The sequence below is a fragment of the Herbiconiux sp. FW305-C-125 genome (genome assembly GCF_058783455.1).
In genome coordinates this window covers 110,281-222,908 of record NZ_JBYSYO010000001.1, presented here as the reverse complement: position 1 = coordinate 222,908, position 112,628 = coordinate 110,281, and the positions used below count along the sequence as shown (strand labels likewise).

At 70.8% G+C, this 112,628-nt stretch carries 106 protein-coding genes, 1 tRNA gene and 1 pseudogene (2 of these 108 only partly in view); 68 read left to right on the top strand and 40 right to left on the bottom strand.

Annotated features, from left to right (window positions below):
• The 6 genes from AC3WLB_RS01155 to AC3WLB_RS01130 all read right to left on the bottom strand — a co-directional run.
• On the bottom strand, positions 1–1,482 hold the 5' portion of the coding sequence (locus AC3WLB_RS01155) for a glycoside hydrolase family 31 protein (RefSeq protein WP_492502532.1). The gene continues 792 nt to the left of window position 1, outside the view; only the first 1,482 of its 2,274 coding nucleotides appear in the window; its start codon is at positions 1,480–1,482; its stop codon lies beyond the left edge, outside the window.
• Positions 1,479–2,657 carry a glycoside hydrolase family 15 protein gene (locus tag AC3WLB_RS01150; RefSeq protein ID WP_492502531.1) on the bottom strand — a complete coding sequence of 393 codons (1,179 nt, stop codon included), beginning with the start codon at positions 2,655–2,657 and terminating at the stop codon, positions 1,479–1,481. Before AC3WLB_RS01150 ends, AC3WLB_RS01155 begins: the two co-directional genes overlap by 4 nt.
• 67 nt (positions 2,658–2,724) lie before the next feature.
• The gene (locus AC3WLB_RS01145) at positions 2,725–3,972 is read right to left on the bottom strand and encodes an ABC transporter substrate-binding protein (RefSeq protein ID WP_022898599.1); all 1,248 of its coding nucleotides are present in this window, start codon (positions 3,970–3,972) and stop codon (positions 2,725–2,727) included.
• Positions 3,973–4,026: 54 nt separating this feature from the next.
• Positions 4,027–4,896 (bottom strand): carbohydrate ABC transporter permease, encoded by an 870-nt coding sequence (locus AC3WLB_RS01140; protein WP_492502530.1) that lies wholly within the window; start codon positions 4,894–4,896, stop codon positions 4,027–4,029.
• Complete coding sequence (locus AC3WLB_RS01135; protein WP_492502529.1) at positions 4,889–5,860, bottom strand: carbohydrate ABC transporter permease; 972 nt, start codon at positions 5,858–5,860, stop codon at positions 4,889–4,891. The genes AC3WLB_RS01140 and AC3WLB_RS01135 overlap by 8 nt, the downstream gene beginning before the upstream one ends.
• Positions 5,857–7,074: an ROK family protein gene (locus AC3WLB_RS01130; RefSeq protein ID WP_492502528.1), complete on the bottom strand. Its 1,218-nt coding sequence runs from the start codon at positions 7,072–7,074 to the stop codon at positions 5,857–5,859. Before AC3WLB_RS01130 ends, AC3WLB_RS01135 begins: the two co-directional genes overlap by 4 nt.
• Before the next feature lie 217 nt (positions 7,075–7,291).
• On the opposite strand from AC3WLB_RS01130, the gene AC3WLB_RS01125 reads away from it, so the two are divergent.
• The 11 genes from AC3WLB_RS01125 to AC3WLB_RS01075 are packed head-to-tail and all read left to right on the top strand — an operon-like array spanning position 7,292 to position 19,603.
• A complete protein-coding gene (locus AC3WLB_RS01125) occupies positions 7,292–9,064 on the top strand; it encodes a glycoside hydrolase family 13 protein (protein WP_492502527.1) in 1,773 nt (590 codons plus the stop codon).
• Positions 9,065–9,091: 27 nt separating this feature from the next.
• Complete coding sequence (locus AC3WLB_RS01120; protein ID WP_492502526.1) at positions 9,092–10,360, top strand: ABC transporter substrate-binding protein; 1,269 nt, start codon at positions 9,092–9,094, stop codon at positions 10,358–10,360.
• A 5-nt stretch (positions 10,361–10,365) separates the two neighbouring features.
• Positions 10,366–11,292, top strand: coding sequence for a carbohydrate ABC transporter permease (locus AC3WLB_RS01115; RefSeq protein WP_492502525.1), 927 nt, complete (start codon positions 10,366–10,368; stop codon positions 11,290–11,292).
• Positions 11,289–12,110, top strand: a complete 822-nt coding sequence (locus AC3WLB_RS01110; RefSeq protein WP_492502524.1) for a carbohydrate ABC transporter permease — start codon at positions 11,289–11,291, stop codon at positions 12,108–12,110. The genes AC3WLB_RS01115 and AC3WLB_RS01110 overlap by 4 nt, the downstream gene beginning before the upstream one ends.
• Positions 12,110–13,492: a glycoside hydrolase family 13 protein gene (locus tag AC3WLB_RS01105; protein WP_492502523.1), complete on the top strand. Its 1,383-nt coding sequence runs from the start codon at positions 12,110–12,112 to the stop codon at positions 13,490–13,492. Before AC3WLB_RS01110 ends, AC3WLB_RS01105 begins: the two co-directional genes overlap by 1 nt.
• Positions 13,489–14,547, top strand: a complete 1,059-nt coding sequence (locus tag AC3WLB_RS01100; protein WP_492502522.1) for a LacI family DNA-binding transcriptional regulator — start codon at positions 13,489–13,491, stop codon at positions 14,545–14,547. The genes AC3WLB_RS01105 and AC3WLB_RS01100 overlap by 4 nt, the downstream gene beginning before the upstream one ends.
• 22 nt (positions 14,548–14,569) lie before the next feature.
• The gene (locus AC3WLB_RS01095; protein WP_492502521.1) at positions 14,570–15,397 is read left to right on the top strand and encodes a Cof-type HAD-IIB family hydrolase; all 828 of its coding nucleotides are present in this window, start codon (positions 14,570–14,572) and stop codon (positions 15,395–15,397) included.
• Positions 15,398–15,427: 30 nt separating this feature from the next.
• Positions 15,428–16,282 carry a tryptophan 2,3-dioxygenase gene (locus AC3WLB_RS01090; protein WP_492502520.1) on the top strand — a complete coding sequence of 285 codons (855 nt, stop codon included), beginning with the start codon at positions 15,428–15,430 and terminating at the stop codon, positions 16,280–16,282.
• Positions 16,279–17,409, top strand: a complete 1,131-nt coding sequence (locus AC3WLB_RS01085; protein WP_492502519.1) for an amidohydrolase family protein — start codon at positions 16,279–16,281, stop codon at positions 17,407–17,409. The genes AC3WLB_RS01090 and AC3WLB_RS01085 overlap by 4 nt, the downstream gene beginning before the upstream one ends.
• Positions 17,406–18,713, top strand: coding sequence for a kynureninase (locus AC3WLB_RS01080; RefSeq protein ID WP_492502518.1), 1,308 nt, complete (start codon positions 17,406–17,408; stop codon positions 18,711–18,713). The genes AC3WLB_RS01085 and AC3WLB_RS01080 overlap by 4 nt, the downstream gene beginning before the upstream one ends.
• The gene (locus AC3WLB_RS01075) at positions 18,710–19,603 is read left to right on the top strand and encodes a PaaX family transcriptional regulator (protein ID WP_492502517.1); all 894 of its coding nucleotides are present in this window, start codon (positions 18,710–18,712) and stop codon (positions 19,601–19,603) included. Before AC3WLB_RS01080 ends, AC3WLB_RS01075 begins: the two co-directional genes overlap by 4 nt.
• Here the strand turns inward: AC3WLB_RS01075 and AC3WLB_RS01070 are convergent.
• Positions 19,539–19,928 carry a winged helix-turn-helix transcriptional regulator gene (locus AC3WLB_RS01070; protein WP_022897958.1) on the bottom strand — a complete coding sequence of 130 codons (390 nt, stop codon included), beginning with the start codon at positions 19,926–19,928 and terminating at the stop codon, positions 19,539–19,541. The two genes, AC3WLB_RS01075 and AC3WLB_RS01070, sit on opposite strands and share 65 nt — an antisense overlap.
• A gap of 134 nt (positions 19,929–20,062) precedes the next feature.
• Here AC3WLB_RS01070 and AC3WLB_RS01065 point away from each other — a divergent pair, with 134 nt between their 5' ends.
• The 3 genes from AC3WLB_RS01065 (at position 20,063) to AC3WLB_RS01055 (ending at position 23,078) form a co-directional block, all read left to right on the top strand.
• The gene (locus AC3WLB_RS01065; protein ID WP_022897959.1) at positions 20,063–20,668 is read left to right on the top strand and encodes an NAD(P)H-dependent oxidoreductase; all 606 of its coding nucleotides are present in this window, start codon (positions 20,063–20,065) and stop codon (positions 20,666–20,668) included.
• 77 nt (positions 20,669–20,745) lie between these two features.
• Positions 20,746–21,516 carry an ABC transporter ATP-binding protein gene (locus tag AC3WLB_RS01060; RefSeq protein ID WP_492502516.1) on the top strand — a complete coding sequence of 257 codons (771 nt, stop codon included), beginning with the start codon at positions 20,746–20,748 and terminating at the stop codon, positions 21,514–21,516.
• Entirely contained in the window at positions 21,498–23,078 is a 1,581-nt protein-coding gene (locus tag AC3WLB_RS01055) for a transporter (protein WP_492502515.1), read from the top strand. The genes AC3WLB_RS01060 and AC3WLB_RS01055 overlap by 19 nt, the downstream gene beginning before the upstream one ends.
• 28 nt (positions 23,079–23,106) lie before the next feature.
• Here the strand turns inward: AC3WLB_RS01055 and AC3WLB_RS01050 are convergent, their stop codons facing one another.
• The gene (locus AC3WLB_RS01050) at positions 23,107–23,916 is read right to left on the bottom strand and encodes a DUF1206 domain-containing protein (RefSeq protein ID WP_492502514.1); all 810 of its coding nucleotides are present in this window, start codon (positions 23,914–23,916) and stop codon (positions 23,107–23,109) included.
• 69 nt (positions 23,917–23,985) lie between these two features.
• Here AC3WLB_RS01050 and gltX point away from each other — a divergent pair, with 69 nt between their 5' ends.
• On the top strand, positions 23,986–25,500 hold the full coding sequence (gltX, locus tag AC3WLB_RS01045) for a glutamate--tRNA ligase (protein ID WP_492502513.1): 1,515 nt from the start codon (positions 23,986–23,988) through the stop codon (positions 25,498–25,500).
• Between the two features lie 5 nt (positions 25,501–25,505).
• Here the strand turns inward: gltX and AC3WLB_RS01040 are convergent, their stop codons facing one another.
• The 7 genes from AC3WLB_RS01040 to AC3WLB_RS01010 all read right to left on the bottom strand — a co-directional run bounded on the left by AC3WLB_RS01040 (position 25,506) and on the right by AC3WLB_RS01010 (position 32,647).
• Entirely contained in the window at positions 25,506–26,123 is a 618-nt protein-coding gene (locus AC3WLB_RS01040) for a D-alanyl-D-alanine carboxypeptidase family protein (protein ID WP_492502512.1), read from the bottom strand.
• Between the two features lie 131 nt (positions 26,124–26,254).
• Positions 26,255–26,923 (bottom strand): response regulator, encoded by a 669-nt coding sequence (locus tag AC3WLB_RS01035; protein ID WP_492502511.1) that lies wholly within the window; start codon positions 26,921–26,923, stop codon positions 26,255–26,257.
• Complete coding sequence (locus AC3WLB_RS01030; RefSeq protein WP_492502510.1) at positions 26,920–28,209, bottom strand: sensor histidine kinase; 1,290 nt, start codon at positions 28,207–28,209, stop codon at positions 26,920–26,922. Before AC3WLB_RS01030 ends, AC3WLB_RS01035 begins: the two co-directional genes overlap by 4 nt.
• An 8-nt stretch (positions 28,210–28,217) precedes the next feature.
• On the bottom strand, positions 28,218–29,222 hold the full coding sequence (locus AC3WLB_RS01025; protein ID WP_492502509.1) for a D-alanine--D-alanine ligase family protein: 1,005 nt from the start codon (positions 29,220–29,222) through the stop codon (positions 28,218–28,220).
• Positions 29,219–30,397 (bottom strand): alanine racemase, encoded by a 1,179-nt coding sequence (gene alr / locus AC3WLB_RS01020; RefSeq protein WP_492502508.1) that lies wholly within the window; start codon positions 30,395–30,397, stop codon positions 29,219–29,221. Before alr ends, AC3WLB_RS01025 begins: the two co-directional genes overlap by 4 nt.
• A 101-nt stretch (positions 30,398–30,498) precedes the next feature.
• Positions 30,499–31,878 (bottom strand): NAD-dependent succinate-semialdehyde dehydrogenase, encoded by a 1,380-nt coding sequence (locus AC3WLB_RS01015; protein ID WP_492502507.1) that lies wholly within the window; start codon positions 31,876–31,878, stop codon positions 30,499–30,501.
• A 58-nt stretch (positions 31,879–31,936) separates the two neighbouring features.
• The gene (locus AC3WLB_RS01010) at positions 31,937–32,647 is read right to left on the bottom strand and encodes a hypothetical protein (RefSeq protein ID WP_022897118.1); all 711 of its coding nucleotides are present in this window, start codon (positions 32,645–32,647) and stop codon (positions 31,937–31,939) included.
• A 39-nt stretch (positions 32,648–32,686) separates the two neighbouring features.
• Here AC3WLB_RS01010 and AC3WLB_RS01005 point away from each other — a divergent pair, with 39 nt between their 5' ends.
• Positions 32,687–33,385, top strand: a complete 699-nt coding sequence (locus tag AC3WLB_RS01005) for a DedA family protein (protein ID WP_492502506.1) — start codon at positions 32,687–32,689, stop codon at positions 33,383–33,385.
• Here the strand turns inward: AC3WLB_RS01005 and AC3WLB_RS01000 are convergent.
• Positions 33,377–33,853 (bottom strand): DUF2000 family protein, encoded by a 477-nt coding sequence (locus AC3WLB_RS01000; RefSeq protein WP_022897116.1) that lies wholly within the window; start codon positions 33,851–33,853, stop codon positions 33,377–33,379. The two genes, AC3WLB_RS01005 and AC3WLB_RS01000, sit on opposite strands and share 9 nt — an antisense overlap.
• A gap of 98 nt (positions 33,854–33,951) precedes the next feature.
• Here AC3WLB_RS01000 and AC3WLB_RS00995 point away from each other — a divergent pair, with 98 nt between their 5' ends.
• A complete protein-coding gene (locus AC3WLB_RS00995) occupies positions 33,952–34,416 on the top strand; it encodes an Lrp/AsnC family transcriptional regulator (RefSeq protein WP_022897115.1) in 465 nt (154 codons plus the stop codon).
• Here AC3WLB_RS00995 and AC3WLB_RS00990 read toward each other — a convergent pair.
• Genes AC3WLB_RS00990 through AC3WLB_RS00975 form a run of 4 tightly spaced genes read right to left on the bottom strand, consistent with a single transcriptional unit; the run spans position 34,403 to position 37,729 of the window.
• Positions 34,403–35,113, bottom strand: coding sequence for an SDR family oxidoreductase (locus tag AC3WLB_RS00990; protein WP_492502505.1), 711 nt, complete (start codon positions 35,111–35,113; stop codon positions 34,403–34,405). The genes AC3WLB_RS00995 and AC3WLB_RS00990 overlap by 14 nt on opposite strands.
• Positions 35,110–36,150 (bottom strand): zinc-dependent alcohol dehydrogenase, encoded by a 1,041-nt coding sequence (locus tag AC3WLB_RS00985; RefSeq protein ID WP_492502504.1) that lies wholly within the window; start codon positions 36,148–36,150, stop codon positions 35,110–35,112. The genes AC3WLB_RS00990 and AC3WLB_RS00985 overlap by 4 nt, the downstream gene beginning before the upstream one ends.
• A gap of 26 nt (positions 36,151–36,176) precedes the next feature.
• A complete protein-coding gene (locus AC3WLB_RS00980; RefSeq protein WP_492502503.1) occupies positions 36,177–36,977 on the bottom strand; it encodes an MBL fold metallo-hydrolase in 801 nt (266 codons plus the stop codon).
• The gene (locus AC3WLB_RS00975) at positions 36,974–37,729 is read right to left on the bottom strand and encodes a FadR/GntR family transcriptional regulator (protein WP_492502502.1); all 756 of its coding nucleotides are present in this window, start codon (positions 37,727–37,729) and stop codon (positions 36,974–36,976) included. The genes AC3WLB_RS00980 and AC3WLB_RS00975 overlap by 4 nt, the downstream gene beginning before the upstream one ends.
• 118 nt (positions 37,730–37,847) lie before the next feature.
• On the opposite strand from AC3WLB_RS00975, the gene AC3WLB_RS00970 reads away from it, so the two are divergent.
• The 11 genes from AC3WLB_RS00970 to AC3WLB_RS00920 all read left to right on the top strand — a co-directional run bounded on the left by AC3WLB_RS00970 (position 37,848) and on the right by AC3WLB_RS00920 (position 51,542).
• On the top strand, positions 37,848–38,792 hold the full coding sequence (locus AC3WLB_RS00970) for a C-terminal binding protein (protein WP_492502501.1): 945 nt from the start codon (positions 37,848–37,850) through the stop codon (positions 38,790–38,792).
• Positions 38,789–39,601, top strand: a complete 813-nt coding sequence (locus AC3WLB_RS00965; RefSeq protein WP_492502500.1) for an SDR family oxidoreductase — start codon at positions 38,789–38,791, stop codon at positions 39,599–39,601. The genes AC3WLB_RS00970 and AC3WLB_RS00965 overlap by 4 nt, the downstream gene beginning before the upstream one ends.
• 136 nt (positions 39,602–39,737) lie before the next feature.
• Positions 39,738–40,661 carry a carbohydrate ABC transporter permease gene (locus tag AC3WLB_RS00960; RefSeq protein WP_492502499.1) on the top strand — a complete coding sequence of 308 codons (924 nt, stop codon included), beginning with the start codon at positions 39,738–39,740 and terminating at the stop codon, positions 40,659–40,661.
• On the top strand, positions 40,658–41,479 hold the full coding sequence (locus tag AC3WLB_RS00955; RefSeq protein WP_492502498.1) for a carbohydrate ABC transporter permease: 822 nt from the start codon (positions 40,658–40,660) through the stop codon (positions 41,477–41,479). The genes AC3WLB_RS00960 and AC3WLB_RS00955 overlap by 4 nt, the downstream gene beginning before the upstream one ends.
• Before the next feature lie 69 nt (positions 41,480–41,548).
• Positions 41,549–42,826: an ABC transporter substrate-binding protein gene (locus tag AC3WLB_RS00950; protein ID WP_492502497.1), complete on the top strand. Its 1,278-nt coding sequence runs from the start codon at positions 41,549–41,551 to the stop codon at positions 42,824–42,826.
• 5 nt (positions 42,827–42,831) lie between these two features.
• Complete coding sequence (locus tag AC3WLB_RS00945) at positions 42,832–45,558, top strand: family 78 glycoside hydrolase catalytic domain (RefSeq protein ID WP_492502496.1); 2,727 nt, start codon at positions 42,832–42,834, stop codon at positions 45,556–45,558.
• Between the two features lie 4 nt (positions 45,559–45,562).
• Positions 45,563–47,134 carry a pyruvate carboxylase subunit B gene (locus AC3WLB_RS00940; RefSeq protein WP_492502495.1) on the top strand — a complete coding sequence of 524 codons (1,572 nt, stop codon included), beginning with the start codon at positions 45,563–45,565 and terminating at the stop codon, positions 47,132–47,134.
• Entirely contained in the window at positions 47,124–47,684 is a 561-nt protein-coding gene (locus AC3WLB_RS00935) for an acetyl-CoA carboxylase biotin carboxyl carrier protein (RefSeq protein ID WP_492502494.1), read from the top strand. The genes AC3WLB_RS00940 and AC3WLB_RS00935 overlap by 11 nt, the downstream gene beginning before the upstream one ends.
• Positions 47,677–49,056, top strand: a complete 1,380-nt coding sequence (accC, locus tag AC3WLB_RS00930) for an acetyl-CoA carboxylase biotin carboxylase subunit (RefSeq protein ID WP_492502493.1) — start codon at positions 47,677–47,679, stop codon at positions 49,054–49,056. Before AC3WLB_RS00935 ends, accC begins: the two co-directional genes overlap by 8 nt.
• Positions 49,057–49,096: 40 nt before the next feature.
• A tRNA-Gln gene (locus AC3WLB_RS00925) sits at positions 49,097–49,171 on the top strand.
• Positions 49,172–49,319: 148 nt separating this feature from the next.
• Complete coding sequence (locus tag AC3WLB_RS00920; RefSeq protein WP_492502492.1) at positions 49,320–51,542, top strand: lamin tail domain-containing protein; 2,223 nt, start codon at positions 49,320–49,322, stop codon at positions 51,540–51,542.
• A 55-nt stretch (positions 51,543–51,597) separates the two neighbouring features.
• Here AC3WLB_RS00920 and AC3WLB_RS00915 read toward each other — a convergent pair whose 3' ends face one another.
• Positions 51,598–52,209 (bottom strand): TetR/AcrR family transcriptional regulator, encoded by a 612-nt coding sequence (locus AC3WLB_RS00915; RefSeq protein WP_492502491.1) that lies wholly within the window; start codon positions 52,207–52,209, stop codon positions 51,598–51,600.
• Between the two features lie 117 nt (positions 52,210–52,326).
• Here AC3WLB_RS00915 and AC3WLB_RS00910 point away from each other — a divergent pair, with 117 nt between their 5' ends.
• Both AC3WLB_RS00910 and AC3WLB_RS00905 read left to right on the top strand, forming a co-directional pair.
• Positions 52,327–53,817 carry an MFS transporter gene (locus AC3WLB_RS00910; protein ID WP_492502490.1) on the top strand — a complete coding sequence of 497 codons (1,491 nt, stop codon included), beginning with the start codon at positions 52,327–52,329 and terminating at the stop codon, positions 53,815–53,817.
• A 102-nt stretch (positions 53,818–53,919) separates the two neighbouring features.
• Positions 53,920–54,294: a hypothetical protein gene (locus tag AC3WLB_RS00905; protein WP_492502489.1), complete on the top strand. Its 375-nt coding sequence runs from the start codon at positions 53,920–53,922 to the stop codon at positions 54,292–54,294.
• 30 nt (positions 54,295–54,324) lie between these two features.
• On the opposite strand, the gene AC3WLB_RS00900 is transcribed toward AC3WLB_RS00905, so the two are convergent.
• Positions 54,325–55,404, bottom strand: coding sequence for an NYN domain-containing protein (locus AC3WLB_RS00900; protein WP_492504624.1), 1,080 nt, complete (start codon positions 55,402–55,404; stop codon positions 54,325–54,327).
• A gap of 79 nt (positions 55,405–55,483) precedes the next feature.
• On the opposite strand from AC3WLB_RS00900, the gene AC3WLB_RS00895 reads away from it, so the two are divergent.
• Positions 55,484–56,227, top strand: coding sequence for a creatininase family protein (locus tag AC3WLB_RS00895; protein WP_492502488.1), 744 nt, complete (start codon positions 55,484–55,486; stop codon positions 56,225–56,227).
• Here AC3WLB_RS00895 and AC3WLB_RS00890 read toward each other — a convergent pair.
• Positions 56,224–56,694 (bottom strand): PPC domain-containing DNA-binding protein, encoded by a 471-nt coding sequence (locus AC3WLB_RS00890; RefSeq protein WP_492502487.1) that lies wholly within the window; start codon positions 56,692–56,694, stop codon positions 56,224–56,226. The genes AC3WLB_RS00895 and AC3WLB_RS00890 overlap by 4 nt on opposite strands.
• 95 nt (positions 56,695–56,789) lie before the next feature.
• On the opposite strand from AC3WLB_RS00890, the gene AC3WLB_RS00885 reads away from it, so the two are divergent.
• The gene (locus AC3WLB_RS00885) at positions 56,790–57,983 is read left to right on the top strand and encodes a metal-dependent hydrolase family protein (RefSeq protein WP_492502486.1); all 1,194 of its coding nucleotides are present in this window, start codon (positions 56,790–56,792) and stop codon (positions 57,981–57,983) included.
• A gap of 10 nt (positions 57,984–57,993) precedes the next feature.
• Here AC3WLB_RS00885 and AC3WLB_RS00880 read toward each other — a convergent pair whose 3' ends face one another.
• On the bottom strand, positions 57,994–58,482 hold the full coding sequence (locus tag AC3WLB_RS00880) for a nucleoside deaminase (RefSeq protein ID WP_022896018.1): 489 nt from the start codon (positions 58,480–58,482) through the stop codon (positions 57,994–57,996).
• A 185-nt stretch (positions 58,483–58,667) separates the two neighbouring features.
• Here AC3WLB_RS00880 and add point away from each other — a divergent pair, with 185 nt between their 5' ends.
• The 9 genes from add (at position 58,668) to AC3WLB_RS00835 (ending at position 68,888) form a co-directional block, all read left to right on the top strand.
• On the top strand, positions 58,668–59,783 hold the full coding sequence (gene add / locus AC3WLB_RS00875) for an adenosine deaminase (protein WP_492502485.1): 1,116 nt from the start codon (positions 58,668–58,670) through the stop codon (positions 59,781–59,783).
• The gene (locus tag AC3WLB_RS00870) at positions 59,780–60,469 is read left to right on the top strand and encodes a hypothetical protein (protein ID WP_492502484.1); all 690 of its coding nucleotides are present in this window, start codon (positions 59,780–59,782) and stop codon (positions 60,467–60,469) included. The genes add and AC3WLB_RS00870 overlap by 4 nt, the downstream gene beginning before the upstream one ends.
• A 61-nt stretch (positions 60,470–60,530) precedes the next feature.
• Positions 60,531–61,556, top strand: a complete 1,026-nt coding sequence (locus tag AC3WLB_RS00865) for a BMP family lipoprotein (protein ID WP_492502483.1) — start codon at positions 60,531–60,533, stop codon at positions 61,554–61,556.
• Positions 61,556–63,085: an ABC transporter ATP-binding protein gene (locus tag AC3WLB_RS00860; protein WP_492502482.1), complete on the top strand. Its 1,530-nt coding sequence runs from the start codon at positions 61,556–61,558 to the stop codon at positions 63,083–63,085. Before AC3WLB_RS00865 ends, AC3WLB_RS00860 begins: the two co-directional genes overlap by 1 nt.
• Positions 63,082–64,890: an adenine deaminase C-terminal domain-containing protein gene (locus AC3WLB_RS00855; RefSeq protein ID WP_492502481.1), complete on the top strand. Its 1,809-nt coding sequence runs from the start codon at positions 63,082–63,084 to the stop codon at positions 64,888–64,890. The genes AC3WLB_RS00860 and AC3WLB_RS00855 overlap by 4 nt, the downstream gene beginning before the upstream one ends.
• Entirely contained in the window at positions 64,887–66,062 is a 1,176-nt protein-coding gene (locus AC3WLB_RS00850; protein ID WP_492502480.1) for an ABC transporter permease, read from the top strand. Before AC3WLB_RS00855 ends, AC3WLB_RS00850 begins: the two co-directional genes overlap by 4 nt.
• Positions 66,059–66,979 (top strand): ABC transporter permease, encoded by a 921-nt coding sequence (locus AC3WLB_RS00845; protein ID WP_492502479.1) that lies wholly within the window; start codon positions 66,059–66,061, stop codon positions 66,977–66,979. Before AC3WLB_RS00850 ends, AC3WLB_RS00845 begins: the two co-directional genes overlap by 4 nt.
• A complete protein-coding gene (locus AC3WLB_RS00840; protein ID WP_022897632.1) occupies positions 66,976–67,716 on the top strand; it encodes a GntR family transcriptional regulator in 741 nt (246 codons plus the stop codon). Before AC3WLB_RS00845 ends, AC3WLB_RS00840 begins: the two co-directional genes overlap by 4 nt.
• A 23-nt stretch (positions 67,717–67,739) precedes the next feature.
• Positions 67,740–68,888, top strand: coding sequence for an acyl-CoA dehydrogenase family protein (locus tag AC3WLB_RS00835; protein WP_492502478.1), 1,149 nt, complete (start codon positions 67,740–67,742; stop codon positions 68,886–68,888).
• Here AC3WLB_RS00835 and AC3WLB_RS00830 read toward each other — a convergent pair.
• Entirely contained in the window at positions 68,856–70,049 is a 1,194-nt protein-coding gene (locus AC3WLB_RS00830) for an ROK family transcriptional regulator (RefSeq protein WP_148287668.1), read from the bottom strand. The genes AC3WLB_RS00835 and AC3WLB_RS00830 overlap by 33 nt on opposite strands.
• Before the next feature lie 159 nt (positions 70,050–70,208).
• On the opposite strand from AC3WLB_RS00830, the gene AC3WLB_RS00825 reads away from it, so the two are divergent.
• The 6 genes from AC3WLB_RS00825 to AC3WLB_RS00800 are packed head-to-tail and all read left to right on the top strand — an operon-like array spanning position 70,209 to position 75,564.
• The gene (locus tag AC3WLB_RS00825; RefSeq protein WP_492502477.1) at positions 70,209–71,258 is read left to right on the top strand and encodes a substrate-binding domain-containing protein; all 1,050 of its coding nucleotides are present in this window, start codon (positions 70,209–70,211) and stop codon (positions 71,256–71,258) included.
• Entirely contained in the window at positions 71,258–72,238 is a 981-nt protein-coding gene (locus tag AC3WLB_RS00820; RefSeq protein ID WP_022897628.1) for an ABC transporter permease, read from the top strand. The genes AC3WLB_RS00825 and AC3WLB_RS00820 overlap by 1 nt, the downstream gene beginning before the upstream one ends.
• Positions 72,235–73,038 carry an ATP-binding cassette domain-containing protein gene (locus AC3WLB_RS00815; protein WP_492502476.1) on the top strand — a complete coding sequence of 268 codons (804 nt, stop codon included), beginning with the start codon at positions 72,235–72,237 and terminating at the stop codon, positions 73,036–73,038. Before AC3WLB_RS00820 ends, AC3WLB_RS00815 begins: the two co-directional genes overlap by 4 nt.
• A 1-nt stretch (position 73,039) precedes the next feature.
• On the top strand, positions 73,040–73,996 hold the full coding sequence (locus AC3WLB_RS00810; RefSeq protein ID WP_492502475.1) for a sugar phosphate isomerase/epimerase family protein: 957 nt from the start codon (positions 73,040–73,042) through the stop codon (positions 73,994–73,996).
• A gap of 1 nt (position 73,997) precedes the next feature.
• Complete coding sequence (locus tag AC3WLB_RS00805; RefSeq protein ID WP_492502474.1) at positions 73,998–74,864, top strand: sugar phosphate isomerase/epimerase family protein; 867 nt, start codon at positions 73,998–74,000, stop codon at positions 74,862–74,864.
• The gene (locus AC3WLB_RS00800) at positions 74,854–75,564 is read left to right on the top strand and encodes a nucleoside/nucleotide kinase family protein (RefSeq protein ID WP_492502473.1); all 711 of its coding nucleotides are present in this window, start codon (positions 74,854–74,856) and stop codon (positions 75,562–75,564) included. Before AC3WLB_RS00805 ends, AC3WLB_RS00800 begins: the two co-directional genes overlap by 11 nt.
• A gap of 90 nt (positions 75,565–75,654) precedes the next feature.
• Here AC3WLB_RS00800 and AC3WLB_RS00795 read toward each other — a convergent pair whose 3' ends face one another.
• On the bottom strand, positions 75,655–77,433 hold the full coding sequence (locus AC3WLB_RS00795) for a DEAD/DEAH box helicase (protein ID WP_492502472.1): 1,779 nt from the start codon (positions 77,431–77,433) through the stop codon (positions 75,655–75,657).
• Between the two features lie 111 nt (positions 77,434–77,544).
• Here AC3WLB_RS00795 and AC3WLB_RS00790 point away from each other — a divergent pair, with 111 nt between their 5' ends.
• The 6 genes from AC3WLB_RS00790 (at position 77,545) to AC3WLB_RS00765 (ending at position 84,379) form a co-directional block, all read left to right on the top strand.
• Positions 77,545–78,159: a helix-turn-helix domain-containing protein gene (locus AC3WLB_RS00790; RefSeq protein WP_492502471.1), complete on the top strand. Its 615-nt coding sequence runs from the start codon at positions 77,545–77,547 to the stop codon at positions 78,157–78,159.
• Positions 78,156–79,457, top strand: coding sequence for an MFS transporter (locus AC3WLB_RS00785; protein WP_492502470.1), 1,302 nt, complete (start codon positions 78,156–78,158; stop codon positions 79,455–79,457). The genes AC3WLB_RS00790 and AC3WLB_RS00785 overlap by 4 nt, the downstream gene beginning before the upstream one ends.
• 57 nt (positions 79,458–79,514) lie before the next feature.
• Positions 79,515–80,222, top strand: coding sequence for a Pr6Pr family membrane protein (locus tag AC3WLB_RS00780; protein WP_492502469.1), 708 nt, complete (start codon positions 79,515–79,517; stop codon positions 80,220–80,222).
• Between the two features lie 124 nt (positions 80,223–80,346).
• Positions 80,347–82,632 (top strand): glycoside hydrolase domain-containing protein, encoded by a 2,286-nt coding sequence (locus AC3WLB_RS00775; protein ID WP_492502468.1) that lies wholly within the window; start codon positions 80,347–80,349, stop codon positions 82,630–82,632.
• Positions 82,629–83,918: a glycosyltransferase gene (locus AC3WLB_RS00770; RefSeq protein WP_492502467.1), complete on the top strand. Its 1,290-nt coding sequence runs from the start codon at positions 82,629–82,631 to the stop codon at positions 83,916–83,918. Before AC3WLB_RS00775 ends, AC3WLB_RS00770 begins: the two co-directional genes overlap by 4 nt.
• Positions 83,919–83,974: 56 nt before the next feature.
• On the top strand, positions 83,975–84,379 hold the full coding sequence (locus AC3WLB_RS00765) for a helix-turn-helix domain-containing protein (protein WP_492502466.1): 405 nt from the start codon (positions 83,975–83,977) through the stop codon (positions 84,377–84,379).
• Here the strand turns inward: AC3WLB_RS00765 and AC3WLB_RS00760 are convergent.
• The 3 genes from AC3WLB_RS00760 to AC3WLB_RS00750 all read right to left on the bottom strand — a co-directional run bounded on the left by AC3WLB_RS00760 (position 84,341) and on the right by AC3WLB_RS00750 (position 87,212).
• Positions 84,341–84,865, bottom strand: a complete 525-nt coding sequence (locus AC3WLB_RS00760) for a hypothetical protein (protein WP_492502465.1) — start codon at positions 84,863–84,865, stop codon at positions 84,341–84,343. The two genes, AC3WLB_RS00765 and AC3WLB_RS00760, sit on opposite strands and share 39 nt — an antisense overlap.
• 88 nt (positions 84,866–84,953) lie before the next feature.
• Positions 84,954–86,516, bottom strand: coding sequence for an MDR family MFS transporter (locus AC3WLB_RS00755; protein WP_492502464.1), 1,563 nt, complete (start codon positions 86,514–86,516; stop codon positions 84,954–84,956).
• 51 nt (positions 86,517–86,567) lie between these two features.
• Positions 86,568–87,212 carry a TetR/AcrR family transcriptional regulator gene (locus AC3WLB_RS00750; RefSeq protein ID WP_492502463.1) on the bottom strand — a complete coding sequence of 215 codons (645 nt, stop codon included), beginning with the start codon at positions 87,210–87,212 and terminating at the stop codon, positions 86,568–86,570.
• Positions 87,213–87,342: 130 nt separating this feature from the next.
• Between AC3WLB_RS00750 and AC3WLB_RS00745 the strand changes: the two genes are divergently transcribed.
• From AC3WLB_RS00745 to AC3WLB_RS00715, 7 genes are all read left to right on the top strand, one after another.
• On the top strand, positions 87,343–89,802 hold the full coding sequence (locus AC3WLB_RS00745; protein WP_492502462.1) for a golvesin C-terminal-like domain-containing protein: 2,460 nt from the start codon (positions 87,343–87,345) through the stop codon (positions 89,800–89,802).
• 134 nt (positions 89,803–89,936) lie between these two features.
• On the top strand, positions 89,937–91,214 hold the full coding sequence (locus AC3WLB_RS00740; RefSeq protein WP_492502461.1) for an ABC transporter substrate-binding protein: 1,278 nt from the start codon (positions 89,937–89,939) through the stop codon (positions 91,212–91,214).
• Positions 91,211–92,122 (top strand): carbohydrate ABC transporter permease, encoded by a 912-nt coding sequence (locus AC3WLB_RS00735; RefSeq protein WP_492502460.1) that lies wholly within the window; start codon positions 91,211–91,213, stop codon positions 92,120–92,122. The genes AC3WLB_RS00740 and AC3WLB_RS00735 overlap by 4 nt, the downstream gene beginning before the upstream one ends.
• On the top strand, positions 92,115–92,948 hold the full coding sequence (locus AC3WLB_RS00730) for a carbohydrate ABC transporter permease (RefSeq protein ID WP_492502459.1): 834 nt from the start codon (positions 92,115–92,117) through the stop codon (positions 92,946–92,948). The genes AC3WLB_RS00735 and AC3WLB_RS00730 overlap by 8 nt, the downstream gene beginning before the upstream one ends.
• Positions 92,945–93,889, top strand: a complete 945-nt coding sequence (locus AC3WLB_RS00725; protein WP_492502458.1) for a dihydrodipicolinate synthase family protein — start codon at positions 92,945–92,947, stop codon at positions 93,887–93,889. Before AC3WLB_RS00730 ends, AC3WLB_RS00725 begins: the two co-directional genes overlap by 4 nt.
• Positions 93,886–95,511: an FAD-dependent oxidoreductase gene (locus AC3WLB_RS00720; protein WP_492502457.1), complete on the top strand. Its 1,626-nt coding sequence runs from the start codon at positions 93,886–93,888 to the stop codon at positions 95,509–95,511. The genes AC3WLB_RS00725 and AC3WLB_RS00720 overlap by 4 nt, the downstream gene beginning before the upstream one ends.
• Positions 95,512–95,537: 26 nt before the next feature.
• On the top strand, positions 95,538–97,034 hold the full coding sequence (locus tag AC3WLB_RS00715; protein ID WP_492502456.1) for an FAD-dependent oxidoreductase: 1,497 nt from the start codon (positions 95,538–95,540) through the stop codon (positions 97,032–97,034).
• Positions 97,035–97,057: 23 nt separating this feature from the next.
• Here AC3WLB_RS00715 and AC3WLB_RS00710 read toward each other — a convergent pair whose 3' ends face one another.
• A complete protein-coding gene (locus AC3WLB_RS00710; RefSeq protein ID WP_492502455.1) occupies positions 97,058–97,747 on the bottom strand; it encodes a FadR/GntR family transcriptional regulator in 690 nt (229 codons plus the stop codon).
• 56 nt (positions 97,748–97,803) lie between these two features.
• Here AC3WLB_RS00710 and AC3WLB_RS00705 point away from each other — a divergent pair, with 56 nt between their 5' ends.
• Complete coding sequence (locus AC3WLB_RS00705; protein ID WP_492502454.1) at positions 97,804–98,526, top strand: FadR/GntR family transcriptional regulator; 723 nt, start codon at positions 97,804–97,806, stop codon at positions 98,524–98,526.
• Complete coding sequence (locus AC3WLB_RS00700) at positions 98,523–99,545, top strand: SGNH/GDSL hydrolase family protein (protein WP_492502453.1); 1,023 nt, start codon at positions 98,523–98,525, stop codon at positions 99,543–99,545. Before AC3WLB_RS00705 ends, AC3WLB_RS00700 begins: the two co-directional genes overlap by 4 nt.
• 37 nt (positions 99,546–99,582) lie before the next feature.
• Here the strand turns inward: AC3WLB_RS00700 and AC3WLB_RS00695 are convergent, their stop codons facing one another.
• The 3 genes from AC3WLB_RS00695 to AC3WLB_RS00685 form a co-directional block, all read right to left on the bottom strand.
• Complete coding sequence (locus AC3WLB_RS00695) at positions 99,583–101,145, bottom strand: Na+/H+ antiporter (protein ID WP_492502452.1); 1,563 nt, start codon at positions 101,143–101,145, stop codon at positions 99,583–99,585.
• Between the two features lie 80 nt (positions 101,146–101,225).
• Positions 101,226–102,836, bottom strand: a complete 1,611-nt coding sequence (locus AC3WLB_RS00690; protein WP_492502451.1) for an HNH endonuclease signature motif containing protein — start codon at positions 102,834–102,836, stop codon at positions 101,226–101,228.
• A 57-nt stretch (positions 102,837–102,893) separates the two neighbouring features.
• On the bottom strand, positions 102,894–103,328 hold the full coding sequence (locus AC3WLB_RS00685; RefSeq protein WP_492502450.1) for a VOC family protein: 435 nt from the start codon (positions 103,326–103,328) through the stop codon (positions 102,894–102,896).
• 41 nt (positions 103,329–103,369) lie between these two features.
• Here AC3WLB_RS00685 and AC3WLB_RS00680 point away from each other — a divergent pair, with 41 nt between their 5' ends.
• Positions 103,370–104,041 carry a hypothetical protein gene (locus AC3WLB_RS00680; RefSeq protein ID WP_492502449.1) on the top strand — a complete coding sequence of 224 codons (672 nt, stop codon included), beginning with the start codon at positions 103,370–103,372 and terminating at the stop codon, positions 104,039–104,041.
• Between the two features lie 15 nt (positions 104,042–104,056).
• Here AC3WLB_RS00680 and AC3WLB_RS00675 read toward each other — a convergent pair whose 3' ends face one another.
• Both AC3WLB_RS00675 and AC3WLB_RS00670 read right to left on the bottom strand, forming a co-directional pair.
• Positions 104,057–104,440, bottom strand: a complete 384-nt coding sequence (locus AC3WLB_RS00675; RefSeq protein WP_492502448.1) for a cupin domain-containing protein — start codon at positions 104,438–104,440, stop codon at positions 104,057–104,059.
• A 58-nt stretch (positions 104,441–104,498) separates the two neighbouring features.
• Positions 104,499–106,109 carry a fibronectin type III domain-containing protein gene (locus AC3WLB_RS00670; protein WP_492502447.1) on the bottom strand — a complete coding sequence of 537 codons (1,611 nt, stop codon included), beginning with the start codon at positions 106,107–106,109 and terminating at the stop codon, positions 104,499–104,501.
• An 84-nt stretch (positions 106,110–106,193) separates the two neighbouring features.
• Here AC3WLB_RS00670 and AC3WLB_RS00665 point away from each other — a divergent pair, with 84 nt between their 5' ends.
• A complete protein-coding gene (locus tag AC3WLB_RS00665) occupies positions 106,194–106,691 on the top strand; it encodes a GNAT family N-acetyltransferase (RefSeq protein WP_492502446.1) in 498 nt (165 codons plus the stop codon).
• Between the two features lie 29 nt (positions 106,692–106,720).
• Here AC3WLB_RS00665 and AC3WLB_RS00660 read toward each other — a convergent pair whose 3' ends face one another.
• On the bottom strand, positions 106,721–107,026 hold the full coding sequence (locus tag AC3WLB_RS00660; RefSeq protein ID WP_492504687.1) for a hypothetical protein: 306 nt from the start codon (positions 107,024–107,026) through the stop codon (positions 106,721–106,723).
• Between the two features lie 75 nt (positions 107,027–107,101).
• Between AC3WLB_RS00660 and AC3WLB_RS00655 the strand changes: the two are divergent.
• From AC3WLB_RS00655 to AC3WLB_RS00645, 3 genes and pseudogenes are all read left to right on the top strand, one after another.
• A pseudogene (locus AC3WLB_RS00655) lies at positions 107,102–107,734 on the top strand (MFS transporter); the annotation flags it as partial.
• Positions 107,735–107,771: 37 nt separating this feature from the next.
• Positions 107,772–108,590 (top strand): glycoside hydrolase family 16 protein, encoded by an 819-nt coding sequence (locus AC3WLB_RS00650; RefSeq protein WP_492502445.1) that lies wholly within the window; start codon positions 107,772–107,774, stop codon positions 108,588–108,590.
• Positions 108,580–109,086, top strand: coding sequence for a GNAT family N-acetyltransferase (locus AC3WLB_RS00645; protein ID WP_492502444.1), 507 nt, complete (start codon positions 108,580–108,582; stop codon positions 109,084–109,086). The genes AC3WLB_RS00650 and AC3WLB_RS00645 overlap by 11 nt, the downstream gene beginning before the upstream one ends.
• A gap of 131 nt (positions 109,087–109,217) precedes the next feature.
• Here the strand turns inward: AC3WLB_RS00645 and AC3WLB_RS00640 are convergent, their stop codons facing one another.
• The 4 genes from AC3WLB_RS00640 to AC3WLB_RS00625 form a co-directional block, all read right to left on the bottom strand.
• Positions 109,218–110,006, bottom strand: coding sequence for an anti-sigma factor (locus AC3WLB_RS00640; RefSeq protein WP_492502443.1), 789 nt, complete (start codon positions 110,004–110,006; stop codon positions 109,218–109,220).
• Positions 110,007–110,010: 4 nt separating this feature from the next.
• Positions 110,011–110,589, bottom strand: coding sequence for an RNA polymerase sigma factor (locus tag AC3WLB_RS00635; RefSeq protein WP_492502442.1), 579 nt, complete (start codon positions 110,587–110,589; stop codon positions 110,011–110,013).
• A 111-nt stretch (positions 110,590–110,700) separates the two neighbouring features.
• Entirely contained in the window at positions 110,701–111,432 is a 732-nt protein-coding gene (locus AC3WLB_RS00630; RefSeq protein ID WP_492502441.1) for a class F sortase, read from the bottom strand.
• Positions 111,433–111,437: 5 nt separating this feature from the next.
• Positions 111,438–112,268, bottom strand: coding sequence for a DUF4397 domain-containing protein (locus AC3WLB_RS00625; protein WP_022897803.1), 831 nt, complete (start codon positions 112,266–112,268; stop codon positions 111,438–111,440).
• Between the two features lie 128 nt (positions 112,269–112,396).
• Here AC3WLB_RS00625 and AC3WLB_RS00620 point away from each other — a divergent pair, with 128 nt between their 5' ends.
• Positions 112,397–112,628, top strand: the 5' portion of a protein-coding gene (locus AC3WLB_RS00620; protein ID WP_492502440.1) for a GNAT family N-acetyltransferase. The gene runs 80 nt beyond the window's last position; 232 of the gene's 312 nt are visible here — the first part of the coding sequence; the start codon lies at positions 112,397–112,399; the stop codon falls past the right edge of the window.

Sequence of the window (112,628 nt, the reverse complement as noted above, 5' to 3'; positions counted from 1 at the left end):
GGTGCCGTCGAGGTAGACCAGCTCGCGACCCCAGGCGTGTTCGCCACCGTCGGTCTTGAAGCCGTCGATGCCGACCTCGTCGACCAGGTAGCGGCGCTTCTCCGTCCACCAGCGGGCGGCGCGGTCGTCGGTGAGGTCGGGCATGAGCCCGAGCGGGAACCACCAGCCGCGGTTGCGGTACGGGCGCAGCGACCCGTCCGGCGCCTCCTCGCGGATCAGCACGTTCTCGCGGATCGCGGCCTCCGCATCCGCCCGCACCTGCCCCGACGGATGCGGACGCATCTTGAGCAGCGGGATCTGCCAGAGGTGCAGGCGCACGTCACGGGCGTGCAGCTCGTCGACCATGCCCTTGGGGTCGGGCCACGCGCCCTCGGCCGGGAACTCGAACGCGTCGAGGCGCAAGGGCGCGCCGTCGGCGGCGACCTCATAGCGCGCGTCGCGGAACGCGGTGAAGGTGCTCTCGTCGCTCCAGGCCTCGATCACGATCGACCCCACCGGGATGTCGTGCTCGCGGTGCAGGTCGGCCTGCCGCATCACCTCGCTCTGCGTGTTCCACTCGTTGCCGCTGGCCCAGAGCCGGAACACCCAGTCCGGCAGCTCGCGCGGCCGCCCGACCTCGTCGAGGAACGCGTCGAGCACCTCGGCGGGCGCACCGGCGTAGAGTGCCACCGTCACGGCCGCGCCGGCTGCGGCGGGGGCATCCGTCTCCACCGCCACGATCAGGCGCCGTGAGTCGGCCGCGCCGACGTCGAACAGCACGCGGCGCGAGGTGCGGACGTGGAAGCCCCAGCCGGCACCGCCCACCACGTGCGCGAACGGCATCGGGAGGTAGGTCTTGCGCTCCGCGCCCTGGCTCTTGTACTGCTCGAACAGCACCGAGTCGACCGTGCTGCCACGGTGATCGATCTGGTCGAAGCGCTCGCCGAACCCGGTGACGTGCTCGTGCGGGTCGAGCGCGAGGGCGAACTCGACGCGGCGGATGCGCTCGCCGTCGGTCAGCTCGCGCACGCTCCCGCTGACGAGGCGGCCGAAGCCCGTCGGTGCGTCGAACGCCACCGCCCCGTCATCGGCAGCACGCCACTGGTGCGTGGTGGCGCTGAACCACGCGGTGCGCTCGGTCGATCCGTCGCCGCGGGTGCCGATGAACCGGTAACGGATGCCCTCACCCGCCGTCAGATCGTCGAGCACCGCCTGCCAGCCCCCCGACCGGCGGGCCAGCCGCGCCTGCGCGGAGGCGAGGTGACCGCCGTCGACCGTCTGCCCACGGGAGTGCCGAGTGACCGGCCGGCAATCGATGTTCTGCCGCACGACTTCCGTCGCACCCCGAGGCCGCCGTTCGAGCACGAGCTCCACCGCCGTCACGTCGGGTGAACTGCGCACCCCGAGGGTGAGCGGCTCGCCGGCGATCGGGAAGAACGGTTCGCGCTGCTCGGTGTCGACCGAGAACGGATGCCCGGAGCCGCCCGGGCGGTGCCGGATCATCGCTCGTCCGCCGTTCGGTCGGCCGCCGCCATCGGGGCGACGACACCGAGGTCGACGGCGAGACGCAGGAACATCCCGTGACTCCAGAGCAACGGATCGGCGACCTCCCCCCAGCGCTCCACCCACTCCGCGACGCGGTCGGGCGCGAGCAGGTGCTCGGCCACCTGCTCGGGCAACGACCCGTCGTCGCCGGCGGTCGACGCGGCCCAGAGCAGCGTCGCCTGCGCCGCAGCCCGGTCGCCCTGCGCGAGGCGGGCGAGCCCGAGGAAGCAGCTGAGCAACGGCCACTGGCCGCCGCCGTAGTAGCTGTCGGCGAGGTAGCGGTGCACGCCACCGCCGACGTTCAGGTCGCGGTCGATGACGTCCACCGTGCGCCGGCCGAGTTCGCTCTCGGCCGGCACGACGCCGAGCGGACTGATCAGCGCCAGCAGGCTGGCGTCGACCTCGGTCGAGCCCAGCCACTTCGCCAGGTGCCCGTCGACCGTGCCGGCCTCCTCGATCAGGCTCTGAATCGCGGCGACGGCGGCCTCCGCATCCGCCCGTCGCACCGCGTCGAGCACGCCGAGCTCGGCCACCGCCCGGAGGCCGGCCGAGATGCAGCCGAGGGTCGACACGTGCACCTGCTCGGCGTTCTCCTCCCACCAGTCGAAGCACGGGCGCTGCCACGACGACAGCAGGTAGTCGACCGTGAGTTCGATCGCCTCCCGCCACCGCCCGGCGTCGAGACCGTGCCGCGCGCTGTGCTCGGCGACGGCCCAGAGCCAGGTGCCGTAGCCGTCGAGCTGGAAGTCCCACCAGTCGTCCGCCCCCTCCTCCCCGGTCAGGGTGAACCGGGTGGCGAGCATCTCGGCATCCGGCACCGGGTCGCCTGCCTCCGCCCGGGCGACGATCCGTTCGATCGCCGCTCGTCGCGCCAGCAGCACGCCGGCGCACCAGTCGAAGAACCGGTCGGCCGACGCCACCCCGCCGTAGCTCGACATCCCGTCGGCGATGAACGCGCCGTCGCGGAACCAGCTGTACCCGGCGTAGGCCGAGAAGGTCGGGCTCGCGGGATAGGCACCCGATTCGTGCTGTTCGGCCGAGATCAGCCGGGAGCCGAATCGGGCGAGGGCGGACAGCGGCTCGTCGCCGGCGGGGGAGCCGGGGGCGGCGGAGCGGAGGGCGGCGTCGGTCATGACGGCCTTTCTATGACGTCGTCGAAGCGAGGACAGGAGAGGGGAGGGGCGGACGAGCGGATGCGGGTCAGCCGCCGATGACGGCGTTGATGCGCTCCTCGGCCGAGGACAGGGCGTCTTCGACGCTCTTGCGGCCGGACTGCGCCTCGACCAGCTCCTCGGTCATGATGTCCTGCATCTCCTGCTGGCCGGTGGCCACCACGGGCGGCAGGGCGATGCCGTCGAGCGAGTCGAACACGGCCTGGCGGTTGGCCGGGTCGTTCTTGGTGAGGTAGGTGTCGAGCTGCGCCTCGTCGGAGATGGGCGGCAGCTCCCACCCGGCGTCGAGCCGGGTCTGCACCATGACGTCGGACGAGGTGAGGAACTCGGCCCACTTGGCGGCCGCATCCTGGTGCTTCGACGACGCCGAGACCGCGACCGCGTTCGAGAACACGGCGCTCGCCTTCTCGGTGTTGCCCGGCTCGACCGCGATGTCCCAGCCGAAGGGCACGTCGGCCATGGCCGAGAACACCCAGATGCCGGTGTGCAGCATGGCGAGCTTGCCATCGGTGAACAGCTTCGTGTCGAAGTCGGGGGTGCCCTGGCCCTGCTCGATCGTCGGCATCACCGTGCCGCTCTTCTCCACCAGCCACTTCGCCGCCTCGATGCCCTCCGGGGTGTTGAAGGCGACCTTCGTGCCGGAGTCGTCGAGGAACTTCCCGCCGTTCTGGGCGAGGGTCTTGTAGTACTCGTAGAAGCTCACCGGCTGGTGGTCGCCCCAGACGCCGGCGGCCTGATCGGTCAGCTTCTCGGCGGCCGCCTTCTCGTCGGACCAGGTCCAGTCGGAGGTGGGGTACGAGAGCCCGGCGGCGTCGAAGAGGTCCTTGTTGTAGTAGAGCACGACGTCCGAGAACGAGCTCGGCAGCGCGTACTGTGTGCCGTCGGTCTGGTAGGCCTCGAGCAGCGTCTGCCGGTAAGCATCCGGGTTGCTGACGGTGAGCGGGGCGAGCACGCCGTTGGCCTGGTACTGCGCGTAGTTGGCGTACTCGATGTCGAACACGTCGGCCGCGGTGCCGGCGGCCAGGTCGGTCTGCAGCGCCGTGCCGTAATCGGCGTAGGGGAGGGTCTTCACGTCGACCGTGATGCCCGGGTTCTCCTTCTCGAACGCGTCGACGATGGTCTGCAGGTTCTCTTCGTTCCCGTCGTTGGAGATGAAGTTCGAGTAGGTGATGGTGACGTTCTCGTCGGACGAGCCGCCGCCGGTCGAGCACCCGCTGAGGGTGAGTGCGGTCGCGGCGAGGGTGACGCCGGCGACCACGAGGGCGTGACGCTTCATGCTGGTATCTCCTTTGATGTGATGGTGCATCGGGCTGGGTGATGGTGCTTCGGGCTACTTGATCCCGGAGTTGGCGACGCCCTGGATGACGTATTTCTGGGCGAAGAGGTAGAGCGCGAGCATCGGGATGATGCTCACCACGGAGCCGGCCATCACGATGTCCCACTGGGTGGTGTACTGCCCCTGGAGCCCCGCGAGGGCGATCGGCAGGGTCTGGAGCTCGGGCGAGCGCAGCACCACGAGCGGCCAGAGGAAGCTGTTCCAGCTGCCCATGAAGGCGAACACCACGATGGTCGCGATGGCGGGGCGGATGTTGGGCAGCATGATCGTCCAGAAGATGCGGAAGTGCCCCGCGCCATCGAGCGTGGCCGCCTCGTCGAGCTCGAACGGCACCTGGTTCATCGCCTGCCGGAGCAGGAAGATGCCGAACGCCGAGGCGAAGGTCGGCAGCAGCGCCCCGAGATAGGTGTCGATGAGACCGAACGCCTTGAGTTCGGCGAACAGCGGCACGATCAGCACCTGCAGCGGGATCATCATCGTCGCCAGGTAGACGCCGAAGACCACGGTGCGCCCCCGGAAGGCCAGGCGGCTGAACGCGTAGGCGGCAGTCGCGCTGGTGAACAGCTGCACGATCGTGGTGATCGCGGCCAGCAGGATGCTGTTCAGCACCACCTGGGCGAACGGCCGCTCGGTGAACAGCTGCTGGTACGCGGCGAGCGACGGATCGGTCGGCACCACCTGCGGCGTCACGCCCAGCCCGGCCCCCGGGCTCAGCGAGGTGACGAGCGTCCAGTAGAACGGGAAGAACATGATCAGCGCGCCGACGATCATCACGACGTGCAGCACGATGAATCGGCTGCTCACGCGGCGACGCCGGGCCGCAGGCGCGGTGACGGGCATCCGGGTCGACAGTGTCTCAGCCATAGTTGACCCACTTCCGCTGGCCGCGGATCTGCACCACGGTGACCGCCAGGATGACGATGAAGAGCATCCACGACAGCGCCGATGCCTCGCCGGCGCGGCTGTACCGGAAGGTCAGGTCGTAGATCTGCTGCACGACCACCTGCGAGGCCCCGGCCGGCCCGCCACCGGTCATGGCGTAGACCTGGTCGAACACCTGGAAGCCGTTGATCAGCGAGATGATGAGCACGAAGAAGGTGGAGGGGGAGAGCAGGGGCAGCGTCACCGAGAACAGCCGCCGCCACCAGCCCGCTCCGTCGACCTTCGCGGCGTCGTACATGTCGGGGTTGATGGTCTGCAGCCCCGCGAGCAGGATGACCATCACGAAGCCGAGGTCCTTCCACGCGGAGGCCAGGATGATCGAGGGCATCGCCCAGTTCGGGTCGGTCCACCAGCCGGGCCCGGCGATGCCGAAGAACCCGAGCACCGTGTTCACGACGCCGTTGGCGGGGTTGAGGAGCCAGCGCCAGACCAGGGCGACCACGATCCAGCTCGTGACCACGGGCAGGAAGTAGACGCCGCGCAGGAGCGTGCGCCCCTTCAGCGCCGAGTTGAGGGCGAGCGCGAGCGCCAGGCCGCCGACGTACACCAGCGGCAGGTACCCCACGATGTAGTACAGCGTGTGCAGGAAGACGTCGCCGGTGCGCGGGTCGCTGAGGAGCTTCGCGTAATTGTCGAGGCCCACCCATTTCGCGGGCGCGAGCAGGTTCCACTCGGTGAAGCTGATGCCGGCGGCCGCGACCATCGGGCCCAGCACGAACAGCAGCATCGGGATGGCGCTCGGCAGCAGGAAGGCGAGCACCACGAGGGCGTAGCGGATGCGGCTGCGCCGGCCGCGCGCGCCGCCTGCGACGGGGCGCGGGGGAGCGGGGCGACGCGGTTCCTCCGCCTCCTCGGCGGCGAGGGTGGTGGCAGGGACGGCGGTCATGAGCGCTCCGGCTCTCGCGAGCTGGACTGCTCGACCAGGCGCTCGCGCACCAGCCGCCCCTGGTCGCCGGCGACGCCGTCGGAGTCGAACGGGGTGGCGAGCACCAGGGCGGCGGCACCCTGCGCCCAGCTGTCGTCCTGCCAGCTCTCCACCTCGACCGGCAGGCCTCGGCGGCGCGGCATGAGGTGGGAGCGCAGGGCCGGCTCGAAGCCGAAGGCCCAGTGCTTCCAGGCCGCCGTGCCCTCACCGAGCAGCACGACGAGTTCGGGGTCGACCGTGTGCACGACGCCCGCCACCGTGCGGCCGAGCAGGGCGCCGGCCTCGCCGAACACCGCTGCGGCCGCCTCGTCGCCGCTGTCGGCGCGGGCGCGGAGCTCGGCGATGCCGCTCTGCTCGCCCAGCAGGCCGGATGCCCGGGCCCTCGTGACCAGCGCGGCTTCGCCGATGAAGCTCTCGAGACAGCCGCGGTTGCCGCAGACGCACTCGGGGCCGTCGTCGCTCACCGGGATGTGCCCGAGTTCGGCGGCACCGCCGCTGCCGCCGCGGAGGATGACGCCGTCGGCGACGACGGCGCCCCCGATGCCGGTGCCGATGGTGACCACGAGCATGTTGGCGGCGTTACGGCCGAGGCCGTAGAGCCGCTCGGCGACGGCCAGCGCATTCACGTTGTTCTCGACGATCACCGGCAGGGCGAGGCCACGGCGGAGGAACTCGCCGAGCGGCACCTGGTTCCAGTCGAGCTGCACGGAGTCGACCACGCCGTTGCCCTGCCGGTCGACGCTGCCGGGAACGCCGACCCCCACCCCGAGGAGCGGGAGCGCGTTGCCGCCGGCCACGAACAGCTGGATGAGCCCCATCAGCCGGCTGAGGAACAGCGGGTCGGTCGCGTCGAAGGGTTCGCTGGCCGATCGCAGCACCCGGCCGTCGAGGCCGGATTCGACGAACGAGAGGTGATCGGCGGAGACCTTGACGCCCACCACCCGGCCCGCGTTCGAGACCAGGCCGAGCAGCCGCGCCGGGCGCCCACCCTGGGAGGGCTGCTGCTCGCGCTCCTCGACCAGCCCGTCGGCGATGAGGTCTTTGGTGAGCTGCGTGATGAGCGCCGGTGAGACTTCGAGCGTGCGGGCGAGTTCGGCGCGCGACGCCGGGCCCACCGCTCCCAGCCGGGCCAGGATGGCCGACCTGCTCACGTCGGCGTTGTTGAATCGAGCCACGATGCTCCTACCGGTCTGGTCGTTACTTCAGTCGTAAATTAAGTCGTGTAGAAAGTAACACACCTTCGAGCGGTGGCTCAACAGATCCGGTCGGAATTCGTTCTTGACAGCCTCGGAGACATCCGGTTTTATCGATTTAGTAAAACGTACACACGCTCCGTTCGGGTGCCATGGCCGCAAGCGTGGCGCCCGAACGGTCACGACGGCAGGAGAGCCGGTGCAGTCGACGCAGGACGCCTGGTGGACCGACGCGGTGGTCTACCAGATCTACGTGCGCTCCTACCGCGACGCCTCGGGTGACGGGATCGGCGACCTCGCGGGCATCCGTGCCGGGCTCGACGACATCGCCCGGCTCGGCGTCGACGCGATCTGGCTGAACCCCTGCTACGCCTCGCCGCAGCGCGACCACGGTTACGACATCGCCGATTACTTCGCGGTCGAACCCGACTACGGCACGGTGGCCGAGCTCGGCGCCCTCGTCGAGGAGGCGCACGCGCGGGGCATCCGGGTGCTGATGGACCTGGTGGCCAACCACTGCTCCAGCGAGCACGCCTGGTTCCGCTCCGCGCTCGCCGCAGCGCCCGGCAGCCCGGAGCGCGGGCGGTTCCTCTTCCGCGACGGGCGCGGGGAACAGGGCGAGCTGCCGCCCAACAACTGGCAGAGCGTGTTCGGCGGGCCGGCGTGGACGAGGGTGACCGAGCCCGACGGCAGGCCGGGTCAGTGGTACTTCCATGCCTTCGACCCGGGGCAGCCCGACTTCGACTGGCGGAACCCGGAGGTGGTGGCCTACTTCGAGGAGGTGCTGGCGTTCTGGTTCGCGCGGGGCGTCGACGGATTCCGCATCGACGTGGCCCACGGGCACGTGAAGGCGGCCGATCTGCCCGACTGGCCCGGCGCCGACGACGGTACGGGCGGACACAACTACGCCATGTGGGACCAGCCGGAGGTGCACGAGATCTACCGCGGCTGGCGGGCGATCGGTGAGCGTCAGCCCGAGCCGAAGTACTTCGTGGGCGAGATCTGGGTGCCGTCGGCCGAGAGCCTGGCCGCCTATCTCCGATCCGACGAACTGCACCAGGCGTTCAACTTCGACCTGCTCGTGCAGCCGTGGGAGGCGGGGCGAATGCGCGATGCCATCCGCACCGGGCTCACCCAGGGCACCTCGCACGGCGGTGCCCCGGCCTGGGCGCTCGCCAACCACGACGTGCACCGCGCCGCGACTCGGTACGGCCAGGATCAGCTGCTCGAAGCGCCCGTGCCCACCGACATGATCGCGGCGGCCCGGCGCACCGGTGCGGTCGACGTCGCGCTCGGCGTGCGGCGCGCCCGTGCGGCCGCGGCGCTGCTGCTCGCCCTCCCCGGTGCCGCCTACCTCTACCAGGGGGAGGAGCTCGGGCTGCCCGAAGTGCTCGATCTGCCGGACCATTCCCGCCAAGACCCGATCTGGCACCGCTCGAACGGCACCGAGTTGGGCCGGGACGGGTGCCGGGTGCCGTTGCCGTGGGTGGCGGATGCGCCGGCGTTCGGCTTCACCCCGGCGGGCAGTGCTGCCGACCCCTGGCTGCCGCAGCCCGCGTGGTTCGCCGAATTCGCCGTCGACCGCCAGCGCGCCGACCCCGGCTCGACGCTGCGGCTGACCGAAGAGCTCGTGCGGCGGCGCCGGGAGTTCTTCGCCGCCGGCAGCACGCTCGAATGGCTCGAGCATCCGCGCCCCGACGTGCTCGCGTTCCGGCGCGGCCAGGGCGTCTGCGTCGTCAACTTCGGGCCGACGGCTGCACCCCTCCCCGCCGACTGGACGATCGACGGGCGGGTCACGCCCCTCGCGACCGGTGGCGGCCCTCTCGACTCCGCGGACGACCAACCGGTCGTTCACGCGGACAGCGCGGCCTGGTTCGCGCTGGCCCCCACCCGTGCAGATGCGGCTGCGCCGGACGGGATCGAACGAGCCGGCGACGGCTCACCCTCACCCCTGCACACGATGGTCTCCTGAGACCTCGTTCATCACCAAGGAGCAATGATGCACCGAAAGTCACTCCCGCTCGCTGCGATCGGCGCCGTAGGGCTGCTCGCCCTCGCGGGCTGCAGTCCGGCATCGGGCGGCGATTCCGGCCAGCCCACCGAGGTCACGGTCTGGCACTACTGGGACGGCACGAACGCCGACACCTTCGACGCGATGGTCGACGAGTACAACTCCGCGCATCCGGATGTGAAGGTGTCGGCCTCGAACGTGCCGAACGCCGACTTCCTCACCAAGCTGCGCGCCTCCGCCACCTCGAAGACGCTGCCCGACATCGCCATCGGCGACCTCGTCTGGGTGCCCGAGATCGAGCAGCTCGGCTCGCTCGTCGACCTCACGCCGCTGCTGCCCGCCGAGACCCTCGACGACATCACCCCGGCGCTGACCTCGTTCGGCACGATCGACGGCAAGCAGGTCTCCGTGCCGGTCTCGGCCAACAACCTGGCGTACATGTACAACAAGACGCTCTACCAGGAGGCCGGACTCGACCCCGACTCGCCGCCCACCACCTGGGAGGAGCTGATGGCCGACGGCAAGACCATCCTCGAGAAGACGGGCAAGCCCGGCTACGACCTCTTCACCGAGGCCGGCGACACCGGCGAGGGCCTGACCTGGAACTTCCAGGTCAACCTCTGGCAGGCCGGCGGTCAGTTCCTCACCGAGGACAACTCCGCTGCGGCGTTCAACACCCCGGGGGGCAAGCAGGCGCTGCAGTTCTGGGTCGACCTGATCGACTCGGGCGTCAGCCCCTACGCGAAGTGGGGCGAATTCGAGAAGGGCCAGGGCGGTTCGGCCCAGGAGGGCTCGTGGATGGTGGGCATCTGGGCGGCCGACCCGCCGTTCGAGTTCGGCACCGCCAAGGCGCCTTACCCGGCAGACGGCACGCCCGCCACGAACCTCGGCGGTGAGCAGGCGATGGTGTTCGGCAACTCGGATGCGAGCTCGCAGGCCGCGGCCGACTTCCTGGCCTGGTTCCTCGAGCCCGAGCAGGTGACCAGCTGGAGCGAGGCGACCGGGATGCTGCCCGTCACCACCTCCGTCGCCACCGGGAGCGAGTACCTCGACTGGGTCGACCAGACCGAGCCGCGCCTGCGCCCGTTCGTCGAGCAGATGGCCGACGCCCACGCCCGCCCCAACACCCCGCTCTACCCGAAGATCTCGCTCGCCTTCGCGCAGCAGATCGAGAAGGCGCTGAGCGGCGACGCGACCGTCGACGAGGCGCTCGACGCCGCGGAGCAGGCCGTCAACGACGTGATCGCGAAGGGTTGACGCCGGTGGCCCTGACCTTCTCGAGTTCCCGGCGTTCGTCAGGGCCACCGCGACCGCGCTACGACCGGGAGCAGGTGCTGACCGCGGGTCTGTTCCTGCTCCCGGCCCTCGTGGTGCTCGGCGTGTTCGTCATCTACCCGATCGTCGCGGCGGGCCAGATCAGCCTGACCTCGTGGAACGGGTTCGACCCGGTGAAGGAGTTCATCGGGTTCGACAACTACGTGCGCCTGGCGCAGGACCCGGAGTTCTGGAACAGCCTGCTGGTGACCTGTGTCTACGCCGTGGGGGTGTGTCTCCTGTCGGTGGCGACCGGCCTGGTCGTCGCCCTGCTGCTGGACGCCCCCATCCGTGGCCGGGGAATCTACCGCGGCATCTACTTCCTGCCGGCGGTCACCTCATCCGTCGCCGCCGCCATCGTGTGGAAGTACATGCTCGACCCGGCGGGGTTCGTGAACGGGCTCCTCGCGCAGGTCGGCATCGCCGGCCCCGACTGGTTGCAGGACCGCTGGCTCGCGCTCGGCGCGCTGACCGCCCTCACGGTCTGGAAGAATCTCGGCTTCAACGCCGTGCTCTACCTCACCGCACTCCAGGCGCTGCCGCAGGGCGTGTTCGAGGCGGCGCAGATCGACGGGGCCGGGTGGTGGCAGCGGTTGCGGCACATCACCCTGCCGCTGCTGGCCCCGATGACCTTCTTCGTGGTGGTGCAGGCGCTCATCACGAGCTTCCAGGCCTTCGACCTGGTCTACGTGCTGACCGGCGGTGGTCCCCAGGGCGGCACCGAGGTGCTCGGCATGCTGATGTACCGCGAAGCCTTCCGGCTCGGCGACTTCGGCTACGGCACCGCCATCGCCTTCGTGACCCTTGCCCTCGTGCTGGGCGTGACCCTCGTGCAGTGGCGCGCATCCGGCGCCGGGAAGTCGAGTCTGCGATGAGACGATCCCTCCGCGTGAACCTGGCGCGGCACGTCGTGCTGATCGCCGGCGCCGCCTTTGTGGTGGTGCCCTTCCTGTGGATGTTCACCACAGCCCTGCAGACCCGCGCCGAGACCTACACGAACACCTCGATCTTCCCCACCTCCTGGCACTGGGAGAACTTCGCCAAGGCGTGGGAGGCGGCGCCGTTCGGGCAGTACTACCTCAACAGCATCGTGATGGCGGTGGGCATCGTGGCCGGGCACCTCGTGCTCGACGCGCTCGCCGCCTACGCCTTCGCCCGGCTGAGCTTCCCGTTCAAGAACGCCATCTTCGTGGTGCTCCTAGCGGCTCTCCTCATCCCGACCTTCGTCACGATCATCCCGGCCTACGCGATCGTGGCCGACCTCGGCTGGATCGACACCTACTGGGGGCTGATCGTGCCAAGGCTCGCCGACGTGTTCGGCATCATCCTGCTGCGGCAGTTCTTCACCTCCATTCCGCAGGAGATCGAAGACGCGGCCCGCATCGACGGGTGCAGCCGCATCGGCATCTTCTTCCGGGTGATCGTGCCGCTGTCGACGCCGGCGTTCGCGACCCTCGCCATCTTCAGCTTCCTGTTCGCCTGGAACGACTTCCTCTGGCCGCTGCTCGTCACCAACACGGATGAGGTGCGCACCATCCAGATCGGCCTCGCCTCGTTCGTCGGCCGGTACGGCACCTCGTGGAACTACCTGATGGCCGGCACCCTCACCGCCACGATCCCGAGCATCGTGGTGTTCCTCTTCTTCCAGCGCGCCCTCGTGCGCGGAATCGCGACGACAGGACTGAAAGACTGATGCCCACGCCCGACTGGGTCGCCGACGCGACCTTCTACCAGATCTTCCCCGAGCGCTTCGCCAACGGCGACCCCGCGCTCGACCCGCCGGGCGTCGAGCCCTGGGGAGCCGTGCCCACGCGCGAGAACTTCTTCGGCGGCGACCTGGCCGGCATCACCGCGCACCTCGACCACATCGAGTCGCTCGGCGCGAACGCCCTCTACCTCACCCCGATCTTCGAGGCCGACACCAACCACCGCTACGACGCGAAGGACTACTTCGCGATCGACCACCGGCTCGGCGACCTCGCGGCCTTCCGCACCTTCCTCGACGCAGCGCACGCCCGCGGCATCCGGGTGGTGCTCGACGCCGTGCTGAACCACTGCGGCGACGGGCACTGGGCGTTCCGCGACGTGGTGGAGAAGGAGCGCGACTCGGCCTTCGTGAACTGGTTCTCGGTGGAGGGCTTCCCGGTGCGGCCGCATCCGGTGCCGAACTACCGCACCTGCTCCGGCTGCTACTACCTGCCCAAGTGGAACGCCTACAACCCCGAGGTGCGCGACCACCACTACCAGGTGGCGCGGTACTGGATCGAGCAGGGCATCGACGGCTGGCGGCTGGATGTGCCCTACTTCATCAACCACGAGTTCTGGCGCGGGTTCCGCGAGGTCGTGAAGGGGAAGGGCGACGACCTCTACATCGTGGCCGAGGAGTGGCGCGAGCCGGAGGAGTGGCTGCAGGGCGATCTCGCCGACGGCACCATGAACTACACCCTGCGCGACCTCGTGCTCGGCTTCACGGCCGACCGCTCACTCGACGCGGCGGAATTCGCGGCGGGGATGACCGCGCTCACCGAGCGGATTCCGAGCGGCTTCCGCACCGGCATGCTCAATCTGCTCGGCAGCCACGACACCGAGCGGGTGCTCACCCGGCACGGCGGCGACGAGGGCGCGGCGCTGCTCGCCTACACGCTGCTGCTCACGGCCGAAGGGGCGCCGATGATCTACTACGGCGACGAGGTGGGGCTGACCGGCGGCAACGACCCCGACTGCCGCGGCACGATGCCCTGGGAGCGCGAGCAGTGGTCGGAACGACTGCTCGCCGGCATCACGGCGCTCACGCGCATCCGCCGCGAGAACACGCCGGTGCGTCGCGGGGAGCAGCGCGTGGCAGCCATCGGCGAAGATGTTGTCATGATGATTCGTGGCGCCGTGGGCGACGGCGTCGTGGTGGCGCTGGTGAACCGGGGCGCTGAGATCTCGGTACCCGTCGCAACCCTGCCCGACCCGGGCGCCGAAGGCTCGTGGCGCGTGCTGCACGGTGACGCCGACGCCCTGGGCTCGGCCGAGGTACGCGTGCCGGCCGGTGAATCGCTGGTGCTCACGGCCGAGGTGGCGCGATGAGCACACGCAACGGCCGGGTCACCATGCAAGACGTCGCCGACCGCGCCAACGTCTCCAAGACCGCCGTCTCGCTGGCCTTCAACGACTCCAAGCGCCTGTCCGAGGCGACGGTGAAGAACATCCTCGCGGCGGCCGCCGAGCTCGGCTACGCGCAGGATCCGGCGGCACGGATGCTGCGCACCCGCCGCACCGACAGCCTCGGACTCCTGCTGCCGCAGCAATTGGACCGCGTGCTCGAGAACCCGTACTACACCCAGTTCCTCCAGGGCATCGGGCAGACCTGTCAGCGCGAGGGGTTCACCCTGCTCCTGGCGCCGCCACTCCGCGGATCGATGCTGAAGACCATCCCCTACGCGGCCGTCGACGGGTTCATCGTGAGCGGGCTGGAGGACGACCGCGGCGAGGTGAACGCGCTGCGGCAGCGCGGCATCCCGTTCGTGCTCGTCGACAGCGAGGTGCACGGCGACGTGCCCTCGGTCGAGATCGACGACGGCGAGGGGCTCGAGAACCTGGTGAACCACCTGCTCGACCTCGGGCACCGCCGGATCGCGCTCGTGGCGTTCGAGACCGGCACCGAGGGCGACCACCGCACCTGGCGCGGCCCGGTGTTCCGGCGCATGCAGGGCGCGATCGCCGCGCTGGCCTCGCGCGGTCTCAGCCCGGAGAGCGAGGGGGTGCAGGTGGTCGAGGTGGCGTGCACCCGCGCCGGGGGAGTGAAGGCCTTCTCGGAGCTCTGGGCGCAGGAGGTGCGCCCCACGGCCATCGTGGCGTTCAGCGACATCATCGCGCTCGGGGTGCTCGACGCCGCCCGGGAGGCCGGCGTCTCGGTGCCCGGGGAGGTCTCGGTGAGCGGGTTCGACGACACCGTGGCCGCGAGCTGGGCGTCGCCGTCGCTCACGACGGTGCGCCAGCCGATCGAGACCAAGGGCCGGCTCGCCGCCGAGTACCTGGTGGAGGCGATCTCGTCGGAGGAGTCCTCACGCGACCACCACCAGCGCCTGCACACGGCCCTCCTGGTGCGCGACTCGACGGGGCCGGTGCCGGCGGGGGCGTAGGCACGCTCTAAGCTCGCTGTTCGTGACGCTCTTCTGCTCCGACATCGACGGCACGCTGCTGAACGCCGAGCGCACGCTCTCCGTGCGCACCATCGCCGCCATCCGTCGGGTCGTCGACGCCGGGCACGTCTTCGTGCTGTGCTCCTCGCGCATGCCGGCATCGATGCGGCCGATCGAAGGGCTCTACGACGGCGGCGGGGTGCCGCTCATCGCCTACAACGGCGGCATCGTGCTGCGCAGCGACGGCAGCACGGCACTGGACGTGCGCATCCGGCCGGACGATGCGATGGCCGTCTACGATCTCTGCGCCGAACTCGACCTGCACGGCAGCTTCTACAGCGGCGACGACTGGTTCGTCTGGGCGCACGATCGCTGGGCCGAACGGGAGACGGCCAACACGGGAGTGACGCCGAACCCCGAGCCGGCGGTGGTGTACCGAACCAGCGGGCGCATCCTCACCGCCCCTCCACACAAGATCATGTGCATGGGCGACCCGGCCGCCATCGACCGGGTGGAGCGGATGCTCGCCGAGCGGCCCGGCCTCGTGGGCTACCGTTCCAAGGACACCTACCTCGAGATCGCGAACGCCACCTGCTCCAAGGGCGACGGGCTGGCCGTCGTCGCGGCGGAACTCGGCAGCGAGCCCCGCGACTGCGTGTACTTCGGGGACAACGACAACGACCTCTCGGCCTTCGCCGCCGTGGGCACCGCCGTCGCCGTGGCCAACGCCAAGCCCGCGGTGCTGGCGGCCGCGACCACGGTGACGACCCGGCACCACGACGACGGGGTGGCGGCATACCTCGAGACGTTCCTCGCCGCGCACACGCAGGGCAATATTTCACTATCGTGACGGGCGTCAGGATGGTGTAGCGTCGGGCGCATGACAGCCGACGAGAACACGCGGGCGTTCGACGAGGGCATCGTCACCGATTTCGCCGAGCGCATGAGCTACGGGTCCTACCTCGCGCTCGACGAGCTGCTCGCGCTGCAACGACCGGTCAGTGTGCCGGAGCATCACGACGAGCTGCTGTTCATCATCCAGCACCAGACCAGCGAGCTCTGGCTCAAGCTCATGCTGCACGAGCTGCGCTCCGCCCGCGACAACCTCCGCGACGACGACCTCGGCACCGCCCTCAAACGCATCGCCCGGGTCAAGCACATCCAGGAGACGCTGACGCAGCAGTGGTCGGTGCTCGCGACCCTCACACCCACCGAGTACGCCGAGTTCCGCGGCTTCCTCGCCAACTCCTCGGGCTTCCAGTCGCACCAGTACCGGGCGATCGAGTTCATCCTCGGCAACAAGAACGAGCGGATGCTCGCGGTCTTCGACGCCGACCCGGCAGCGCGTGCGGTGCTCGCCGCGCTCCTGGCGGAGCCGACGCTCTACGACGAGTTCCTTCGCTACCTCGCCCGGGCCGGGTTCGCGATTCCGGCCACGGTGCTCGAGCGCGACGTCTCGCGGGCGTGGGTGCTGCAGCCGGAGCTCGTGCCCGTCTTCCGGTCGATCTACGAGGCCGCGGGCGAGCACTGGCGAGTGTACGAAGCGTGTGAGGAACTGGTCGACCTCGAGGACAACTTCCAGTTCTGGCGCTTCCGGCACCTGCGCACCGTGCAGCGCACCATCGGCATGAAGCACGGCACCGGCGGGTCGACGGGTGCGGCGTTCCTCGAACGCGCACTGTCGCTGACGTTCTTCCCCGAGCTGTTCGCGGTGCGCACGGAGATCGGCGCGTGAGCGTCGTCGCGGTCGACGACGTCTGGGTGGGCCGCTGGACGGGGCCCGCTCTCCTGAGCGTCGGTGGGGACGTGCGCGCTGCCGCCGGTGGAGGCATCTCGGATGCGGACATCGTGCCGCTCGGCGGCGTGGTGCTGCCGGGGTTCTGCGACTCGCACGTGCACCTGGGACTGGTCGATCGAGCGGCGCTGGCGAGCTCCGGGATCGCCCGGGTGGTCGATCTCGGGTGGGACCCGACGGAGGTGGCGGGCTGGGCATCCGGTGCTGACGAGCGGATGCCCGAGCTCACCTTCGCCGGCGCCTTCCTGACGGGCGTCGGTGGATACCCCGTCGGCCGGTCGTGGGCGCCGGATGCCGCGGTGCGCCAGCTCGCCACCGCGGGCGACGCGCGGGCCGCGGTGGCGGAGATGCACGGCCACGGCGCCCGGTTCGTCAAGCTCGTGTTGCACGCGACATCCGCGGCCGGCGAATCGTCGGGTGCGCTGAGCGACGAGGTCGCCGGGGCGGTCGTCGAGGAGGCCCACCGGCTCGGGCTCGAAGTGGTCGCGCATGCCGAGGGCCCGGGCCAGGCCGCGCGGGCGCTGCGGCTCGGGGTCGATCGCCTGGCACACACACCCTGGACCGAGCGACTCCCCGACGACCTCGTCGCCGCCATGGCCGGGCGGATGTCGTGGGTCAGCACTCTTGACATCCACGGCTGGGGTTCGCCGACGCCCGAACACGCGGTCGCCCTCGACAATCTCGCCCGCTTCGCGGCCGTCGGCGGCCACGTGCTCTACGGCACCGACCTCGGCAACGGCCCCCTCCCGCTCGGCCTGAACGAGCGCGAACTCCGCGCCCTCCTCGCCGCCGGCCTCACCCCCGCGCAACTCCTCGACGCTCTCGCGCCCCTCCCGCCCGCACACCCCGCGAAGGACCATCGCGAGGTAGCGCAAAGTGTCCGAAAAGTGCCCTTCGAGCAGCACTTTGCGCTACCTCGTAGCGACGATCCCGAGTGGGAAGTTGAGCTCGGGGGGCGTGTGTCGTGGGTGGCGAAGAGTGCGCCGGGGGAGCGCCACGAACTTCCGGCGTGGTTGCAGACCGCCCGCGTCCTCTCCGCCACCGACCTCGAGGAGCTCCGCCCGTGACCGACCCGAAAGTGCTCGCCTCCGGCATCGCGGAGGCCGCCGCCATCGACGCGGCCGATCCGCTCGCGCGATTCGCCGAGCGGTTCGTGCCGAACGACGGCGTGATCGCCTACCTCGACGGCAACTCGCTCGGGCGTCCGTTGCGCGTCACCGCCGAGCGCCTCGGCGCCTTCGTCGCCGACGACTGGGGCGGCCGGCTCATCCGCGCCTGGGACGAACAGTGGATGCAGCTCCCGTTCGCCCTCGGCGACCGCATCGCCGCCGCCACCCTCGGCGCCACGCCCGGCCAGACGGTCGTCGCCGACTCCACGACCGTGCTCCTCTACAAGCTGATGCGTGCCGCCGTCGACGCCCGGCCCGGGCGGCACGAGATCGTGCTCGACGACGACAACTTCCCGACCGACCGGTACGTCGCGGAGGGCATCGCGCGCGAGCGGGGGCTGCGCATCCGCTGGCTGCACGTCGACCCGGCGCGCGGGGTGGAGCCCGCTCAGGTGCAGGAGGCCGTCGGCCCCGACACCGCGCTGGTGGTGCTGAGCCACGTCGCCTACCGCTCCGGCTTCCTCGCCGACGCCGACCGCATCACCCGCATCGCGCACGACGCCGGCGCGCTCGTGCTGTGGGATCTCTGCCACTCCGTCGGCTCGGTGCCCATCGAACTCGACGACTGGGACGTCGACCTCGCCGTCGGCTGCACCTACAAGTACCTCAACGGCGGCCCGGGCGCACCCGCCTTCGGCTACGTCGCGCGCCGGCTGCAGGGCGAGCTCGAGCAGCCGGTGCAGGGCTGGATGGGCGCCCGGGACGTCTTCGCGATGGGCGACGGCTTCGAACCCGGCGACGGGATGCGCCGGTTCGTGAGCGGCACACCGCCCGTGGTCGGGATGCTCGCCATGCAGGACATGCTCGCGCTGATCGAGGAGGCGAGCATGCCGGCGATCCGCGCGAAATCGATCGCCCTCACCGAGTTCGCACTGCGACAGGTGCAGGAGCGGCTGGTGCCCCTCGGCGTGGTCGTCGCCACGCCGCTCGTCGCGGCGGAGCGGGGGAGCCACGTGACCGTGCGGCACCCGGCCTTCCGCGCCGTGACGGCACGGCTGTGGGAGGAGGGCGTCATCCCTGACTTCCGCGCGCCCGACGGTCTGCGCATCGGGCTCTCGCCGCTCAGCACCACCTTCGCCGAGCTGCAGCGCGGCCTCGACGCGATCGAAGCGGCGCTGACGGATGCCCGGGGCGACGCCCCCGGCGCCCCGCAGTCGGCAGGGCCGGCGGGCGCGGCGGGTGCGGCACGGGCATCCTCGTGACGGCCGTCGTCGACGACCTCGAGTCCCGGCCCGGCAGTGCCACCTCGCTCCTGCGCACCGTGATCGGTCTGTACCTCCGCGACCTGGGCGGCTGGATCGCGACCGCCGACCTGGTCGCGCTGATGGGCCTGCTCGACGTGGCGCCGGGGCGCACCCGCACCACCCTCGCCCGGGTCAAGCAGAAGGGCCTGCTCCGCGCCGAGACCCGCGACGGCAGCAGCGGTTACGCCCTCGACCCCGCGGCCGCGGCCATGCTGGCGAAGGGGGACCGGCGCATCTTCGCCGCGCGCAGCATGCAGCCGGACGACCCGTGGTGCCTCATCTCGTTCACCCTGCCCGAGGAGGAGCGCCGGCTCCGGCACCAGCTGCGGCGCCGTCTGCAGGGCATCGGCTGCGGCACGGTGTCGGCGGCGCTCTGGGTCTGCCCGGACTTCCTCGCCGATGAGGTGGCGGAGATCTTCGCCGAGCTCGGCATCCGCGCCGCCGCCACCCTGTTCCGTGCGGAGCAGCCCCGGGTGGCGGGGGAGCTCGACGCGGCGGTGGCGACGTGGTGGGATCTCGACACGATCGCCCGCCTGCACCACGATGCGATCGCGGGCCTCGAGGCGCTGCTGCCGGTCCCGGCCAGCTCGGCGAGCGGCGGCCAGACCGCCTTCGCCCGCTACGTGCGCGGCGTCGACGTCTGGCGACCCGTGCCCTACCTCGACCCGGGTCTCCCCGCCGACCTGCTGCCCGCCGACTGGCCCGGCGCGCGCAGCACCGCCCTGTTCGCCGAGCTCACCGCACGGTATGCCGACGCATCCGCCGCACTCGTGGCCGACGTGGTCAGGCGTCGAAGCGTGCCCGGCTCGCCTCGATCTCGTCCTGGTGAGCCTGCGTCCAGGCGATGAACGCGTCGACCGGCTCCTGCACGGTCACGCCGAGCGGCGTCAGCGAGTACTCCACGCGTGGCGGCGACTCGGCGTAGCTCTGCCGGTGCACGAGCCCGTCACGTTCGAGCGACCGCAGGGTTCGGGTGAGCATCCGGTGCGAGATGCCGTCGACCGCCGTCATGAGCCGGGTGAAGCGCTGCGGGCCGTTCTCCAGAGCCTTGATGACCTGCATCGACCACTTGTCGCCGGTCATCGTGAAGATGTCCTTCACGAGCTCGCGGGTCTCGGGCACCGCGCACGCCGATTCGAGGTCCAGGTGGGTTGCCGCCAGGGGAGCCGTCATGCCGGATTACGTCCTTTCGTGTGCGTCACGCACGTCAAAGTGCGTGGCCGAAGTCGGGACTAAATCGGCCCGCACGCTGTTGCGCACTACTGACAACGCGCATTACGCACGATTCGTTCCTGAAGGAGAAACGCATGACCAAGATCGGGATCATCCTCGGCAGCACCCGCCCCGGACGCAACGGCGAGGCCGTCGCGAAGTGGGTGACGGAGATCGCCTCGCGCCGCACCGACGCCGAGTTCGAGCTCGTCGACCTGGCCGACTACCCGCTCCCGCACCTCGACGAGCCCATGTCGGCCGCCTGGGGCAACTACCAGAACGACCACACCAAGGCCTGGTCGGCGAAGATCTCGGAGTTCGACGGCTTCGTGTTCGTCACCCCCGAGTACAACCACTCCACCTCGGGCGTGCTGAAGAACGCGCTCGACTACCTCTACGCGGAGTGGAACAACAAGGCGGCCGCGTTCGTCAGCTACGGCGGCGTCGGCGGTGCCCGGGCCGTGGAGCACCTGCGCCTCATCGCCTCGGAGTTGCAGCTGGCGACCGTGCGGGCGCAGGTCGCGATCTCGCTCCTCACCGAGTTCAAGGACTTCCGGGAGTTCACGCCGAGCGACTACCTCGAGCCGCAGGTCGACACGATGCTCGACCAGCTCGTCGCCTGGTCGAAGGCGCTGGCTCCGCTGCACGCCGCGCCGGCCACGGCCGACGCCGACGAGGTCGAGGAGACCGTCGCGGCTTAGCGCGACATCGGCGGGGCTGGTTGTCCGGCGCGGCGGTTGCGACCAGAGTGGAAGTGACCGACCGTGAGAGGACACGCATGTCAGACCAATCCGGCCAGCCGGCCCTGCAACTCACCCACCTGAGCAAGCGCTTCGGCGAGAAGGTGGCCGTCGACGACCTGAGCCTCACGGTTCCGGTCGGCTCGTTCTACGGCCTCGTCGGGCCCAACGGTGCGGGCAAGACCACCACGCTCTCGATGGCGACGGGCCTGCTGCGGCCGGATGCGGGGCAATCCCTCATCCACGGCGTCGACATGTGGCAGGAGCCGATCAAGGCGAAGTCGCTCGTGGGCAACCTCTCCGACGGCGTGAAGCTGTTCGACCGGCTCACCGGCGAGCAGCTCGTCACCTACAACGGACTACTGTTCGGGCTCGACCGCGCCGAGGTGGCCACCCGCACCGCCGACCTCCTGAAGCTGCTCGACCTCGAGCAGGCGGCCGGTACCCTCGTGGTCGACTACTCGGCGGGCATGACGAAGAAGATCGCCTTGGCGTGCGCCCTCGTGCACGCACCGCGGCTGCTGGTGCTCGACGAGCCGTTCGAGTCGGTCGACCCGGTGTCGGCGGCGAACATCCGCGACATCCTCACCGGGTACGTGCAGAACGGCGGCACCGTCATCGTCTCGAGCCACGTGATGGACCTGGTGCAGCGGATGTGCGACCACGTCGCCGTCGTCGCCCACGGCCGGGTGCTCGTGGCCGGCACGGTCGACGAGGTACGCGGCGAGTCCACGCTCGAAGACCGTTTCGTCGAACTCGTCGGAGGACGCACGCACGCAGAGGGGCCGGAATGGTTGCGACGCTCGTAAAGCTGCGGTTCCTGGTCCTCCGCAACTCGCTGAAGCGGAGTGCGTGGCAACTGGTGGCCGTCATCATCGGCGCGATCTACGGCGTGGGGGTGCTGGGGCTCGCCGTTGCGGGCCTCGTGGCGCTCGCCTTCGCGCCGACCGAGCTCGCGACCACCGTGGTCGTGCTGGCCGGCTCCGCCGTCATCCTGGGCTGGATCGTGGTGCCGCTCGTGGCGTTCGGCGTCGAGCAGACCCTGGACCCAGCGCGGCTGGTGGTGTTCCCGCTGCCGATGAGCAAGCTGTTGGTCGGCCTGACCGCCGCCGGGGTGCTCGGCGTGCCGGGTATCGTCACGTCGATCGCGGCGCTGGCGACCATCGCCACCTGGGCGCGCTCGCCGTTCGCCGCGGTCGCGGCGGCCGTGTGCGCCGTGCTCGCCGTCCTCATCTGCGTGACGGGCTCCCGTGCCGTCGCCGCGCTCTCCACGAGCCTGCAGTCGCGGCGGCGGTTCCGGGAGCTGGCGGGCATCCTCATCTTCATCCCACTCATCCTGCTCGGGCCCATCATCGCCGGGCTCAGCCGAGGCATCGCGGTCTCGGCGGATGCGCTTCCCGGTGTCGCCCGCGCGCTCAGCTGGTCGCCGCTCGGCGCCCCCTGGTCGGTGCCGGCCGATCTCGCCGTCGGCGACGTCGGCGCGGCGGGGCTGAAGTTCCTCATCGCCCTCGCGACGCTGGCGCTCCTGGTGCTCCTCTGGCGCTGGAGCCTCGGGGTGGCTCTGGTGTCGCCCGTCACCTCCGGCACCAAGCGGGTCGCGCGCGGCAAGACCGGGCTGTTCGGGGTGCTGCCGGCGACGCCGGTGGGAGCGATCACGGCTCGGGCGCTCACCTACTGGCGGCGCGACCCGCGGTATGCGCGCCAGCTGATCGTGGTGCCGCTCATCCCCGTGCTGCTCTGGTTCTACTCGAACAACCTGGGTTCGCTCGCGCTCCTGAACGCATCCGGACCGATCATCGCGTTCCTGCTGGCCCTCGGCATCTACACCGACATCTCCTACGACGGCACCGCGTTCGCGACGCACATCGCCGACGGGGTGCGCGGGCGCGACGACCGGCTCGGGCGCGTCGCGGCGCTCGCCATCATCGCGGTGCCGCTGGTGCTGCTCATCACGATCGGGTCGGTGGCCGTCACGGGATCGTGGTCGCTGTTGCCGATGCTGCTCGGCCTCGGCGCGGCGGCACTCCTCGGCGGCTTCGGCGTGGTGAGCGTGTCGTCGTCGCAGCTGATCGTGCCGGTGCCGGCGGCGGGGGACAACCCGTTCAAGTCCGCGCCCGGCGCCGGGTTCACCACGGCGCTGTCGGGGTTCGCGACCTGGGGGGTGTCGCTGCTGCTCATGATCCCGGCGTCGGTGCTGGCGGTGCTGAGCCTCGTGTTCTCGTCGGCGCTGCTCGGCTGGCTGACGCTCGTCGTGGGCGTGGCGCTCGGCGCGGTGTTCTTCGTGGTCGGCGTGCGCATCGGCGGTGCGCAGCTCGACCGTCGGGCGCCCGACCTCCTCGTGCGCCTGAAGGCGCAGCGCTCCGCCGCCTGACCGGTGCTCCGCCGCCTGACCGGTCGGGTCAGAGGCGGGCGAGGCGGGTGCGGGCGCCGAGGAAGAGGCCGTAGGCGATGAGACCGATGCCGATCGCCACGAGGAGGACGACGCCGAAGGGCAGGTCGGTGAGGGACTTGAGGGCGCCGTCGAGTCCGGCGGCCTTCTCGGGGTCGTAGGTGACTGCCGCCACCACGAAGAGCACACCGACGACCGCGAACGCGACGCCCTGGGCGATGTACCCGACCACGCCGAGCACCGTGACGGCGCGGCCGGCGGCGCCCGCCGGCGTGTGGATCAGCTTGCGGAAGGTGCGGCGGATGCCGATCGAGACGAATCCCACCCCGAACCCGAACACGGCGAGCCCCACCGCGATCAGGAGGAAGACCCCGCCGGGGGTGGCGAGCAGCCGGGCGCTCGCCGTCTGGCTCGAGTCGGACGAGTTGCTGGTGCCGCCGAGGGCGAACACGAGCGCCGTGCCGCCGAGCACGAAGTAGACGACGGCCTTCGCCGCTTCGGTGACGCGCTTGCCCCACCGCTTCTTCGCATCCGCCCCGGGCGCGAGGATGACCTGCGCCACCTCCCAGAGGCCGAGCGCTAACAGCCCGACCACGGCGATCCAGAGCACGACCAACCCGCCCGGAGTGCCGGCGACGCCCTTCAGCGCGCCGCTCTGATCGGCCTCGCCGCCCTGGCCGTCGTGGAAGGCGATGCCGATGGCGATGCCGCCGATCAGGATGTGCAGCAGCCCGTTCATGGCGTACCCCGTGCGGGCCAGGATGTGGAAGGCACGGCTCTCGCTGACGTCACGGACGGCGCTTTTCGGGGTCGCGGTCATCTCCCCAGCGTGGCACTGCTCGGCGGGAAGCGGATCCGGCACGGTGCCGCCCCGTAGAATCGGGGGCAAATGAGCACTCCTTCTTCGCATCCGTTCTCCACCGCCGCAGGCCCCGACGTGCGCGTGCGGTTCTGCCCGAGCCCCACCGGCACGCCGCACGTCGGCCTCGTGCGCACCGCGTTGTTCAACTGGGCGTACGCGCGCCACACCGGCGGCAAGCTGATCTTCCGCATCGAAGACACGGATGCGAACCGCGACTCCGAAGAGAGCTACGAGCAGATCATCGACGCGCTCACCTGGCTGGGCCTCAACTGGGACGAGGGAGTGAACGTCGGGGGCCCGCACGCGCCCTACCGGCAGTCTGAGCGCTACGACATCTACCGTGACGTCATCGCGAAGCTGCTCGAGTCGGGGCACGTCTACGAGAGCTTCTCGAACGCCGAGGAGATCGACGCCCGCAACGAGGCCGCGGGCCGCGCCAAGCAGCTCGGCTACGACAACTACGACCGCGACCTCACCGACGAGCAGAAGGCGGCGTTCCGGGCCGAGGGCCGCGAGCCGGCGCTGCGCCTCCGGGTGCCCGACACCGACCTCTCGTTCGACGACCTCGTACGCGGGGAGATCACCTTCCCGGCGGGTTCGTTCACCGACTTCGTGATCGTGCGGCCGAACGGGCATCCGCTCTACACCCTCGTGAACCCGGTCGACGACGCGCTGATGGGCATCACCCACGTGCTGCGCGGCGAAGACCTGCTCTCATCCACGCCGCGGCAGATCGCGCTCTACCACGCCCTGATCGACATCGGCGTGACGACCTTCGTGCCGCGTTTCGGGCACCTGCCCTACGTGATGGGCGAGGGCAACAAGAAGCTCTCCAAGCGCGACCCCGAGTCGAACCTGTTCCACCACCGCGACCGCGGGTTCATCCCCGAGGGGCTCGTGAACTACCTCGCGCTCCTCGGCTGGTCGCTGGCGCCCGACCGTGACGTGTTCTCGCTCGACGAGATGGTGGCGGCGTTCGACGTGGTCGACGTGCTGCCGAACCCGGCCCGCTTCGACCTGAAGAAGGCCGAGTCGATCGACGGCGACCACATCCGCCTGCTCGAGGTCGGCGACTTCGCCGAGCGGCTGGTGCCCTACCTCGAGGCCGCGGGTGTCGTGTCCGCGCCGCTGACGGAGGAGCAGCGCGACATCCTCGCGCGGGTCGCACCGCTCGTGCAGACCCGGATGGCGCTGCTCGGTGAGGCCCCGGAGCTCGTCGGCTCCTTCTTCACCACCGCGGCCGAGCTCGACTACGCGGAGGATGCGCTGGCGAGCCTCCCCGAGAACGCCGGCGTCGTGCTCGCGGCCGCCATCAACTCGCTCGGCGAGGTGCCGGTGTCGGAGTGGACGACGGAGGCGATCCAGACCGCGTTGGCCGGCGCGCTCATCGAGGGTCTGGCGCTGAAGCCCCGGGTGGCCTACGGTCCCCTGCGGGTGGCCGTGTCGGGCCGGCGCATCTCGCCGCCGTTGTTCGAGTCGATGGAGATCCTCGGCAAGGAGGAGACCATCGCCCGCCTGCTGAAGCTGGCCGAGGCCCGCTAGGCAGGTCAGCCGGCCGAGCCGTCCTCGAGCTGCGGCGGACAGGTGCCTGACGCGTCGGCCGCGAGCTCGAAGTGCCAGGGCTCGTTGGCGTAGATCTGGCAGAGGCCGAACTCGCCGCCGAAGCGGTTCAGCCAGTCCATGGCGTCGGCGGTGGCGAGGTCGACGGCCTCACCCTGCACGTGCTTGGACTCCGTGGGCGATTTCACCCATTTCGCCGCCTGGTCCGCGCTGCCGTACTGGGCGACCGCCTGGTCGAACAGGTACTGCTGGTAGCGGGCGCTCCGCCACCCGTCGACCAGGGTGAACTGGGCGTCGCGCCCCGCGGCCGCTGCCGCGTCTGCGGAAGCCTGAAGCGCCTCCCGCAGTGCGGGGTCGAGGTTCGCGACGGCCGGGACGTCGTCGCTCAGTGCGACGCGCTCTCCGGCGGCGATGTACCCGTCGTCGGGGCCGAGGTCACCGAGCTCGGCGGCGGCGTCGCTCACGTCGCCGCCGTGGTCCGCGGCCCCGTTCGCTGGTTGCGCGGGAACAGCCTGATGCGCACCGGCGGCGAGGCCGGAGCATCCGCTCAGGGCGAGAAAGAGAGTTGCGCTGGTGAGTGCGAGGGAGAGACGGTGAAACTGCACGGGAGATCCTTTCGATTCGGATCCAGCCTCGCCGCCCCTGCTCGCCGGCGAATCCGGCGCAGGAACCGATCTCCTCCGCCCGAGGTGCCTGCCGCCCGGCACCTTCCGCCGGTGGCCCGGCGTACCGGCGGTCAGACGAGGTCGTACTCGTAGGCGAAGACCACGATCTGCACGCGGTCGCGGAGCGCGAGCTTGCGCAGGATCGACCCCACGTGCGTCTTGACGGTCGATTCGCTGGTGAACAGCGCCTTCGCGACCTCCGCGTTGGAGGCGCCGCGCGCCACCGCGTCGAACACCTCGCGCTCCTTCTCGGTGAGTGAGGTGAACGCCTCCGGCGCCTCCGCCCGAGCCGAGAACTGCCCGCTCAGCAGGGTCGCCAGACTCTGCGGTGCAAGCACCGCATTGCCGGCGTGCACCGTGCGGATCGCGTCGATCAGCATGGCCGGCGTCGTGTCCTTCAGGATGAACCCGCTCGCGCCGTGGCGGATGGCCGTAGCCGCCCGGTCGTCGAGATCGAAGGTGGTGAGCACGAGTACCCGCACGGGTCGCTCCCGTGCCCGGGCACGGTCGGGCGCGAAGATCTGGCGGGTCGCCTCGACGCCGTCGAGTTCGGGCATCCGGATGTCCATCAGCACCACGTCGGGCGACAACGCGTCGACGAGTTGCACGGCCTCAGCGCCGTCGCCGGCCGCGCCCACCACCGCCAAGCCGGGCTGCGCGTCGATGATGACGCGCATGCCCTCGCGGAAGAGGTCCTGGTCGTCGACGAGGAGAACCCGGATGCCCGCGCTCTCGCTCACCGCCCCGCCACCTCGAGCGAACGCCCCGCGCGCACCGGGAGCGTCGCCGTGATGGTGAAGGCCGGCGAACCCGCGGTGCGCTCGTGCACCTCGAGGGTGCCGCCCACCGACTCGAGCCGCCGCCGCATCCCTGCGATGCCGCTGCCCACCGTCGTGGGCGCCACTGCGCCATCAGCGCCACCAGCTTCATCCGCCTCATCGGGCTGCGGGGTGTCCGTCGAGGGTTCTGCATGGTTCGTGACCGTGAGGCTCAACCGTTCGTCCCAGTGTCGGGTCACCGCGATCGCGCCGTCGCGGCGCCCGTGCTTCAGGGCATTGGTCAGCATCTCCTGCAGCACCCGGAACGCCACCGCCGACAGCTCGGGAGGCAACGGCCGCGCGGTGCCGAGGTCGGTGACGATGATCTCCGCCCCGCTCGTGCGGGTGGCGTCGATCAGCGTGTCGAGGTCGGTGCGGCGCGACGGATCGCCGTCGGGCGCGGCGAGCACGCTCCGCACCTCCTGCAACGAGGTGCGCGCCGACTCGGCGATGGTCGCCATGGTGCGCTTCAGCGCTTCGGGGTCGGCGTCGTCGAGGAACTGCGCCGACTCCGCCTGCGCCAGGATCACGGTGAGGGAGTGCCCGACCACGTCGTGCACGTCGCGGGCGAGCCGGGCCTGACCGTCGCGGAGCGCGGCGATCTCGGCCATCCGCATCCGCTCGAACTGGGCGCTGACCGCCTCGGCCTCGGCCTCCGATCGCGATTCCTGCGAGGTGCGCGCCGCATCCCAGTAGCGGGCGGCCAGTCCGGCCGCCCAGGGCAGTGCGAGCACGCCGGCGATCATCGGCAGCACCACGATGGGCCACGGCAGACCACTGTCGACGATCGGAACGATCAGGTTGCGGGTGACCCGGGTCGACCACAGTCCGCCGGCGAGCACGCCGATGTAGCTGAGCGCGAAGAGGGCGGCGATCGGGATCGACAGGCCACTGGCCCAGAGCAGCGGCCGCGACCCCCATCGGGCGAGCCCGAACGCCACCGCCACCACCGCGAGCTCGACGAGCATGAGGTCGGTCACGGTGAGCGCCTGCAGCACGAGCAGCGCCCAGAGGATGCCGAACGACCACCACCCCTCGCGCCGCACCAGGGTGACCGCGGCGGCCGTGCCGACCACGATCAGGGCGGTGCCGAGGCTGCCACCGTAGCCGGAGTAGGCGCTGGTGAAGGCTTCCCAGAGGCCGAGCAGCAGCACGGCGCCGCCGGCGGCGAGGTCGGGCGCCCAGGCGCGCACGGTCGGGGAGATCATGGCGTTCATTATCGCCCGCTCGTCTGGAGGCGCAGGTGTCCTCCGCGTGTCGCCAGGGCGGCGTCGACGAGCAGGTCGAGCAACGCGCTGTAGCCGATACCGGCGGCCGCGAACATCCGCGGCACCTGAGAGTGCTCGGTGAACCCGGGGGTCGTGTTGACCTCGTTGAGCACGAGCCCCACCTCGGTGAGGAAGAAGTCGATGCGCGCGACGCCCGAGCAGTCCAGCGCGTCGTACATGCGCACGGCCGCCGCCTCGAGTTCCTCGCGCTCCTCCCGGGTGAGCGTCGCCGGCACCCGGAAGTCGGCAGCGCCGCCGTACTTCGCCCGCTGGTCGAAGACGCCGTCGGTCACGATCTCGAGCGGCGGCGACACCAGGAGCGAGCCGGATGCCCGCCGCAGCACGGCCACGTCGATCTCGCGGCCGAGCATCCGCTCCTCCACCAGCACGTGATCGTCGACCCCCAGCGCGGCGTCGATCGCGGCCGGCAGCGCCGCGGCGTCGGCGACGAGACCGACCCCGACGCTGGAGCCCGCCGAGACCGGCTTCACCACCACCGGGCCGCGGAAGCGGTAGGCGTGCGCGGTGCCTCGGTCGAGCAGCACGCCCGGAGCGGTCGGGATGCCGGCGGCGCCGGCGAGCAGCTTCGTCATCCGCTTGTCGATACCGATCGCGCCGGCGCCGATGCCCGATCCGACGTACGGCGTGCCGACGAGTTCGCAGAGCGCCGCGAGGGCACCGTCCTCGCCGAGCCGGCCGTGCACCATCGGGAACACGAGGTCGACCGAACGCAACAGGTCGATGGCGCGGGGCAGGCCGATCTCCTGGCCCGCGGCGCCCGTCAGAGGCCCCGCTCCCGCCTCGCACCAGCGCCCCTCGGGGTCGATCGTGAGAGCCGTGACCGAGTACCGCTCGGGGTCGAGACCGGCGGCGACGGCGGCCGCCGACGCCAGGGACACCTCGTGCTCGGGGCTGCGGCCGCCGCCGATCACGGCCACGCGGAGGGCGCTCACGCGAGCGCCTCCGCCGAGCCGGCCCGCCGCGCCCCGCCGACCGTGCGGCGCCGCACCCGGGCGCCGACCCGCGTCACGATCTCATGCGGGATGGTGCCCGCCCACTCGGCCCAGTCGGCGACCGTCGGTTCGCCCCGGTCGCCCGGGCCGAACACGGTGACGCTCTCGCCCGGCTCCGCTCCGCAGTCGCCGAGGTCGATGACCGCCTGGTCCATCGACATCCGCCCGACCACCGGATGCCGCCGCCCGCGCACGAGCACCTCGGCCCGGGGGCTCGCGGCGCGGGGAAGGCCGTCGGCGTAGCCCAGCCCGATCAGCCCGAGGTGGGTCGATCGGGGTGCCGACCAGTCGTAGCCGTACCCGACCGAGGTGCCCGCCGGCACCCGGCGCACGAGCAGCAGGGGTGCGGTGAGCGTCATGGCCGGGCGCAGCCGTGCCGTGCCCGAGAGATCGATGCCCACGAGACCGGCCCCGACGCGGCAGTCCGTGTGGTGCGTGCCGGGCAGGGTGAGCGTCGCGGCCGTGGCGGCGAGATGGCGGATGCGCGGTGCAAGCCCGGAGAGCCGGGCCACGTCGAGCGCCCAGTCGAACAGCGCCTGCCCGAGTCGGTTGCTCGGCGCAGCCGGCTCGTCGCCATGACTGAGGTGGCCCATCAGCCCGACCACCCGGATGCTGCCGTCGAGTTCGGCGCGCCGCGCCGCCTGGCAGAGTTCGATCCAGCGGGCGGGGTCGGCGCCGTCGCGCGCCATACCGGTGTCGAGGTGCAGGTGCACCCGGGCGACGCCCGGCGCGGCGGCGATCGAGTGGAGGTGCTGGATGCTCGGCACGGCCAGGTCGACGCCCGCCGCGATCGCGTCGCCGAACCGCTCGTCCGCCGGCCCGTTCAGCCAGCTGAGTACCGGGGCGGACACCCCGGCACGCCGCAGCGCGAGCGCCTCGTCGATCGAGGTGACACCGAGACTACGCGCTCCGCCGGCCAGCGCGACCTCGGCCACGTCGATCGCGCCGTGCCCGTACCCGTCGGCCTTGACCACCGCCATCAGTCCGCCTGCGACTCGCGCACCGAAGAACCGGGTGTTCTCGGCGACCGCGTCGAGATCGACGGTGAGCAGCGGGCTGGTCGAGACCGGAGCGGCTCGCGTCGCGGGTGGGGAGGGCTGGGTGAGCGTCGTCATACCGGTACGGTACGAATGCTGCGGGTGCCGGTACATCCGCCGCTGGTACAGCACGCCTCCGCCGCTGGTGCCGCCCCACGGCGGGCGACGGGATCCGGCCGCTACGCGATGCGGATGAGCTTCTTGTTCACGAACTCCTCCAGGGCGAAGCGGCCCATCTCGCGGCCCGAGCCCGAGCGCTTCACACCGCCGAAGGGCAGCTCGGCGGCGTCGCCCAGCACGAGGTTCACCCACACCATGCCGGCGTCGATGGCGTCGGCCACCCGCAGCGCCTGGGCCTCGTCGGTGGTGTAGACGTAGGAGCCGAGACCGAACGGGGTGTCGTTCGCGAGCTTCACGGCCTCCTCCTCCGACGACACGCGGTAGAGCGCGGCCACCGGGCCGAAGAACTCCTCGCGGTAGGCGTCCATCTCGGGCGTGACGTCGGCGAGAACGGTCGGGGCGAAGAAGTTGCCCTCGCGCGCACCCTCGGCGAGTACCGTCGCACCCTGCGCCTTCGCGCGGTCGACCTGCTCGCCGAGCCTGGCGGCCGCGGCCGCCGACGACAGCGGGCCGAGCTCGGTGCCGGGCGCCGTGGGGTCGGCGGGTTGCACGGCCGTGAACACCTCGGTGAACTTCGCCGCGAACTCGTCGTAGAGTCCGTCGAGCACGATGAAGCGCTTGGCAGCGTTGCACGACTGGCCGTTGTTGTCGAGCCGGGCGTTCACCGCATCCTGCACCGCCGCATCCAGGTCGGCCGTGGAGAGCAGGATGAACGGGTCGGAACCGCCCATCTCGAGCACCACTTTCTTGAGGTGCCGGCCGGCGAGCTCGGCGACGGCAGCACCGGCGCGCTCGGAGCCGGTCACCGAGACGCCCTGCACGCGGGGGTCGGCGATGACCGTCGCGATCTGCTCGTTCGTGGCGTAGATGTTCACGTAGACACCGGTCGGTGCGCCGACGGATGCCGCAGCCTCCGCGAAGATGGCCGCCACCGCGGCCGCCGACTCCGGGCACTGCGGCGCGTGCTTCAGGAGGATGGTGTTGCCCGCCACCACGTTCGGCCCGGCGAAGCGCGCGACCTGGTAGTAGGGGAAGTTCCACGGCATGATGCCGAGCAGCACGCCGAGACCGGCGCGACGGATGAACGCCGAACCGGTGCCGTCGGAGAGCTCGATCGGCTCATCGGCCAAGAACTCGGCGCCGTTGTCGACGTAGTACTGGTAGATGGCGGCCGCGAAGTCGACCTCGCCGAGCGCCTGCTCGAGCGGCTTGCCCATCTCGCGCACCACGATCGCGGCGAGTTCCTCCCGCCGCTCGGTGTGGAGCTCGGCCACCCGGGCGATCAGCGCGGCGCGCTCGGCCACACCCACCCGCCGCGACCACGTCTCGAAGGCGTCCGACGCGGCGGCGATCGCCGCCTCGAGCTCGCCGTCGGTGATCGTCGGGTACTCGCGGATGGTCTCGCCGGTGGCGGGGTCGATGACCGCGTAGTCGCTCATGTCTGCTCCTTGACTGCTCGGGAGATGCTGCGGGGTGGAGGTATGGTATCGCGCCCGATCAGGCTTCGCCGCGCATCCGGCGCAGCCACGACCGGCGCCCGTCGAGGAACGGCTCGATGTCGACGACCCGCCGCAGCGCGACGTCTTCGAACGGCACGTCGCGGGCCACGACCGCGAGCGTGCGCCCGCCGAGCGTGGTCGCCGCCCACCACACCGCGCCCCGCACCCACACCTCGAACGGCTCGGGCCGGTCGTCGACCAGCAGGTCGACGATGCGGTCGGGCAGGTGCTCGGTGGGGCTCACCGGGCGGTACCACGAGCTGGTGCGCGCCTGCAGCGCATTCTCGCGGCGGCGCAACCGTTCGACGATCGCGCGGCTGTCGCCCGTGCGCCAGTGCACGTGCACGTCGAACGGGTCGGCGACCGCGGACTCGTGCGCGGCCAGCGTCGCAGCCCCCTCCCCGGCGGCGCGGTTGCCGGCCTCGGCGAGGCGCTCCTCGAGGTCGGCAAGCGTCGCCGCGTCGGGTGAACCGGATGCGACCGCCACCTCGTCGGCCCGTGGGCTCGGCGGGATGACCGCGGGCATCGCCCGGGCATAGGAGAGCACGCGGGTCAGCCCGCCGAAATCCCATTCGGTCACCATCGAGAAACCGGGCCAGCGCACCAGCCCGAACGCGTTCGTGGGGGCGAAGGTGGCGCGCAGCTTCGCATCCGTCTCCTCGACATGGGTCCAGAACTCGTCTGGAGTCAGCTGGCGACCGAACTGCATGTGTCCAGCCTGCCAGGATGTGGGGCTAGGGTCGAGCGCATGGCGCCCACGGATCTGTTCAACATGCAGGGCACGATCGAAGGGGCCGGCGCCTGGGGGCTGCTCATCGTCTGCGCCGTCGTGTTCGCCGAGACCGGGCTGCTCATCGGGTTCTTCCTGCCGGGCGACACCCTGCTGTTCTTCACCGGGCTGCTCACCTACACCGGCGCCATCCCGTTCCCCATTGCGGTGGTGGTGCTGTGCGTGTTCGCCGCCGCGTTCCTCGGCGACCAGCTCGGCTACGTCATCGGCCGCCGGGCCGGGCCGGCGATCTTCGAACGGCGGGAATCGGGTGTCTTCAGCCGCAAGAACGTCGACCGCACGCAGTCGTTCTTCGACCGCTTCGGCGGCTGGGCGGTCACCATCGCCCGGTTCGTCGGGGTGGTGCGCACCTTCGCGCCGGTCGCCGCCGGAGTCGGCAAGATGAACTACCTCCACTTCGCCGGCTTCAACGCGCTCGGCGCCGCGATCTGGTCGGCCGCCGTGATCGGGCTGGGCTACGCGCTCGGCTCGATTCCGGAGGTGGCGGCGATCGTCGAGCGGTACATGGAGTGGGTGCTGATCGGCATCGTCGTGGTCACGGTCGGCTCAGCGGTGGTCGCCTACCTCCGGCAGCGGGTGCGCGCGCGTCGCTCGGGCGGGGCAGCCCGCACCGACGGCGGTGCGAGCGAAACCGGCGCCGAACCGTCGTCAGAGTAGCCGCAGCTTCTTCACCAGCGCGTCGACGGTGGCGCGCGGCCCCACGATGCTGAGCGCGCACGCCTGGAGGTCGGCCGGCTCGGTGCCGGCGAGGGTGCTGAGGTACTCGTCGTACACCCGGGTGGTCTGCGCGCTCAGCGGCATGTCCGCCAGCCATACCCCCTCGGCCGTCACCGCCTTGGCGCGCACGTTCGCGAGCCGTTCGGCGGTGGCACCGAGCACCGTGCAGCCGGCCCAGGGGAGTCCCGGGTGCATCCGGCCGCTCGCATCCGCGCCATCAGGCCCCAGCAGCCCGCCGATCGCGACCCCGGTGGCCGAGGCCACACACGCCACCGCGTTCACCATGCGCCCGGGCGGCAACGCCGTGTCGACCACCACGACCCACTTCAGCCGCGCCGCTCGGGTCGACTCGCCGGTCTCGATCTCCTCGGCGGCGAAGGCGGGCGGGTTGGGCTGCTCTATGCTCACGGTCTCTCCTCGTTCGCTGTCCGCCGAAAAGACTAAGCACTCATTCGAACCGATTACAATCGGACCGTATGAAGTACGGCAACGGAGAGTGAAGGCCGATGCTCGACGAACTTGATACGGCGATCCTGCGCGAATTGCAGGCGGATGCACGGCGCACCAATCGCGACATCGCAGCCGCCGTCGGGGTCGCCCCCACCACGGCGCTCGACCGTACCCGGGGGCTGCGCGAGCGCGGGGTGATCCGCGGCGCACGCCTCGATGTCGACCTGCCGGCGATCGGGCGGCCGGTGCAGGCACTGATCGCGGTGCGCATCCGGCCGCCCTCGCGGCGCAACATCGAGGCGTTCCGCAACTGGGTGAGCGCCCTGCCCGACACGCTCGGCGTGTTCGTGACCTCGGGCTCGGAGGACTTCCTCATCCACGTCGCCGTGGCCGACAACGACAGTCTCTACGCGTTCGTGATCGACCGGCTGACCGAGCGGCCCGAGGTGGCCGACGTGCGCACCTCGGTGGTCTACGAGCACCTGCGGAACGACCGCATCCAACCGGTCAGCGCGCGCTGAGCTCGGGGTAGAGCGCGTCGACCGGGCCGGAGAGCCCTGCGCGCACGGCCCTGGTGTCGTCGTCGGCCAGCACCTCGAGCTCGCCTCGGGCGAGTCCGTCGAGCGCGGCCCGCACGACGTCGACGGGATCGTTCATCGTGCTCTGGTCGAGCGCGACCGTGAGCGGGGTCTTCGTGTAGGTGAGGTACAGCCCCATCACGTGGGTGCCCTGTGCCGCGAGCTCGAGCCGGAACGAGTTGGTCGCCGACCAGAGTGCCGCCTTCGCGGCCGAGTAGGCGCCGCTGCGGGCGTTCCACGACATGATCGAGCAGACATCCACCAGCGCGCCCCCGCCGTTTCGCGCGAGGACCGGAGCGAACTCCTGCACGACATCGACGGCGCCGAAGAAGTTCACGTCGAAGATGCGCCGCACGATGCTCATGTCCTGCACCGAGAGCGGTTCGCGCACCGTGATGCCGGCGTTGTTGATCACGAGGTCGACGTCGCCGGCCGCAGCGGCGGCCCGGGCGATCGACGCGCGGTCGGTCACGTCGACCTCGAGGGGGACGATGCGCGGATCGGCGCTCGGCGCCGCGGTGAGGTCGGCGGCGTAGACGCGCCGCGCTCCGCGCTCGAGCAGCTGCCGGGCGAACTCGCCGCCCAGGCCGCCGTTGCCGCCGGTGATGAACGCGGTGCCGCCCTCGAGCTGCGGCGTCATCGTGCGACCGCCGCCAGATCGGGCTCCATCACGAGCAAGACCTTGTTCGCCGGCGCCGTGCCGTCGGCGATGCCGTGGAAGGCGGCGGCGCCGTCGGCCAGCGGCTCGGTGCGGTCGATCAGTGCGTCGAGCTCGGGCTGGCCCGCGCTCACCCACTCGGCGGTGCTGCGGAAGTGCTCGACCGAGTAGCAGTAGCTCCCGATCAACGTGCGCTCGCCCGTACTGATGCCGTAGGGCGCGATCGGCAGTTCCACCGAGCCCATGCCCACCAGCACCACCCGAGCGCCGCGCACGGAGTGGGTGAACGCGTCGGCGACGCTGGAGCGCACGCCCACCGCGTCGACGACGAGGGTGGCGGGGGCGCCCAATGTGCCGGCGACCGCGGTGATGAGGCTGTCGGGCGCCGTGACGGCGAAGCCGAGCGAGGCCAGCAGGTCGCGGCGCACGGCCTCGGGTTCGCTGATGAGCACCGAGCGGATGCCCGCGCGTCGCGCCGCCAGCGCGACCGCCTGGCCGATGGGCCCGCCGCCGATCACGAGCAGCCGGTCCTCCGGCCGGGGCAGGCCGCGCATGAGCGCGTGGTAGCCCACGGCGAGCGGCTCGACCAGGGCGCCGTGCAGCAGCGGGATGTCAGGAGAGATGGGGACCACGTTGGCAACCGGCAGCGCGATCAGTTCGGCGAAACTGCCGTCGAGCGCGGGATCGACGCCGATCACGCGCTGGAGCTCGCACTGCTGGGTCTGCCCGCTCAGGCAGGCTTCGCACTCCCCGCACGAGGTGATGGGGTTGAAGGTGACCGGTGTGCCGATCTCGAAGCCCCGCACATCCGCACCGACCTGCACGACATGGCCCACGCTCTCGTGGCCCATCACCTGACCGACGTGCCGCCGGTCGGTCTCGCCGCTGTAGCCGTGGACGTCCGACCCGCAGATGCCCGTGGCCACGATGGCGATCACCACCTCGTCGGCGGCCGGGACCGGGTCGGGCCGGGTCTCGAGTTCGAGCCGCCAGGGGCCCTGGAATCCGAGTGCGAGCACGGACCCCTCCTTTCTCTTGGTGCGGGCTACGTGCCCGGGTGGCCAGGCGGTGCCGTGGCCACGATGCCGCCCGGGAAGCGGTCGAAGTTCGCCGGGTCGTAGAGCGGCAGGATGATGTCGGCACTCGTGCGCACCCGCTCGTATGCCCGGAGGCATTCGTAGATGTTCTCGCTGATGCCGAGCGGAACGTCGTCGGTGACGTTCGAGAGGTGGAAGTAGGTGTCGGAGGCGGCGACGACGCCGTCGGCGGTGTCGATCTCGACCACGACCGATGCGCGGTGGTGGCCACCCGACCACCAGGTGCGGAGCCCGGGAGCGATCTCGTCCTCGTCCTTCAGCAGCCGCACCCGCGGCCACGCGGTGGTGACGAGCTCGACCAGGATGTCGTCCGGGATGCTCGTCGCCCGGTTGTCGTGCGGATGCTCGTGCGTGGTGTGGAAGTGCACCCAGCCGCGCTCGGCCAGGCAGATCTGGGCGTTCGGGAACGCGAGCACGTTGCTCACCGTGTAGAGCTGCAACGGCGTGAGGATGACGTGGGTGACCTCGTCGGGGCGCACGCCCTGCCGCGCGAGCTGCTCGAGCACGAACTGCCCGTCGTCGCGCTGCATCCGGGCCTGCTCGCCGAGGAAGGAGGCCCACTGGTCGTTCATCGACGTGAGGTCTTCGGCCGGGCCGGTGTTGACGAGGGCGACGACGCCCTCGCCGCGGATCAGCACCGCCTGGAAGACGAGCGGGAACCACTCGCCGAAGTTGTTCATCCAGGTCAGTTCGGGGCCCGGGATGAGCGCGGTGCCGAGGTTCAGGGTGGTGACCGAGTAGACGCTCATCGCGCGTCACCGTCCTCCGCGGAGCGGGTGTCGATGACGGTCAGCTCGCCGCGCACCTGCCGCATGTGCAGCAGCATGGCGGCGGATGCGCTCGGCGCGTCCTGTGCCCGCACGCCGTCGATGATCTGGCGATGCCACATCACCGCCCGGTCGATGGCGCCGGGCACCGCGGAGGCCGCGGCGCGCGTGCGATGTCCGAGCCCCGTGATGGAGGCGTGCATCGACACCAGGATCGCGTTGTCGGTCGCCCTGGCAAGCGCGTCGTGGAAGGCGATGTCGAGCTCGGCGTGCCGCTCGGGGGAGTCCTTCACCGCCTCGAGCTGGTCGTTGATCGACTCCATCTCGGCGAGCGCCTCGGGGGTGGCCCGCTGGGCGGCGACCGCCGCGAGCTGCGGCTCGAGCACCTCCCGGGCTTCTTGGAGAAGGGCGAAGAACTCCTCGCCGCTGTTCACCGCGAGGAACTCCTGATCGAGCACGTGCCACTGGTAGCGCGGCGCGACCGCGGCCACGCTGCCCTGGCGCACGATGATGAAGCCTTTGGCATCGAGCGCCTGCAGGGCCTCGCGCACCACGCTGCGCCCGACGCCGTAGCTCTCGCACAGCGTCGACTCCGGCGGCAGCGACGATCCCGGCGCGATCTCACCGCTGCCGATCATGCGGAGGTAGTCGCTGACGATCGCGTTACTCAGTCGTTCGCGGGCCACGCTGCCCCCTCTCTTCCGTGCGGCGGACGTGTTCTCGGTTCTGGTCATGCTCCGATTGTCATGTACCTCGACCGAAGTTAGCCACAGTTCAGACAAGTGTCAAGCAATCGGCTTGAAATGAGCTAATCTGGGGCCCAATAACGGAAACATATATGAGAGGTTTGCAATGTCGCGACCAACCGTTCTCTTGACCGACAGCGATCTCGGCGATCGCTCCTTCGAGGTGGGCCTGTTGACCGACGCCCTTCCGGTGGAGGTCGTCGTGGCCGACTGCGTCACCGACGCGGACGTGCTCCGCGCGGTGCAGCAGCACGACCCCGTGGCGATCGTCACGCAATGGGCGCCCGTCTCGGCCGCGACGATCGCCGCCGCCACGAGCTGCGCCATCATCAGCCGCGTGGGCATCGGGGTCGACATGATCGATCTCCGCGCCGCCGAGGAGCGCGGAATCCCGGTTCGGAACGTGCCCCACTACTGCACCGAGGAGGTCGCGACCCACGCCGTCGCCATGGCGATGAGCCTCTGGCGGCGGCTGCCGCAGTTCGACGCGGCGGTTCGGGCGGGGGAGTGGGACGCGGCATCCGGCGCCCCGCTGATCGGCCGGCTCTCCACCTCGACCGTGGGGCTGATCGGCTGCGGCCGCATCGGTGCGATGGTCGGGCGCGCCTTCGAGGTGTGGGGCGCCGACGTCATCGTCGTCGACCCGATGCCGGGCGACGACGGGTTCGAGCGGGTCTCGCTCGACGAGCTGGCCGAGCGCGCCGATCTCATCAGCCTGCACGCGCCGCTGCTCGAGAGCACTCACCACGTGATCGACGAGACGTTCCTGGCCGCCACCCGGCGGGCCCCGGTCATCGTCAACACCTCGCGTGGGGGGCTCGTCGATCTCGACGCGGCCGTCGCCGCAGTGGTCGACGGGCGGCTCGGCGGCCTCGGCCTCGACGTCTTCGAGGAGGAGCCGCTGGCCGCCGGGCATCCGGTGCGCCAGGCGCCCAACACGCTGCTGGCGCCGCATGCCGCGTGGTGCTCGCGGGACGCCCTGCCGGAACTGCGCGCCGGGGCGATTCAGAACGTGATCGATGCACTGAGCCAGGAGGAGGCACGGAAATGACGACGGACGAGTTCGCCGGCCGCACGGCGGTCGTGACCGGAGCGGGATCGGGAATCGGGGCGGCGACGGCCCTGGCGTTCGCCGCCGCCGGCGCCCGGGTCGCGCTGGTCGACCTCGACGGGGCGGCGCTCGCCGCGAGCCGCGCCGCCATCGAGGACCAGGTCGCGGGTGCGTCGCTCGAGACGCATCAGCTCGATGTGCTCGACATCGACGCGGTGCGGCGGATGCTCGACGCCGTCGCCGCCGGCGGCGGCATCCATCACGTGGTGAACTCCGCGGCGAGCTTCATCGCGGCGGGCCTGGACGCGACCGCGGAGCAGTGGAGCCGCTCGCTCGGCGTCAACGTCACCGCATCCGCCATGCTCACGGCTCACGCGAGCGAGTCGATGCCGCCCGGCTCGACCGTGGTCAACATCGCGAGCATCTCGGCGCACGCCGCCCAACCCGGGCGGTGGACCTACAACGCCACCAAAGCCGCCATCCTCGCCCTCACCCGCGGTCAGGCGATGGATCTCGCCCGGCGCGGCATCCGGGTGAACTCGGTCAGCCCGGGGTGGATCTGGACGGCCGAGGTGCAGAAGGCCGCCGGTGGCGACCGGGCGGCCTGGGAGCCGATCTGGGGGCGGTATCACCTGCTCGAACGGCTCGGCGAGCCCTCGGAGGTGGCGTCGGCCGTGCTCTTCCTGAGCGGCCGCGGAGCGAGTTTCATCACCGGCACCGAGCTGATGGTCGACGGCGGCTACTCCGCGATGGGGCCCGAGGGCCTGGGCGACAGCGCCCAGTTCGCCGGAACGGATGCCGGCTCCTGAACAGCAACATCTCAGATGTGCTGCACCAATTCAGGATGATTTTGGACGATTTCGAGGCAGAGAATTGACACTGTTCAGACAAGTTGGCACACTGGGCAAATCGCCCCGACGGCCCGGACTCGATGAGGAGGACTCCATGGCACGTGCGCCCCGCCCCGGTGCCCCGCGCATCCGCCGGCCTCGCAGCGGCGGCCGGATGACCCGGCTCACGCTCCTGTTCGCGGTGCCCGCGCTCGTGTTCTACCTGTTCGTCATCGTGGTTCCGACGGTGCAGGGCGCGACCTACGCGTTCACCGACTGGGACGGCCTGTCGGCCACCTTCTCGTTCGTCGGGCTCGACAACGTGGTGTCGGTGCTCACCGACCCGGCGTCGCTCAAGGCGATCATCAACACCGTGATCATCGCCGTCGTGTTCACGGTCGTGCAGAACCTGATCGGCCTGGGGCTCGCCCTCGGCGTCAACTCCCGCATCAAGTCGCGCAACGTGCTGAAGGTGCTGCTGTTCATGCCGACGGTGATGACGCCGGTGGTGATCGGCTATCTCTGGCAGTTCCTGCTCGCGCCCACCGGCCCCGTGAACTCGGCGCTCGAGGTGATCGGGCTCGGCTCCCTGACGCACGCCTGGCTCGGCGACCCCACGTCGGCGCTCATCTCGATCATCGTCGTGCTCATCTGGCAGTTCTCGGGCTACTCGATGGTGATCTTCCTCGCGGGGCTCCAGGGCATCCCCGAGGAGGTGCTCGAAGCATCCGCGGTCGACGGCGCGGGGCCGCTGCGCCGGTTCTGGTCGGTGACCTTCCCGCTGCTGGCCCCGGCGGTCACCATCAACCTGATGCTCAGCATCGTCGGCGGCCTCAAGGTCTTCGACCAGGTCTGGGTGCTCACCGGCGGCGGCCCCGGCAACTCGACGCACACCCTGTCGACCCTGATGTATCAGGACGCCTTCAGCTTCGGCGAGTTCGGCGAGAGCGTCACCCTCGGTCTCGTGCTGCTGGTGCTGGTGGCCGTGATCTCGATCGTGCAGTACCGCTCGCTCATCGGCAGGGAGGGTCGGAGTTGAACCGCTACACCTGGAAGACGGGTCTGCTCGAGGCCCTGATGATCGTGGTCGGCGTGCTCTACGCCTTCCCCATCTACATCCTCATCAACATCTCGCTCCGGCCCGCCAACGACCCCGCGTCGCCCATCGCGCTGCCGCAGAGCGTCACCTTCGAGCACTACGTCGACGCCTGGAACAGCGCGGGCCTCGGTCAGGCCATCGCGAACAGCCTGTTCGTGACGGTGGTGAGCCTCGTCATCATCATCGCGTTCTCCTCGACCGCCGCCTACGCGCTGGTGCGGGTCACCTCGCGCTGGTCGACCGTCATGTTCTGGCTGTTCCTCGGCGGCCTGCTGCTGCCGTTCCAGATCGCGATGATCCCGCTGTACTTCACCATCCGCGACCTGGGCCTCCTCGGCAATCTCTGGTCGCTCGTCATCTTCTACGTCGGCAGCCAGATGCCGTTCTCGATCTTCCTCTACACCGGCTTCCTGCGGTCATTGCCGAAGGAGTACGAGGAGGCGGCGTGGATGGACGGCGCGGGAGTGCTGTACGGCTTCTTCCGCGTGGTGTTCCCGCTGCTGCGGCCGATCACGGGCACCGTGATCATCCTCAACAGCATCCTGGTCTGGAACGACCTGCTGACGCCGTTGCTCTACCTCAGCGGCTCGACGAGCGAGACGATCCCGGTGGCCATCCTCGGCTTCGTCGACCAGTACACCTCGAATTGGCCGCTCATCTTCGCCGGCCTCATCATCGGCGTGACCCCCATCCTGATCGCCTTCTTCGCCCTGCAGAAGACCGTCATCAAGGGCTTCGCCAGCGGCCTCAAAGGCTAGAGCGGCCCGCCCGGCCGGCCTCCGGCCACCGATTTGCACCCGAAACACACCACATACAAAGGAGTATCCATGAAGACACGTCGTGTCGCCGTCGCGGTGACCGTCTCCCTCGCAGTCGCCTCGCTGGCCGCCTGCAGCACCCCGGCCGCCCCGGTGAACACCTCCGGCGCGGGCACGCTCACGGTGGCGAGCATCCCGAACTACCAGACCTCGCTCACGGAGCTGATCAAGGAGTTCGAGGCCGCCAACCCCGACATCGATGTGCAGGAGCAGTTCATCGACGTCGCGTCGTACCACACGACGCTCCGCACCCAGCTCTCGGCCGGCACCGCGCCCGACGTGTTCTCGGTGTTCCCGGGCAACGGCACGCCCACGGCGATGCAGGTGCTGCAGCCGGCCGGATACCTCGCCGACCTCAGCGACCTGGCCTTCAACGACTCGGTGCCGAGCGGCCTCGACTCCACCACGGAGGTCGACGGCAAGCGCTACATCATGCCGTACGCGCTGGGCTCGATCGGCATGATCTACAACGAGGAGGCCGTGAAATCGGTCGGTGTCACCCTGCCGACCACCTGGACAGGTGTGCTCGACTTCTGCGACGCCGCGAAGGCGGCGGGCAAGGTGGCCTTCGCCTACGGCGCCCAGACCCCCTTCGTGAACCAGCTGATCGACTACGCCCTCACCGCCACCCTCGTCTACGGCGAGAACCCCGACTTCGACGCCGAGCAGGCCGCCGGCAAGGCGACCTTCGCCGACTCGAACTGGTCGGAGGCGATGGAGAAGCTGATCGAGATGCGCGACCGCGGCTGCTTCCAGGACTCGCCACTCGGCACCTCCTACGAGACCGCGATCGACATGGTCGCGAAGGGCGACGCCCTCTCGATGGTCTCCGTCGTCTCGACGCTCGGTGCGCTGGGAGCCGCCGCCCCGGCCGGCACCACCTTCGGCCTGGTGGCCCTCCCCGCCGACGACAACTCCGACCCGGCCGCGACCTGGATGCCCGCCGGAGCCGGTGGCGCCTACGGCATCAACGCCAAGGCGAAGAACCCGACGGCTGCCGAGAAGTTCATCGACTTCTTGAGCACCACCCAGGCGCAGGCGACCATGTCGGAGGTGCAGGGCGCTCCGCCCGCGAACCTCGACGGCTGGGACGCCCCGGCCTCGATGACGAGCATCGTCGACCACGTGAACGCGGGCACCGTGCACCCCTACGCCGACCAGCTGTGGCCGAACGCGAAGGTGGCCGACGCGCACATGTCGGGCGTGCAGCAGATCCTGGGCGACCAGGGCAGCATCGCCGACGTGCTGGCCGCGATGGACGCCGCCTACGCCGAGGGCTCGAAGTAAGACTGATGGAGGCCGAAGCCGTGCAGTCAGACAGCGCCGTGCAGCTGCATCCGCGGGCGGGCCTGCGCCGGTCGCCGCACGGCCTGCCCACCGCCGAGGGCGTGCACCTCGCGTGGCAGGCCAGCGGCCCGGGCGGCCTCGACCTCGACGCCGGCTACACCGTGCGGGTGGCGGAGGACGAGCAGTCGCTCGCCTCCGCCGCCTGGCGGGCCGACGGGGTGCGGATGCCGTGGGTCGACTACCGCGAGCCCCTGGAGTCGCGCGAGGCGCGGTTCTGGACCGTGACGGCCCGGGCCGCCGACGGTTCTCGGGTGCAGAGCCCGGTGGCACGGTTCGAAGCGGGACTGCTGCACGAGTCGGACTGGTCGGCCGCCTGGATCGGTGCTCCTCTGCTCGCCGGCCGTCGCGAGACCTGGGAGCCCGTGCCCCTGCTGCGGCGGGAGTTCGACCTCACCGAGGTGCCGGCCGAGGCGCGGATCTATGCGACCGCGCTCGGCCTCTACCGGCTCTGGCTGAACGGCGCCGAGGTGACGGCCGACGAGCTGCTGCGGCCGGGCTGGACGGACTACCCGCGCCGGGTGCTGCACCAGACCTATGACGTCGCCGGTCTGCTTCAGCCCGGCCGCAACGTCATCGGGGTGGAGCTCGCGCGCGGCTGGTACGCCGGACGGCTCGGCCTGCAACGGCAGCCCTGCTTCTACGGCGAACAGCCGCTCGTGCGGCTGCAGCTCGAGGCCCGGCCGCTCGGTACGGTGCTGGTCGCCACGGATGCGACGTGGCGGTGGGCATCCGGACCGGTGCTCGCCAGCGACCTGCTGCAGGGCGAGGCGCAGGATCTGCGTCAGGAACAGTTCGGTTGGCCGACGGCGTCGTTCGACGATTCGGGCTGGTCGGCGGTGGAGGTGCAGCATCCGGCGGTCGGGCTCGTGACGCCTCAACCCCACGACTCGCCCCGGCGGTATCGCACCTTCCCCGGCCGGGTGGTGCGCCAGCACGCCCGCGGACCGGTCGTGTTCGACTTCGGGCAGAACCTGGTGGGCTGGACGCGCCTGCGCACCCCGAGCAGCGAGCGCGCCGACCTGATCGTGCGGCACGGCGAGATCCTCACCGGTGACGACCTGGTCTGGCGGGACAACCTGCGCGGCGCCTTTCAGGAAGACCGGTACACGAGCGCGACCACGGCGCCGCAGGAGTTCGAGCCGCGGTTCACGCTGCACGGCTTCCGCTACGCCGAGGTCTGGGGGCTGCCCTCGGCCGATGAGTACGGCATCTTCCGCCTGCGCGACGACACGGCGATCGAGGCGGTGGCGATCGACGGCGGGATCGAGCCCGCCGGCTCCTTCCGGTGCTCCGACGAACGGCTCGACCGGTTGAGTTCGGCCGTGGAGTGGACCATCCGCGACAACTTCATCGAGGTCATCACCGACTGCCCGCAGCGCGACGAGCGGCTGGGCTGGCTCGGCGACGCCGGGGTGATCGCGCCCACCGCCGCGGACTACTTCGACATCGCCGCGTTCGTGTCGAAGTTCGTGCTCGATGCCGCCGACTCGCAGGCCGAGAACGGCGCCCTGCGGGACTACGCGCCGGTGCTGCCACCGGCCTCCAGTCGGGTCGGCGCACCCGGCTGGGCCGACGGCTTCGTGCGCCTCGTGCACCTCGCCGTGACGCGTTACGGCGATCTGGTGACGGCGCGCCGCTGCTGGCGCGCGCTCGAGCGGTACGCCGAGTTCCTCGAGCGGTCGAACCCGTCGGGCATCCGCGTCGAAGAGGTCGGTGCCGACTTCTCGGACTGGCTGTCGCTGCCCGAAGACCCCGACGAGCCGCCGCACCCCGGCTACGCCTACACGGGCGCACGCTCCACGAGCGCCAAGCCGGTGATCGCCACCGCGCACTCCATCCGCACCGCCGACCAGCTGGCCGAGATCGCCGAGCGACTCGGGCTGAGCGAGCGCGCGGCGGCCTTCCGGCAGCGGGGTGCCGAGATCCGTGCGGCCTACCGGAGCCGCTTCGTCGACGACGCCGGACGCATCGAGGGCGACACGCAGACCGCGTACGCCCAGGCGATCGGCAACGGCATCCTCGACGGCGACGACCTCGAGCGCGCGGTCACGAGACTCGCCGAGAAGGTGCGCGAGCAGGGCTACGCGACCACGGGCATCCACGGCGTGGAGCACCTGCTGCCCGCCCTCGCCGAGCACGGTCACTCCGACCTCGCGTTCGAGCTGCTGCTGCGCGACGCGGCGCCCGGCTGGCTGCACATGATCGAGCGCGGCGCGACCACCATCTGGGAGAAATGGGACGGCATCGACGGGCAGGGCCGGCTCTCGACCGCCGAGATGAACTCCTTCAACCACTGCGCCCTGGGCGCCGTCGGCGACTTCCTCTTCCGCACGGTGGCGGGCCTGGATGCGCGTACCACCGCGTGGGATTCCACCGTCGTCGTCGCCCCGGGCTTCCCCGCCGCCCTCGACTGGGCGGAGGCGGTGCAGGACACCCCGGGCGGCCGGGCCAGTGTGCACTGGGCGCGGGTGCCGACGGGCATCCGGCTCACCGTCGGTCTCGCCCCCGGGCTGCGCGCCGAGGTGCGACTGCCGAGCGGGTACGCGTTCGCCGATGACGGCGCGCGTTCGCCTGACGGCAGCCGCACCCTCGCCGCCGGCCGGCACGTGCTCGAGCTCCGGCCGCTCGACGAACCCGGCGACGCCCCCGCAGTCGAACCCCGAAAGGACTAGCAGCATGCCCAGCGACGAATCCATCGCCTCCGTCATGAGCCTCGGCGGCCGCCCGGCCAACAGCCGGCGCACCATCCGGATCATCGACACCACCCTGCGCGACGCACACCAGAGCCTCTGGGCGACCCGGATGCGCACCGAGCACATCGTGGCGCTCGCACCCGAGTTCGACCGGGGCGGGTTCGCCCAGGTCGACCTGATGGCGCCGATCCAGTTCGACGTGGCGGTGCGCTACCTCAAGGAGGACCCGTGGGAGCGGGTGCGGCTGGCGCACCAGCACGCCCCGAACACCACGTTCCGGGCGCTCATCCGGTCGAAGAACATCGCGTCGTTCGACTTCCTGGCCGACGACGTCATCCTGGCCTGGGTGGAGAGCCTCTACGCCAACGGCTTCCGGGTGATCGGCTCGTTCGACGGGCTCAACGACATCGACAACATCGCCCCGGGGCTGGTGCGGGCCAAGGAGCTCGGGGCGTCGACATTCGGCGCCGTTTCGTTCTGCGAGAGCCCCGTGCACACCGACGAGCTGTTCGTGGCGAAGGCCCGCGAGCTGATCGAGAAGGCCGACGTCGACGCCATCATGCTGAAGGATGCCGGTGGCCTCCTCACCCCCGACCGGGTGCGCACCCTGGTGCCTGCCCTGAAGGCGGTGATGGGCGACCGGCCGCTCGAGATCCACAGCCACTGCCTCACCGGCCTCGCGCCGCTGGTCTACCTCGAGGCGGTGGAGGCGGGGGCGGATGCGCTGCACACCTCCATCGCCCCGCTCGCCAACGGCAACGCGCAGCCGGCCACGCAGGGCATCGTGCGCGACCTCCGCGTGCTCGGCTACACGGTGGAGGTCGACGACGAGCGCATCGACGCGATCAGCGAGCGGCTCACCGCCATCGCCGAGGCCGAGGGCAAACCGCTCGGCGCGCCGGTGGCCTACAACGGACTGCACTACCTGCACCAGACGCCGGGCGGGATGCTCTCGAACTTCCAGTCGCAACTCGCCACCGCCGGGCTGTCCGACCGCTTCGACGAGCTCCTCCTCGAGGTCGCGCGGGTGCGGGCGGAGCTGGCGTTCCCCATCATGATCACGCCGTTCGCCCAGTTCGTGGGCACGCAGGCGGTGATGAACGTCATCTCCGGCTCGCGGTACTCCGTGGTGCCGAACGAGATCAAGAAGTACGTGCTCGGCTACTACGGCGCTCTGCTGGCGCCGATCGAGCCCGAGCTGCGCGCCACCATCATCGCCAACGGCGCCTCGAACATCGCGCTCGAGCCGGCAGCCATCGAGCCGATGCTGCCCGATCTGCGGCGACGGCATCCGGATGAATCGATCGACCTGCTGCTCCTGCGCGCGATGTTCGCGGGCACCCAGGTCGACGAGATGAAGCGCACCGTCGCCGCCGGTGGCAACCCCGACGAGCGGTACGGCCCGGTGCTCGGCCTTGTGAAGTCGCTGCACCGCACGAGTGCGTCGGGCCGGCAGTCGCTCACCGCGGGCGCGCTGCAGATCACGCTCGACAAGCTCGACCCCAACGACGACCTCGACTCGAACGATGAAGGAGACACCGAGAATGCCGCTTGACCCACCCGACCTCAAAGAACTCCAGGCGATCGTCGACTGGGTGAACCTCACCGACGACGTGCGGGAGCTGTCGATCAAGTACGGCGAGGTGGAGCTGTTCATCTCGCGCAACCGGCAGGCGGCGGGGGAGCGGAGCGCGCCGGCGTCGGCCGTCGCGGTTGCCGCGCCCGCCGTGGTGCAGGCTCCGGTTCCCGCCACTGCGCCGGCGGCTGCGACCCTCGCGCCGGCTGCGCCGGTTCCGCCCGCCGCGCCTGCTCCCGCGCAGGCTGCGGGTCTGCCGCCCCAGGACGCCGCCCCGGCTGCCGACGAGGTGGTCGTCACCGCGCCGATGGTGGGCGTGTTCTACGCCGCGCCCAAGCCCGGCGACCCGCCCTTCGTCGCGGTCGGCGACCGGGTGACGGCCGACACGGTGCTCTGCATCGTCGAGGTGATGAAGCTGATGAGCAACATCGAGGCGCCGGTCGACGGCACCGTCACGCGCATCCTGGTCGAGAACGAGCAGGCCGTGGAGTACGGCCAGCCGCTGATGGTGATCAAGCGCGATGGCTGAGCCGCTCGGGAGCGTGCTGATCGCGAACCGGGGCGAGATCGCGGTGCGGATCATCCGCGCCTGCCGGGAGCTGGGCATCCGGAGCGTGCTCGTGTACTCGGAGGCCGACGCCGGTTCGCTCGCGGTGCGGCTGGCCGATCGGGCGGTGTGCATCGGCCCGGCGCCGGTGAACGCCAGCTACCGCAACGCCCGCGCGGTGGTGGCGGCGGCACAGGCCTTCGGGGCCGACGCCATCCACCCCGGCTACGGCTTCCTGTCGGAGAACGCGGATTTCGCGGCGCTCTGCGAGGCGGAGGGCGTCGGCTTCGTGGGGCCGTCGGCCGAGGTCATCCGGCGCATGGGCGACAAGATCGAGGCGAAGAAGATCGCCCGGCGCGCGGGCGTGCCCACGGTGCCGGGGTCGGACGGCGCGATCGCGGAGTTCGGCGAGGCGCTCGCCGTGGCGGCGGAGGTCGGCTACCCGCTGCTGATCAAGGCCGCGGCGGGTGGTGGCGGGCGCGGGATGCGCGTGGTGCCCACGGCGGCGACGCTCGAGAAGGACCTCGCCGAGATCATGGCGGAGGCCGAGGTGGCGTTCGGCGATCCGTCGGTCTACATCGAGCGGTACCTCACCGATGTGCGGCACATCGAGATCCAGGTCGTCTCGGACGGCGACACCGTGCTGCACCTGGGGGAGCGCGACTGCACAGCGCAGCGGCGCAACCAGAAGCTGGTGGAGGAGTCGCCGTCGCCGGTGCTGACGGATGCGCTCCGCAGCGGCCTGGCGGAGGCCGCTGTGGCGCTCTGCCGCGAGGTCGGCTACCGCAACGCCGGCACGGTGGAGTTCGTGTTCGACAACATCGAGCGGCGCTACTACTTCATCGAGATGAACACGCGGATTCAGGTCGAGCATCCGGTCTCGGAGCTGGTCACGGGGATCGACCTGATCAAGCTGCAGCTGCAGATCGCCGGCGGCGCGGCGCTCTCGCTGCGCCAGGAGGACGTGGTGGTGCGCGGCCACGCGATCGAGTGCCGCATCAACGCGGAGGACCCGGATCGCGGCTTCGCGCCCAACCCGGGGCGGATCACCGGATTCCGTGCCCCCGGTGGGCCCGGTGTGCGGCTGGACACCCACATCGAGGCGGGCTACGTCATTCCGCCGTACTACGACTCGATGATCGGCAAGCTGATCTGCTGGGGCCAGGACCGCGACGAGGCGATCGCGCGGGCACTGCGTGCGCTCGGCGAACTGGAGGTCGACGGGGTGGTGACCACCGCATCCGTTCAGCAGCGGATTCTCGACAGCCCCGAGTTCCGGAGCGGTGCGTTCAACACGGCGTTCGTGGCGGACTTGCTGGCCCGCGGCCCGCTTTTGGCGGCGGGGGCCGGATAGGCTAAAGTAAACACTCGGCCCGGGCTTCGGTGCGGGCCAGTGGGGTATGGTGTAATTGGCAACACGGCGGTTTCTGGTACCGTTGTTCTTGGTTCGAGTCCAGGTACCCCAGCCAGATAATCCAGCACAAGCCAGATAATCCAGCACAGAAGGCCTCCTCCGGGAGGCCTTTCTCGTTGCGGCGGGACCCGGGCAGTCGGGTGTTCAGGTGGGGGTCGGGCGGGGTTCACCTCGCGTTCGCCTGAGGGCGGCACTGTCGGGGCGTGCTGAAGTCTGCCTCGAGACCCCTTGCCCTTGCCGCCGGCGGAGCCTTCGTGCTCGCCGGGCTGTTCGCCGTTCCGGTCGCCGCGTCGGCCGCCGAGACCGCGACCGCCGACACCGCGACCCTCGAGACCGCGGATGCCGCTGTGCCGAACGGCCTCGTCATCAACGAGATCGAGACCGACGGCAGCCCCGACTGGGTCGAGCTCATGAACACGGGAACCGCGCCGCTCGACGCATCCGGCGCGCAGCTGACCGGGCGTGCGAACGCCGTGACGCTCACCCTCCCCGCCGGGACCGTCATCGCACCGGGCGCCGTGTACGTGGCCGAGGGCGGCGACTTCAAGCTCAAGAAGAACGACCTGCTGAGCCTCTACGCCGCCGACGGCAGCACCCTCCTCGATTCGTACGAGTGGGGCGACTTCCACCTCGACACCTGGGGCCGCGTGCCCAACGGCACCGGGCCGTTCGCCGAGCAGACGACGCCCTCCAAGGGCGCCCTGAACCCCGAGAGCACCGACCCGACCGACCCGACCGATCCCACGGACGACTCCTGGAAGAACATCGCGCTGAACGAGGTCACCTCGGCCAACGACGACCCCACCCACGACGCCTACGAGCTCGTGAACACGGGCGACACGGATGTCGACGTCGCCGCCTGGAAGCAGGCCGACTCCACCAGCAACCCGGCCCCGGTCGAGGCGCCGAACGGCACCGTCGTGCCGGCCCACGGCTACCTCGTGCTCCTGTCGAACCAGGGGCTCTCCTCCGACGGCGATTCCGTCAAGCTCTACCTCGCCGACGGTTCGACCATCGTCGACGTCGCCAGCTGGGGCGCGAACGACGCCCAGCCGGGCTCCTGGTCGCGCTGCGGCGACGCCACCGGCAGCTGGGTGCACACCGCGGCGACGAGCTGGGGCGCAGCCAACGCCGCGGCCTGCGCCGGCACGATCATCCCGCCGAGCGACCCCGGCACCGGCACGCCCGTCGACTGCCAGACCGAACTCCCCTCGGGCAGCGGCCCGGCCCTCGCCGGCGGCCTCGCCTGGCCCGGCAGCCAGGACTGGACGGTCTCCGACAACGAATGCCAGTTCGTCACCCCGCTCTCCGGCCAGGACGTCTCGGGCCTCGACATCGACCCGAACGACCCCGGCGTCATGTGGGCCGCGAAGAACAAGAGCCACCTGTTCCGCCTCGTGAAGCAGGGCGGCCTCTGGGTGAACGACACCGCGAACGGCTGGGCGAACGGCAAGGACATCGTCTTCCCCGACGGCACCGGGCTGCCGGATGCGGAGGGCCTGACCGTGGGCCCCGACGGCTTCCTCTACGTCACCACCGAGCGCGACAACGCCGCGAGCAAGGTGCCGCTGGACAGCGTGCTCCGCTTCGACCCGAACGCCACCGGCAGCACGCTCACGCCGACCACGCAGTGGGTGCTCACCGCCGACCTCGCCGACGCGATCGACACCACCGGCGGCGCCGACTCGAACCTCGGCTTCGAGGGCATCACCTGGGTGCCGGACTCGTACCTCACCACGAACGCGTTCGCCGACCAGAGCACGGGCGCCGCCTATGACCCGGCCGACTACCCGGGCCACGGCACCGGCCTCTACTTCACCGCACTGGAGAAGAACGGTCACCTCTACGCCTACGCGCTGAACGCCGACGGCTCCTTCCACCGCGTCGCCGCGATCGACACCGGCCTGCCGCTGATCGCCGACACCCAGTGGGATGCGGATGCCCAGCGCATCTGGGCCGTGGCCGACAACTCGGTGGGCGGCTCCAGTACCCTGCTGAAGATCGACGCCAAGGGCTCGTTCGTGGTCGACCGCGTCTACGACCGGCCCACCGATCTTCCGGACTACAACCTCGAAGGCTTCGCCATCGCCGCGAACTCGACCTGCGTCGACGGCGTGAAGGAGGTCATCCGTTCCGACGACGGCAACAACGGCGGTCACTCGCTCTGGTCGGGCACCATCTCCTGCGACCTGGCGCTCGGCTCGCAGGGCCCGACCCCGCCCGTGACGACCGACCCGACCGACCCGCCGGCCACGACCGACCCGACCACTCCCGCCGCCCCGTCCGCCCCCGCGGGTGACAGCACGAAGCCGGCCGCGCTCGCGTCGACCGGTGCCGAGCCGCTGCCGTGGGCGGGGGGAGCCGCGCTGCTCGTGCTCCTCGGCGTCGTGACGGTCGTGCTCCGCCGCATCCGCCGCGCTGCCTGACCGGCCTCGGCCGCCGCACTCCGCGCCCGGCCTGCTCTGATCGCCCGACGGCGTGTCAGGACGGGCCGGGCGTTCGCGCGAGCAGCGCGCGGAAGACGTCGCCCAGGGGAGCGCTGAGCTCCGAGTGGCCCGCCGAAGCGAGCGGCTCCACGCCTGCGGAGGCGCGCAGCATGACCGTGCCGAGCATGGTCGCGATGGCGAGCTGAGCGCGCAGGAGCACCCCGTCGGTTGCGGGGTCGTCGCGATCCCACCCCGCCGCGGCGGCGAGCTTCTCGGTGAAGTGCTCGAGCGTGCGGCGACGGATGCGGTCGGCGTTCTCGTCGCCCGACGAGCGCAGCAGGAGCAGCAGCTGCAGCGGGTCGTCGCCGTCGGGGGAGTTCACGACGTGCGCGACGAGGCGCTCGATCACGTCGTCGAAGTGCACCGGGCGGGAGCTGCTCTGGCTGTCGAGCTCGTCGGAGGTGCGGAGCATGCAGGCCTCGAACAGGCCGTCCTTCGACACGAAGTAGCGGTTGATCAGTGCCACGTTCACGCCCGCGTCGGCGGCGATCTGACGCACAGTCGTCGCGCGGTAGCCGTCGGTGGCGAATCGGCGTCGCGCAGCCCGCACGAGCGCGCGCCGGGTGGCGGTGGCGTCGCGGCCGGAGCGCATCAGCTCGTCGCTCATCTGGTCCCTTTCCACCGGTACTGTACCCGCTCGCCCCCGAAAGTAAACCAATGTTGACTTCGGTCAACGAACACGGAATACTCGTCAAGTCAGCGCCTGCTTACATCCGAGGAGATCATGTCCGCATCCGCTCCGAGCTCGGCCACCGGCTCGATCCCCGCCGTCACCGGTGCAGCACCGCGCCGCACCCGCGGCACCGCCATCGTGCTCTTCCTCTCCCTCGGCGGCCTCTCCTTCGCGGTGCTGCAATCGCTCGTCGCCCCCGCGCTCGGCACCATCGGCAACGACCTCGGCGTCGCCACGGCGGATGCGAGCTGGGTGCTCACCGCCTACCTCCTCTCGGCCTCGGTGCTGACCCCGATCCTCGGCCGCCTGGGCGACATGGTCGGCAAGCGCCGAGTGATCATCGTGGTGCTCGCCCTCCTGCTCGTCGGCACCGTGCTCGCGGCGCTCGCCCCGAACCTCGGCGTCTTGATCGTGGGCCGCATCCTCCAGGGCGCGGCCGGCGCGGTGATGCCGCTCTCGATCGGCATCGTGCGCGACGAGCTGCCGCGCGAGCGGGTGAGCATCACCATCGGCCTGCTCTCGGCCATCTTCGGCATCGGCGCCGGCGTCGGCATCGTCGCGGCCGGGCCGATCGTCGAAGCGCTGTCGTGGCACTGGCTGTTCTGGCTGCCGGCCGTGCTCGTGGCCATCGCGCTCGTCGGCGCGATCTTCGGCATCCCCGAGTCGCCCGTGCGCACGCCCGGCCGCCTCGACATCCTCGGCACCGTCGTGCTCAGCATCGGGCTCGTCGGTGTGCTCCTCGCCATCAGCGAGGGCGAGAAGTGGGGCTGGGGCGACGGCAAGACCATCGGCCTGCTCGTTCTCGGCGGTGTCGCGCTCGTCGCCTTCGTGCTCATCGAACTCCGCGTCAAGGAACCGCTGATCGACGTGCGCCTGTTCCGGCACCGCGGCGTCTGGACCGCGCACATCGTGGCCCTCGCCTTCGGCTTCGCGATGTTCGGCACCTTCATCCTCGTGCCCACCCTGCTGCAGCTGCCGAGCGTGCTCGGCTACGGCTTCGGCAAGACCGTGAGCGAGGCGGGCATCTTCCTGCTGCCGACGGTCGCGGCGATGGTGGTGGCGGGAGTGGTGGCCGGTGCGCTGATCCGCCGTATCGGCCCGAAGATCCCGATGCTGCTCGGAGGCGTCTCGGTCACCGTCGCCTTCCTCATCCCCGCCCTGGGGCACGCCGAGGAGTGGCAGATCGTCGTGTCGGGCATCCTCACCGGCATCGGGATCGGCATGGCGCTCGCCGCCACCTCGAACGCGATCGTCGAGAGCGTTCCCGCCGCACAGACCGGCGAGGCGATCAGCGCCAACACCGTCATCCGCACCGTCGGGTCGAGCGTCGGCACCGCCGTGATCGCCGCGCTCCTCTCGGCCGACGTCACCCCGCAGGGCGCGCCGAGCGACGACGCGTTCACCGTCGGGTTCTGGGTGTCGGCGGGGGTCGGCGTGCTCGCCATCCTGGCCGCCCTGGTCGCGCCGTCGCTGGCGGCCCGCCGCCGCGAGGCCGCCGCAGCGGGGGTCGACGACTTCGACGAACTCGACGCCGCCGGGTAGACGCGACAAGTCGTAAGCGCGGATGAACTACCGCCCCGCGATTCGCGGGTGCAGGATGTATACACGACCGAACGAAGGAGATGGCCCACCGTGGCGACGCACATGACCCACAGCGAGAACACCGGTACTCTGCACGAGCTGATGTCGCCGGAGCAGAACGTCAAACGCATCATGCACACGGGAACCATCTGGTTCGCCGCCGCCGTGGCCTCGGTCGCCCTCTTCCTCGGCCCGCTGCTCGCCTCGGGCTGGCGCCCCTCGCAGCTCGGCGGCTTCGATCAGTTCCTCTGGTGGGTGGGCGCGCTCGCCGTGGTGCTCAGCATCGGGCTGATCGGATGGTCGGGCTGCCCCATCCTCGAAGTCGACGTACCCACGGCCGACCGCAACAAGACCCGCACCATGCAGTTCGGCACCGCCATGTTCATCGTGGGCAGCGCGCTCGCCGTGTTCGCGGTGCTGCTCGGCCCGGGCGCGTGACGCCGGGCGCGTGACGCCGGGCGCAGCGCCTCAGCGGCGCGAGCGCGCCGGCGTCTGCGGCCGCAGCCGGATGAGCCGCTGCGGCCCCTCCTCCTCGAGCTCCGCGATGTCCGAACGCGACGCGAGGAACTCGGTGAAGGAGCGGTAGCCGAGCGGCTTCTCGTTGAACGACGGGTCCATGCGGCGCATCTGGTTCTTCACCGTGCCGGTGTTCAGCCACTCGTCGGCATCGCCCTTGGCGTGCCCGATCTGCAGTGCTCGCACCAGCAGTTCGGTGGCCACAGTCTGCGGGTCGATGTCCTCCGCCGGCTCCGGCTCGTCGTAGGACGTGTCGTCGCTGTGCGAGAAGGTCGGCACGGTGACCCGGCGGGAACGCGCCGGCGTCTTCTTCGCGGCGCCCGCATCCGCATCCGGCGCGGCCGGCTCTGCGGCCTCGGCCGTTTCCGCCGCCTCGGCCGGTGCGGTCGCGGCCGCCCGCCGGCCCGAGGGCTTGCGCGCGGGCGGCGCCGCGGCGGCGGTGGTGGCGGCGACCTTCTCGACGCCGGGCAGCGAGTCGTAGTCCTCGAACTCGTCGCAGGCCGCGGCGAGCGAGGTGCTGGTCGAGCCCGCGACGCCGATGCCCACCACGAACCGCCCCAGCCGCTTCGACTTCTGGGCGAGCGCGATGTAGTCGGAGTCTCCCGCCACGATGATGATGTGCGTGAGGTCGGGCAGCCGGAACAGGTCTTCGACCACGTCGACCGCGAGCCGGATGTCGGCGCCGTTCTTCGTGCCCCGCGTGGTCGTGGTGAACAGCTGGGTGAGGTCGACCGCGCGCGACATCAGCTGCCGCTGGTAGCTCGCGTTGACCGGAACCGACCAGTCGGCATAGGCCCGGTTCACCACCAGCGTGCCGAACGACGCGGCGAAGTCGATGATGGCGTTGAAGTCGACCGTCGCCGCGGCCAGGCGGGCGGCGACCTCCGGGTCGGCGTCGGGGCTCGTGCGATCGAAGTCGCGGATGCCGTCGCGCTGGAACGCGTTGCGCCCGTGCAACTGCTGGTAGCGCGAGATGACGATGTTGTCGAAGTCGATGTACAGGCCGACGCGTGCGTCGTTCGGTTCGGTGATGGCAGGCTCCCTGGCTCGTTGCTCCAGTCTCCCGTGCCGACGGCTCCGGGGCAATTCCTCTGCCGGTATCGTGAGCAGCATGCCGAAGATCGATCTCGCATCCGCCAGCTGGACCGACGTGCGCGACCACGTCGCCGCGGGCCACTCGATCGCGTTCCTCCCGTTCGGTGCGCTCGAGCAGCACGGCCCGCACCTGCCCTTGTCGACCGACACGATCCAGTGCGCCGAGCTCGCCTCCCGGCTCGCCGACCACTACTCCGGTCTGCTCCTGCCGCCCGTGCCGTACGGCGAGACCTGGGACAACGGGCGGTTCCCCGGCACCATCTCGCTCTCACCGGCGACCGTGACCGCCATCTGCGTCGACATCGCCACCTCGGCCATGTCGTTCGGGGTGACGACGCTCGTCGTCGTGAACGGCGACTTCGGCAACCGCGCCCCGGTGCACGCCGCCGCACGCCAGCTCTCGATCGCCGGCTCCGACGTGATCGTGCTCGACTACCCGGGCCTCGTGGAGGCCGGCGACGCCATCAAGGAGACGCCCTGGGCGTGGCCCGGGCTCTGCCATGCCGACGAGCTGGAGACGTCGATGGTGCTCGCCGCGCGGCCTGAGCTCGTGCATCCGGAGCGCTACGCCGCTGCGTACCCCGAGCTGCCCGCCGACTTCGGCACCCGGCCGATCCGCTTCGACACCCTGTCGCCGAGCGGCGTGTTCGGCGATCCGCGACCCTCCACGGCCGAGAAGGGGGAGGCGATCTTCGCCTTCGTGCTCGAGCGCTCGATCGGCGTGGTCGACGCCCACCTGGCGGCCGTCGCGGGCGGTTAGCCCGGGTCGTCGGGCAGCGCGAAGGTGAGGGTCGCAAGACCCCGCGCGCGCTCGTTCGGCCGGCGGGCGAACTGCGGCGAGACGACCTCGATGATGATCACCTCGGTGGGGTACTGCACCGTGCCGGCGAGCACGTGCCCGGCGCTCGCCCGCGACGAGTCGCCCTTCGCGCCCACTGCCGCGTGCAGGTGCACCTCGGGCCCGTTCTCGCCAGGGGCGACGGTGGCCGAGCCGAGCCCCTCGCAATTGCGCACGGTGACGGATTCGGGCAGCGGCGCATCTTCGTCGGCGGGCGGATGCTCGGCGCCGATGAGCGTGAGCTCGGTGAACGCGCCCAGGAACACCGGGACGAACGCGCTGCCGATCTCGAACCGGCGGCAGGCGGTCGCGAGGGATTCGAGCACCTCGTCGCCGGGCTCCAGCACCACGACGACGGTTCGACCGGTCTTCGCCTCTGCGCCGAACATCCGCCGGTCCTCTCCTCGCGTGGCGGTGCTCCGCCGGTGGGTATCGTAGTCTGCTCCGTGACCCACCCGAGAATCGCCGAGCGAGCAGGAGCGCCATGAACCCGTCACTGGAGGGCATCACGATCTGGGACGGCGTCTCGGTCGCCGGGCCGCGTCGGCTCGAGTGGTCGGGCGACCGCATCGAATCGGTGCAGCCCGCCGACGACCGATTCCCCGGGCTCAGCGTCATCCCCGGTCTCGTCGACACCCACGTGCATCTCGACACCAACGTGCTCGACGGCGCAGGCCCGGGCGACGCCTGGCCGCTCGTCACCCCCGACGAGGAGAAGGCGATGCACGTGGCGGCCCACGCCCTCCGTTTCGCGGCATTCGGTGTGACGACCCTGCGCGACCTCGCCGCCACATCCGTGCAGATCGCGGTCGGCCGGGCCTTCGACCAGGGCGTGCTCGACGGTCCGCGGCTGCTCGCGAGCGGGCCGGTGGGGATGACGGCCGGCCATGGCGACCTGTTCACCCCGCCCCGGTTCCGCGACCGCCCGCCCGTGGCCGACTCGCCGGACGAGTGCCGCCGGCTGGTGCGGCAGTGGGCGCGGGAGGGCGCGTCCGGCATCAAGATCTACACCAGCGGCGGCATCTTCTCGATGGGCGACCGGGTCGGCTGGCGCAACCAGACCCGTGCCGAGATCGCGGCCACCGTCGACGAGGCGCACGCCCTGCAGCTGCGCGTCGCCGCGCACGCGCACACCGCGGAGGGGATCGACATCGCGCTCGCCGAGGGCGTCGACTCGATCGAGCACGCGACCGGCGTGACCGAGGAGCAGTTCGCCGCCCTCGTCGCCGCGGACATGCCGGTGGGCCCGACCCTGCTGATCAACGATCAGGTCGCGGCCGGCGGCAACGGTATCCGCGCCGAGTCGAGCGAGAAGGCGCGGGACGTCGTGGCCGGCCGCGACCCGGCGTTCCGGGCGGCTGCGCGCGCGGGCGTGCGCTTCGTGCTCGGCACCGACGCCAACGGCCGGTTCGTGCGCCACGGGGGGCAGCTCGACGAGCTGCGGGCCATGCAGCAGCTCTTCGACTGGACCGCCGAGCGCGCGCTGGTCTCGGCCACCTCCGACGCGGCCGCGAGCCTCGGGCTCGGCTCGAGCCTCGGTCGGGTGGCCGAGGGCTACCACGCCGACTTCGTGGTGGTGCGCGGGCGGCCCTGGGAGAGCCTCGACGAGCTCACCACCGACCGCATCGTGGCCGTCGTCAGCCGCGGCCGCGTGCTGGCCGGGCAGCTGCCGGGTTGAGCGACACGCCCTAGTTCCAGAAGCCGAGGTGCGCCTGGGCGGCCTCGTCTTCGAGGTGCGGGCCCGAGACCGCGATCTCGCGCTGCCCACGCGCGAACACCTCGCGGCACGGCAGCGAGAACGTCGGATTCTCGGGGTGATCGCCCGTGAGTTCGAGCAGCCGGCGCTCCGAGAGGGCGTACACCACCCGGTCGATCCCGGTCCAGTAGACCGCCCCCGAGCACATCGCGCAGGGCTCGGCGCTCGTGTAGAGCGTGCTGCCGGCCATGCCCTCGGCACCGAGCGCCCGGAAGGCGGCCGCGACCGCGCGCATCTCGGCGTGCTGGGTGGGGTCGCCCTCGGGCGGCAGCGAATTGTTGCCGAACGACGCCACGATGGTGCCGGCGGCATCCGTCACGACGGCGCCGAACGGATGCTTGCCCTCGGCCCGGGAGCGTTCGGCCACGAGCAGACTCTCGCGGAGCAACTCCGCGTCGGCGGGCAGCAGGTCGTCGGTCATGGGTCCTCCACATGTGTACAAGAGCGATTCGAGTCGCTTCGAGGATTCCATGAAATCGCGCGAATACGTCATTGTGTTACGCCGCGGTTACGGTCTCGAAACAAGTTGCGCTGAACTTGTGAACAAGTGCGGAGCGCCGGTTAGCCTGCTGGACGCACCGCTTTCCGCATCTCCGAAAGGTCCGAATGTCCACCCAGGCCCCTGCACCCGCCGCCTCGCGCATCGACGAGCAGGACATCCGCCTGCTGCCGAAGGCCGAGGTGCACGTGCACCTCGAGGGGACGTTCGCGCTGGCCGACATCCTGCGGTTGGCCAAGGAGAACGGCGCCACCCTGCCGGGCCCGGCGGTGACGCTCTTCGACGTGAGCACGCACGACGAGTTCGTGATGCCGGAGGTGACGACCGGCGGCACCGGCCAGGGGGTCGGCGTGGCCGGGCTCAGCGGGTTCCTCCGCTTCCTCGACTGGCAGTGCGGCCTGGTGCGCACCGCCGAGCAGGCCGCTCGGGTGGCGTACGCGTTCGCAGCGCGACAGTCGGCATCGGGCATCCGGTACTCCGACGTCATCGTCAACCCGACCCACTGGAACGCGTGGCGGGGGCGGGAACTCGACCTGATGGACGCGCTCGCCGCGGGCCTCGACGAGGCGGAGCAGGACGGCCTCTGCTCGGCCAACATCGCCTACTCCCTGCTGCGCACGCAGACGGCCACCGTGGCCGACGACATCGTCGCGGCCCTGGCCGCCCGGCGGCCGCGCCGGGTGCTGGCACTCAGCGTCGACGGTGACGAGAAGGCGAGCGGCCGTACCGGCGAGAAGTTCCGCTCCGCCTTCCGCGCGGCCGAGGCCGCTGGCCTGCGGCGCACCGTGCACGCGGGGGAGTCGAGCGGCCCGGAAGGGGTGTGGGATGCGATCGAGCACCTCCACGCCGAGCGCATCGACCACGGTGTGCGCGCCGTCGAGGACGACGCGCTGATGCGCCGCCTCATCGACGACGACATCCCGCTCGATCTCTGCCCGCGCTCGAACATCACCCTCGGCCTCTACGCCGATTGGGCGTCGTACCCGCTGGCCCGCCTGCTCGACGCCGGGGTGCGGGTCACCCTCAACACCGACGACCCGGCACCCCTCGCGAGCACGCTCGACCAGGACTGGGCCGTTGCGGCCGCCGCCTTCGGCCTGGACCGCGCCGATCTGGAGCACCTGGCCGCGGAGTCCATCCGCGCCTCGTTCGCCGACGACGACCTCAAGCGGGACCTGCTCGGCGAGCTCGCCGCGCTGACCGCGCCGCGGGAGGTCGCATGAGTGCAGCTCGGTCCCGCCCCGTGCTCCGTGATGCCCGGAGCGTGCGCGGCCTCGTGGCGCTTGCCGTCGCGCTGGTGGTCGCGGTCACCGTCGTGCTGGTGGTCGTGACGGGCGCATCGCGTTCGCGCGCCGAGGCAGCGGTCGCCGACGGCACAGCGATCGCCCTCGCCCCGGTCGTGGCCGCCTGGCCCGACGGATACGCCGTCACGGGCACGAAGTCCGAGCCGCTCTACGTCGAGCACATCACGTCCACCCGCACCGGCGACCGCTACGCGCTCACCATCGAGGTGGTGGCCCAGGGCGACACCCCGCTCGGGGTGCAGCGCTCGGCGGTGCAGCTGGGCGACGACGGCGCGGTGCACTGGATCGACGGATGCACGAAGCCGGCCGCTCAGTGCTCCGACGACCCCGGTCTCCGCGGCTTCCTCAGCCAGGCCGCGCTACTCGGTGCGCTCGAGCGGGGCGTGCTCCCCGCCGACGCCACCGGCGTCGCCCGCACCCTCCACGGGCATCCGGTCGTCTGCGTCTCGGATCGCGCCCTGCACCCGGCCGACCCGCCCGTGGTCGAGGGGCTCGACCCCTGCTTCTCGATCTCGACCGGTGCCCTGCTCGGGCACTGGTCGACCCCCAGCGCGGCCTTCGTCGGCCCGACCCTCGCCGAGGGGCTCGTCGACGAAGCCCGCTGAGTCCTGCTCCACCCCCACCCCCCAAGCACCACTCCTGCCTCACCCTCCCGAAAGGATCACCATGAGAAGAAGAACCGCCTCCCTCCTCGGCGCTCTCGCCCTCGCCACCACCGCCGCGCTGACCCTGGCCGGCTGCAGCTCCTCCGGCTCGGCGACGCCGAGCGACAGCGCCACCAGCAGCGCCAAGGTCATCAAGGTCGGCGCGCTGACTCCCGGCAACACCAACGACGGAGCCTTCAACCAGGCCCTCGCCGACGCCCTCGCGAAGCTGAAGGACGAAGGGCTCATCGACTACGAGCTGCGCGACCAGATGTCCGACCCGGCCGCCAGCGAGCCGGTGATCGCCGACTTCGCCAGCCAGGGGTACGACCTCATCATCGGTCACGGCATCGAACTCGGCGACGCGGTGTTCTCGGTCGCGCAGCAGTTCCCGGACGTGAAGTTCACCGCGTCGGGTGGCCCCGACATCCTGGACAAGTTCACCGACAACGTCGAGACCTGGACCTACGACACCCCGCAGGTCGGCTACCTCTCCGGCTACATCGCGGGTGCCACCGGCGTGTCACCGATCGGTCGCGTGGAGAGCCTGGAGCTCGACTTCGTGAAGGCGACCGACGCGTTCTTCCAGCAGGGCGTCACCGCCGCCAACCCGTCCGCCGAGCTGCTGCCGGTGGTCTACGCGGGCAGCTTCGACGACGCGCAGGCGGCCGCGGCAGCCACCACCGGGCTCGTCGGCCAGGGCGCCAAGCTCGTCTACACCACCGGTGACGGCATCGCGACCGGCGTCGGGTCGGCTGCGGCCGAGGCCGGCGTGCTGAGCGTGGGCGTCTCCTCCGCCGCCGGCGAGGCTGCGCTGGCGAACAACGTCTCGACCGTCGACCTCGACATGTACCCGATCGTCAAGGCGTGGGTCGAAGAGGTCGCCGACGGGAAGTTCGGCGGCAAGGGCGTCACCTCGACGATCCAGAACGGCGGAATCGTCTACGCGCCGATCAACGACGTCGACGGGAAGGTTCCGGCCGACGCCGTCAGCAAGGTCGAGGACGTCATCGCGGGCATCACCGACGGATCCGTCACGATCGGCTGATGACCGTCTCACCCCAGGAGATGGATCGCGCCCTCCAGGCGCGGTCCATCTCCAAGAGCTTCGGGCCGGTGCGCGCCCTGACCGACGTGTCGATCCTGGTGCGCCCCGGTGCCGTGCACGCACTGGTCGGCGAGAACGGGGCGGGCAAGTCGACGCTCGCCAAGGCGCTCGCCGGCATCGAGCGGCCGACCAGCGGCACGATGACCATCGGCGGCCGCCCGTTCGCCCCGGCCGACCGGGCCGATGCGAAGCGGGCGGGCATCAACATGGTGCCCCAGCAGCTCAGCCTCGTCGGCGAGCTCAGCCTGGTCGAGAACTTCCTGCTCGTAGGCCGGAATCGCATCGCCCGGCGGCGGCAGGCGCGCGCCCTCCTCGCCGCGACCCTCGAGCGCGCCCGCGTGGAGGTCGACCTCGACGCCCCCACCGCCACGCTCACGCAGGCGCACCGCCAGCTCGGTGAGATCGTGGTCGCGCTCGCCGAGGGAGCGCACACGCTCATCCTCGACGAGCCGACGGCGAGCCTCGGCCCACTCGAGGTGGGCGGCTTGTTCGAGCATCTGCGATCGCTGTGCGCGCTCGGCACCGCCGTGGTGCTCATCACCCACCGGCTCGACGAGGTGCGGCAGGTCGCCGACGACATCACGGTGCTCTCCCACGGCGAGAACGTGCACAGCGGCACCGCCGCCGGACTCCAGCCGGCCGAGATCGCGCGACTCATGGTGGGGGAGCTCCCGCCGCCGGTGGCCCGCGTGGAGCGCACGCCGGGTGACGTGGTGCTCGCGGTCTCCGGCGTCACCGCGGCCGCGCCGCGGGATGCCCGGCTCGACGACGTCTCGTTCGCGGTGCGCTCGGGCGAGATCGTGGGCATCGCCGGGGTGGCCGGCAGCGGCCAGAACCTCCTGCTCGACGTGCTCGGCGGCTTCGTGCGCCCCGAATCCGGGCGCGTGGAGCTCGACGGCGCGGAGCTCGCCTCGGCCGCCGCCTTCCAGCGGGCCGGGCTCGCCTGGATCCCGGAGGAACGCACCGAGGCCGTGGTGCCGACCATGAGCCTCGCCGAGAACCTCACGGTCTACCGGAACGCGGTGGGCGCCGCCGGAGGCGGCCCGCGCGCCGCCCGCACGGGGCGCGACGAGGTCGCGGAACGGCTCCGCGCGTTCGACGTGCGACCGGTGCGACCCGAGCTGCCCGCGGCGGGTCTGTCGGGCGGCAACCAGCAGAAACTCCTCGCCGCGCGCGAGCTCGCGGATGCCTCCGCACCGCGCGTGGTGCTCGCCTACGGGCCCACCCAGGGCCTCGACCTCCGGGCCGCGCGCGCCATCCGTGAACGCTTGACCGGTCTCGCGGCCGGCGGTGCCGCCGTCGTGGTGGCATCGCACGATCTCGAAGAGGTGCTCGACGTCGCCGACCGCGTGCTCGTGATGTTCGGCGGTCGCATCGTCGCCGACCTCCCCGTGGCGGCGGCCACGACCGACCGCCTCGGGCGCGCGATGGCGGGACTCACCGACGAACCGGAAGGCGGCCAGGCATGACCGAGAAGACCGACCTCTACCCGACCGCCGCCGAGCTCGGCCGACTGCGCGCGGTCGCCGTGGGCCGCGAGCGGCCCGACCTGATCGTGCGGGGCGGGCTGGTGCAGTCGCCGGGCACCGAGGAGTGGCTCGAGCGCGACATCCTCGTGGCCGGACGGCACATCGCGGCGCTCACCCCGTGGGGGCACGTGACCGACGCCGGCGACGAGCTCGACGCATCCGGCTGTCACGTGGTGCCGACGTTCATCGACGCGCACCTCCACATCGAGTACACCAACCTCACCCCCGGTGAGCTTGGCCGCCTCAGTGTGGCGCGGGGCACCGGAACCGTGCTCACCGACCCGAACGGCGCCGCCAACGTGTGGGGCGCGCGCGGGATGGACGCGCTGCTCACCACCACGACGCCGCTGCACATCTTCCAGCAGGTCTCGCCGACGACGCCCGCGTCGCCCGTGCTCGAGCGCGGCGGCGCCGTCATCCCCGAAGAGGTCGTGCGGGGACGGCTGTGGGACGACGTGACCACGAACCTCGGCGAGGGCAACCCGTTCGACTACGGCGAGGTGTCGACCGGCCGGTTCCGGGAGGCGCTCGTCGCCGGCCGCCGCATCACGGGGCACACCGCCGCCCAGACCGCCGAGTCGCTCTGGGGCTACCTCGCGGCGGGCGTCGGCGACGACCACAACTCCGCCACCATCGACGAGGTGCTCGAGCGCGTGCGCCTGGGCGCGATGATCACGGTGATGGGCGCCTCGCTCACCGACAACACCGTGCCGATCTTCTCCGACCTCGAGAAGGTCGCGCCCGCACTCCGCAGCCTCTGCTTCTGCGCCGACGACAAGCACGCGCTCGACCTCAGCACCGAGGGGCACATCGATCACCACGTGCGCCAGGCCATCCGCTTCGGCGTCGATCCGCAGCTGGCGTACCGGATGGCGACCACGCAGCCCGCGGCCTACTACCGGCTCGACCAAGTGCTCGGCCTCCTCGCCCCGTCGCGGCTGGCCGACCTGCAGATCATCCCCGACCTCGCCGAGGTGTGGCCCTCGGTGGTCGTCGTCGAGGGCCGGGTGGTGGCCCGCGACGGCGTCGCCCTGTTCGAGAACACCGACGAGCTGCCCGAGTGGATGACCGACACCGTCCGTCTCCCCGACACCCTCGACCCCGCGATGTTCGAGGTCCGCGCGCCCGACCCGGCGGCCACGACCGCCCGGGTGCGGGCGATGGAGATGTACAAGGGCTACTTCAAGCACGAGTTCGAGGCCGAGCTCGCCGTCTCCGGCGGTCTGGTGCAGGGCGACACCGTGAACGACGTGCTGAAGATCGCGGTGGTCGACCGGCACCACGGCGAGGCGCTCACCGGCCTGGGCTTCGTGAAGGGCTTCGGGCTCCGCCGGGGCGCCGTCGCCATCACGATGAACTGCCCGAACATGAACATCGCGGTGGTCGGCGCCGACGACGCCTCGATGCTGCACGCCATCGAGGAGCTGCGGGCCATGCAGGGCGGCTTCGTGACGGTCGCCGACGGCGAGGTGCTCGCCCGGGTGCCGTTGCCGGTCGGCGGAATGATGAGCGCGGCGCCCTTCGAAGAGACGGCGGATGCGCTGCGCCGCGGTCACGAGGCCACGCACTCCCTCGGCTGCACGATCCCGTCGCCGTACATCATCCTGTCGTTCGTGGGCCTCTACGTCGTGCCCGACCTCGGCGTCACCGAGCTCGGGCTGATCGATGCGACGACCCAATCGTTCGTCGACCTGCTGCTGCCCGGCCCCGCCGACCGCTGCGGGCACGACGGGGAGCATTCGTGAGCGCGATCGACCGCCGGCGCTGGGTGCTCACGGCGGCGGTCGTGCTGGCCGTCGTCGCGGTCGCCGGGGCGCTCATCCTGTTCGCGGGCGCCGACCCGGTCGTCGGCATCCAGGGCCTCGTGCAGGGTGTCTCGAGCTCCCCGTACCGCGTGGGCGAGGTGCTCGTGGGCGCCGTGCCGATCGGCATCGTGGCGCTCACGCTCATCCCGGCCCTCCGCGCGGGCGTCTTCTCGGTGGGCGCCGAAGGCCAGATCGTGGTCGGTGCCATCGGCGCGACGGCGGCGGTGTTCGCGGTCGACCGTGTGCTGGGCGGCGGCGCCCCGGGCATGCTGCTCTGGCTCGCGGGTCTCGTGGGCGGAGCCGCCGGCGGAGCGGTGATGGCCCTCATCCCGGCCTTTCTCGCCGTGCGCTGGCGGGTGAACGAGATCCTCAGCACGCTGCTGCTCAACTACCTCGCGGCCGGCTTCCTCGGCTGGACGTTGCGGACGTGGCTCGCGAGCCCCGACGACACCGCGACGCCGCAGAGCGCGCGGCTGCCCGAGGCCGCCGCGATCCCGCCGCTCCTGCCCGGAACGCGGGCGCACTGGGGCGTGCTCCTCGTGCTGGTCGTGGCCGTGGTGTTCTTCCTCTGGCGCCGCTCGGCGGCGAGCACCCGGCTCACCGTGTTCGCCAGCCGCCCCAAGCTCGCCCTGCGGCTCGGCGCCACCCGGTCGCGCACCATCTACTCGACCATGCTCGTCTCCGGCCTCGGCGCGGGGGTGGTCGGCTGGATCCAGGTCGCCGGTGTGAACGACCGCCTGCTCAACTCCGTGTCGGGCGGCGTCGGCTTCTCGGGCATCGCGGTCGCCCTGCTGGGTGGCCTCGCGCCCATCGGCATCGTGCTCTCGGCCTTGTTCTTCTCGGCGCTGACCGCCGGCGCCGTCGGCATGCAGTCCGCCACCGGAACCGTGCCGGCGTCGATCGCCGAGGTCATCAAGGGCGTGCTGCTCGTCGGCGTCGCCTGCATCGCCGCCTACCAGCGGAAGCCCGCGGCGGTGATCGCCCCGGTGGGCGGCCGCAGTGCGGTCGACGCGACGGCCGACCCCGCCGCCGAACCCCCGGGCGCCGGAGCCGAACCCGAAGCGACCGTCGGCACCCTCGTCGAGGCCGAGCACGAAGGAGACCGCCCGTGAGCGTCGAACTCTGGGTCGCCATCCTCGCCGGCGCCCTCGCCCTCGCTGCCCCCCTCGTCTTCGCCGGCATCGGCGAGGGCTTCGTGGAACGCGCGGGCCGCATCAACCTCGGCATCGAGGGGATGATGATCATGGGCGCGTTCGTGGGAGTCTGGGCCGGCAGCATCGGCGGCCCGGTCGTGGGCCTCGCCGCCGGGATGCTCGTGGGTCTCGTGCTGGCCGTCGGGATGAACCTCGTCATCTACCGCCTGCACGCCAACGAGATCGTGGTCGGGCTCGCCGTGACCATGCTCGGCCTCGGGCTCAGCACCTACCTCTACCAGCTCTGGATCCCGAGCGGTCAGACGAACGTGACGGTGCAGACGGTGCCGCGCTCGGGGCTCGGGCCGCTCGCCGACATCCCGGTCGTCGGCCCGATCCTGTTCGGGCAGAGCGCGCTCGTCTACCTCGCGGTGGTGCTGCTCGTGGTCGCCTGGGCGGTCTCGCGCTACACCCGCTTCGGCCTGGCCGTGCAGGCCGTGGGAACCGACCCGGCGTCGGCCGCTCTGCGGGGCGTGCGTGTGCAGAAGACCGGCGCATCCGCTCTGCTCATCGGCGGGGCACTGGCCGGCCTCGGCGGTGCCGTCATCACGGTGGGCACGATCGGGTCGTTCACCCCCGACATCACCGCCGGCCGCGGTTACATCGTGCTCGCGGTGGTGATCATGGGCCGCAGCCGCCCGATCGGCATCGCCCTCGGCGCCCTGTTGTTCGCGTTCCTGCAGAGCTTCGCCCTGCTGTCGCAGTCCACCGCCTTCACCCTGCCGAGCGAGGTCTACCAGGCCGCGCCCTACTTCGTGACCCTCGTGGTGCTCGTCATCACCTCCAGGCGGCAGCTGCGGCGGCTGTATCGTGACCCGAATGCGAGGACGACGTGACCAGTGAGAATCAGCGCGTGCTCGCCGGGGTGCTGCGCTTCGTGCGCGACGCGGCGGCGGCCGGATCGACCCTGCCGGGCGAGGTGGAGATGGCCGAGCGGCTCGGCAGCACCCGCAAGCAGGTGCGCGACGTGCTCGCCTCGCTAGAGCAGCAGGGCATGGTGCTGCGCCGGCAGGGTGCCGCCACCGAGGTCGATCCGGTGGCCACCCGCATGAGCGTGCGGTTCGAGGACCAGCTCGAGTACAGCGTGCTGCTGCGCCAGCTCGGCTACGAGAGCAGCGTAGAGGTGCTCGAGATCGCCGACACCCTGATGCCGGCGGAGATCGCGCGCCTGCTGATGACCGAACCCGGGCGGCCCGCGGCGCGCATCGTGAAGCGCTGGCGGGCGGACGGCGCCGTCGCCATGCTCTCCTTCGGCACGCTGCCGCTGCCCTTCCCGCGCGCCGACGTCGATCTCGGCGACTCCATCTACTCGGCCATCGGCAAGGTGTGGAACGAGTCCATCGCCTGGGAGGTCGCCACCCCGTCGGCCGAGATCCTGAGCGAGGCGGATGCCGCACTGTTCGAGCATCCGGCCGGCACCCCGGTGCTCACGCTCGACATCGTGGGCATCGGGTTGAGCGGCCGGCGGCTGTTCCACGCCCGCGAGCTGCACGACCCGAAGACCGTGTCGTACTCGATGATGCGCACCCTCCGGCCACCCCAGGTGTTCTCCACCGCCCGCTACCAGTTCTGATCCCCTGATCGAGAGAGGCCCCGATGCTCACCCGACCGTCACCCGTCATCGTCCCCGACCACGAGTCCCGCTGGATCGACACCGCCGCCCGGCTCGCCGAGCAGCTGGCCGCGACCGTCGCCGCCGACGACGAGTCGGGGGAGCTGCCCATCGGCCACCTCCGGGCGATCGGCGCCAGCGGCCTCGACACGGCGTTCCTGCCCGTGGAGTTCGGGGGAGAAGGGCTGTCGTACGCCACCCTGGCGTCGGTGGTGCGGATGTTCGCGACCGCGCATCCGGCCGTCGCCGCCGTCTGGCTGATGCACATCGGCGCCGCCCACGGCCTCGTCACGATGTCGCCTGCACCCGCCGCGGCGTACTTCGCCGAGCGTCTGCGGGCCGGCGACCGGTTCGCGAACGCCCTCTCGGAGCCGGCGGGCGGCAACCACTTCCTCGCCTCGCAACAGGACGTCGAGGCCGTCGACGGCGGCTGGCTGCTGAACGGGCGCAAGCTCTTCGTCTCAGGGGTCGAGGCCGCCGACCACCTGCTGCTCAACGTGCGGGTCGACGGTGCGCCGGCGTTCTTCGGCGTCGACCGCGACGCGACGATGTCGCTGCCGCCGATCGACCAGACCATGGGCATGCGCGCCACCCGCAGCCGCACCATCCTCTTCGACGGCACGATCCTCGAGCGGTCAAGGCTGTGCGGTCCGCCGCCCGCCGACTACGCGAACCTCATCACCGTGGGCTTCGCCTCGCTCTCGATCGGCATCGCCGAGTCGGCCATCGATGCGTTGGTCGCGTCGGCGAACGCCAAGAAGGGGCCGGCGGCCGAGCGGCTGGCCGACGCCTCGTGGGTGAAGTCGGAGACCGCGATGGTGTGGGCCGAGCTGCGTGCCGCGCGGCTCGTCGCCGAGCAGACGGCGTGGCTGGCCGATCGGCGGGACCCGCAGGCGATGGCCGCGGCCACCGAGGCGAAGATGCTCGCCAACGAGGTCGCCAAGAAGGCGGCGGCGCTCGCCCTCAAGGTGGGCGGCGGCGGGGCGTATCTCGCGCGGTCGCCGATCCAGCGCATCTTCCGTGACGCCCAGGCCGGGGCGCTGATGGCGTACTCGGTGCCGTTCAGTCAGGAGATCGTGGGCGGCTGGGTGCTGGAGCCGTCAGTCCCGGGCGGCGATGGCGACCGCGCGTGACCCCTGGTCGACGCCGAGCGATTCGAGGATGCCCTCGATCGACTCGGCCTCGAACAGCTGATCGGCCGTGATCAGGGCGAGCCCGGTCACCCCGGCGAGGTCGCGCAGCTCGGAGACCCTGATGCGCAGGTTGCGCGTGGCCAACGGCAGCGACTGCTGGTAGACCCGCTCGCGCACCCCCGAGAGCAGCACCTCGTCGCAGTCGGCGAGCTGGCCGGACACCACGATCGTCTCCGGGTTCAGGATGCTCACGAGCGCCGCCACGGCGTCGCCCAGCGTCCGCCCGGCCTGACGCACGAGCCGCACCGCCTCGAGGTTGCCTTGCTTCACCAGCGCCACCACGCCGGCCACGTCGTCGACCTCGATACCCGCCGCGGCGAGGTCGCGCACGATCGCCCAGCCGCCCGCGTAGGCCTCCACGCAGCCGACGTTCCCGCAGCGGCAGGGCTGCCCGGGCCCGTCCGAGGCGACCGCGGCGCGGGTGTGCCCGATGTCGCCCGCCGCCCCCTCGCTGCCGCGGATGATCTGGCCGTTGAAGACGAGCCCCGAGCCGATGCCGGTGCCGATCTTCAGGCTGATGAGGTTGTCGTGGTGATTCGGGCGGGCTTCGGCCACGGCACGGGAATTGGCGTCGTTCTCGACGATCACGGGGACTCCGTAGCGCGAGAACCAGCCCGCGATGTCGAAGCCGTCCCAGCCGGTCATGATGGGCGGATTCACCACGCGGCCGGCGGCGAACTCCACGGGCCCCGGCACGCCGATGCCGATGCCCCAGATCTCGTCGCCGTTCGCCAGCAGGGCGTCGAACGCGGCGTCGACCTCGGAGAGCACCCGGTCCGGCCCTTCCCACACATCCACCGACACGCTGCGATGGCGCAGCGGGGTGCCCGTGAGGTCGCAGATCGCTGCGACGAACCCCGTGGCGCCCACGTCGACGGTGGCGAGGTAGGCGCGGGTGCGGTTGAGCGCGAAACGACTCGAGGGCCGGCCGCCCGTCGACTCGCCACCGCCCACCTCACGGATCAGTCCCGCCGCGAAGAGCGCGTTCAGGCGCTGGTTAACGGTCGAGCGGGACAACCCCGAGATCTCGATCACGTCGATGCGGCTGAGCTCCCCGTGCTCGCGGAACAGCGCCAGGACCTCGCCGACGTGGGTTCGCACATCCTTCACTTTACGCAGAGCTCCGTCGCTGTCGTGGTTCGACACCCGTGGAATTAGGCGCCACATAAAGAGTACACACTTTTGAGTTGCGATAAATCAAAAGGTCGCGTAGTTTGCTCACGACGGCACGTGGTGGTGCCCCGACTCGCAAGGATCACAATGTTCAGCAAAGACGCAACATGGATGCGCACGGCTCGCATCGCCCTCCCGCTCGGCATCGCCGCGGTCGCCCTGACCGCGTGCTCCGGTGGCGGTTCGGGCGACGCCTCCGGTGACGGCTCGTCCTCGAGCAAGGTCGCTGCCGTCATCAAGGGCCTCGACAACCCGTTCTTCCAGTACATGGAGGACGGCATCAACGACACCGCGAAGACCGACGGGGTCGACGTGACCGTGCAGGCCGCCGCCGACATCGGCGACACCACCGGCCAGGCCGACAAGCTCACCACGCTGGCGGGCCAGGACTTCGGCTGCTTCATCGTGAACCCCATCACCGGCTCCAACCTCGTGCAGTCGCTCAGCCAGATCTCGTCGGCCGGCAAGCCGATCATCAACATCGACCAGCCGATCGACGCGGATGCCGCGAAGGCCGCCAACATCGACGTCGCCACCTACATCGGCACCGACAACGAGGCCGCGGGCGGCAAGGCCGGCGACTTCGTGAAGGAGAACGTCGCGGCCGGCTCCGAGGTGGCGATCATCGGCGGCATCGCCGGCGACGTCACGAGCGCGGCTCGCATCGACGGCTTCAAGGCGGCGATCGGCAGCGACCTCGACGTCATCCAGGAGTCGGCAGCCGACTGGAAGCGCGAGGTCGCCCTGACCACCGCGACCGACATCATCGCCGCCAACCCGAACGTCAAGGCCTTCTTCGCGGCGAACGACGACATGGGACTCGGCATCGTGAAAGCCGTCGAGAACGCCGGGCTCACCGGCAGCATCACGGTCGTGAGCGTCGACGGCAACCAGGATGCGCTCGAGTCGATCAAGTCGGGCGGCCTCACCGCCACCGTCGCCCAGTACCCCTTCGCCGTCGGTTCGCTCGGCGTGCAGGCCTGCGAGGTCGCGACCTCGGGCGGCGACCTGCCGAAGAACATCGAGTCGCCCACGGCGCTCGTCACCTCCGCCGAAGCCGACAAGGCCCTCGCCTCCTTCCCGCAGCCCTTCGAGGAGTTCGAGAACCCGCTGACCGACCTCCTGCCGTCGAAGTGATGACCGCGACCACCGAGACCCGCCCGGGTGTGCTGCAGAGCATCGGCGCCCAGACGCGGCAACTGAGCTTCTGGGCCGAGAACGCGGCACCGATCGGGCTCGTCGCCCTGGTGATCGTGTTCTCGATCCTGAGCCCGACCTTCCTCACCCTCGGCAACATCAAGGCCATGCTGGTGGCGGCCGCGATCCTCGTGATCCTCGCCATCGGCCAGGCCTTCGTGATCACCACGGGCGGCATCGACCTGTCGATCTCGGCCACGATGACCCTCGGCGCGATCGGCTTCGGCCTGGCGTTCTCCAACGGCCTCGGCTTCTGGGTGTCGGCACTCGTCGCGGTGGTGGCGGCGATGGTCATCGGGCTCATCAACGGCCTGCTGATCGCGAAGGGGAAGGTGACCGACTTCATCGCGACCCTGGGGACGCTGTCGGTCGCGACCGGCCTCGCGCTCATCGTCTCGAACGGCAAGCCGATCACCGTCACCAGCCCCGAACTGCTCACCCTCACCTCGGGTTCGATCGGTATCTTCGGGTACCCGATCATCCTCGCGGCGGTCGTGGCGGTGCTGGCGTGGTTCTTCATGTTCCGCACCCGCTTCGGCCTGCACGTGCAGGCCGTCGGCGGCAGCGAGGAGAGCGCCGTGGCCAACGGCGTCAGCGCCACGAAGATCCGGATGGCGGTCTACTTGATCGCCGCCGGGCTCGCGGGCCTCGCGGCGCTGCTCCTGGTGGCCCGCGTCGGCGCGGCCGAACCCGCCATCAACACGCAGTACCTGCTGAACTCGATCGCCGCCGTGGTGCTCGGCGGGGTGAGCCTCACCGGCGGCAAGGCGAAGATCGTCGGCCCGGTGATCGGCGCCCTCCTGCTCACGGCGCTCACCAACGGGCTCACGCTCCTCGGTGTCTCGCAGTTCTACCAGCCGCTCGCTGTCGGACTCGTCGTCGTCCTGGCCGCCCTACTCACGAGGTTCCAGAAGAAATGACCGACCAGTACAACTCCCGGCCCGACGTCGCACCCTTCACGGGGTCCACGCCCGCCCGCGACTTCATCCTCACCGCCACCGACATCAAGAAGTCGTTCGGCGGCGTGCACGCTCTGAAGGGCGCCTCGATGACCATGCGGCGCGGCGAGATCACGGCGCTGATCGGCGACAACGGGGCCGGCAAGTCCACCATGGTGCGCACGCTCTCGGGCATCCACAAGCCCGACTCCGGCGAGATCACCCTCGACGGCAAGGTCGTCACCTTCGACAACCCGAAGGCTGCACAAGCGCAGGGCATCGAGACGGTGCAGCAGAACCTGGCGCTCGTCGAAGACCTCACGGTGTGGCAGAACTTCTTCCTCGGCCGCGAGAAGACCCACGGCATCGGGCCGTTCCGCACGCTCGACCGCAAGCTCATGCGCACCACCGCGGCCGACCTGCTGAAAGACCTCGCCGTGAACGTCCCGCCGGTCACCAGCAAGGTGCGCCGCCTCTCCGGCGGCCAGCGTCAGGCGGTCGCGATCGCCCGCGCCGCCGGCTGGGGCTCGAAGATCGTCATCATGGACGAGCCCACCGCTGCGCTCGGCGTGCAGGAGACCGCCCGTGTCGAAGGCGTCATCACCTCCCTCCGCGAGGCGGGCGTGGCCGTGCTCCTCATCAGCCACAACTTCGACCAGGTGATGCGGCTCTCCGACCACGTGTGGGTGATGCGCGCCGGCATGGCCGTGGCCGAACGTCGTACCGCCGAGACCGACGGCGACGAGCTCGTGGCGTTGATCACCGGCGCGAAGGCCGCCTGAGATGGCGGGGTTCGACCGCCGCATCCCGTTCCGGCGGGCGGCGGCCGGCAAGGCCGTGCCGCTCGGCGTGCACGCGGGGCTCTGGGTGTCCGGCTGGACGCCGGGGGCGGCCCGTGCCGCCGTCGAGGGAAGTGCCGCGGCCGGCTTCGACCTGATCGAGATCCCGGTTCCGTATGCGTCGCCCGCGGCCGGGTCGGCCACTCCGGCCCTCACGACGGGCCTGCTCGAGGACACCGGGCTCGATGCCGTGGTGTCGCTGGCCCTCGATCCGTCCTCCGACATCAACACCACGGATGCCGCCACCTCGGCCCGCGGCGAGCGACGGCTGCTCGACGCGGTCGAGTTCGCCGCCGCGATCGGAGCCGGGTACGTCGGCGGCGTGACCTATTCGGCCATGACGAAGTACGCGCATCCGGCCACCGCTGCCACCCGCGCGAACTCCCTCGACGTGCTGACCCGGGTCGCCGCCGTGGCCCGCGAGGCCGACGTGCGGCTCGGGCTCGAGTACGTCAACCGCTACGAGAGCAACCTGCTCAACACCGCCGCCCAGACGGTCGACTTCCTCGACGAACTCGGTGCACGCGGCGTCGACAACGCGCTGCTGCACATCGACACCTACCACGCGAACTCCGAGGAGACCTCGCTCGCGGCGGCCGTGCACGACGCCGGAGCCGCACTCGGCTACCTGCACCTCTCCGAGAGCCACCGCGGTGCGCTCGGAACCGGATCGCTCGACTGGAGCGGCCTGTTCGGAGCGCTCGCGGCGGCCGGCTACCGCGGACCGCTGACCGTGGAGTCGTTCTCGCCGGCCGTGGTCTCCGCGGCCACCCGTGACGAGATCGGGGCGTGGCGCGAACTCTGGAGCGACCCGGTCGCCCTCACCCACTCGGCGGTCGGCTTCCTGCGCGAGCAGGTCGCGGCATCCGCTCTGCTCACCTCAACCACCGAAGGAATGTGACATGACCAACCAACTCGGAGTGCACGCGCTCGTCTTCTCGGGGGGCACCACGCCCAGCGATATGGAATACATCATCGGCGAGACCAAGAAGGCCGGCTTCGACCTGCTCGAGCTCTCGCTGCACGACGCGGCGAACCTCGACGTGCCCGCGGCGCGGGCGGCCCTCGACGCCGCCGGGCTCGGCATCGTCTGCTCGCGCGGCCTCGCCTTCGCCGCCGACGTCTCGAGCGACGACCCCGCGGTCGTGGCCAAAGGCGCCGAACTGCTGCACTACTCGCTCGGGGTCACCCACCAGCTCGGCGGCACGCACTTCACCGGCGCCCTCTACAGCGCGCTGGGCAAGTACGGGCACGCGCTCACCACGGCGGGCCGCGCCAACGTGGTGGCCACCCTCAAAGACCTCGCCGTCGAGGCAGAAGCACTCGACATGACGCTCGGCCTCGAGATCTGCAACCGCTACGAGACGAACGTCATCAACACCGCGGCGGATGCGCTGCGCCTGGCCGACGACATCGGGCACGACAACGTGCTCATCCACCTCGACAGCTACCACATGAACATCGAGGAGGACGATTTCGTGCGCCCCGTGCACCTCGTGGGCGACCGCCTGGGGTACGTGCACATCGGGGAGAACCACCGCGGCTACCTCGGTTCGGGCCACCTCGACTTCACCTCGTTCTTCCACGCCCTGGCCGACATCTCCTACACGGGCCCGATCACCTTCGAGTCGTTCTCGTCGGCCGTCGTGTCGCCCACCCTGTCGAACGACCTGGCGATCTGGCGCAACCTCTGGAACGATGGACCGGCGCTCGCCGCGCACTCGAAGAACTACCTCACCACGATGATCGAGGGGACCCGTGCCCACTGAGTCCGCCGCAACTGAGTCCGCCGCCACTGCGGCCGCTGTCGCTCCCGTCTTCCCGCAGCTCGACGAACTCGCCGAGCGGGCGCTCGGCCTCGTGCGGCCGGGGGAGCGCGCGATCCTCGGCATCGCGGGGAGCCCCGGTGCCGGCAAGACGACGCTCGCGATCGCGCTCGCGACGCGCGTGAACCAGCTGAGTACCGCATCCGGTGGCCTCGGTGCACCGTTCGCGGCGCACCTGCCGATGGACGGCTACCATCTCGCGGAGTCGACCCTGCGCCGGCTCGGCCGTCTCGACCGCAAGGGCGCCATCGACACCTTCGACGGCTGGGGCTTCGTGGCACTGCTGCAGCGGCTGCTCGCCGAGCGCGACCACACCGTCTATGCGCCGAGCTTCGACCGGCGGGTGGAGGAGCCGATCGCGGGTGAGATCGCGGTGGAGCCCTCGACGCAGCTCGTCGTGGTGGAGGGCAACTACCTGCTCGTCGACGAGGGGCCGTGGGCGGGCGTGAAGGGGCTGCTCGCCGAGGCCTGGTTCTGCGAGACGAGCGAGGCGGAGCGGGAGCGTCGCCTCGTTGCGCGCCACGAGCTCGGCGGTCGCTCGCCCGAGGCGGCGCTCGACTGGGCGCGCTCCGTCGACGGCCGCAACGCCCTGCTCATCGAGAGCACCCTCCCGCGGGCCGACCTGGTCGTCGCGGGCACCTGACCCCCTCCTCGCGACCCGTCAATTTTGGCCCTTCCCGCACGGCTTTAGGGCCAAAAGTGACGGGTCGCGAGGAGGTCGGTCGCGAGGAGTTCAGTAGCGGGGGCGGTCGGGGCGCTTGGCGGAACGGTTGCCGCGGTCGGGGCGGATGTCGATGAGCACACCGCTGATACGGGTGTTCTCGAGACGGCGGAGGGTGTCGGGCGAGAGGTTCGCGGGCAGCTCGACGAGCGAGAAGTCCGGGCGGATCTGGATGGCCCCGAAGTCGCCGCGGTTGAGACCGCCCTCGTTGGCCAGTGCGCCCACGATCTGACGCGGCTCGACCCGCTGCCGCTTGCCGACGGCGATGCGGTACGTGGTCTTGGGGCCGGAATCGCGATTGCCGCGGTCGGGCCGGTCGGGCCGGTCGCGGTCGGGGCGCGAGCTGCGGTCGCCGCGCATCCGCTCGCCGCGGTCGCCCCCATCGGACTGACGCGGCTCGAAGCGGTCGAAGCGCTGCGCCCGCTCCGCCTCGGGGTCGAGCAGCAGCGGCGTGTCGCCCTGCGCCACCACGGCCAGGGCTGCCGCGACGTCGGCCTCGGGCACGTCGTGGTGCGAGACGTAGTGGGCGATGATGTCGCGGAAGCGCTCGATGCGCTCGGTCTCGGCCAGCGCGGCCGTGATGGAGTCGTCGAAGCGGGTGAGCCGGGTGGAGTTCACGTCGTCGACGCTCGGCAACTGCATCTGGGTGAGCGGCTGGCGGGTGGCCTTCTCGATCGAGGTGAGCATGCGGCGCTCGCGCGGGGTGACGAAACTGATGGCGTCACCGGTGCGCCCGGCGCGGCCGGTGCGCCCGATGCGGTGCACGTACGACTCCGTGTCGATCGGCAGGTCGTAGTTCACCACGTGGCTGATGCGGTCGACGTCGAGGCCGCGCGCCGCGACATCCGTCGCCACCAGGATGTCGAGCTTGCCCGACTTCAGCTGGTTCACCGTGCGCTCGCGCTGCAGCTGAGCCACGTCGCCGTTGATCGCGGCGGCCGCGTAGCCGCGGGCCCGAAGCTTCTCGGCGAGCGTCTCGGTCTCGTTCTTCGTGCGGGTGAACACGATCATGCCCTCGAAGTTCTCGACCTCGAGGATGCGGGTGAGCGCGTCGACCTTCTGCGGGTACGACACGACGAGGTAGCGCTGGGTGATGTTGGCCGAGGTGGTGGTCGTCGCCTTGACCGTGATCTCGTCCGGGTCGTGCAGGTACTTCTGTGAGATGCGGCGGATCTGCGCCGGCATCGTGGCCGAGAACAGCGCCACCTGCTTGTCGTCGGGGGTGTCGGCGAGAATGGTCTCGACGTCTTCGGCGAAGCCCATCTTGAGCATCTCGTCGGCCTCGTCGAGAACCAGGTACTTCAGCTCGGAGAGGTCGAGGGTGCCCTTGTCGAGGTGGTCCATGATGCGGCCCGGGGTGCCCACCACGATGTGAACGCCACGGCGGAGCGCCGAGAGCTGCACGCCGTACCCCTGCCCGCCGTAGACGGGGAGCACGTGCACGCCGCGCAGGTGCGCCGCGTACTTCTCGAACGCCTCGCAGACCTGCAGGGCGAGCTCGCGGGTGGGGGCGAGCACGAGCGCCTGCGGGGTCTTCTGGGCGAGGTCGAGGCGGTCGAGGATCGGGAGCGCGAAGGCGGCGGTCTTGCCGGTGCCGGTCTGGGCGGTGCCGAGCACGTCCCGGCCGGCCAGGAGCGGTGGGATCGTGGCGGCCTGGATGGCCGAGGGGGTCTCGTAGCCGACGTCTTTCAGCGCCTTGAGAACCGCGTCGCCGAGGCCGAGATCGGTGAACGTCAGTTCTTCGCGGGCGGTGTCGGCGTCGGCAGGCGGGGTGGTGCTGGTGGAGGGCATGCGTCAACGGTAGCCCCTGCGCCCGTCGGCGTGCCTGAGAAGCGGGCTGCGCGGGCGCGATTGCTTTGCACAATAGTTGTGCATACTTTCTGTGCATGCAATGATCGAGTCATGACGACGAGTGACGACGGAGCTGCGCAAAGCGACTACCGGGGGATGCACCTCGACGCGCGGGCCGTGCGGGTGCTGGCGCATCCGCTGCGGTCGCGCATCCTCGGCCGGCTCCGGCTGGCGGGGCCGGCGACGGCCACCGAACTCGCGGCCGCTCTCGACACGAACACGGGGGCGACCAGCTACCACCTCCGGGCGCTCGAGTCGGTCGGCCTCGTCAGCGACACCGGCTCGGGGGAGGGGAAGCGCCGGGTGTGGCGGGCGTCGACCGACTACCACTCCTGGGTCAACTCCGACTTCGCCGGCGACGAGGATGCACGCACCGCCCTCGACTGGCTGCAGCGCGACTACGTGCGGCAGTTCGCGCACCGCGCCGAGCGCTGGCTCGATGCGGCCGAGAGCTGGCCCCGCGAATGGGTCGACGTGCTCGGCCTGAACGACGCCTTCGTCGAGGTGACGGCGGAGCAGGCGGCGGCCCTGCAGGCCGACCTCGGCGCGGTGCTGGCGCGGTACCGCACGAAGGGTGCGGGGGGCGCGGGGGCGCGGCGCATCCACGTCTCCATCCAGTCGAGCCCGGTCGAGCTGCGTCCGCCGGGGGATTCGGGGGCGCAGTGAGCGGTGCCGCGGTCAGTGCCCGAGCGGCGGAGCGCCGGCTCGTGCTGCTCACCGCCACCCGGTGGCTGCCGGTGGGTCTCGTGTTCGGCCTCACCGTGCTGCTGCCGCTCGAACGCGGACTCTCGCTCGCCGAGGTCGGGACACTCCTGGCGATCCAGGGCTTCGTCGTGCTCCTGCTCGAACTGCCGACCGGCGGACTCGCGGATGCGCTGGGCCGGCGCCCCCTGCTCGTCGCCTCCGGGGTCATCGCGGTGGGATCGACCACCCTCTTCGTGCTGTCGACGGGGTTCTGGATGTTCGCGGTCGCGCTGGTGGCACAGGGCGTGTTCCGGGCGCTCGACTCGGGCCCGCTGGAGGCCTGGTACGTCGACGCCGCGCAGGCGGACGACCCCGGCGCACCGATCGAACGCGGTCTGAGCAGGGCAGCCACCGTGCTCGGGGTGGCGATCGCCGTGGGAGCGCTGATCGGCGGCGGGCTCGTCGCGTGGCATCCGCTCGGCGCGGGGGCGGCGCTCGCGGTGCCGTTCGCCGTCGCCGCCGTGCTGTACACACTGCACACGGTGCTCGTGGCGGCACTCGTCCGCGAGCCCGCGCGGCACGGTGCCGGACTGCCCTCTCGCGGGCGACGCGGCACCACGCGCCTCCGCACCCGGCGGCTCGGCCCCGCCCTCGCGGCGGCCCGCGAGGCCCCGCGTACCATCGTGGCGGGCCTCGGCCTCCTCCGCCGCAACGGCGTGCTGCGCGCGGTGGTGCTCGTCGAGGTGTTCTGGAGCGTCGCGATGATCGCGTTCGAGACCTTCACACCAGTGCGCCTGGCCGGTTTCCTCGGCAGCGAAGACGCCGCGGGTGCGCTGTTCGGCCCGGTCTCCGCGGCCGCCTGGGGCCTGTTCGCCCTCGGGTCGCTGGTCGCGGGGTTGGGGAGCCGCGTTCTCGGGGTGGCCTGGACGGCGATCGTCGCGCGCATCCTGAACGGCCTGTTCGTGGTGGGCATGGGGCTGGCGCTCGGGGTGGTGGGCCTTGTGGCCGGGTACTGGCTGGCGTACCTCACGCACGGTGCGGCGGGCCCGATGCACAGCACCCTGCTGCACCGTCAGGCGACGAGCGCGAACCGGGCGGTCGTGCTCTCGATGAACTCCATGGTCGCGGGCGGCGCCTACAGCGTGGGACTGCTGCTGCTCGCCCCGCTCGCCGACCTCGCGGGCACGGCGGCGGCCTTCGTCGTGGCGGGGTCGTTCAGCGTCATCGGGGCGGTGCTCTACCTCCCGGCGCTCCGCCAGGAACGAGCCACCCGCCCGTGACCGGGCCCGCTAGCATGGTGCGGGCGGAGGGGCCGCACGGGGGGGGAGTTCCGGGGTATGGACGAGCTGGTTTCGAGGCCGACGACGGGGCGCATCCTCGCCGCCCGCATCTGGTTCGGCGGCATCGCGGTGGTGGTGGGCGTGGCGCTCATCATCCAGATCGTGCTCATCTTCACCGGCGGCCAAGACGTCAACGCCTTCCAGACCACGGTGGGGCAGAGCCTCGGCACACGGTTCTTCCACCTGTTCAGCTACTTCACCATCCAGAGCAACCTGTTCGTGCTCGGCACCTCCATCGCCCTCGCCCTCAACGTGTGGCGCAACGGCGCGGTCTGGCGCGTGCTCCGGTTCGACGCGCTGCTCGGCATCATCATCACCGGGCTCGTCTACGAGGGCATCCTGGCGGCGCTCGTGCACCCCACCGGCTGGGCGCTCGCGGCCACCATCGGCTTCCACTACATCTCGCCGTGGGCGACGCTGATCGGCTGGTTCATCTTCGGTCCGCGCCCGCGGATGCCCTGGACGACCACGCTGTTCGGCTTCATCTGGCCGATCGCGTGGCTCGTGTTCACCTTCGTCGTGGGCGCGATCATGAACTGGTACCCCTACCCGTTCCTCGACGTGTCCCTGATCGGCTTCGCCGACTCGGTGCGCAACTGCCTCGTCATCCTGCTGATCGGGGTGGTGATCGCGGTCGTCCTGACCCTTCTCGACCGGCGCCTCCCCGCCCTCGTGCACGACGGCCCCCGCCGCTCCCGCCGCTGACCGGGCCGGCTCCGCGCCCGCGGGCCAGGAGCGCGGATTTTACGAACCCGTAACCGGTCATTCACCCGGCGTCCGCGCCCAGAACTTACGCTCGCCCGATGACCTGCGAATCCGGGCGCCGCGCATGATCGATCACGTCGATCCGTTCATCGGCACCGAGCCCACCGCCCTGCCTGCGCCGACGGGGCTGGCGGCGACCTGGTGGTGGCCGAAACCGCAGATCGGCAACACGCATCCGGGCGCCACGCATCCGCTCGGCATGGTCTCGGCCTGCGCCTATTCCGGCGCGTACCCCACGGGGTACGGCCGCTACGACCTGAGCCTCGAAGGCGTGCCGGCCACGATCTACGACGAGCAGCTGGCCAGCGGATTCACGCACTTCCAGCAGTCGGGGACGGGTGCCATCCGCAAGTACTACAACTACTTCCGGGTGACGCCGATGATCGAGCCGCTCGACGAGCTCGGCCGCACCTGGGCGCTCACCGAGGAGCAGGCCTCGCCCGGCTACTACGCCGCCACCCTCGACTCGGGCGTTAGCGCGGAGATCACGGTGGGGCCGAAGAGCGCCGTGCACCGGTACACCTTTCCGCGGCATCCGAACGCCCGCATCGTGGTGGACTTCTCGCTCGGTGGCCTCGCCATCCCGTACGGCCGCACCATTCCGCTGCGCGCGCACCTCGAGACGCGGGAACCCGGCGTGGCGAGCGGAGTGATGGTGGCGGAGGGCGCCCCGATCGCCGTGCACGTCGAGTGCGACGCCCCGCACTGGCGGCAGATGCTCTGGTACGACCGGCGTCTGATGCCCGGCGGCAAGCGGCTCGACTTCGACCACATCCGGCCGACCACCCTGCGCCCGTTCGGCCTCATGTGGGCGGGCCCGAGTGAGCCGGGGCAGACCATCGAGCTGCGGATCGGGTTCTCGCTGCGCGGGGTCGAGCAGGCCGAGCAGAACCTCCGCGCCGATTGCGGCCCGGGGCCGGGGCGCTTCGACTCGCGGCGGGAGCGCACCCAGAAGACCTGGCGCAAGCACCTCAAGACCATCTCGGTCGACACCCCGTCGCCCGAGCGCAAGACGGTCTTCTCCACCGCCCTCTACCACTCGCTGATCAAGCCGTCGTTCGCCGCCTCCGAGAGTCCGTTCTGGCCGAGCGAGGGCCCGTTCGCCTTCGACATCGCCACGATGTGGGACATCTACCGCACCCAGCTGCCGCTGCTCACCGCCCTGCAGCCCGAGAAGGCGGTCGAACTCGCCAATGCGCTCCTCACGATCTGCGAGGAGGAGGGCAACTTCCCGATCGGTTACCGGATGGCGCGCGGCAGCGACCGCTTCTCCCGCCAGGGCAGCGCGCTCGCGCACACCTTCCTCGCCGACCTCTGCCAGCTCGGCGTCGCGGGCATCGACTGGGACTGGGCGCTCGTGCACATGAGCGACGACCTGCGCCGCACCTACGGCGAGGAGTACCTGCTGCGGGGGGAGGCGCATCCGATCACCCACACCCTCGACATCGCGTTCGGCTACTGGTGCACCGCGCAGGTCGCCCGGCACGTGGGCGACCGGATGCTCGCCACCCAGCTCGAGGAGCTCGCGACCCGGTGGCCGAACGCCTTCGATTCCACGACGGGCCTGCTCAAGGATTCGACGTTCTACGAGGGCAGCCGGCACAACTACTCGTTCCGGGTGCAGCACGACATGGCCGGCCGCATCGAGTTGAGCGGCGGGCGCGAGCGGTTCGTGGCGCAGCTCGACGAGTTCTTCGGCTTCGGCGCTCCGGCGGTGCGGCAGCCCGGCCTTCGGCCCGAGCTCGCCGAGCTCGCGGCCGGGTACGCCCTCGGCCGCTTCGAAGGGCTCAACAACGAACCCGACATGGACGCCCCGTGGGCCTACCACTACGCCGGCCGGCCCGACCGCACCGCCGAGGTGGTGCACAACGTGGTGCACCAGCAGTTCGGCACCGGGCGCGGCGGACTGCCGGGCAACGACGACTCGGGCGGCCTCAGCTCGTGGTTCGTGTGGGCGTCGCTCGGGCTGTTCCCGGTCGCCGGCCAGAACCTCGTGCTGGTGAACGCGCCGTCGTTCCGCGCGGCCGAGATCTCGGTCGGCGGCGGGACGTTCTCGGTGCAGACCTCGGGGTTCCGGGAGCCCGTCGCGGGCGGGCCGGTGCAGTACGTGCAGGGGGCGACGCTCAACGGGCATCCGCTCGAGCGCAGTTGGCTGCACGGCGCGGAGTTCCACGGCGGGGGAGAGCTGCTACTCGAGCTCGGGCCGGAGCCGAGCGAGTGGGGCACGGCGGTCGTGCCGCCCTCCTTCTCACCGGGCGAGGCGGCAGCGCCGATGACGGCGCCTACGACAGCAGCACCGACAGCACCGACAGCACCATCGACAGCACCGACGACAGGAGTGACCCCATGACCGCCATCCGTAACCGCCTGGTGATCGTGAACCGGGCCGATCCGGTGATCTGCGGGCACTCGGTCGAGGGCCGCAACCTCGCCGAGGCGGCGCTCACCCGCGGCTTCGACGAGGTGCGCATCGTGACCTGGCCGATCGAGCGGCTCGAAGCCGCGGGCCTGCCGCTGAAACCCCTCGACTCGGTGCTGCCGTACAGCCCGGGAATCATCGTCGAACGGCCTGAGCCGGTGGGCGACTACAAGGTGCCGGACGGCCGCTACCTCGCCGGCATCACCGGCCGACTGGTGGAGCTGTTCACCGACGGCGTGCCCACCGTCGCCCTCTCGCTCTACCTGAGCCCGCACACCATCGCCGTGGCCGATGCGGTGCGCGCGGCCTGGGGCACCGGGCTTCCGGTGAACGTCACCACCATCGCCGAAGCGGTGGGGTCGGACGTCACGAACGTGGTGCGGAGCGCCGTGCAGGAGGGGCGGCTGGGAGCGGCCGCGCACATCCTCTCGTCGTACCTCTCGCAAGACCACTGCGTCGCGGTGTCGGAGTACACCCGCGACCTCATCATCGAGGAGGCGGCACAGGTCGACGCGCAGCACGGCACCCGCTTCGCCGAGCAGTGCCGTGAGCGCATCGCCGTGTCGTACCCGGCCATCGACGCGTCGGCGTACCTCGACCTCGATGCGGCCGTCACCGACGACCTGCTCGCCGCGCGGGGCCTGGCGCGGGACGGCTACCTGCTGTTCCTGTCGCGGCTGACGGATGCGAAGGGCGTCGACGACCTGATCGCCGGCTTCGAGCGCAGCGAGCTGGCGGCGACGTCGGCGATGCCGCTCGTGATTGCCGGGCGCGGGCCGCAGGCGGATGCGCTGCGGAACCTGGCGTCGCGGTCGCCGTTGGCGGAGCGCATCCGCTTCTTCGATGATGTCGGGGATGCGGAGAAGCCGCACCTGATGGCCGGCTGCGCCGCTTTCGTGCTGCCCTCGAAGCCGCGGCCCGAGTTCGTCGAGACCTTCGGCATCGCGCTGGCCGAGAAGATGCTCGCGGGCGGCGGGCCCGTCATCACGACGCTCACCGGCGGCATCGGCGAGGCGATCGGCGACCACGCGATCGTGGTGCCGGTCAACGACCCCGACGCGATCGCGACCGCCATCGACGCCGCGGTGCTGCACACCACGCCCGAGGCCCGAGCCGAGGCCGCGCACGCGGCCCGCGCCTACGCCCTCCAGTTCGACCGCGGCGCCGTCTTCGACAAGCTCTTCGCGGGCATTCCCCTCGCCGCTCCAGTGCTTTGAGTGTTGCATTTATGATACGCTTTTGGTGCTGATCCGACACGAAAGGAGTGATCTACATGGCCGCGACGGAGGTCTTCTGGAACGATTTGCGAGACGATCTCCGCGACCCGGAGTTCCTGCGCGAGTACGTCGCGCAGTGGGCGCGCATCGCGACGACCGACGCCATCGTGAACGCTCTGGATGATCGTCGCGCCGAAATCGGGCTGAGCAAAGCAGCGCTCGCACGGGCGATCAACGCTGATCCGGCCGCTCTCCGGCGGCTGCTCAGCGCTCCCCGAACCAACCCCACCGTCGGCACGGTCGCTGAGATCGCTGCGGCGCTGGGGTTGCGCCTGGTGCTCGAGCCGCTCGACGCCACCGACCGCGAGCTGATGACGACGACTCTCCTTGAGGGTCAAGCCCCGGATGTGGATGCTCTGATCTCACGCATCGGAGCGCCCGGCCAGGCCCTCGTCGAGTGACCTCGGGTTTCGTCGCCAATATTCGACGCCGAGTGCCCGAACCTTTCCGTAGTCGCGGGCGCTCAGGGTGGTGCGAAACGGTTTCGCGGCACCCGCGATGACCACGAGCAAAGGTTTCTCAACGCAAACTGCCTCGTAATCGAGCAGGCAGAACAGTCGGTAGTGAGCACGTCGCGGTCCATCGACGCGCACTTCGAACCATCCCGTCATCTCGCCGTGCATCGCCTCCCAGTAACCGCCACCCGAGAACCGCTTGGGCGGTGCCTGTGCTACGGCGACGAGCGCCGCCCGCATGGTCGCGCGCACTGCCGTCGGGAACGACTTCAGTGCGTCGCGCCCGGGTGTGGCCTGTGCGGGATCGTCGTGCGCGTGGCGACGGAAGAAGACGATGTCGTGCGCGTCATCGCTCGACTTCCGCCGAGGCGGCTGCGGATTCGGTGGGGCGGCGACTCGCGCTGTTCGGCGCGCCCGCGAGTCGGGAGACATGCGGGCACGCTACCGGTGCTCTTATGAGGGGGGAGCTGTTCGGCGAGATCCGTGGATGATTGCGGTCTGTGGAGAACGCATCCGGTGGTCAGGCCTCGGACTGGACGGTCGTGGTGGCCAGGGGGATCTCCTTCACGAAGCAGAGGAGGAGCGCCGCCGCGAGCATCAGGGGGACCAGGTAGAGGTACACGGGGCTGAGGGCGGTGGAGTAGGCGTCGACGATCATGGCGTGCAGCTCCGGCGGCAGCGCGTTGATGGCGGCGGGGGTGAGGGCGTTGGTGTCGGTCGGCACCGCGCCGCCCGCGGCACCCCCGGCGGCAGCGGATGACGCCAGCTGCTCGGTGAGCCGCGCCACGAACAGCGACCCCACGATGGCCGAGCCGAGCGACGCCCCGATCTCGCGGAAGAAGTTGTTGCCCGCGGTCGCGGTGCCCACCATCGAGTGCGGCACCGAGTTCTGCACGATGAGCACGAGCACCTGCATCGCCAGGCCGATGCCGAGCCCGAGGATGGTGAGGTACGTGAGGATCAGCCAGAGCGGCGTGTCGGCGCGCATCGTCGAGAAGAGCACGAGCGCGGCGGCGACGACGAGCGAGCCCACGATGGGCATCCACTTGTACCGCCCCGTCTTGGTGATGAGGAAGCCGCCGCCGATCGCGGTGACCAGGAGGCCGCCGAGCATCGGCAGCAGCATGAAGCCCGACTGGGTGGCGTTCACGCTGTTCACGATCTGCAGGAAGGTCGGCATGTAGCCGATGGCGCCGAACATCGAGATGCCGATGGCGAGGCCGCCCAGCGTGGTGAGCGTGAAGTTGCGGTTCTTGAACAGCGACATCGGGATGACGGGCTCGGCCGAGCGCCGCTCGATCAGCACGAAGGCGACCGCGGAGACGATCGTGATGACGATCATGGCGATGATGACGGGGGAGTTCCAGTCGTACTCCGTGCCGCCCCAGGACGCGGTGAGCACGAGCCCTGCTGCCGCGATGGCGAGGGTGATCATGCCGGCCACGTCGATGCGCGGCTTCTGACCGGCCCCCACGGGAGGCAGCTTGATGAACGCGACGGCGGCGAGGATGGCGGCGATGCCGAGGGGCACGTTGATCCAGAACGCGAGGCGCCAGCTCAGCACATCGGTGAACAACCCGCCGAGCAGCGGCCCCGCCACCGAGGACAACCCGAAGACCACGCCGATGAAGCCCATGTACTTGCCGCGCTCGCGGGCCGGGATGACGTCGGCGATGATGGCCTGCGACAGGATCATCAAGCCGCCACCGCCGATTCCCTGGACGGCGCGGCCGGCGATCAGCCACTCCATCGAGTTCGCGAAGCCGCCGAGGATGGAGCCGAGCACGAAGATCGACAGCGCGATGACGAACAGCGACTTGCGCCCGATGAGGTCGCCGAGCTTGCCGTAGACCGGCATCACCACGGTGGAGGCGAGGATGTACGCCGTCGCCACCCAGAGCATGTGGTTCACGCCGTCGAGGTCGCCGACGATGGTCGGGAGGGCGGTGCCGAGGATGGTCTGGTCGAGTGCCGAGAGCAGCATCGCCACCATGAGGGCGGCGAAGATCAGGCCGACGCGTTTCTGCGAGAGCGGGGCGGGGGCGGTGCCGGAGACCTCGTCGAGGTCAGGGGTCGTGGACATGCTTCTCCTGGGGCGTTCGGGTGGGGCGCGGGGTGTGTGGGGTGTCTGGGGTCAGTGGCGGGGCTGCGCGAGGTCGAGGATCAGACCGCGCGCGTCGTCGATATGGGCCGCGAGGGGGCGCCGGGCACCGGGCTCGTGGGTCCAGGTGTGCAGTCCGAGGCGCAGCGCGGCACCCGCGAGCATCACGATGCCCCAGGCGTGGCTGCCGCGGTCGGCTGCCGGAACCGAGCCCTCCTCGCCGAGCAGTCGCTCGACCTGCTGGGCGAGGTCGTCTTCGATGGCGCCGAGGCGCTGGAAGTCCTTCACGAGCAACGACGGATTGGCCAACGCCACCGCGCGTCGCTTGGCCTGAAGCTCCGGCGTGCCGAAATCGAATGACGCGATCTCGTCGCGCACCGCGTCGATCAGCTGGTCGAGCACCGGCACGCTCGGGCGGTAACGGATGCTCGGCAGCACGGGCGGGCCGAACGCCTTCGAGGCGCCGATCACCGCATCCTCTTTGCTGGCGAAGTAATTGAAGAAGGTGCGGCTCGTGACGTCGGCACGCTGACTGATGGCCTCGACGGTGACCTCCGCGAGACCGAACTCGGCCGTGAGCTCGACGGCCGCCACCTCGATGGCGCGCGCGGTCTCGCGCTTCTTGCGTTCGCGCAGCCCGAGCGGCTCGTCGGCCACCAGAACGTCCCCGGATGTCATGAGGCGATTCTTTCACAACAGGAAAAGTTTCGCAACGAGAAAGTTTTGGCGCATAATCTGATCTCTTGACCAAGTCATCAGATTAATGTCATGCTGGCCGCACTTTCCCACCGATACGACGGAGTATTCAATGAGAAGAACCCTGCCCGCGCTCGTCGCCGGCACCCTCGCGGCCCCGCTGGTGGTCGCCGCACTCGTCCCAGCGGGCGCCGCCTCGGCGGCCTCGCCGTGGACCGTGTCGACCACGCGCGCCGGCTACGTCGGCGCGTCGTACTCCTACGCGCAGACCACGGGACCTGCGACCACGATGACGTACCTGCCCGATCTGCCGCACGCGGGAACCTGGCGCGTGGACTACTCGATCCCCAACACCAACAACAACTACCTGGTCACCGCGACGACGGTGGGCATCGATCACCAGGGTGGCCATGACGACGTGGTGATGAACCAGCGCACCGGTGGCACCGGCTGGCAGACCCTCGGCAGCTTCACCTTCGACGCCGAACGGTCGGGCGACGTCGTCATCTCCAGCGCCGGCACCGGCGGCACCATCGTGCTGGCCGACGCCGTGCGGTTCGTCGACCCGGTATCGGGAGTCGAGGTTCTCGTCGACGACGACGAAGCTGAGACCGACGCGCCCGCGGCCCCCGTCGCGCCCACCGCGACAGCCTCGTCGAGTTCGAGCGCCGTACTCGATTGGAGCCTGCCATCCGGCGCCACGGCTCCCGCGCGTTTCGACGTCGCGCAGCGCACCGCCGTCCCCACCTGGAGCACCTCGTCGACCCGCACCCCATTCGTCGGCTCGTCGTACTCCGTCACGCCGGTCTCGAGCGCGCGGACGGCGCTCCAGTACACCCCGGTGCTCCCGCACGCCGGCACGTGGCGCGTGGAGTACTCGCTGCCTTACAACAACCTCAACAACCTCGTCACCGCCACGAGCGTCACGGTGACCCATGGCGGCGCCACCGAATCCGTGAGCATCGACCAGCAGGCGAGCCCGGGCGTGCAGTGGCGCACCCTCGGCAGCTACGCCTTCGACGCCGGCGACTCGGGGTCGATCACGATCACGAGTGTCGGCTCCGGCGGCACCTATGTCGTGGCCGACGCGTTCCGGTTCGTCGACCCGGCGACGGGTGACCAGGTCGTGGTCGACGACTCCGCCGCTGTGCTCCGGCCATTCGGCAGCGCCGGTGGCACGGTCGGCTCCGCGACCTCGTACACGGTCGGCCACCTGGATGCATCGACCGGCTACACCTTCCGCATCCGGTCCCGGGTCGGTGACGCGGTCTCGCGCTGGGTCACGATGCCGGCGGTGACGACTCCGGGAGCCAACTCCGTGGTGCGCAGCACCATCGTCGCCCCTTCGACCACCGCCAACCCGCGCAATGGCGACGGCACGCTGCTGGAGCTCGACGGCGGCGACCTGTTCTTCGTCTACGCCCGCTACGAGGCCACCGACGACTTCGCCGACGCCGAGATCGCGGCACGCACCTCCGGCGACGGCGGGCGCACCTGGTCGGCCGAACGCATCCTGTTCGGCACGATCGGAGGTGGCCAGACGTACATCCAGCCCTCCATCGTGCGCCTCGCCGACGGCGGCATCGGTCTCACCTTCTCGGTGCAGGAGATCTCCGGCACCAGCACGACCGTTGCCCACAAGGTCTTCACCCGCAGCGACGACGAGGGTGCCACCTGGTCGACGCCGGCCACCTTCTCCGACGGTTCGTCGAACATCATCACGAGTGCGGGCGGCCGGCTGATCGTGCTGGCGAACGGCCGGCTGCTGCAGGTGGTGAATCTGAGGCAGCCCACGGCGCAAGACCGGTCGACCGGCATCTACACCTCCGACGACGACGGAGCCACGTGGACGAACCGCACGCCCACCCCGCTGCAAGGTCCCAACGCGTTCATCGAGGCGACCGCCGCCGAGTACGCGCCCGGCCAGATCCTGCTGCTCGGCCGCACCACGATCGGCCGCAGCGGGTTCCTCTGGCAATCGGTCTCCACCGACTACGGCGTCACCTGGTCGACCCCCTCCCGCACCGATGTCGCCGAGCCCAACAGCCCTGCCTACCTGCAGAAGCTGCCCGGCGGCGGGCTCGTGCTGCTCACCAACGGCGACACGAACCACGGCACCCGTTACATCCTGGCTTCGCGGGTGAGCACCGACGGCGGCGCGACCTGGTCGAACTACCGGCAGATCGAATACGCCGAACCGAACCATGTCAGCTATCCGTCGATGTACTTCGCGGCCGACGGTGCCCACCTCGTGTACTACTCGTCGCCCTCGGGCTCGCGCGACAGCGCCCAGCTCTCCCTGCCGGCGAGCTGGTTCACCGAGACGGATGCGTACCCCTACGCCCCGACGACGGTCGCGCACCTGAACGGCTCGACTCTCACCTTCACCACCGTGAGCGGTGGGCAGGGCACGGTCGGCGTGAATCCGCGAGTGACGGTCGACGGCGTGTCCGTGACACCCGTCGACGGACGGCTGACCCTCACCAGTGGAACGCACGCCGTCAGCTGGTCGGCCGTGGACAGTGCCGGGCGGGAGGAGGTGTGGCGAACCCAGACCCTCGTCGTCCCGTGAAAACTGGCTCTTGACGATTAATAGATCAGATCCTAGTTTTAAGTCATCAGATAACAGCAACAGATTGTCTGATCAAAGTCCGACCCACACCATCCGCACCAGATTCCTGCACACTGCTCAAGGAGGAGCAATCAATGAAGAGAACCCGAATCATCCGGGGCGCCCTGGGTGCCGTCGCGCTGGGGGTGGCGGTCGCGCTGACGGCCTGCTCCGCGCCGGCCTCGAGCGACGGCCCCACCGAGAGCGGCGCCCCGGCCGTCAAAGAGCTCACCGTGTGGGCCTTCGACAGCAAGACGCCACCGAAGCTGCAAGAGGGCTTCGCCGCGGCCTACCCCGACTACGACCTCAACATCGTGCAGATCCCGTCCGCCGACATGGTGCAGCGCCTCGTCGTCGCCCTGCAGGGTGGATCGGGACTGCCGGATGTGGTGCAGCTGTCCCCGCGCGACGCCGGCGGCCTGCTGAAGACCGGGCAGTTCCTGGACATGACCGCGGAGCTCGAACCGATCAAGGACAAGTTCGCCGAGGGCACCCTGGTGGGCACGGGCGATGAGCTCAACACCTTCACGATGGGCCCGGGCAACATGGGCCTCTGGGTGAACAAGGCGGCGCTCGCCGAGCACGGCCTGTCGATCCCCGACGACCCGACCTGGGACGACATCGTCGACGTGGCGAAGAAGCTCAAGGACGCCTCGGGCGGCACGCAGTACCTGTTCATCCAGCCGCCCGGCACCAACGGTTTCAACTACTTCAACGCCTTCTACCAGTCGCGCGGTGGCACCTGGTGGGATGACGACGGCAACCTCTCGGCCGACCCCGAGCTCGCCGCCGACACCCTCGAGTTCCTGGTCGACCTCGACAAGCAGGGCCTCGTCTATCACGGCATCTGGACCGACCCCACCTGGTGGGACGCCATCCGCAACAAGACCGTCGTGGGCTGGGGCATGAACTTCGGCGTCGGGTCGACGAACCTGCAGCAGAACGTGCCCGAGCAGTCCGGCGACTGGGAGCTCGTCACCTGGCCGAAGTGGAAGGCCGGCGACGAGCAGATGACTGGCGCGTTCGGCGGCAGCATGTACATCGGGCTGAAGGCGGCCAAGAACCAGCAGGGCGCCAAAGACCTGCTCATGTGGTGGCTGAGCGACGAGGGCCTGAAGGCGCAGCAGGACACGCTGGGCATCGTGGCCTACGACGCCCCCGAGGGCGTGCTCGACCAGGACAAGGCCGACCCGTACTTCGGTGGCCAGACCGTGATCGAGGACCTCAAGAGCGTGCCCTACCCGGCCACGAACTACCTCAACTGGCCGCAGACCTCCTCGGCGCTGACCGACGCCGTCGACAAGGCGTTCGCCGGCGACCTCAGCCCGCAGGATGCGATCGACCAGGCCCTGCAGGAGCTGAAGAGCGAATGACGACGACACGGATGCCGGTGAGCATCAAGCGCAAGCCGGCTCGCCGGCATCCGCGGTCCGCCCCCTACCTCTTCATCGCCCCGTTCTTCCTGCTGTTCCTGCCGTTCGGGGCGGGCTCGATCGTGCTCGCCCTGGCGATGGCGTTCGTCGACTGGCCGCTCGGCCTGCCGCCGTCGTGGGTGGGAATCGCGAACTTCACCGACGTGCTCTCCGACCCCATCTTCGGCAAGGCCATGGGCAACACGGTGCTGATGCTCGGTGGGTTCCTGCTGGTGCTGATGCCGCTCACCATCTTCATCGCCGTGCTGCTGAAGCAGCTGCGGAAGGGCGCCGTGAACGCCGTGCAGATCTTGATCTTCGCGCCGATCACGATGTCGCTGATCGCCGTGGCGCTCATCTTCGACCTGCTCTACGACGACAACATCGGGCTGCTCAACGGCCTGCTCGGACAGGTCGGTCTCGGCCCGGTCGGCTTCCTGACGGATGCACACATCGCGCCCTGGGCGATCGTGGCCCTGCGCATCTGGCGGGTGGCCGGCTACTACGCGATCATCCTGTTCGCGGGGCTGCAGTCGATCCCGGAGGACATCCACGAGGCGGCCGCGATCGACGGCGCCGGGGCGTTCAAACGCTTCTGGTACGTGACGCTGCCGCTGTTGAAACCCGTGATCCTGTTCGTGCTGGTGGCGGCGAGCATCGCCTCGTGGGAGCTGTTCGCCGAACCCAACGTGCTGACCGACGGCGGCCCGGCGCGCTCGACGCTGACCGCCGTGATGTACATCTTCCAGGCCTCGTTCGACGAGTTCAGCCTCGGGCGGGGCGCCGCGGCATCCGTCGTGCTCGCGGCCTGCATCATCGCCAGCACGCTGCTCGCCAACCGACTGCTGAGGAGCGACGACCGTGCTTAGACCATCCCTCTCCGCGCGCGTGGTGACGATCGTGGCGCTCGCGATCATCGCCGTCGGCTGCGCCCTGCCGCTGTACTGGCTGGTGCTGTCGTCGCTGCGCCCGACCAGCGAGCTCGGCGACCCCTCGCTCGTGCCGACCGGGCTCACGCTCAACAACTACGTGGCGGCGTTCCAGTCGAGCATTCCGCGCTGGATGCTCAACACCCTCGGCATCGCACTGCTCACGACGGGGTTGGGACTTGCGGTGGCGACGCTCGCGGCGTTCGGTTTCGCGCGCTACCGATTCCGCGGGCAGACCGTGCTGTTCGCCCTCATCCTCGCCAGTCTCGCGGTGCCGGAGTACGCCACCGTGCTGCCGCAATTCGCGATCATGCGCCAGTTCGGCCTGCTCAACACCTGGCTCGCCGTCATCCTGCCGCTCGCCGCGAATGCCCTGGTGCTCTTCCTGCTGCGGCAGTACTTCTCGCAGCTGCCGGAGGAGCTCTTCGACGCGGCCCGGCTGGATGGCGCGGGGGAACTCCGGTTGTTCCTCTCGGTCGGGCTCCCGCTCGTGCGGCCGGGTCTCGGGGCCGCGGGTCTGCTCGTCTTCCTCAGCAGCTGGAACGCCTACCTGCTGCCGCTCGTGATGCTCACGAACTCCGAGCAGTTCACCATGCCGATCGGCCTGGCCTTCCTGCACTCGCAGCTCTCGGTCGGCTTCGCCACCGCCGACCCGTGGGCGGTCATCACCGCCGGCACCGTCATCTCCGTCCTCCCGCTCATCGTCTGTCTGCTCTTCATGCAGCGGCAGTTCATCGGCGGCCTCACGGCGGGAGCCGTGAAGTGACCGCCGACCCCACCTCCACCGAAAGGCACCTCGTGACAGTCCCGTTCAGCGGCACGATCCCCCCGGTCGTCGCGCCCCTCACCCCCGACCGCCAGGTCGACGTCCCGGCGGTGCAGCGGATCGCCGATCACCTCATCGCCAATGGCGCCGACGGCCTGTTCGTGCTGGGCTCCTGCGGTGAGGGCCCGACGCTCACCGCCGAGGTGGCGACCACCCTGGTCGACGCCTACGTGCGGGCCGCCGACGGGCGCGTGCCCGTGCTCGCCGGGGTGGGGGAGACGAGCACCGAGCGGGCCGTCGAGGCCACGCGACGCCTCGAGGCCGTCGGCGTGTCGGGCATCGTGGCGATGGCGCCGATGTACTTCGCGGTGGAGGGCGACGAACCGGTCGAGCGCCACATCGCGGCGGTCGCCGCGAGCACGACGCTCCCCGTGGTGATCTACAACATCCCGCACCTCACGCACCACCCCATCACCCCCGCCGCCGTCACCCGGCTCGCCGAGCTCGAGAACGTGGTGGCGCTGAAGGAGTCGTCGGGCTTCTGGGAGGTCTACGCGCCGCTGGCCGAGGCGGCACGCGCCGGCGGGCTCGCCGTGTTCCAGGGTGCCGAGGGCCTCATCGCCCGCAGCCTCGCCGAGGGGGCGACCGGCGCCGTGCCCGGCATCGCCAACGTCGCGCCCGCCCTCTCGTCCGAACTCGTGCGGGCCGGGCTCGCGGGCGACCGAGAGCGGGCGGCCGACCTGCAGGCGCAGCTCGACGCGGTCTGCGAGCTCTACGCATCCGGCTTCTGGCTGGCGTCGCTCAAGTACGCGGTCGAGGTGCTGGGTCTCGCGGATGCGACGGCCGGGCAGGCGCTGCCGGTGCTGACCGACGAGGGCCGAGCGCGGGTGCGGTCGATCGTCGAAGAGCTCGTGCCCGCCGCGGGCGAGGTCGCGCGATGACGGGGTACGCCGTCGACGTCGCGATCATCGGGGGTGGCCTCGGCGGCGTCGCCGGGGCGCTCGCCGCCGCCCGGGCCGGCGCCCGCGTCGTGCTGACCGAGGAGACGAGCTGGATCGGCGGGCAGCTGACCTCGCAGGCGGTGCCGCCCGACGAGCATCCGTGGATCGAGCAGTTCGGCAGCACCGCGAGCTACCGGGCCCTCCGCGACGGCATCCGCGACTACTACCGCCGGTGGTACCCGCTGTCGCAGCGGGCGCGGGACCAGCGCTTCCTCAATCCGGGCTCCGGCTCGGTGAGCGCGATCTGCCACGAACCGCGGGTGGCGCTCGCCGTGCTCAATCGGATGCTCGCGCCGTACACCGCGTCGGGTCAGGTGACGGTGCTCACCCGGCACGTGCCGGTCGCGGCCGAGACCGACGGCGAAAGCATCACGGCCGTCACCGTGCGCGACCTCGCCTCCGGACGCGAGCTCGAGCTGCGCGCCCCGTACTTCCTCGACGCGACCGAGACCGGCGAACTGCTGCCCCTCGCGGGCGTCGAGTACGTCACCGGCACGGAGTCGCGCGCCCAGACCGGTGAACCGCACGCGCCCGAGGTCGCGAAGCCCGGGTCGATGCAGAGCTTCACGGTCTGCTTCGCGATGGACCACCTCGAGGGCGAGGACCACACCATCGACCGCCCCGAGCAGTACGCGTTCTGGACGAGTCCGGATGCGCCGGTGCGCCCCGCGCCGCAGATCGGCTGGCACGCAGTGGCCGAGCCGGGGCGGGTGCTCGTGCCCAACCCCGATCCGGCCACCGACGCCGCCATCGTGGTGTCGGCCTCGCAGCAAGGCCGCTTCTCGCCGCCGCCGGACTACAAGCCCATCGAGGACCTCTGGCGCTTCCGGCGCCTGCTCGCCCGTGCCAACTTCGAGCCGGAGCTCCCGAGCGACGTGACGCTCGTGAACTGGCCGGCCAACGACCACACCTACGGCTCCATCGTCGACGTGCCGCCGGCTGAACGGGAGGCGAACCTGCACGCCGCCCGGCAGCACAGCCTGAGCCTCCTCTACTGGCTGCAGACCGAGGCGCCGCGCGCCGACGGTGGCACCGGCTTCCCCGGCCTCCGGCCCCGCGGCGACGTGCTCGGCACCGACGACGGGCTCGCGATGGCGCCCTACATCCGCGAGGGGCGGCGCATCCGGGCGCAGTACACGATCGTCGAGCAGGACATCGCCCGCTCGAGCCTCGGCGACACGCCGCGGGCGCCCTACGCCGACTCGGTGGGTGTGGGCAGCTACAAGATCGATCTGCATCCGTCGACCGAGGGCGGCGAGCGGATGTACGACTCGGCCTGGCCGTTCGAGATCCCGCTGGGTGCGTTGCTGCCCGAGCGCGTGACGAACCTCGTGGCGGCCGCCAAGAACATCGGCACCACCCACATCACGAACGGGTGCTACCGCGTGCATCCGGTGGAGTGGAACATCGGCGAGAGCGCCGGCGCGCTCGCCGCGTTCTGTGTGCGGGAAGGCGTGTCGCCGGCGGCGGTGCGGTCGTCGCCGGACCTCGTCGCCGACTTCCAGCGGGAACTCGAGCAGCACGGCGTCGAACTGCACTGGCCGAACGTGCGGGCCTATTGACGATGGGCAGGGGATTGGAGAACAGGATGACCGGCGCACTGCGCGAACGATCTGTCGACGTGCTCGTCGTGGGTGGAGGAGCCGCGGGCGTCGCCGCGACCGTCGCCGCCGCGCGCACCGGCGCCCGCACCATAGTGGTGGAGCGGGCCGGGTTCCTCGGCGGCATCTCGGCGACGCTGCCCTGGCTCGGCTTCCACGACCAGCGGTACATGCAGGTGGTGAAGGGCCTCCCGCTGGAATTCGTGCGACGGCTGCAGGATGCCGGGGGTGCGGGCCCGATCACGCTCGATCCGAAGTGCGGGTCGCTGGTGAGCATCCACCCGCACCTCTGGAAGGTGGAGGCGCTCCGCGTGGTGCGTGAGGCCGGGGCTCAGGTGATGTTCCACACGCTCGTGGTCGAGGCGATCCGGGAGGGCGACCGGGTGACGGGCGTGGTCGTGGAGACGAAGTCGGGGCGCGAGATCATCCGCGCCGCCACCGTCATCGACTGCTCGGGCGACGGCGACGTGGCCGCGCTCGCCGGCGCCGCGTGGGAGAAGGGACGCACCGGCGACGGTCTCGTACAGGCCCCGACCCTCGTCTTCCGCCTCGGCGGTGTCGACGACGAAGCGTTCAAACGGGCCTGCCAAGACCCGGCATTCAACTACCGCGAGTGGCTCGCGCCTTACCCGGAGCTCTTCGCCGAGATGTCGGCGAAGCTCGACGAGGTCGACACCTTCGTGCTCGGTGGCTTCGCGGGGCTGATCGAGCGCGCCCGGGCGGCCGGCGAGGCCGACTTCCCGCAGACCCGGGTGGTGGGCGTGAAGGTGAACACCCCGAACTCGCCGCACGAGATCAGCGTGGTGATGACGCGCGTGCTCGGCCTGGACCCCACCGACGTCGACTCGATGACGGAGGCCTACGCGCGGGTGTACGAGCAGGTGCCGGTGCTCGTGTCGTTCTTCAGACGCTGGGTGCCCGGATGCTCCGACGCCTACTTGATCGAGATCGCACCCATGCTCGGCGTGCGCGAGAGCCGCCGCATCACGGGCGACTACGTGCTCCCGGCCGAAGACCTCGTCGACGGGGCACGGCACGACGACGACGTGGCGATGGGCGGGTACCACATCGACATCCACCGGCCGAGCGGCAGCTGGGTGGAGTCGTACAACGTGCAGGCCTACGGCATCCCGCTGCGCTCGCTCATCGCCGCCGGGCTCGACGGACTGATGATGGCGGGCAAGTGCCTGTCGGCGACGCACGAGGCGGTGGCGTCGACCCGGGTGATCCCGATCTGCATGGCCGAAGGAGAGGCGGCGGGAACGGCGGCGGGGCTGGCGGCGCTCGCCGGGGTGGACGTCCGTGCGGTGCCCGTGGCGCGCATCCGTGCGGTGCTCGAGGCGAACGGCGCCGAGATCGGTACCACGCTCACCGAACCCGACCCGCGGGAGATCGCCGGCTGGCCGCAACTGCCGCAGGAAGCCGAGCAGACGACGGGGGAGTCGGATGCGGCGACGCAGGTGACGGCGGCATGGCTGAGCTGAGCGGGTCGCGGCCTCGCCCTCGCTCAGGCGTCGCGGGTGTCGTTCACGATCGCCCAGTCGCGGATGAGGGCGAAGTGGTCGCGCATCGCCTGCGCGAGCTGCTTCTCGTCGCGCGCTGCGAGCGCGTCGACGATGGCGAGGTGCTCGGCGGTGAGCCGCTCGGGCGTCGGCACCGGAACGGTGTGCGATGCGCGCATGCGGTGGAACGCCTGCCAGAAGGTCTCGATGATCTGGGTGACGAGGGCGTTCTCGAGCGGCAGGTAGAGCTGCTCGTGGAAGCGGCGGTCGAGCTCGGCCTGGTCGTCGCCGGTGCCGGCGTCGGCCATCGCATTCGCGATGGCGCGCAGGCGCTCGACGTCGCGTGGCCGCAGCACCTCGAGCAGCCGGATGCTCAGCCCCTCCTCGAGCGATTCGCGGAGCTCGAGGAGGTCGCGGAACGAGCGGCCGTCGGCCTGGAGTCCGTAGGGCAGGTTGTCGAGGATCGGGGCGAAGGAGAACTCGGCCACCCGCACGCTGCCGCCGTGCTGCACGGCGAGCACGCCCACGGTCTGGAGGCCGCGCACCGCTTCGCGGAGGGAGAGCCGGCTCATGCCGAGTTGCGCGGCGAGTTCGGCCTCGGGCGGGAGCGAGTCGCCGGCGACGAGTCCCTCGTCGAGGATGAACTGGCGGATCTGCTCCTGGCCGCGGAGGTAGAGCGGTTCTTTGCGCGACATGTCATGAATCATCGCAGACCGGATGCGTACGTCGCTGGTGCGACGAGGGGACGGCGATGAAGTCGGCCGAGCCGCTGTACCGTCGCGGGCAGGCGCAGATCAAGCGGTACATCGTCGAGCACGGTCTGACGCCGGGGAGTGCGCTGCCCACCGAGGCCGAGATGGCGACCCTGTTCGGCATGAGCCGGCTCTCGCTCCGCGAAGCGGTCAAGGGGCTGGAGACGGTGGGTATCCTCACCTCCAAGCAGGGCGACGGCGTGCGGGTGGCCGAGTTCTCGTTCGCGCCGATCGTGGAGAGCCTGCCCTATCTGTTCCAGACCTCGGGGCGTTCGTTCCGCGACCTGCTGGAACTGCGGGAGTCGCTCGAGGAGGGGTTGTGCGGCCGCTTGCTCGGCGTCGTGCGCCCGCGCGACCTCGACACGCTCGACGCCCTCGCGCGGGCGATGGGGGAGCCCGACTCCCCGCCCGATCACGTCGCCGAACTCGACCGGCGGTTCCACTCCCGCATGTACGCTCCGCTCGAGAACACCCTGGTGACGCAGCTGATCGAGCTGTTCTGGCAGGCGTTCAACCGCATGCAGGCGGCCTACGATCTGCCGCGGCCCACTCCGCCCGAGCTGGTCGCCATCCACCTCGCCATCGTCGACGCGCTGCGCAGCGGAGACGAGATCGCGGTGGCGGCGGCCATCCGGGCGCACTTCGCCACCATCCGCGACTGGGTCGACGTGCACCTCAGCGACATTCCGACGTCGTTGCCGGGCGAGGAACGGCGGGCGTGACGGTGCCGGCGCTCAGCCCCGGCGATCCGCGGCTCGGAGCGGCCGGCCTCGCCGAACTCGTGCGAGAGGGGGAGTGGTGGGTGCCGCTGCGGCTTCCGTCGGGCGACGGTGGGTTCGTGCATCCGGAACTCGCGCTGCGAGCACGGATGCCCGCGGGCGGCCGGTTCGCGTTCGTCACCACGGCCACGGCCCTGGAGTGGGAGCTGCGGGTCGACGGGCTGGCCGGCAGCGACCATCCGGTCGCACCGTTCGACGTGCGGGTCGACGGTGAGCTGCTCGTACGCCGGCACATCGTGGGCGAGGACGTGCTCTCCGTCGCGCTTCCGCCGGGACCGTCGGCGGTGGAGGTGTGGTTGCCGCACTACGGCTACCCGCGGCTCGGCGAGCTGCGGCTCATCGGGGGCGATGGCGCCCCCTCCGTCGCACCGATCGCGGAGCGACGCCCGCACCTGGTCGTCTACGGCAGCTCGATCTCGCAGTGCCGTGAAGCGCCGGGCCCGACCGAGACGTGGCCGGCGCTCGTCGCCCGATCTGGCGGGTGGAACCTCCGCTGTCTCGGCTTCGGCGCCCAATGCCACCTCGACCCGACGGTCGCCCGGTTCATCCGCGACAGTCCGGCCGATCTGATCGTGCTCGGCGTCGGCATCAACATCTACGGGTCGGCCAGCTTCTCGGCGCGATCGCTCGGGCCTGCGCTCGAGGGTTTCATCGCCACCATCCGCTCGGGTCACCCCGCCACGCCGATCGTCGTCGTGACCCCGATCGTGTCGCCCGACCGCGAAGCGTCGCCGAACGCCGTGGGGTTGACGCTCGCCGACATCCGGGCCCTGGTGGCCCAGACGGCGCGGCAGTTCTCCCGGGCCGACCCGCATCTGACCCTCATCGACGGCTTGAGCATCCTGGGCGCCGACGACGCGCATCTCCTCGTCGACGGCCTGCACCCCGGACCGGAGGGTTACGCCCTGATCGCCGAGCGGATGCTCGCCCGACTCGCCCCGCTCGCCGCCGTGCCCCGCTGAGCCGAGTCGGCCCGTGAGCGCTGTGGGCTGCGAGCAATCACTCGTGGTCGTCGCTGTGCAGCCGGAGCTCCTCGTGATCGAGGTCGCCCTGCACCCGCAGGAAGACCAGGTCGTCGATGCGCCCCGACGCGCGCAGCTGCTCGATGGCGTGGCGCTTTCGCGCGATGGCGGCCAGCAGCAGCGCTCGCACGGTCTTGTCGGCTCGCACCGCCGAGTCGTCGCCGGCCTTCGAGAGTGTCTCGTCGAGGCGTCCGCGCACGATCCGCTGCGCCTCGGGCGACGCCTCCACCGCGGCGGCGTCGGCCTCGAGGTGTTCGAGGGCGTCGTTCACCATGGTCGTGATGGCGAGACGGTACTCCGACGCGGCCGCGTCGTCTCGCGGGAGGCGAGCGCGCTTGACCAGCACGGGCATGGCCGCGCCCTGGCCGACGAGCAGCAGCACGATCACCCCGAACGTCACGGCCACCAGGAGCTCGCGGTCGGGGAAGCCCAGCCCGTCGGCGATCAGTGCCGGCACCGAGAGCGCTGCCGCCAGCGACACCGCGCCACGGAACCCGCCGCCGATGATCAGCGCTCGGATGCGGAACGGCACCCGCCGATCGCGTTGCGAGGGCCGGCGATCGAGCACGCGGATGGCCGGCGCCATGGCGACCACCCAGAGGAAGCGCACCCCGAAGATGGCCACCGTCACGGCGAGGGTGAGCAGCAGCACGTTCAGCCAGCCATCCCTGAGGTACACGTCGAGCACACTGCGGGCCTGCAGCCCGATCAGCACGAAGAGCGCGCCGTTGATGACGAAGCTGGCGACGCGCCAGAAGTCGAAGGAGAGTGTGCGCGCCTTCGCCGAGACCACCCGCGGCAGCAGCAGGCTGAGCAGCAGCCCGCCCGAGACGACCGCCACGACCCCCGAGCCGTGCGCCACCTCGGCCGGGAGGTAGAGAACGAACGGCGTGATCACCGAGATCGTGGCGGCGAGCGTCGGTGTGCGTGCGATGCGCCGGAGCAGGTACACGGCGTAGCCGGCAACGAGGCCGAGGGCCACGCCCACCACCACCGCCCAGACGAAGCTCAGCGAGATCTCGCCGATCGACGGATCGCGCCCCGCGACCACCGCCGCGACGGCGACCGAGTAGAGCGCCAGCGCGCTCGCGTCGTTGACGAGGCTCTCCCCGCGGAGCATGGTGTCGATGCGTCTCGGCAGGCGAGGGGCCATTGCGGAGACGGCGGTGGCATCCGTCGGCGATAGCACGGCACCGAGCACCAACGCCACCGGGAAGGCCAGGCCCATCAGTGTGCCGATGCCGGCGACCGCGGCGGCGGTGACGAACACCAGCCCGATGCTGAGCAGCGAGATCACGCGCAGATCGAAGCGGAACCCGTGCACCGAGATGTTCAGCGACTCCCAGTACAGCAGGGCCGGCAGGAAGATGTACAGCACGACATCGGGCGGCAGCGCGATCTCGGGGATGCCCGGCACGAACCCGATGGCGACGCCGATCGCCACCCACGCCCACGGCCCTGGAACGCGCAGGTACCGGTTGGCCAGTCCACCGGCCAGCACCGCGAGCCCCAGCACGACGGCGACCTCGAGTCCCTCCATACGCCACAGGATAGTGGTGCCGCGGATGCGCGGGGGATGTGCTCAGGAGGGGCGCGATTCGAGTCAGCTCAGGCACGACGTCACCACCGCTCGCCAGGCGTCTGGCCCGCATGCTCCGGTGCCGACCGGGGGTGGATGAGCGGGGACTGTCTCGTACTCGTCTCGAGCCACCCCGTCGTTCGGGGCGCGTTCGTCACGCTGGTCAGCGTCGGCGCCGTTCTTCGGCGGCTGACCGGCACGGGCGTCTGCGCCGGGTCGAGCCACGGCGGCTGGATGATGCACGGCACACCGTTGCGCATCGTCAGTTTCCACTCCGGGGTGTGGATGCGCGCGTGGTGGTGTCGGCACAGCAACGCCGCGTTCTCGATGTCGGTGCGGCCCGGCGGATGCGACCGCGACCGCCATTCCTGTACGTGATGGGCCTCGCACCAGGATGGCGGCCGATCGCAGCCAGGCCAGACGCAGCCGCCGTCCCGGGCGGCCAGCGCCCTGTTCTGGGCGGGGGAGAACAGGCGTCGGGCCTTGCCGTGGTGCAGCACCTCGCCGTGATCTCCGAACACCGTCACGACTTCGGGTGAGTGGCAGCGCAGCCGCTCGATGGTGGACATGGGAATCGGTTCGTCCACGCCGTCGATCCAGCCCGGGCCGCTGCCTCGCTCGAGATCGGCGAGATCGACATGCACGTTCAGGGTGGCGATCGCGCCCGCCAGACGCGGCTGCTCAGGCGCGCCGGCCGCGCGGGCGATGAGCTCAGTTGCCGCATCGGCCATCTTCTGAGCCACGGTGCGGGGATCTCGCGCGAGGCTCGACTCCGGGCGCTCGCCCTGAGGCGCCGCTGCCGCCGCGACCTCGCCGTCGCCGTCGCCGTCGCCGTCGAGGTCGCCGTTACGGGCACGCGCTTCGCCGTCGCCCGCGCCCGATTCGGGCGGAACCGCCCCTCGGTCACCGTCGGCCGCCACGAACCGCGGCGCCGTGCGCGGACTGATCAACGCCTGCAGCGCACCCAGCCACAGCGCCCCGTCTTCGGGCGTGAGCGCGAGCCGGCCGCGGAACATGCCGTCGGCCGAGCGCGCGAGCGTGAACGAGCGCGCTTCCCGCTGCGCCTCCGCGCGCGGTTCGAGGCCATCGGGATCGAGCGTCTCCCGGACGCGCACCGCCAACCGCGACACGTCGTCGACGGTGAGCACCGGGTTGCGTGCCGCCGTGACGAGTTGCTCCTCGGCCGACGAGACGACCTCGCCGGCCACCCCAGCGCGCCGCAGCGCCGCGCACTCCCGCGTGATGACCGCCGCGCACGCGACCCCGAGGTCGCCCTGATCGAGCGCCTCTCGCACAGCCGGGTACGGCTCGGGCGCGGTGAGGCCGCCGAGCTGCTCGGCCCCGCGCATCCGCTCGCCGAGGTCGAGTCGACCGTGCGCCTCGCTCACCGACGTGCGGGTGACCGCCGACAGGAGCTTCGCCGGAGTCGTGAAGTTCTGTGACCGGCTCAGCCCCTCGGCGCCCAGTTCGGGGCGGGAGCGGCTGCCCACCTCGCCCGCGACCCGCGTCTGCACGCCGCCCACGACCCGCGCCACCCGCTCGAACGCGGCCGCGAACGCGAGCAGCCCCGCGTCGTCGAGACGCGCGACGGGCTCACCCCACGCGCTGATGCGCGAGGCGATCTCGTCGATCTCGGAGTGGTTCGGGTGCATGAGGACAGTCAAGCACCAGCCACTGACATTCACTCAGTTTCGTGAATGGCGGCGAACTCACCCTCGCAACGCCTGCGCCAGCATCACGATGATGCCGCTCGGCCCGCGCAGGTAGGTGAGCTTGTACACGCCCTCGTAGTTCGCCACGCCCCGCAGCGGATGGCACCCATGCCGCGCTGCGATCTCCAGCGCCGCGTCGATGTCGTCGACCGAGAACGCGACCCGGTGCATGCCGATCTCGTTCGGCAGCGTCGGTGACGTCTCGATCGCATGCGGGTGGATGTACTCGAAGAATTCGAGCTGTCCCTGACCGTCCGGCGTCTGCAGCACGGCGATCTTGGCGTGGTTGCCGTCGAGGCCCACGGCGGTGTCGGCCCACTCGCCGCTCACCTCGTCGCGCCCGACGACGGTGAGGCCGAGGTCGGTGAAGAAGGCGATCGCCTCCTCGAGGTCGCGCACCGCGATCCCGACGTTCTCCAGCTTGATGACCATGCCGCACACATTACGCGCGACGCACCCCCGCCGCTGGTGCGATGCCATACTCGCTGAAGGGCTTCGAGCGAGTGACGGGGGACCATGTGCGGTGCGGCGCCGAGCAGCGAGCGGTTCGTGGCCGGGTGAGGGTGGGCATCCTGCTCGCAGCCGTGGCTGTCGGCGCGGTGACGCTTGCCGGATGCGGACAGGTCGAGTACCACGGACCCGACAGCGGCATCGACAGCACTCTCTGGCAGCAGGTCGCGAGACTTCGCGATCCGCTCTCCCAGAGCATCTACGGTCCGCTGGACGAGACCATCCAGCGGCGCCATGAGCTCGCGCCCGAGTTGTATCCGCCGGCCCTGCACGACCCTGTCGAGTACGTCGCGGGGATCGATGTGCCGCAGTGGAACGGGTCGACCACACCCGCGTCACTCGCCGCACTCGGACTGGACGACGGCGGGGTGCTGCTCTACGACGTCGAGATGACGGATGCGACGGCCGGCCTCTCGGTGTTCATCGCATCGGGTCCGCGGTCGAACGCCCCGGCCGACGACGGCCGGGAGTACACCGGGCCGAGTGAGGTCTACACGTGCTATCGCGTGGAGTCGGAGTTCGGTGTGGACTCCGGGCGGGCAACCTCGTCTCCGTTCGAATCGTGTCCACCTCAGCTCGTCGGTCTGCTCGCCGACGACGCGGCGTTCGCCGAAGTGGATGTCTTCTACGGCTGACCCGTCAGGCGCGTCTCACTGGAAGTCGCCCACCTGCTGGTCGATCGGCACCGTGCCCGCCACGGTCACGTCGCCGGTGTGCGCCGTGGTGACGGTCTCGATCAGCACGATGTGCACCTCGTCGGCGGCGACGGGGTTGTGCCGCACCCCGCGCGGCACGACGTAGAACTGCCCCGGTTCGAGGACGACGTCGTCGGCGTCCTCGAGCTGGATGCGGAGCCGCCCCGACACCACCAGGAACATCTCGTCTTCGCGGTCGTGCGCATGCCACACCAGTTCGCCGAGCAGCTTCGCGACCTTGATGTACTGGTCATTCACTCGCCCGATGACCCGCGGCGTCCAGTGCTGGTGCACCTGCTCGAGCTCGGCGGCGATGTCGGTTCCGAACATTCTCGTCATCCGTCCAGTCTCAGGCATGGAGCAGGGCGCGGGCGCCACCTACCCCATACCGACCTGGCTACGCGCGCCGCCGGCCGCGGCCGGGGCGCAGCACGAGTAGGCCCACGCCCGCGGCGCCGAGCACCAGCGCGACCGCGGCAATGCCCGAGGCCGTCTCGTCGCCCGTGTTCGCGAGGGCGGGTGACGGAGCGGGGGTCGCCGTCGGCGTCGGTACGGGCGTCGCGGAGCCGGTCGGCACGACCTGCCTGTCAGCGCGCACGCGCTGCCCGACCCCGATGTCGTTCGCAGCCGCGACAGACACCCAGTAGGCCTGACCCCCCGCGAGGCCCTCCACCTTCTTGTGGTCGGCCTGCGCATCCGCCTTCACGATCACCGGGGTGCCGCCGCCCACCGGTGTCACCCGGATCACGTACTGCGTGATGGCCGAGCCCCCCGCATCCTCGGGGGCCTTCCAGTGCGCGACCAGCGATTCCGGTCCCGCGTCGGCACGCACCTCACGCGGCCCGGTGGGCGTGCCCGCCGTGGCGCTGATCACCACCTCGCCCGTGACGTTGTCGAACCCGATGGTGTGCTTGAGGTAGAAGCCGTTGCCCGCGTTGAAGGTCTCGTTCGCGTCGGCGGTGTACAGGCCGTACTTGTAGGGTGCGACGCCGGGCTCTTCGATCTCGGCGTACGGCTCCGCATCCGGCGAGCTCGACCAGGCCACCGAGGCGCCCGTCTTCACCCAGCCGAGCAGTTGAGCGCCCGATCCCGGTTCCGGGGTGGTGTGCACGGGGTCGACGAGCGGCTTGAACTGGTCGCCGCGGATCATCCCGCCGCTCTGCCCGGTGTCGAAGACGGTGTCGTTGCAGGCGCTTGCGGTGTCGGTGCCGTAACTGATCTGCCAGCAGACCTCGGGTTCGAAGTACACCGGCTGGCCGCTGGGGTAGAAGAGGTCGCCGTCCTGCTCACGGTAGAGCACGGTGTCGGTCTCACCGGCGTCGGTCGGCGCGCCGAGACGGATGCCCGGGTCGGCGCCCAGGAAATCGACCGTGAATCCGTCGCTCAGTCCGGGCCCCAGCTGAGCCAACGGGGAGAAGAGGTCGTTGGCGGGGTCGCCCTGGTTGTGCTTGTCGGCCAGGCGCTGGCCGATGCCGATGACGCCGCCGATTTCGTCCTGGTAGCCCAGGCAGTGGGGTGTGCAGGAGGTCGCGTCGAGGAAGGCCACGTCTCCGGGTGTTGTGACGACGCCACCGACCTCGACCTGGGCGCGCGCGATGGTGCCGGCTGCGGCCGAGCCGTCGTAGTTGATGCCCTGCGCGATCCCGGTGTCGTAGACGGGCGTGGTCGGGTTCACGATCGAGCCGGGGAAGACGACCATGAAGTTGGTTCCGGTGTCGATCATCATGCGGATCGGGTCGCTGCCGTTGATGCTCACCTCGACCTGCGGGAGGTAGCTGCCGGTCTCGGAGACCAGCAGGGTGACGGGGATCTCGGGTTGCGCCGCGGGCGGCGCGTCGGCGGTGACGCTCGTCATGGTCGCTCCGGCCCCGTCGGTCGGCGCGAGCGCCAGGGCCGGGGCGGCGACGCCACCGGCGACCATCGCGCCGACGGCCAGCGCGGCCGCTCCGGCCCTGGCACCCACCCCGGCGATCCGGCGCCCTGCTGACACTCTGAGACGTTCCCGCACGACGGCCTCCTTCGTTCCGCATCCCCCCGGAATGCGCATCCATCGTCAGCATAGGGTCTCGGGGCAGTCTGGCACGATGGGCGGATGACCGTGAGCATCCGGCCCTGGACCGATACCGACCTGCCACTGCTCGTTCGCGCCAACGCCGGCGCGATGACCGCGCACCTCGGCGGGCCCGAGTCCGACCAGAAGGTTCGCGAGCGGCACGAGAAGTACCTGAGGTTCGTGCACGACGAGCAGGCCGGAATCTTCGCCATCGAGCTCGATGGGGTGCCGGTCGGCGGCGTCAACTGGTGGCAATCGGAGTGGAACGGCGAGCAGACGCTCGAGACCGGCTGGTTCGTGCTGCCGGAGGCGCAGGGCCGCGGGGTGGCGGTCGCCGGCGCTGCGGCCGCGCTCGACGACGCACGCCGCCGGTCGGAGCGTCGGAGGGTGCTCGCGTTCCCGTCGCTCACGAACGCCGCCTCCAACGCCGTGTGCGCGCGGCTCGGCTTCGTGTGCCTCGGCGAGGAGGAGTTCCCGTACCGCGACACCGTGCTGCGCGTGGCCGCGTGGTCGCTCCACCTCGACGACGTGCGGTGACCGGTATCGCGCACTCGTCGCGTGTGGTGTCAGGGGTGAAGGAAGCCCTGCCGCCAACTGCGGTGCGCCGGCTGCCAGCCCGCGGCGTGGGCCTTGGCGTTGGAGACAGCGCGGCCGCGGGGTGCACCAACGGGCGCCTCCTCCATTCGCGGTTCGGGAGCGCCGAGCTCTCGTGCGAAGGCCGGAACCCACTCCGTGCCCGGGGCGGGCTCGTCGTCGACCACGTGATAGACGCCGTCGAGCCAGTCGAGCGACCGGGCGAGAGCGTAGACGGCGTCGTCGACGTGCACGAAGTTCGTGATCGCGGGCGTCGCCGGGAGGTCGCCTGCCAGCACCGCCTGCGCCACCCGTCCGTCGGCCGCGTACCAGGTGCCCGGCCCGTAGAAGCCGGCCTCCGTGCGAGTCCTCGCGGTTCGTCACGAAAGGCCGCGTCTGCGTCGTCGCTGCGCACCGAGCTGGGGCAGCTCGCCTCCCCGCGCCTGGTTCTGCCGATGCTGATCGCCGCCCTGGTGAACGCCGGCACGTTCGCGGTGCTGACGTTCCTTGCGCCGATCGTGACGGACACGGCTCACCTCGGTCAGTGGTGGGTGTCCGTAGCGCTGGTGCTCTTCGGCGTCGGCTCCTTCGTCGGTGTCACAGTCGCCGGGCGACTCTCCGACCGCCGACCTCGACTCGTCATCGTGATCGGCGGGAGCGCCCTGGCGCTCGGATGGGTCGCCTTGGCGCTCTCGGCCACGAACCCCGTCGCTCTGCTCGGACTCGTCTTCGCTCAGGGCGCCTTGGGGTTCGCGGTGGGGAGCACGCTGATCACACGGCTGCTCTACGCGGCGACGGATGCGCCAACCATGGCCGGCTCGTACGCGACCGCAGCGCTCAATGTCGGCGCCGTGGCCGGTCCCGTCCTCGCCGCTGCCGCGCTCGGCATGGTGCCCGGCGCAGTCGGTCCCGTGTGGGTGGCCGTCGTGGCGACCGCCGTGGCATTGCTCCTCACGGTGCCGTTTCTGCGCCTGATCGCCCCCGCACCGAGCGGAGTGGCGGGCCGGATGCGCGGAGCCGCCGCTTCGGCGTCAGAATCGTTGCATGGCCGCCGCGATCGAACCGTTCCCCAAGCCCCCCGCACAGGCACCCGACGTTGACGACGACTTCTCGGCACCCGAGCTGCGCGCCGATCTGTGGGTGGCCGAGTACCTCCCGCACTGGACCACGCCCGCGCGCTCGCGGGCGCGCTACGAGCTGGTGCCGGGAACGGGCATCCGTCTGCTGATCGAGGAGGACCAGCTCGACTGGCGCGAAGAGGACGCGCCGCTGCGGGTCTCGAACCTTCAGACGGGTGTGTTCTCAGGCCCCCTCGGGTCGCGGCGCGGTACGCATCGGCATCGCCCCGACGGACTGACGGTGAGAACGGAGACGCCCGAACGACTGCTGTGGGCTCCGTCGGCGGGCCGGGTGGATGTGACGGTGAGCGCGAGCACCGACGAGGGCTGCATGCTCGCGGCGTGGCTCGTCGGCGTCGAGAACCTCTCGCCCGAGCACGCCGGCGAGATCTGCCTGTTCGAGATCGACGCCTCGGCGATCGGTCGCACCGAGACGCGGGCGCGGTGCGGGCTGAAGGCGCACGGCGATGCGGCGCTCCTGGCGGACATGGCCGAGGTGGTGGTGCCGGTGGATGCGTCGCAGCCGCACACATGGTCGGTCGTGTGGGGGCCGAACGGGACGGTGATCGGCTGCGACGGGCGGGTTGTGCGGCGCATCCCGCAGGCACCGGACTACCCGCTGTTCCTCATGCTCGACCTCTTCGAGGTCGGGGGGCGCTCGAGGGCGGCGGATGCGTATCCGAAGTCGGCGGTCATCCACTCCGTTCGCGGCTGGAGCGCGGAGGACGGCAGCGATGCCCGCTGACGTGACGGTACGCCCGGCGGATGTGACCGGGGCCGATGCGGTGAGCGTGAGTCGCCTGGTGGAGGCGTACTTGATTCACACCGAGCTCGAGAAAGCGGCCCATGCCGGCGGTCGCGGTGCCGACGATCGACTGCCCGAGCGCTACCGCAGCGAGGTCGCCGATCCGGCGCGCGCCTATGCGGACGCGATCGTCCACCTGGCCGAGCTGGACGGCGCACCTGTCGGCGTCGCCGTCGTTCAGCGCAACCCGACGACCCTTGAGATCAAACGCGTCTGGGTCGACCCGAGCGCCCGGGGCCGTCGGGTCGGCTCCGCCCTCCTCGATGCGGCGCTCGCGCAGCACGACCTCCCCGTGCGCTTGACGGTCTGGGAATGGCGAGCGGATGCGCTGCGTCTGTACCGCGCCCGCGGCTTCGTGCCCGTCCCCTCCTGGGACGCCCGGCCCGGCCTCGTGTGCATGGAGCGTCCCGTGCACGCGCCCGGCAGTTCGGTCTGAACCCGCCGGCCGTCACCCCAAAGCACGCGGTTCTGGCACTCGACGAGGAGCGTGGGGCACGCGGCCGCTTCGCTGAGACCCGCACGGGGAGCGGTCGCGCAGCCAAAAGATCGCGCGCGTGACGCTCACGGCTACAGGCTCCGCAGCTCGCCGCGGACGATGGAGTCGCCCGAGTGGGTCGGGTCGCCGTTGTCTGGCTCGGCGGAGACGTCGACGAGCGCGTACTGTGCCAGATCGACGCCCGTAGGGATGTCGAATCGCCCCGAGGTGCCGTCGAGGAAACCGATGCTGATCAGGCCCGTTCCATCGGTGCGGATGAGCCAGACCTCGCGCAGGGGCGCATCAGGGGTGCCCGCATCCGTCGCCGGGTCGACGTCGACGACCACCTGGCGCGTGCCATCGGCGCGCTGCTCCACCACCGCGCTGCCGCTCGCGGCAGGCCACTCGGGGAAGGGCTCGAGATCGGCGGCCGCGATCGGCGCCGCATCGCTCTGCTGCGCGGATTGCCACCACACGCCGGCGCCGACACCGCCCACCAACCCGACGACGAGCGCCGCGGCCGCGAGCGGAACCCAGAACCGCGCACGCCGTAGGCCGCGGATCAGACGGACGGGAGCGAGGATCGGGGCAGGACTCCGGTCGTCATCGGGCGCACCATCCGCAGCCGGCGTCGCGGCCGGCGTCGCGACCGGCGCCGCAGCCGGGCTGACCGCGGCGAGCGGCGCGCCGAGTCCGAGTTCGGCCTGGATGCGCGTCCACACCTCCGCGGGCGGGGCCACCAGCTCGGTTCCGCGGGCGTCGCGGGCGAGCTGTCCGGCACGCGCGAACGCGTCGAGTTCGGCCGCGCACACGTCGCACTCGGCGAGGTGCGCGGCCTCCGCGGCATCCGGTTCGTCGTCGGACATCGCGAAGGACGCCATGCGTTCAGGATCGATATGGGTCATCACTCACCTCCAAACGTGTTCGTAGCCGAACCAGACTTCGACGGATGTGACTTTTCACCGTGCCGAGCGGCAAGCCGAGGATATCGGCGATCTGGGCGTGCGTGAGGTCGTCGTAGAAGGCCAGTTTCATGACTTTCTGCGGAACCGGCTCGAGGCGCTCCAGCTCGGCGGCCATCATCATCCGGTCGGCGACCTCCGCCACGTCGGCGATCGCGGCGCCGGCCGTGGTGGTCGCCTCCGCGGCGTACGCCTCCTCGGATCGGCGGCGCCGGGCGCGCGCCTCGTGCGCATCGGCGATGCGATGGCGGGTGATCCCCACCAGCCACCCGGCCAGCCGCGACCGCGCCGGGTCGTACCGCTCACGGCTGCGCCATGCGTCGACGAACACCTTCTGCGTCACGTCCTCGGCTTCGTGCGCGTCGCCGATCGACCGCAGCGCCAGCGTGTGCACGAGGGGTGACCACCGGGTGTAGGCCTCCGCGAGCGCGCTCTCGTCGCCGTCGCGGAAGGCGTCGGCGATGGCCTGCTCGTCGCTCGGGATGCTCGGGGTCTCTGTCACGGGCGTGCGGAACCTCCTGCTCCGGTTCGCGTCGTCGCGCTGGGGCTGTGTCTGTCGGGGCTCGGCGCCCTGGGGTGCGCGCACCGTGTTGTAGAGCATACGGGCCTCGGCTCAGCCGGTCGGTACGGCGGTCACGATCACGTTGCTGAGGTAGTGGCCGGTGTCGTAGTCGAACTCGCCGCCGCAGGTGATGAGCGTCAGGCGCACCGGCCCGGTGCGATCGAACACCTGCGCCCAGTCGATGCCGGTCTTGTCCGCCACGGTGACGCTCTGCACGGCGAAGGTCGCGACCTGCCCGTCGGCGCCGGTGACGGTGACGGGGGTGCCTGCGGGTACATCCCTGAGTCTCGCGAACGAGCCGAGGCCGTATTCGAGCGAGTCGACGTGGGCGGCGATGACGGCGGCGCCCGCCGGGCTCCAGGGGGAGGGGCCGTAGCGGTACCAGGATGCGACGGCGGGGTCGGCGGGCAGGGCGAGCGCGCCCGCGTCGTCGAGGCCCTCGGCTTCCACAGTGACGTCGATGCCGAGCGAGGCGACCTCCACGCGCACGGGTTCGACGGTGGCGACGGATGCTTGAGCCGAGATGTCCGCGTTCGTCAGGGGCACCGGGGTTCCCGAGGGCGTCTGGGGGAGTGCCGTCGGGGTCGGTGCGGGGGTAGAGGTGGTAGGCGGTGGTGCGGCGACGACGGGTGCCGGCGTCGGTGCGGTGGCCGCGCATCCGCTCAGCAGCGCGCAACTCAGCGCGACCACCGATGCGATGATCGCACCGGTGGTCGCGCGGGGCGGGGCGGGAACCCCGGCAGGGGCGGCGGTCGCCTCTGCCGGGGTTCGTCGGGGTCGCATCCGGGTCAGCGGCCGGACTTCGCGACCGCTCGCTGCCGGAGCGCCACTCCGCCGATGGCGGCGAGCAGGGCGATGGCGGCGGCGCCGATCCACAGGGGAGCCGAGGCATCCGGGCGGTTGGTGGCGGCGAGCCCGGCATTGCCGGCGGGTACGCCGCCCGGGTTCGAGTGCAGGCCGTCGATCGTCTGCACCGCGAGGGCGAGGTTGCCGTCTTCGAGGCTGCCCCAGGCGTAGACGATGGTGTTCACGCCTTCGGCGACGGTGACGTCGGCCGGGCCGATCACGGGGTCGGTCGTTCCGGTGGCGGCGACGGATGCGGACACGGTGCCCGCAGGCAGGGTCAGCACCGCTTCGGCCGGGTTGGCCAGGTTGGTGATGACGGGTGCTCCGCCGGCGAGCACGTCGACGGCGGGGGCGGCGGCGTCGTGACGCACGGTCAGGCGGCCCTGCCCGGCCGCGATGGTGGAGGTGTCGTTGGTGTAGAGGGTCGCGGTCGGTGTGCCGGCGGGGTCGAGGTGTGCGACGGCGGTGTAGTTGCCGTTCGCGGCCAAGGGCAGATCGATCGGGCCGATGATGGGCGCGCTCGCGTCGGCCGCGTCGGATGCGGTGATGGCGACGCTGTAGGTGCCGGCCGGAAGGGCGAGCGGGCCGGCGAGGGTGCCTGGCGTGAAGTCGTCGAGCGTCAGGGCGCCGTTGACGTAGACGTCGACGGTGACGCCGGGAACGGCGTGCAGCACCGAGAGTTGGGCGTCGCCGTCGGCGGCGGTGGCGGGGAGCGCCCCGCCGAGGGCGATGAGTGCGCCGGCTGCGATGCCGGCGACGAGGGTCTTGCGCATGAGTACCTCCTGATCGGGCCCGGGGGCCGGAGAAAACTGCTGACACCCTCTCCTTCTGGCGCACGGGCGGGTTTGGATGCACCCGGGGCGAAAAAACTTGCTGCATCCCGTCTCGCTAGGCTCTGGCCATGGGAGCGACCGCGTTACGGATCGTCCCGCTCAGCGATGGACAGGGCGGCATGATCGAGGTCTCCGACGACGGTGCCGTCTGCGGGTGGCTCTATTACTCGCTCTACGCGGACGGAGCTGCGTGGGTCGACATGGTGGAGGTAGCCCTCGAACACCGTCGCCAGGGGTTGGCGAGCGCGATGCTCACGTTGCTCGTCGACAGCCATCCAGACGTCACCGTCTATCACGCGG

Bases quoted from the DNA above. Each gene is read 5' to 3' on its own strand.
- AC3WLB_RS01150 (WP_492502531.1), bottom strand. From the start codon at position 2,657: ATGACCGACGCCGCCCTCCGCTCCGCCGCCCCCGGCTCCCCCGCCGGC.
- AC3WLB_RS01145 (WP_022898599.1), bottom strand. From the start codon at position 3,972: ATGAAGCGTCACGCCCTCGTGGTCGCCGGCGTCACCCTCGCCGCGACC.
- AC3WLB_RS01140 (WP_492502530.1), bottom strand. From the start codon at position 4,896: ATGGCTGAGACACTGTCGACCCGGATGCCCGTCACCGCGCCTGCGGCC.
- AC3WLB_RS01135 (WP_492502529.1), bottom strand. From the start codon at position 5,860: ATGACCGCCGTCCCTGCCACCACCCTCGCCGCCGAGGAGGCGGAGGAA.
- AC3WLB_RS01120 (WP_492502526.1), top strand. From the start codon at position 9,092: ATGCACCGAAAGTCACTCCCGCTCGCTGCGATCGGCGCCGTAGGGCTG.
- AC3WLB_RS01110 (WP_492502524.1), top strand. From the start codon at position 11,289: ATGAGACGATCCCTCCGCGTGAACCTGGCGCGGCACGTCGTGCTGATC.
- AC3WLB_RS01105 (WP_492502523.1), top strand. From the start codon at position 12,110: ATGCCCACGCCCGACTGGGTCGCCGACGCGACCTTCTACCAGATCTTC.
- AC3WLB_RS01100 (WP_492502522.1), top strand. From the start codon at position 13,489: ATGAGCACACGCAACGGCCGGGTCACCATGCAAGACGTCGCCGACCGC.
- AC3WLB_RS01090 (WP_492502520.1), top strand. From the start codon at position 15,428: ATGACAGCCGACGAGAACACGCGGGCGTTCGACGAGGGCATCGTCACC.
- AC3WLB_RS01070 (WP_022897958.1), bottom strand. From the start codon at position 19,928: ATGACGGCTCCCCTGGCGGCAACCCACCTGGACCTCGAATCGGCGTGC.
- AC3WLB_RS01065 (WP_022897959.1), top strand. From the start codon at position 20,063: ATGACCAAGATCGGGATCATCCTCGGCAGCACCCGCCCCGGACGCAAC.
- AC3WLB_RS01060 (WP_492502516.1), top strand. From the start codon at position 20,746: ATGTCAGACCAATCCGGCCAGCCGGCCCTGCAACTCACCCACCTGAGC.
- AC3WLB_RS01055 (WP_492502515.1), top strand. From the start codon at position 21,498: ATGGTTGCGACGCTCGTAAAGCTGCGGTTCCTGGTCCTCCGCAACTCG.
- AC3WLB_RS01050 (WP_492502514.1), bottom strand. From the start codon at position 23,916: ATGACCGCGACCCCGAAAAGCGCCGTCCGTGACGTCAGCGAGAGCCGT.
- gltX (WP_492502513.1), top strand. From the start codon at position 23,986: ATGAGCACTCCTTCTTCGCATCCGTTCTCCACCGCCGCAGGCCCCGAC.
- AC3WLB_RS01030 (WP_492502510.1), bottom strand. From the start codon at position 28,209: ATGATCTCCCCGACCGTGCGCGCCTGGGCGCCCGACCTCGCCGCCGGC.
- alr (WP_492502508.1), bottom strand. From the start codon at position 30,397: ATGACGACGCTCACCCAGCCCTCCCCACCCGCGACGCGAGCCGCTCCG.
- AC3WLB_RS01015 (WP_492502507.1), bottom strand. From the start codon at position 31,878: ATGAGCGACTACGCGGTCATCGACCCCGCCACCGGCGAGACCATCCGC.
- AC3WLB_RS01010 (WP_022897118.1), bottom strand. From the start codon at position 32,647: ATGCAGTTCGGTCGCCAGCTGACTCCAGACGAGTTCTGGACCCATGTC.
- AC3WLB_RS01005 (WP_492502506.1), top strand. From the start codon at position 32,687: ATGGCGCCCACGGATCTGTTCAACATGCAGGGCACGATCGAAGGGGCC.
- AC3WLB_RS00995 (WP_022897115.1), top strand. From the start codon at position 33,952: ATGCTCGACGAACTTGATACGGCGATCCTGCGCGAATTGCAGGCGGAT.
- AC3WLB_RS00990 (WP_492502505.1), bottom strand. From the start codon at position 35,113: ATGACGCCGCAGCTCGAGGGCGGCACCGCGTTCATCACCGGCGGCAAC.
- AC3WLB_RS00980 (WP_492502503.1), bottom strand. From the start codon at position 36,977: ATGAGCGTCTACTCGGTCACCACCCTGAACCTCGGCACCGCGCTCATC.
- AC3WLB_RS00975 (WP_492502502.1), bottom strand. From the start codon at position 37,729: ATGACCAGAACCGAGAACACGTCCGCCGCACGGAAGAGAGGGGGCAGC.
- AC3WLB_RS00970 (WP_492502501.1), top strand. From the start codon at position 37,848: ATGTCGCGACCAACCGTTCTCTTGACCGACAGCGATCTCGGCGATCGC.
- AC3WLB_RS00965 (WP_492502500.1), top strand. From the start codon at position 38,789: ATGACGACGGACGAGTTCGCCGGCCGCACGGCGGTCGTGACCGGAGCG.
- AC3WLB_RS00960 (WP_492502499.1), top strand. From the start codon at position 39,738: ATGGCACGTGCGCCCCGCCCCGGTGCCCCGCGCATCCGCCGGCCTCGC.
- AC3WLB_RS00950 (WP_492502497.1), top strand. From the start codon at position 41,549: ATGAAGACACGTCGTGTCGCCGTCGCGGTGACCGTCTCCCTCGCAGTC.
- AC3WLB_RS00945 (WP_492502496.1), top strand. From the start codon at position 42,832: ATGGAGGCCGAAGCCGTGCAGTCAGACAGCGCCGTGCAGCTGCATCCG.
- AC3WLB_RS00940 (WP_492502495.1), top strand. From the start codon at position 45,563: ATGCCCAGCGACGAATCCATCGCCTCCGTCATGAGCCTCGGCGGCCGC.
- AC3WLB_RS00935 (WP_492502494.1), top strand. From the start codon at position 47,124: ATGCCGCTTGACCCACCCGACCTCAAAGAACTCCAGGCGATCGTCGAC.
- accC (WP_492502493.1), top strand. From the start codon at position 47,677: ATGGCTGAGCCGCTCGGGAGCGTGCTGATCGCGAACCGGGGCGAGATC.
- AC3WLB_RS00915 (WP_492502491.1), bottom strand. From the start codon at position 52,209: ATGAGCGACGAGCTGATGCGCTCCGGCCGCGACGCCACCGCCACCCGG.
- AC3WLB_RS00910 (WP_492502490.1), top strand. From the start codon at position 52,327: ATGTCCGCATCCGCTCCGAGCTCGGCCACCGGCTCGATCCCCGCCGTC.
- AC3WLB_RS00905 (WP_492502489.1), top strand. From the start codon at position 53,920: ATGACCCACAGCGAGAACACCGGTACTCTGCACGAGCTGATGTCGCCG.
- AC3WLB_RS00895 (WP_492502488.1), top strand. From the start codon at position 55,484: ATGCCGAAGATCGATCTCGCATCCGCCAGCTGGACCGACGTGCGCGAC.
- AC3WLB_RS00890 (WP_492502487.1), bottom strand. From the start codon at position 56,694: ATGTTCGGCGCAGAGGCGAAGACCGGTCGAACCGTCGTCGTGGTGCTG.
- AC3WLB_RS00885 (WP_492502486.1), top strand. From the start codon at position 56,790: ATGAACCCGTCACTGGAGGGCATCACGATCTGGGACGGCGTCTCGGTC.
- AC3WLB_RS00880 (WP_022896018.1), bottom strand. From the start codon at position 58,482: ATGACCGACGACCTGCTGCCCGCCGACGCGGAGTTGCTCCGCGAGAGT.
- add (WP_492502485.1), top strand. From the start codon at position 58,668: ATGTCCACCCAGGCCCCTGCACCCGCCGCCTCGCGCATCGACGAGCAG.
- AC3WLB_RS00870 (WP_492502484.1), top strand. From the start codon at position 59,780: ATGAGTGCAGCTCGGTCCCGCCCCGTGCTCCGTGATGCCCGGAGCGTG.
- AC3WLB_RS00865 (WP_492502483.1), top strand. From the start codon at position 60,531: ATGAGAAGAAGAACCGCCTCCCTCCTCGGCGCTCTCGCCCTCGCCACC.
- AC3WLB_RS00860 (WP_492502482.1), top strand. From the start codon at position 61,556: ATGACCGTCTCACCCCAGGAGATGGATCGCGCCCTCCAGGCGCGGTCC.
- AC3WLB_RS00855 (WP_492502481.1), top strand. From the start codon at position 63,082: ATGACCGAGAAGACCGACCTCTACCCGACCGCCGCCGAGCTCGGCCGA.
- AC3WLB_RS00835 (WP_492502478.1), top strand. From the start codon at position 67,740: ATGCTCACCCGACCGTCACCCGTCATCGTCCCCGACCACGAGTCCCGC.
- AC3WLB_RS00825 (WP_492502477.1), top strand. From the start codon at position 70,209: ATGTTCAGCAAAGACGCAACATGGATGCGCACGGCTCGCATCGCCCTC.
- AC3WLB_RS00820 (WP_022897628.1), top strand. From the start codon at position 71,258: ATGACCGCGACCACCGAGACCCGCCCGGGTGTGCTGCAGAGCATCGGC.
- AC3WLB_RS00815 (WP_492502476.1), top strand. From the start codon at position 72,235: ATGACCGACCAGTACAACTCCCGGCCCGACGTCGCACCCTTCACGGGG.
- AC3WLB_RS00810 (WP_492502475.1), top strand. From the start codon at position 73,040: ATGGCGGGGTTCGACCGCCGCATCCCGTTCCGGCGGGCGGCGGCCGGC.
- AC3WLB_RS00805 (WP_492502474.1), top strand. From the start codon at position 73,998: ATGACCAACCAACTCGGAGTGCACGCGCTCGTCTTCTCGGGGGGCACC.
- AC3WLB_RS00795 (WP_492502472.1), bottom strand. From the start codon at position 77,433: ATGCCCTCCACCAGCACCACCCCGCCTGCCGACGCCGACACCGCCCGC.
- AC3WLB_RS00790 (WP_492502471.1), top strand. From the start codon at position 77,545: ATGACGACGAGTGACGACGGAGCTGCGCAAAGCGACTACCGGGGGATG.
- AC3WLB_RS00780 (WP_492502469.1), top strand. From the start codon at position 79,515: ATGGACGAGCTGGTTTCGAGGCCGACGACGGGGCGCATCCTCGCCGCC.
- AC3WLB_RS00775 (WP_492502468.1), top strand. From the start codon at position 80,347: ATGATCGATCACGTCGATCCGTTCATCGGCACCGAGCCCACCGCCCTG.
- AC3WLB_RS00770 (WP_492502467.1), top strand. From the start codon at position 82,629: ATGACCGCCATCCGTAACCGCCTGGTGATCGTGAACCGGGCCGATCCG.
- AC3WLB_RS00765 (WP_492502466.1), top strand. From the start codon at position 83,975: ATGGCCGCGACGGAGGTCTTCTGGAACGATTTGCGAGACGATCTCCGC.
- AC3WLB_RS00760 (WP_492502465.1), bottom strand. From the start codon at position 84,865: ATGTCTCCCGACTCGCGGGCGCGCCGAACAGCGCGAGTCGCCGCCCCA.
- AC3WLB_RS00755 (WP_492502464.1), bottom strand. From the start codon at position 86,516: ATGTCCACGACCCCTGACCTCGACGAGGTCTCCGGCACCGCCCCCGCC.
- AC3WLB_RS00750 (WP_492502463.1), bottom strand. From the start codon at position 87,212: ATGACATCCGGGGACGTTCTGGTGGCCGACGAGCCGCTCGGGCTGCGC.
- AC3WLB_RS00745 (WP_492502462.1), top strand. From the start codon at position 87,343: ATGAGAAGAACCCTGCCCGCGCTCGTCGCCGGCACCCTCGCGGCCCCG.
- AC3WLB_RS00740 (WP_492502461.1), top strand. From the start codon at position 89,937: ATGAAGAGAACCCGAATCATCCGGGGCGCCCTGGGTGCCGTCGCGCTG.
- AC3WLB_RS00735 (WP_492502460.1), top strand. From the start codon at position 91,211: ATGACGACGACACGGATGCCGGTGAGCATCAAGCGCAAGCCGGCTCGC.
- AC3WLB_RS00720 (WP_492502457.1), top strand. From the start codon at position 93,886: ATGACGGGGTACGCCGTCGACGTCGCGATCATCGGGGGTGGCCTCGGC.
- AC3WLB_RS00715 (WP_492502456.1), top strand. From the start codon at position 95,538: ATGACCGGCGCACTGCGCGAACGATCTGTCGACGTGCTCGTCGTGGGT.
- AC3WLB_RS00710 (WP_492502455.1), bottom strand. From the start codon at position 97,747: ATGTCGCGCAAAGAACCGCTCTACCTCCGCGGCCAGGAGCAGATCCGC.
- AC3WLB_RS00705 (WP_492502454.1), top strand. From the start codon at position 97,804: ATGAAGTCGGCCGAGCCGCTGTACCGTCGCGGGCAGGCGCAGATCAAG.
- AC3WLB_RS00695 (WP_492502452.1), bottom strand. From the start codon at position 101,145: ATGGAGGGACTCGAGGTCGCCGTCGTGCTGGGGCTCGCGGTGCTGGCC.
- AC3WLB_RS00690 (WP_492502451.1), bottom strand. From the start codon at position 102,836: ATGCACCCGAACCACTCCGAGATCGACGAGATCGCCTCGCGCATCAGC.
- AC3WLB_RS00685 (WP_492502450.1), bottom strand. From the start codon at position 103,328: ATGGTCATCAAGCTGGAGAACGTCGGGATCGCGGTGCGCGACCTCGAG.
- AC3WLB_RS00680 (WP_492502449.1), top strand. From the start codon at position 103,370: ATGCCATACTCGCTGAAGGGCTTCGAGCGAGTGACGGGGGACCATGTG.
- AC3WLB_RS00675 (WP_492502448.1), bottom strand. From the start codon at position 104,440: ATGACGAGAATGTTCGGAACCGACATCGCCGCCGAGCTCGAGCAGGTG.
- AC3WLB_RS00665 (WP_492502446.1), top strand. From the start codon at position 106,194: ATGACCGTGAGCATCCGGCCCTGGACCGATACCGACCTGCCACTGCTC.
- AC3WLB_RS00650 (WP_492502445.1), top strand. From the start codon at position 107,772: ATGGCCGCCGCGATCGAACCGTTCCCCAAGCCCCCCGCACAGGCACCC.
- AC3WLB_RS00645 (WP_492502444.1), top strand. From the start codon at position 108,580: ATGCCCGCTGACGTGACGGTACGCCCGGCGGATGTGACCGGGGCCGAT.
- AC3WLB_RS00640 (WP_492502443.1), bottom strand. From the start codon at position 110,006: ATGGCGTCCTTCGCGATGTCCGACGACGAACCGGATGCCGCGGAGGCC.
- AC3WLB_RS00630 (WP_492502441.1), bottom strand. From the start codon at position 111,432: ATGCGACCCCGACGAACCCCGGCAGAGGCGACCGCCGCCCCTGCCGGG.
- AC3WLB_RS00625 (WP_022897803.1), bottom strand. From the start codon at position 112,268: ATGCGCAAGACCCTCGTCGCCGGCATCGCAGCCGGCGCACTCATCGCC.